General features: G+C 65.3%; 111 protein-coding genes (2 of these 111 running past the window's edge). 55 read left to right on the top strand and 56 right to left on the bottom strand.

The features are described 5' to 3' along the window. The 4 genes from ACS5Q0_RS05545 to ACS5Q0_RS05560 form a co-directional block, all read right to left on the bottom strand. A protein-coding gene (locus tag ACS5Q0_RS05545; RefSeq protein ID WP_473125611.1) for a baseplate multidomain protein megatron crosses the window boundary here: on the bottom strand, positions 1-1,664 show its start. The gene continues 2,197 nt to the left of window position 1, outside the view; the window shows 1,664 of its 3,861 coding nt (coding positions 1-1,664); it begins with the start codon at positions 1,662-1,664; the stop codon falls past the left edge of the window. Between the two features lie 2 nt (positions 1,665-1,666). Further along, the gene (locus ACS5Q0_RS05550) at positions 1,667-2,098 is read right to left on the bottom strand and encodes an NlpC/P60 family protein (protein ID WP_473125612.1); all 432 of its coding nucleotides are present in this window, start codon (positions 2,096-2,098) and stop codon (positions 1,667-1,669) included. Beyond that, complete coding sequence (locus tag ACS5Q0_RS05555) at positions 2,095-2,985, bottom strand: DUF2163 domain-containing protein (protein ID WP_473125613.1); 891 nt, start codon at positions 2,983-2,985, stop codon at positions 2,095-2,097. The genes ACS5Q0_RS05550 and ACS5Q0_RS05555 overlap by 4 nt, the downstream gene beginning before the upstream one ends. A 149-nt stretch (positions 2,986-3,134) precedes the next feature. Then, positions 3,135-3,773 (bottom strand): phage distal tail protein, Rcc01695 family, encoded by a 639-nt coding sequence (locus ACS5Q0_RS05560; protein WP_473125614.1) that lies wholly within the window; start codon positions 3,771-3,773, stop codon positions 3,135-3,137. An 84-nt stretch (positions 3,774-3,857) separates the two neighbouring features. Here ACS5Q0_RS05560 and ACS5Q0_RS05565 point away from each other — a divergent pair, with 84 nt between their 5' ends. Then, entirely contained in the window at positions 3,858-4,103 is a 246-nt protein-coding gene (locus tag ACS5Q0_RS05565; RefSeq protein WP_473125615.1) for a YdcH family protein, read from the top strand. A gap of 10 nt (positions 4,104-4,113) precedes the next feature. Here ACS5Q0_RS05565 and ACS5Q0_RS05570 read toward each other — a convergent pair whose 3' ends face one another. The 7 genes from ACS5Q0_RS05570 to ACS5Q0_RS05600 all read right to left on the bottom strand — a co-directional run bounded on the left by ACS5Q0_RS05570 (position 4,114) and on the right by ACS5Q0_RS05600 (position 8,149). Beyond that, positions 4,114-4,878, bottom strand: coding sequence for a phage tail tape measure protein (locus ACS5Q0_RS05570; protein WP_473125616.1), 765 nt, complete (start codon positions 4,876-4,878; stop codon positions 4,114-4,116). 394 nt (positions 4,879-5,272) lie between these two features. Further along, positions 5,273-5,470, bottom strand: a complete 198-nt coding sequence (locus tag ACS5Q0_RS05575) for a rcc01693 family protein (protein WP_473125617.1) — start codon at positions 5,468-5,470, stop codon at positions 5,273-5,275. Next, a complete protein-coding gene (locus tag ACS5Q0_RS05580) occupies positions 5,467-5,814 on the bottom strand; it encodes a gene transfer agent family protein (protein WP_473125618.1) in 348 nt (115 codons plus the stop codon). Before ACS5Q0_RS05580 ends, ACS5Q0_RS05575 begins: the two co-directional genes overlap by 4 nt. A 147-nt stretch (positions 5,815-5,961) precedes the next feature. Beyond that, a complete protein-coding gene (locus ACS5Q0_RS05585) occupies positions 5,962-6,372 on the bottom strand; it encodes a phage major tail protein, TP901-1 family (protein WP_473125619.1) in 411 nt (136 codons plus the stop codon). Between the two features lie 159 nt (positions 6,373-6,531). Further along, the gene (locus ACS5Q0_RS05590) at positions 6,532-6,942 is read right to left on the bottom strand and encodes a DUF3168 domain-containing protein (RefSeq protein ID WP_473125620.1); all 411 of its coding nucleotides are present in this window, start codon (positions 6,940-6,942) and stop codon (positions 6,532-6,534) included. Then, positions 6,939-7,274 (bottom strand): phage head closure protein, encoded by a 336-nt coding sequence (locus ACS5Q0_RS05595; RefSeq protein WP_473125621.1) that lies wholly within the window; start codon positions 7,272-7,274, stop codon positions 6,939-6,941. Before ACS5Q0_RS05595 ends, ACS5Q0_RS05590 begins: the two co-directional genes overlap by 4 nt. A 314-nt stretch (positions 7,275-7,588) precedes the next feature. Next, a complete protein-coding gene (locus ACS5Q0_RS05600) occupies positions 7,589-8,149 on the bottom strand; it encodes a head-tail connector protein (RefSeq protein ID WP_473125622.1) in 561 nt (186 codons plus the stop codon). Between the two features lie 18 nt (positions 8,150-8,167). Between ACS5Q0_RS05600 and ACS5Q0_RS05605 the strand changes: the two genes are divergently transcribed. Further along, entirely contained in the window at positions 8,168-8,911 is a 744-nt protein-coding gene (locus ACS5Q0_RS05605; protein WP_473125623.1) for a S1 family peptidase, read from the top strand. Between the two features lie 289 nt (positions 8,912-9,200). Beyond that, positions 9,201-9,998: a S1 family peptidase gene (locus ACS5Q0_RS05610; RefSeq protein ID WP_473125624.1), complete on the top strand. Its 798-nt coding sequence runs from the start codon at positions 9,201-9,203 to the stop codon at positions 9,996-9,998. Positions 9,999-10,221: 223 nt separating this feature from the next. Here the strand turns inward: ACS5Q0_RS05610 and ACS5Q0_RS05615 are convergent, their stop codons facing one another. The 9 genes from ACS5Q0_RS05615 to ACS5Q0_RS05655 all read right to left on the bottom strand — a co-directional run bounded on the left by ACS5Q0_RS05615 (position 10,222) and on the right by ACS5Q0_RS05655 (position 16,828). Then, on the bottom strand, positions 10,222-11,460 hold the full coding sequence (locus ACS5Q0_RS05615; RefSeq protein ID WP_473125625.1) for a phage major capsid protein: 1,239 nt from the start codon (positions 11,458-11,460) through the stop codon (positions 10,222-10,224). 89 nt (positions 11,461-11,549) lie between these two features. Further along, entirely contained in the window at positions 11,550-11,873 is a 324-nt protein-coding gene (locus tag ACS5Q0_RS05620; RefSeq protein ID WP_473125626.1) for a hypothetical protein, read from the bottom strand. A 15-nt stretch (positions 11,874-11,888) separates the two neighbouring features. Then, on the bottom strand, positions 11,889-12,395 hold the full coding sequence (locus tag ACS5Q0_RS05625) for an HK97 family phage prohead protease (RefSeq protein WP_473125731.1): 507 nt from the start codon (positions 12,393-12,395) through the stop codon (positions 11,889-11,891). Between the two features lie 29 nt (positions 12,396-12,424). Beyond that, a complete protein-coding gene (locus tag ACS5Q0_RS05630; protein ID WP_473125627.1) occupies positions 12,425-12,574 on the bottom strand; it encodes a hypothetical protein in 150 nt (49 codons plus the stop codon). Continuing rightward, positions 12,571-12,771, bottom strand: coding sequence for a hypothetical protein (locus ACS5Q0_RS05635; protein WP_473125628.1), 201 nt, complete (start codon positions 12,769-12,771; stop codon positions 12,571-12,573). The genes ACS5Q0_RS05630 and ACS5Q0_RS05635 overlap by 4 nt, the downstream gene beginning before the upstream one ends. 336 nt (positions 12,772-13,107) lie before the next feature. Further along, positions 13,108-14,304, bottom strand: a complete 1,197-nt coding sequence (locus ACS5Q0_RS05640) for a phage portal protein (protein ID WP_473125629.1) — start codon at positions 14,302-14,304, stop codon at positions 13,108-13,110. A gap of 230 nt (positions 14,305-14,534) precedes the next feature. Continuing rightward, entirely contained in the window at positions 14,535-14,846 is a 312-nt protein-coding gene (locus ACS5Q0_RS05645) for a putative quinol monooxygenase (RefSeq protein WP_473125630.1), read from the bottom strand. Positions 14,847-14,985: 139 nt separating this feature from the next. Then, positions 14,986-16,302, bottom strand: coding sequence for a DNA-packaging protein (locus ACS5Q0_RS05650; protein WP_473125631.1), 1,317 nt, complete (start codon positions 16,300-16,302; stop codon positions 14,986-14,988). After that, on the bottom strand, positions 16,247-16,828 hold the full coding sequence (locus ACS5Q0_RS05655) for a hypothetical protein (RefSeq protein ID WP_473125632.1): 582 nt from the start codon (positions 16,826-16,828) through the stop codon (positions 16,247-16,249). The genes ACS5Q0_RS05650 and ACS5Q0_RS05655 overlap by 56 nt, the downstream gene beginning before the upstream one ends. Between ACS5Q0_RS05655 and ACS5Q0_RS05660 the strand changes: the two genes are divergently transcribed. Beyond that, entirely contained in the window at positions 16,827-16,955 is a 129-nt protein-coding gene (locus ACS5Q0_RS05660; RefSeq protein WP_473125633.1) for a hypothetical protein, read from the top strand. The genes ACS5Q0_RS05655 and ACS5Q0_RS05660 overlap by 2 nt on opposite strands. 462 nt (positions 16,956-17,417) lie before the next feature. Here the strand turns inward: ACS5Q0_RS05660 and ACS5Q0_RS05665 are convergent, their stop codons facing one another. Further along, entirely contained in the window at positions 17,418-18,455 is a 1,038-nt protein-coding gene (locus ACS5Q0_RS05665; protein WP_473125634.1) for an endonuclease/exonuclease/phosphatase family protein, read from the bottom strand. A gap of 154 nt (positions 18,456-18,609) precedes the next feature. Between ACS5Q0_RS05665 and ACS5Q0_RS05670 the strand changes: the two genes are divergently transcribed. The 3 genes from ACS5Q0_RS05670 to ACS5Q0_RS05680 all read left to right on the top strand — a co-directional run bounded on the left by ACS5Q0_RS05670 (position 18,610) and on the right by ACS5Q0_RS05680 (position 21,841). After that, positions 18,610-18,768, top strand: coding sequence for a hypothetical protein (locus ACS5Q0_RS05670; RefSeq protein WP_473125635.1), 159 nt, complete (start codon positions 18,610-18,612; stop codon positions 18,766-18,768). Positions 18,769-19,160: 392 nt separating this feature from the next. Continuing rightward, on the top strand, positions 19,161-20,591 hold the full coding sequence (locus ACS5Q0_RS05675) for a sensor histidine kinase (RefSeq protein WP_473125636.1): 1,431 nt from the start codon (positions 19,161-19,163) through the stop codon (positions 20,589-20,591). A 161-nt stretch (positions 20,592-20,752) separates the two neighbouring features. Beyond that, a complete protein-coding gene (locus tag ACS5Q0_RS05680; RefSeq protein ID WP_473125637.1) occupies positions 20,753-21,841 on the top strand; it encodes a TRAP transporter substrate-binding protein in 1,089 nt (362 codons plus the stop codon). Positions 21,842-22,023: 182 nt separating this feature from the next. Here ACS5Q0_RS05680 and ACS5Q0_RS05685 read toward each other — a convergent pair whose 3' ends face one another. Then, positions 22,024-22,272, bottom strand: coding sequence for a hypothetical protein (locus ACS5Q0_RS05685; protein ID WP_473125638.1), 249 nt, complete (start codon positions 22,270-22,272; stop codon positions 22,024-22,026). 656 nt (positions 22,273-22,928) lie between these two features. Between ACS5Q0_RS05685 and ACS5Q0_RS05690 the strand changes: the two genes are divergently transcribed. The 3 genes from ACS5Q0_RS05690 (at position 22,929) to ACS5Q0_RS05700 (ending at position 26,787) form a co-directional block, all read left to right on the top strand. Beyond that, a complete protein-coding gene (locus ACS5Q0_RS05690; RefSeq protein WP_473125639.1) occupies positions 22,929-23,525 on the top strand; it encodes a DUF2939 domain-containing protein in 597 nt (198 codons plus the stop codon). A 217-nt stretch (positions 23,526-23,742) separates the two neighbouring features. Then, a complete protein-coding gene (locus tag ACS5Q0_RS05695; protein WP_473125640.1) occupies positions 23,743-25,326 on the top strand; it encodes an ABC-F family ATP-binding cassette domain-containing protein in 1,584 nt (527 codons plus the stop codon). A 381-nt stretch (positions 25,327-25,707) separates the two neighbouring features. Continuing rightward, on the top strand, positions 25,708-26,787 hold the full coding sequence (locus ACS5Q0_RS05700) for an AI-2E family transporter (RefSeq protein ID WP_473125641.1): 1,080 nt from the start codon (positions 25,708-25,710) through the stop codon (positions 26,785-26,787). Here the strand turns inward: ACS5Q0_RS05700 and ACS5Q0_RS05705 are convergent. Continuing rightward, positions 26,784-27,278: a YcgN family cysteine cluster protein gene (locus tag ACS5Q0_RS05705; RefSeq protein ID WP_473125642.1), complete on the bottom strand. Its 495-nt coding sequence runs from the start codon at positions 27,276-27,278 to the stop codon at positions 26,784-26,786. The genes ACS5Q0_RS05700 and ACS5Q0_RS05705 overlap by 4 nt on opposite strands. 218 nt (positions 27,279-27,496) lie before the next feature. Between ACS5Q0_RS05705 and ACS5Q0_RS05710 the strand changes: the two genes are divergently transcribed. From ACS5Q0_RS05710 to ACS5Q0_RS05725, 4 genes are read left to right on the top strand one after another with little or no spacing between them, the layout of a single operon-like run. Continuing rightward, a complete protein-coding gene (locus tag ACS5Q0_RS05710) occupies positions 27,497-29,707 on the top strand; it encodes a transglycosylase domain-containing protein (RefSeq protein WP_473125643.1) in 2,211 nt (736 codons plus the stop codon). A 2-nt stretch (positions 29,708-29,709) separates the two neighbouring features. Beyond that, entirely contained in the window at positions 29,710-30,381 is a 672-nt protein-coding gene (locus ACS5Q0_RS05715; RefSeq protein WP_473125644.1) for a DUF1214 domain-containing protein, read from the top strand. Continuing rightward, positions 30,378-30,941, top strand: a complete 564-nt coding sequence (locus ACS5Q0_RS05720; RefSeq protein ID WP_473125645.1) for a DUF1254 domain-containing protein — start codon at positions 30,378-30,380, stop codon at positions 30,939-30,941. The genes ACS5Q0_RS05715 and ACS5Q0_RS05720 overlap by 4 nt, the downstream gene beginning before the upstream one ends. Before the next feature lie 24 nt (positions 30,942-30,965). Further along, complete coding sequence (locus ACS5Q0_RS05725) at positions 30,966-31,469, top strand: GNAT family N-acetyltransferase (RefSeq protein WP_473125646.1); 504 nt, start codon at positions 30,966-30,968, stop codon at positions 31,467-31,469. A gap of 40 nt (positions 31,470-31,509) precedes the next feature. Here ACS5Q0_RS05725 and ACS5Q0_RS05730 read toward each other — a convergent pair whose 3' ends face one another. Beyond that, positions 31,510-31,713 (bottom strand): hypothetical protein, encoded by a 204-nt coding sequence (locus ACS5Q0_RS05730; protein WP_473125647.1) that lies wholly within the window; start codon positions 31,711-31,713, stop codon positions 31,510-31,512. Positions 31,714-31,984: 271 nt separating this feature from the next. Between ACS5Q0_RS05730 and ACS5Q0_RS05735 the strand changes: the two genes are divergently transcribed. Further along, complete coding sequence (locus tag ACS5Q0_RS05735) at positions 31,985-32,989, top strand: hypothetical protein (protein ID WP_473125648.1); 1,005 nt, start codon at positions 31,985-31,987, stop codon at positions 32,987-32,989. Positions 32,990-33,168: 179 nt separating this feature from the next. Here the strand turns inward: ACS5Q0_RS05735 and ACS5Q0_RS05740 are convergent, their stop codons facing one another. Continuing rightward, positions 33,169-33,510, bottom strand: a complete 342-nt coding sequence (locus ACS5Q0_RS05740) for a DUF1491 family protein (protein ID WP_473125649.1) — start codon at positions 33,508-33,510, stop codon at positions 33,169-33,171. Continuing rightward, the gene (locus tag ACS5Q0_RS05745) at positions 33,510-34,364 is read right to left on the bottom strand and encodes a peptidoglycan-binding domain-containing protein (RefSeq protein ID WP_473125650.1); all 855 of its coding nucleotides are present in this window, start codon (positions 34,362-34,364) and stop codon (positions 33,510-33,512) included. The genes ACS5Q0_RS05740 and ACS5Q0_RS05745 overlap by 1 nt, the downstream gene beginning before the upstream one ends. Positions 34,365-34,774: 410 nt before the next feature. Between ACS5Q0_RS05745 and ACS5Q0_RS05750 the strand changes: the two genes are divergently transcribed. Next, positions 34,775-35,101, top strand: coding sequence for a hypothetical protein (locus ACS5Q0_RS05750; protein ID WP_473125651.1), 327 nt, complete (start codon positions 34,775-34,777; stop codon positions 35,099-35,101). A 67-nt stretch (positions 35,102-35,168) separates the two neighbouring features. Next, positions 35,169-35,597 (top strand): SufE family protein, encoded by a 429-nt coding sequence (locus tag ACS5Q0_RS05755; protein ID WP_473125652.1) that lies wholly within the window; start codon positions 35,169-35,171, stop codon positions 35,595-35,597. Here ACS5Q0_RS05755 and ACS5Q0_RS05760 read toward each other — a convergent pair. Together ACS5Q0_RS05760 and ACS5Q0_RS05765 are read right to left on the bottom strand one after the other, a co-directional pair. Next, positions 35,594-36,466, bottom strand: a complete 873-nt coding sequence (locus ACS5Q0_RS05760) for a DUF6456 domain-containing protein (RefSeq protein WP_473125653.1) — start codon at positions 36,464-36,466, stop codon at positions 35,594-35,596. The two genes, ACS5Q0_RS05755 and ACS5Q0_RS05760, sit on opposite strands and share 4 nt — an antisense overlap. A gap of 328 nt (positions 36,467-36,794) precedes the next feature. Next, on the bottom strand, positions 36,795-37,229 hold the full coding sequence (locus ACS5Q0_RS05765; RefSeq protein ID WP_473125654.1) for a Ros/MucR family transcriptional regulator: 435 nt from the start codon (positions 37,227-37,229) through the stop codon (positions 36,795-36,797). A 431-nt stretch (positions 37,230-37,660) separates the two neighbouring features. Here ACS5Q0_RS05765 and ACS5Q0_RS05770 point away from each other — a divergent pair, with 431 nt between their 5' ends. The 3 genes from ACS5Q0_RS05770 (at position 37,661) to ACS5Q0_RS05780 (ending at position 42,874) form a co-directional block, all read left to right on the top strand. Next, positions 37,661-39,805, top strand: coding sequence for a S9 family peptidase (locus ACS5Q0_RS05770; protein WP_473125655.1), 2,145 nt, complete (start codon positions 37,661-37,663; stop codon positions 39,803-39,805). A gap of 40 nt (positions 39,806-39,845) precedes the next feature. Next, positions 39,846-42,215, top strand: a complete 2,370-nt coding sequence (locus tag ACS5Q0_RS05775) for a PAS domain-containing protein (RefSeq protein WP_473125656.1) — start codon at positions 39,846-39,848, stop codon at positions 42,213-42,215. Positions 42,216-42,319: 104 nt separating this feature from the next. Next, a complete protein-coding gene (locus tag ACS5Q0_RS05780) occupies positions 42,320-42,874 on the top strand; it encodes a hydrolase (RefSeq protein ID WP_473125657.1) in 555 nt (184 codons plus the stop codon). Here the strand turns inward: ACS5Q0_RS05780 and ACS5Q0_RS05785 are convergent. Beyond that, positions 42,867-43,829, bottom strand: a complete 963-nt coding sequence (locus tag ACS5Q0_RS05785) for a hypothetical protein (protein WP_473125658.1) — start codon at positions 43,827-43,829, stop codon at positions 42,867-42,869. The genes ACS5Q0_RS05780 and ACS5Q0_RS05785 overlap by 8 nt on opposite strands. A gap of 175 nt (positions 43,830-44,004) precedes the next feature. On the opposite strand from ACS5Q0_RS05785, the gene ACS5Q0_RS05790 reads away from it, so the two are divergent. Further along, positions 44,005-44,604, top strand: coding sequence for a superoxide dismutase (locus tag ACS5Q0_RS05790; RefSeq protein ID WP_473125659.1), 600 nt, complete (start codon positions 44,005-44,007; stop codon positions 44,602-44,604). Positions 44,605-44,661: 57 nt separating this feature from the next. Here ACS5Q0_RS05790 and ACS5Q0_RS05795 read toward each other — a convergent pair whose 3' ends face one another. Further along, positions 44,662-45,504, bottom strand: coding sequence for a ChbG/HpnK family deacetylase (locus tag ACS5Q0_RS05795; protein ID WP_473125660.1), 843 nt, complete (start codon positions 45,502-45,504; stop codon positions 44,662-44,664). A 194-nt stretch (positions 45,505-45,698) separates the two neighbouring features. Between ACS5Q0_RS05795 and ACS5Q0_RS05800 the strand changes: the two genes are divergently transcribed. Together ACS5Q0_RS05800 and murJ are read left to right on the top strand one after the other, a co-directional pair. Next, positions 45,699-46,685 carry a glycosyltransferase family 2 protein gene (locus tag ACS5Q0_RS05800; RefSeq protein ID WP_473125661.1) on the top strand — a complete coding sequence of 329 codons (987 nt, stop codon included), beginning with the start codon at positions 45,699-45,701 and terminating at the stop codon, positions 46,683-46,685. Positions 46,686-46,688: 3 nt separating this feature from the next. Continuing rightward, a complete protein-coding gene (murJ, locus tag ACS5Q0_RS05805; protein ID WP_473125662.1) occupies positions 46,689-48,215 on the top strand; it encodes a murein biosynthesis integral membrane protein MurJ in 1,527 nt (508 codons plus the stop codon). Here the strand turns inward: murJ and ACS5Q0_RS05810 are convergent. Next, on the bottom strand, positions 48,155-48,937 hold the full coding sequence (locus ACS5Q0_RS05810) for a DUF1194 domain-containing protein (RefSeq protein WP_473125663.1): 783 nt from the start codon (positions 48,935-48,937) through the stop codon (positions 48,155-48,157). The genes murJ and ACS5Q0_RS05810 overlap by 61 nt on opposite strands. Positions 48,938-49,155: 218 nt before the next feature. Continuing rightward, complete coding sequence (locus tag ACS5Q0_RS05815) at positions 49,156-50,031, bottom strand: branched-chain amino acid aminotransferase (protein ID WP_473125664.1); 876 nt, start codon at positions 50,029-50,031, stop codon at positions 49,156-49,158. Between the two features lie 165 nt (positions 50,032-50,196). Between ACS5Q0_RS05815 and ACS5Q0_RS05820 the strand changes: the two genes are divergently transcribed. Further along, a complete protein-coding gene (locus ACS5Q0_RS05820; protein ID WP_473125665.1) occupies positions 50,197-50,871 on the top strand; it encodes a haloacid dehalogenase type II in 675 nt (224 codons plus the stop codon). Between the two features lie 150 nt (positions 50,872-51,021). Here ACS5Q0_RS05820 and ACS5Q0_RS05825 read toward each other — a convergent pair whose 3' ends face one another. Together ACS5Q0_RS05825 and ACS5Q0_RS05830 are read right to left on the bottom strand one after the other, a co-directional pair. Beyond that, positions 51,022-51,375, bottom strand: a complete 354-nt coding sequence (locus ACS5Q0_RS05825) for an endonuclease domain-containing protein (protein WP_473125666.1) — start codon at positions 51,373-51,375, stop codon at positions 51,022-51,024. Between the two features lie 69 nt (positions 51,376-51,444). Further along, the gene (locus tag ACS5Q0_RS05830; RefSeq protein ID WP_473125667.1) at positions 51,445-52,827 is read right to left on the bottom strand and encodes a M20/M25/M40 family metallo-hydrolase; all 1,383 of its coding nucleotides are present in this window, start codon (positions 52,825-52,827) and stop codon (positions 51,445-51,447) included. Positions 52,828-52,974: 147 nt separating this feature from the next. Between ACS5Q0_RS05830 and ACS5Q0_RS05835 the strand changes: the two genes are divergently transcribed. Next, the gene (locus ACS5Q0_RS05835) at positions 52,975-53,436 is read left to right on the top strand and encodes an SMI1/KNR4 family protein (protein ID WP_473125668.1); all 462 of its coding nucleotides are present in this window, start codon (positions 52,975-52,977) and stop codon (positions 53,434-53,436) included. Positions 53,437-53,444: 8 nt separating this feature from the next. On the opposite strand, the gene ACS5Q0_RS05840 is transcribed toward ACS5Q0_RS05835, so the two are convergent. Next, on the bottom strand, positions 53,445-54,983 hold the full coding sequence (locus ACS5Q0_RS05840; protein WP_473125669.1) for a helicase HerA-like domain-containing protein: 1,539 nt from the start codon (positions 54,981-54,983) through the stop codon (positions 53,445-53,447). Between the two features lie 135 nt (positions 54,984-55,118). Here ACS5Q0_RS05840 and ACS5Q0_RS05845 point away from each other — a divergent pair, with 135 nt between their 5' ends. The 7 genes from ACS5Q0_RS05845 (at position 55,119) to ACS5Q0_RS05875 (ending at position 63,342) form a co-directional block, all read left to right on the top strand. After that, complete coding sequence (locus ACS5Q0_RS05845) at positions 55,119-55,499, top strand: DUF2267 domain-containing protein (RefSeq protein ID WP_473125670.1); 381 nt, start codon at positions 55,119-55,121, stop codon at positions 55,497-55,499. Between the two features lie 330 nt (positions 55,500-55,829). After that, entirely contained in the window at positions 55,830-57,689 is a 1,860-nt protein-coding gene (locus tag ACS5Q0_RS05850) for a methylmalonyl-CoA mutase family protein (RefSeq protein ID WP_473125671.1), read from the top strand. A 49-nt stretch (positions 57,690-57,738) separates the two neighbouring features. Further along, complete coding sequence (locus ACS5Q0_RS05855) at positions 57,739-58,128, top strand: hypothetical protein (RefSeq protein WP_473125672.1); 390 nt, start codon at positions 57,739-57,741, stop codon at positions 58,126-58,128. Positions 58,129-58,258: 130 nt separating this feature from the next. After that, the gene (locus tag ACS5Q0_RS05860) at positions 58,259-58,627 is read left to right on the top strand and encodes a hypothetical protein (protein WP_473125673.1); all 369 of its coding nucleotides are present in this window, start codon (positions 58,259-58,261) and stop codon (positions 58,625-58,627) included. Between the two features lie 192 nt (positions 58,628-58,819). Continuing rightward, positions 58,820-60,988, top strand: a complete 2,169-nt coding sequence (gene scpA / locus ACS5Q0_RS05865) for a methylmalonyl-CoA mutase (protein WP_473125674.1) — start codon at positions 58,820-58,822, stop codon at positions 60,986-60,988. A 176-nt stretch (positions 60,989-61,164) separates the two neighbouring features. After that, on the top strand, positions 61,165-62,532 hold the full coding sequence (locus ACS5Q0_RS05870) for a M10 family metallopeptidase C-terminal domain-containing protein (RefSeq protein ID WP_473125675.1): 1,368 nt from the start codon (positions 61,165-61,167) through the stop codon (positions 62,530-62,532). A 99-nt stretch (positions 62,533-62,631) separates the two neighbouring features. Then, positions 62,632-63,342 carry a DUF3053 family protein gene (locus tag ACS5Q0_RS05875; RefSeq protein ID WP_473125676.1) on the top strand — a complete coding sequence of 237 codons (711 nt, stop codon included), beginning with the start codon at positions 62,632-62,634 and terminating at the stop codon, positions 63,340-63,342. Between the two features lie 81 nt (positions 63,343-63,423). Here ACS5Q0_RS05875 and ACS5Q0_RS05880 read toward each other — a convergent pair whose 3' ends face one another. From ACS5Q0_RS05880 to ACS5Q0_RS05895, 4 genes are all read right to left on the bottom strand, one after another. After that, complete coding sequence (locus ACS5Q0_RS05880; RefSeq protein ID WP_473125677.1) at positions 63,424-63,747, bottom strand: hypothetical protein; 324 nt, start codon at positions 63,745-63,747, stop codon at positions 63,424-63,426. 449 nt (positions 63,748-64,196) lie between these two features. Then, a complete protein-coding gene (locus ACS5Q0_RS05885; protein ID WP_473125678.1) occupies positions 64,197-65,786 on the bottom strand; it encodes an adenylate/guanylate cyclase domain-containing protein in 1,590 nt (529 codons plus the stop codon). A 105-nt stretch (positions 65,787-65,891) separates the two neighbouring features. After that, on the bottom strand, positions 65,892-66,878 hold the full coding sequence (locus tag ACS5Q0_RS05890; protein WP_473125679.1) for a Bug family tripartite tricarboxylate transporter substrate binding protein: 987 nt from the start codon (positions 66,876-66,878) through the stop codon (positions 65,892-65,894). 175 nt (positions 66,879-67,053) lie between these two features. Further along, positions 67,054-68,031 carry an alpha/beta hydrolase gene (locus ACS5Q0_RS05895; RefSeq protein WP_473125680.1) on the bottom strand — a complete coding sequence of 326 codons (978 nt, stop codon included), beginning with the start codon at positions 68,029-68,031 and terminating at the stop codon, positions 67,054-67,056. A gap of 180 nt (positions 68,032-68,211) precedes the next feature. Here ACS5Q0_RS05895 and ACS5Q0_RS05900 point away from each other — a divergent pair, with 180 nt between their 5' ends. Together ACS5Q0_RS05900 and meaB are read left to right on the top strand one after the other, a co-directional pair. Beyond that, the gene (locus ACS5Q0_RS05900) at positions 68,212-68,967 is read left to right on the top strand and encodes a DUF3750 domain-containing protein (RefSeq protein WP_473125681.1); all 756 of its coding nucleotides are present in this window, start codon (positions 68,212-68,214) and stop codon (positions 68,965-68,967) included. A 30-nt stretch (positions 68,968-68,997) separates the two neighbouring features. Continuing rightward, positions 68,998-69,984: a methylmalonyl Co-A mutase-associated GTPase MeaB gene (meaB, locus tag ACS5Q0_RS05905; protein ID WP_473125682.1), complete on the top strand. Its 987-nt coding sequence runs from the start codon at positions 68,998-69,000 to the stop codon at positions 69,982-69,984. 266 nt (positions 69,985-70,250) lie between these two features. Here the strand turns inward: meaB and ACS5Q0_RS05910 are convergent, their stop codons facing one another. After that, on the bottom strand, positions 70,251-71,258 hold the full coding sequence (locus ACS5Q0_RS05910) for an asparaginase (RefSeq protein ID WP_473125683.1): 1,008 nt from the start codon (positions 71,256-71,258) through the stop codon (positions 70,251-70,253). A gap of 158 nt (positions 71,259-71,416) precedes the next feature. On the opposite strand from ACS5Q0_RS05910, the gene ACS5Q0_RS05915 reads away from it, so the two are divergent. Together ACS5Q0_RS05915 and ACS5Q0_RS05920 are read left to right on the top strand one after the other, a co-directional pair. Next, positions 71,417-72,721 carry a UDP-glucose dehydrogenase family protein gene (locus tag ACS5Q0_RS05915; RefSeq protein WP_473125684.1) on the top strand — a complete coding sequence of 435 codons (1,305 nt, stop codon included), beginning with the start codon at positions 71,417-71,419 and terminating at the stop codon, positions 72,719-72,721. A gap of 96 nt (positions 72,722-72,817) precedes the next feature. Continuing rightward, a complete protein-coding gene (locus tag ACS5Q0_RS05920) occupies positions 72,818-73,054 on the top strand; it encodes an Lrp/AsnC ligand binding domain-containing protein (protein ID WP_047189580.1) in 237 nt (78 codons plus the stop codon). Here ACS5Q0_RS05920 and ACS5Q0_RS05925 read toward each other — a convergent pair whose 3' ends face one another. From ACS5Q0_RS05925 to ACS5Q0_RS05935, 3 genes are all read right to left on the bottom strand, one after another. Next, a complete protein-coding gene (locus ACS5Q0_RS05925) occupies positions 73,055-74,047 on the bottom strand; it encodes a transglycosylase SLT domain-containing protein (RefSeq protein WP_473125685.1) in 993 nt (330 codons plus the stop codon). A gap of 265 nt (positions 74,048-74,312) precedes the next feature. Further along, on the bottom strand, positions 74,313-74,759 hold the full coding sequence (locus tag ACS5Q0_RS05930; protein ID WP_473125686.1) for a Crp/Fnr family transcriptional regulator: 447 nt from the start codon (positions 74,757-74,759) through the stop codon (positions 74,313-74,315). Beyond that, positions 74,756-77,404: an ABC transporter transmembrane domain-containing protein gene (locus tag ACS5Q0_RS05935; RefSeq protein ID WP_473125687.1), complete on the bottom strand. Its 2,649-nt coding sequence runs from the start codon at positions 77,402-77,404 to the stop codon at positions 74,756-74,758. The genes ACS5Q0_RS05930 and ACS5Q0_RS05935 overlap by 4 nt, the downstream gene beginning before the upstream one ends. Before the next feature lie 214 nt (positions 77,405-77,618). On the opposite strand from ACS5Q0_RS05935, the gene ACS5Q0_RS05940 reads away from it, so the two are divergent. Genes ACS5Q0_RS05940 through ACS5Q0_RS05980 form a run of 9 tightly spaced genes read left to right on the top strand, consistent with a single transcriptional unit; the run spans position 77,619 to position 90,110 of the window. After that, positions 77,619-78,896 (top strand): glycosyltransferase family protein, encoded by a 1,278-nt coding sequence (locus ACS5Q0_RS05940; RefSeq protein WP_473125688.1) that lies wholly within the window; start codon positions 77,619-77,621, stop codon positions 78,894-78,896. A 9-nt stretch (positions 78,897-78,905) separates the two neighbouring features. Further along, positions 78,906-80,177: a glycosyltransferase family 4 protein gene (locus ACS5Q0_RS05945; protein ID WP_473125689.1), complete on the top strand. Its 1,272-nt coding sequence runs from the start codon at positions 78,906-78,908 to the stop codon at positions 80,175-80,177. Continuing rightward, complete coding sequence (locus ACS5Q0_RS05950; protein WP_473125690.1) at positions 80,174-81,316, top strand: glycosyltransferase family 4 protein; 1,143 nt, start codon at positions 80,174-80,176, stop codon at positions 81,314-81,316. The genes ACS5Q0_RS05945 and ACS5Q0_RS05950 overlap by 4 nt, the downstream gene beginning before the upstream one ends. Beyond that, positions 81,304-83,229 (top strand): glycosyltransferase, encoded by a 1,926-nt coding sequence (locus tag ACS5Q0_RS05955; RefSeq protein WP_473125691.1) that lies wholly within the window; start codon positions 81,304-81,306, stop codon positions 83,227-83,229. Before ACS5Q0_RS05950 ends, ACS5Q0_RS05955 begins: the two co-directional genes overlap by 13 nt. 32 nt (positions 83,230-83,261) lie before the next feature. Further along, positions 83,262-85,127, top strand: a complete 1,866-nt coding sequence (locus tag ACS5Q0_RS05960; RefSeq protein WP_473125692.1) for an ABC transporter ATP-binding protein — start codon at positions 83,262-83,264, stop codon at positions 85,125-85,127. Then, positions 85,127-87,040 carry an ABC transporter substrate-binding protein gene (locus ACS5Q0_RS05965; protein WP_473125693.1) on the top strand — a complete coding sequence of 638 codons (1,914 nt, stop codon included), beginning with the start codon at positions 85,127-85,129 and terminating at the stop codon, positions 87,038-87,040. The genes ACS5Q0_RS05960 and ACS5Q0_RS05965 overlap by 1 nt, the downstream gene beginning before the upstream one ends. After that, complete coding sequence (locus ACS5Q0_RS05970; protein WP_473125694.1) at positions 87,037-88,056, top strand: ABC transporter permease; 1,020 nt, start codon at positions 87,037-87,039, stop codon at positions 88,054-88,056. The genes ACS5Q0_RS05965 and ACS5Q0_RS05970 overlap by 4 nt, the downstream gene beginning before the upstream one ends. Further along, positions 88,053-89,216, top strand: a complete 1,164-nt coding sequence (locus ACS5Q0_RS05975) for an ABC transporter permease (RefSeq protein WP_473125695.1) — start codon at positions 88,053-88,055, stop codon at positions 89,214-89,216. Before ACS5Q0_RS05970 ends, ACS5Q0_RS05975 begins: the two co-directional genes overlap by 4 nt. Positions 89,217-89,228: 12 nt before the next feature. Beyond that, a complete protein-coding gene (locus ACS5Q0_RS05980) occupies positions 89,229-90,110 on the top strand; it encodes an FkbM family methyltransferase (RefSeq protein WP_473125696.1) in 882 nt (293 codons plus the stop codon). A gap of 262 nt (positions 90,111-90,372) precedes the next feature. Here ACS5Q0_RS05980 and ACS5Q0_RS05985 read toward each other — a convergent pair whose 3' ends face one another. Next, positions 90,373-91,857, bottom strand: coding sequence for a DEAD/DEAH box helicase (locus ACS5Q0_RS05985; RefSeq protein WP_473125697.1), 1,485 nt, complete (start codon positions 91,855-91,857; stop codon positions 90,373-90,375). Between the two features lie 332 nt (positions 91,858-92,189). Here ACS5Q0_RS05985 and ACS5Q0_RS05990 point away from each other — a divergent pair, with 332 nt between their 5' ends. From ACS5Q0_RS05990 to glpK, 4 genes are read left to right on the top strand one after another with little or no spacing between them, the layout of a single operon-like run. After that, positions 92,190-92,825: an HAD family hydrolase gene (locus tag ACS5Q0_RS05990; RefSeq protein WP_473125698.1), complete on the top strand. Its 636-nt coding sequence runs from the start codon at positions 92,190-92,192 to the stop codon at positions 92,823-92,825. A gap of 41 nt (positions 92,826-92,866) precedes the next feature. Beyond that, positions 92,867-94,099 carry an MFS transporter gene (locus ACS5Q0_RS05995; RefSeq protein ID WP_473125699.1) on the top strand — a complete coding sequence of 411 codons (1,233 nt, stop codon included), beginning with the start codon at positions 92,867-92,869 and terminating at the stop codon, positions 94,097-94,099. 53 nt (positions 94,100-94,152) lie between these two features. Continuing rightward, a complete protein-coding gene (locus ACS5Q0_RS06000) occupies positions 94,153-95,673 on the top strand; it encodes a glycerol-3-phosphate dehydrogenase (protein ID WP_473125700.1) in 1,521 nt (506 codons plus the stop codon). Between the two features lie 18 nt (positions 95,674-95,691). Next, positions 95,692-97,188, top strand: a complete 1,497-nt coding sequence (gene glpK / locus ACS5Q0_RS06005; protein WP_473125701.1) for a glycerol kinase GlpK — start codon at positions 95,692-95,694, stop codon at positions 97,186-97,188. Positions 97,189-97,235: 47 nt separating this feature from the next. Here glpK and ACS5Q0_RS06010 read toward each other — a convergent pair whose 3' ends face one another. Continuing rightward, positions 97,236-97,658: an HIT family protein gene (locus tag ACS5Q0_RS06010; RefSeq protein WP_473125702.1), complete on the bottom strand. Its 423-nt coding sequence runs from the start codon at positions 97,656-97,658 to the stop codon at positions 97,236-97,238. A gap of 565 nt (positions 97,659-98,223) precedes the next feature. Here ACS5Q0_RS06010 and ACS5Q0_RS06015 point away from each other — a divergent pair. Then, a complete protein-coding gene (locus ACS5Q0_RS06015) occupies positions 98,224-98,418 on the top strand; it encodes a con-10 family general stress protein (RefSeq protein WP_370438402.1) in 195 nt (64 codons plus the stop codon). Positions 98,419-98,492: 74 nt separating this feature from the next. On the opposite strand, the gene ACS5Q0_RS06020 is transcribed toward ACS5Q0_RS06015, so the two are convergent. From ACS5Q0_RS06020 to ACS5Q0_RS06040, 5 genes are all read right to left on the bottom strand, one after another. After that, on the bottom strand, positions 98,493-99,044 hold the full coding sequence (locus ACS5Q0_RS06020) for a hypothetical protein (RefSeq protein WP_473125703.1): 552 nt from the start codon (positions 99,042-99,044) through the stop codon (positions 98,493-98,495). Between the two features lie 30 nt (positions 99,045-99,074). Continuing rightward, a complete protein-coding gene (locus ACS5Q0_RS06025) occupies positions 99,075-99,311 on the bottom strand; it encodes a hypothetical protein (RefSeq protein WP_473125704.1) in 237 nt (78 codons plus the stop codon). A gap of 286 nt (positions 99,312-99,597) precedes the next feature. Then, on the bottom strand, positions 99,598-100,341 hold the full coding sequence (locus tag ACS5Q0_RS06030) for a PRC-barrel domain-containing protein (protein WP_473125705.1): 744 nt from the start codon (positions 100,339-100,341) through the stop codon (positions 99,598-99,600). A 253-nt stretch (positions 100,342-100,594) separates the two neighbouring features. Continuing rightward, positions 100,595-101,110, bottom strand: coding sequence for a hypothetical protein (locus ACS5Q0_RS06035; protein ID WP_473125706.1), 516 nt, complete (start codon positions 101,108-101,110; stop codon positions 100,595-100,597). Positions 101,111-101,401: 291 nt separating this feature from the next. Beyond that, positions 101,402-102,208 (bottom strand): response regulator, encoded by an 807-nt coding sequence (locus ACS5Q0_RS06040; protein WP_091129387.1) that lies wholly within the window; start codon positions 102,206-102,208, stop codon positions 101,402-101,404. Positions 102,209-102,391: 183 nt separating this feature from the next. Between ACS5Q0_RS06040 and ACS5Q0_RS06045 the strand changes: the two genes are divergently transcribed. Both ACS5Q0_RS06045 and ACS5Q0_RS06050 read left to right on the top strand, forming a co-directional pair. Further along, positions 102,392-102,601: a NepR family anti-sigma factor gene (locus ACS5Q0_RS06045; RefSeq protein ID WP_473125707.1), complete on the top strand. Its 210-nt coding sequence runs from the start codon at positions 102,392-102,394 to the stop codon at positions 102,599-102,601. A 2-nt stretch (positions 102,602-102,603) separates the two neighbouring features. After that, positions 102,604-103,143 (top strand): sigma-70 family RNA polymerase sigma factor, encoded by a 540-nt coding sequence (locus tag ACS5Q0_RS06050; RefSeq protein WP_473125708.1) that lies wholly within the window; start codon positions 102,604-102,606, stop codon positions 103,141-103,143. Positions 103,144-103,239: 96 nt separating this feature from the next. Here ACS5Q0_RS06050 and ACS5Q0_RS06055 read toward each other — a convergent pair whose 3' ends face one another. After that, entirely contained in the window at positions 103,240-103,413 is a 174-nt protein-coding gene (locus ACS5Q0_RS06055) for a DUF1328 domain-containing protein (protein WP_009494036.1), read from the bottom strand. Between the two features lie 199 nt (positions 103,414-103,612). On the opposite strand from ACS5Q0_RS06055, the gene ACS5Q0_RS06060 reads away from it, so the two are divergent. Next, positions 103,613-103,819: a hypothetical protein gene (locus tag ACS5Q0_RS06060; RefSeq protein WP_473125709.1), complete on the top strand. Its 207-nt coding sequence runs from the start codon at positions 103,613-103,615 to the stop codon at positions 103,817-103,819. Between the two features lie 57 nt (positions 103,820-103,876). On the opposite strand, the gene ACS5Q0_RS06065 is transcribed toward ACS5Q0_RS06060, so the two are convergent. Both ACS5Q0_RS06065 and ACS5Q0_RS06070 read right to left on the bottom strand, forming a co-directional pair. Next, positions 103,877-104,737 carry an SDR family oxidoreductase gene (locus ACS5Q0_RS06065; protein ID WP_473125710.1) on the bottom strand — a complete coding sequence of 287 codons (861 nt, stop codon included), beginning with the start codon at positions 104,735-104,737 and terminating at the stop codon, positions 103,877-103,879. A 116-nt stretch (positions 104,738-104,853) separates the two neighbouring features. After that, complete coding sequence (locus ACS5Q0_RS06070; RefSeq protein ID WP_473125711.1) at positions 104,854-106,182, bottom strand: solute carrier family 23 protein; 1,329 nt, start codon at positions 106,180-106,182, stop codon at positions 104,854-104,856. A gap of 166 nt (positions 106,183-106,348) precedes the next feature. On the opposite strand from ACS5Q0_RS06070, the gene ACS5Q0_RS06075 reads away from it, so the two are divergent. Continuing rightward, positions 106,349-107,368: an alpha/beta hydrolase gene (locus tag ACS5Q0_RS06075; protein WP_473125712.1), complete on the top strand. Its 1,020-nt coding sequence runs from the start codon at positions 106,349-106,351 to the stop codon at positions 107,366-107,368. Between the two features lie 22 nt (positions 107,369-107,390). Here the strand turns inward: ACS5Q0_RS06075 and ACS5Q0_RS06080 are convergent, their stop codons facing one another. Further along, complete coding sequence (locus tag ACS5Q0_RS06080) at positions 107,391-108,338, bottom strand: NAD(P)/FAD-dependent oxidoreductase (RefSeq protein ID WP_473125713.1); 948 nt, start codon at positions 108,336-108,338, stop codon at positions 107,391-107,393. A 151-nt stretch (positions 108,339-108,489) separates the two neighbouring features. On the opposite strand from ACS5Q0_RS06080, the gene ACS5Q0_RS06085 reads away from it, so the two are divergent. After that, positions 108,490-109,368, top strand: a complete 879-nt coding sequence (locus tag ACS5Q0_RS06085) for an aldose 1-epimerase family protein (RefSeq protein WP_473125714.1) — start codon at positions 108,490-108,492, stop codon at positions 109,366-109,368. Here ACS5Q0_RS06085 and ACS5Q0_RS06090 read toward each other — a convergent pair. Together ACS5Q0_RS06090 and ACS5Q0_RS06095 are read right to left on the bottom strand one after the other, a co-directional pair. Continuing rightward, positions 109,298-109,543: a hypothetical protein gene (locus tag ACS5Q0_RS06090; RefSeq protein ID WP_473125715.1), complete on the bottom strand. Its 246-nt coding sequence runs from the start codon at positions 109,541-109,543 to the stop codon at positions 109,298-109,300. The two genes, ACS5Q0_RS06085 and ACS5Q0_RS06090, sit on opposite strands and share 71 nt — an antisense overlap. A gap of 88 nt (positions 109,544-109,631) precedes the next feature. Beyond that, a protein-coding gene (locus tag ACS5Q0_RS06095; protein WP_473125716.1) for a mannose-1-phosphate guanylyltransferase/mannose-6-phosphate isomerase crosses the window boundary here: on the bottom strand, positions 109,632-110,238 show its 3' portion. Its footprint extends 476 nt past the window's final position; only the last 607 of its 1,083 coding nucleotides appear in the window; the start codon falls outside the window, past its right edge; its stop codon occupies positions 109,632-109,634.

A 110,238-nucleotide genomic window follows, 5' to 3' on the forward strand; every position in this document is an offset into this window, starting at 1 on the left:
AGCCTCCGGCGCAGGTAATCGATGTCGTAGAGGCTTCGCGCCTCGGCGAGATCCGCATGATCGGACGTGTCGCGCCAATCCGAAATCGGCGGGTAATAATCGATCCCGACCGCGTCGATGGCGGGATCGCCGAAGAGCGGATCGAGGGGGAAGCGGACCTCCGCCCCGCCGTCGAGGACATGGGCCCCGTATTCCGTCCAGTCTGCGGCATAAACGAGCTTCGTGCCAGAGCCGACGATGGTGCGCACCTGCGCGGCGAGCGCCTTGAAGCGGGCGACGGCGGGATAGTTCCCGGGCGCGGAGCGCACGCGCGTGAGCCCCACGAATTCGCTGCCGAGGATGAACCCGTCCACGCCGCCGGCGTCGCGGGCGAGTTCGGCGTAATGCAGGATGAAGGCCTCATACCCGCGCGAGCCCGTGAACCATTGCGCGATCTGCGTGGATGCCGCGCTCGTTCCGTCGACGGTGCCGGGTCGTCCGGGAGCGGGATGGCACGTGATGCGCCCTCTCCAGGGATAGGGTGGCTGACCCGTGCCGCCGTAAGGATCGGGCAACGCGTTCCCCGCCGCGATGTCCATCATCACGAAGGGATAGAGCACGACCTCCAGGCCTCGCTCCCTGAGGTTCTGGATCAAGCGCCTGACGGAGGCGTCCGACGGCGTTCCGCCATAGGCGGGCGCGCCATTGGACCGTGACACGGCGTTGGCATTGTCGCGCGTCAGGCCCGCCACCGACCAGGAATCGCCGTCCGTGGTCTTCGTGGTGGCGTCCACGCGCGGCTCGATGAGGCAGGCATCCGCCCTCAGATCCGTGCCGAACCAGCTGACGACCAAGGAGACGCGCCTGAGGTTCGGGCACAAAGCCTCCAGTGCATCGAGGGAAGCGAGCACGTCGCTCCCACGCCGCAGCTGGTGCCGGTTCTCGGGGACAGTCCTGCCGAGATCGAGCACCTGCGTGACGGGAAGCGGATCGTAGCCGAACTCGCTCGCGCCGGGGATCAGGCAGACGGCGCGGATCATCCGGTTGAGGCCATCCACCGGCCGCACCACCTCGAAGGAGAATTGCGGCACGCGATTGCCGAAATCCTCCAGCGGCAGGCGCTCGAACACCACATAGGCGAGGCCACGATAGGCGGGCGCAAAGTCGGCGCCCTCCTTCGCCACGATGAGCGGATCCGCGCTCTGCGTCTCAGATCCGCGATGCACGCGCATGGTGATCGTGGACAGGTCGATCTCGCGGCCGTCCGCCCATACGCGGCGGACGAAAGCGACGGGCCCTTCGCAGAGGCCGATCGCGAGATTGGCGAAATACGAATAGGTGGTCGTGACCGTCTTCGGCCCGCCCATGCCCTTGCCGCCCCGGGTGCCGGAGCGGTCGACATTGGTGTTCACCACCTCTTCGAGCCGCGTCGCCCAGATGAGCTGGCCGCCGATCCGCGCGCGGCCATAGACCCGTGGGATCGCGGCGCCCTCCGTCGAGGTGAGGCCATCGATCTCCTTGAGGCGCGGCCCTTCCACATGCCTGGCGTCGTTTCCGCCGAACAGCGCATTGTCGATGGCGGCCCCGGCGAGGCCGCCGAGCGCGCGGCCCGCCATCGCGCCGAGGGGGCCTGCGACCATGCCGCCCACGACGGAGCCGACGGTCTGAAGAACGAGTGTGGCCATGGTCAGGATTCCGGAAATCGAAAGGCAAAAGCGAGATGACGCCGCCACCAGGGCGCGAAGGCGACTTCCGCCACCGAGGCCCCGTCATGGGCGTGGATCATGGTGTCGGCGGAGGTCGCGATGGCGCAGTGCTTGGCAGGCAGCGCATCGCGCCAGCGGAAGAGCAGCACGTCGCCGGGCGCGAAGGCCTTGACATCGATCTCGACGAGGTGACGGCGCGCCGCCGCAACGAGCGTATCGTGGCCCGCCTCCGCCCAATCGGGCGAGTAAGGCGGCGGCAGCTCGGGCTCCGTCCCCAGCACGCCGCGCCAGACGCCGCGCAGCAGGCCGAGGCAATCGCAGCCGATCCCCTTGAGAGACGCCTGGTGGCGATAGGGCGTGCCGATCCAGGACCGCGCTTCGGCGATGACGCGCGAGGAGAGAGGCGCTGTCACTTGAACAGGCTCCCGCCGTCGAGGCCGGGTTCGCCCTGCTGCGGCATGCGGATGATGAAGTCGTTGCCGGGCATGTGCGGAAAGCCGCGGAAATTCGCGACGTTGTCGAACCTCCTGCGGCACATGGAATGGGTCTTGTCGCAGCCCGCCGTGACGCGGAACGTGTCGCCCACTTTGATGGCCTGAGGCGCGCGCTGCCAGAGATTGAACTCGTCGGTTCCGCTGATGGCGCGATGAACCTTGATCTCGACGGAGAGGCCCGCATTGTCGCCTCCCGTCCAGGTGAGCTTGCCGCCCGTGCACCATCCGTCCGCGAAGCCGATGCCCGATGCGACGACTCCGAGGAACCCATCGGTGCGCGTGACGGTCCCCGTGCCGGAATAGGTGGACGACGAAAGGTCCACGCCGCACTTCGCATCGCCCAGATCGGCCGAGCAGGTGGCGCGGAACAGCCGCCCGCGCTCCTCGTCGTAGCGGTGCATGAGCCCCCGCACCTCGGCGACGAAGCTGCCGTCCGCGCGCCTGATCTCGCCGATCGAGCCGATGTCGAGAAGCAGGCGCTCGGCGACATTGCTCCAGTTCACGAGCCAGGTTTCCACGCTCGCATCGTCGTAGAGGCCCGAAGAGATATCGTCCTCGGTGATGCCTGCGGACATGAGCGCGCCCGCGACCTCTCCGCCGCCGACCGCGAAGCCGAGCTCGGCCGACGCCTCCGCCGCCTCCAGGCCCGTTCGCGCGGCGAAGACGGTTCCGCCGAAGGCGAGGTCGCGGTCGTGATCGGTGAAGCCGAAGCTCCTGCCGTCGCGCCGGAGAAGCTTCCAGCAATGGCAAAGACTCGTCGCCCCCTCCGCCAGATGGGCGGCGAGGTTGGAAGGAATGCTGCGCATGATGGTCCTCAGGTGAATAGCGGAGGGATTGCGCGGTTCGCCCCGACGTCATGGCCGGGCTCGTCCCGGCCATCCCGATGCCGAGAGGCGCTGCGCCTGATGCGATCGAGATCCCCGGCACAAGGCCGGGAATGACGAGGTGGAGCGATCTACGGAACGATCTCGATCAGCGGAATCTGCGGAATGGCGCCCGCCTCGAAGGCGGAGAGATCGATGTCGAGTTCGTCCGTGTCGAAGCGCACGGGCACGTCGAAGCTGAAGCCTGCCGTGATCGCCGAATCCGCCGGCGGGGCCGAGGCGAAGGTCACGATTCCGGTGGTGGGATCGCAGGTGAAGGCGGAGCCAGCCTCCTGCTCGATGCCGTCGAGGGCGACCCGCACCGTTGAGGCGACAGGCTTGGCGATGGTTCGCACATAGGGCGAGAAGGACGAGCCGTAGGTTTTGACGAGCTGGAAATCCCGCGTCGCCCCGTTTCCGGTGCCGATCCGCTGATCGAGGCTCGTCGGCTCCCACGAAGGCGGGCCCGAGCGCCAGTCCGTGCGGTCCCGGAAGCGGAAACCATAGAGCCTGCCGCGCCGCTCCTCGAAGAACGCGATGACCGCATGCAGCGCATCGACGGTTCTGACCCCGAGCCCCGCATCGTAGCGGCGGCGCGAGGAAGCCCAGCGGCTGTTGCGGTGCTCCCGCCCGGAGGCGAGCGTGACGATGTCGGTCCGCCGCACGGGCCCTCCCCGGCTGCCCAGGCCGATGTCGAGGGGAAAGCGGACCTCGTGAAAATCGGATGCCATGATCCATCCTCGTGACGATGAAACGAAAAAAGAGGGGGTGGCGTTGTCGTCCGACAGGACAACGAGACAAGGAGACGGCAGGCGATGAGCAATGCTCCCAACGATCTCACCGAGGATTTCCCCGACAAGGCCGACCGGATTCACCAGCTGAAGACGAGCAACAATCGCTTTTCGCGGCTCTATGACGAGTACAACGAGCTGAACCGCACCATCCACCGCATCGAGACCCGGGTGGAACCGAAGCCGGAAGAAGTCGAGGAAGAGCTCAAGCGTCGCCGCCTGCAGATCAAGGACGAGATCATGGCGATGCTCGACAACGAGAACGCCTGAGAACCGACCTCTACATCCCGCGCTGGCCCCGGGCGACGGCCCGCGCCAGCGCGGCGGAGACCTGCGCTTCCGAGCGGCGGAAGCTCTCCGCGTCGGGCGTCGCGATATTGACCGTGATCGCGGTGGGGCGCCCTGCCCCGCCGGAGCGCACGCCGAGCTTGCCGTCCGGACCGCGCGCCAGCGGCATCACGGCCTCGGCTCCCTTCTCCCCCATGAGTCCAAGACCGCGCCCCATCGGGAAATAGGTGGGCGCGCCGACGACGCCCCCTTGCGCGAACGGCATCACCATCCCGCGCGAGAACACGCCGCCTTTGGCGAAAGGCGCGGCGGGGGCAGCGCCTCCCCCGCCGAAGAGGGAGCCGAACACAGATGAAAGACCTCCCGCTAAACCTTGCCCCGCGCCGGAAAGGTCGCGACCGAGAGGCAATGATTTATTGAAAAGCCCCCCAAACAAGGTTTGCAGACCTTGCGACAACCCCATCTGCAAAGGCGCAAGCGCGAGACGCAACCCTGTTTCCACAAGAGACTCGCCCATCTTCTTCAGCACGTTGTCGAATTTCTTGCCCTCGGCGATGTTCTTTGCAAAAGCATTGGATAAAGTTTCGCTAAACTTGTCGGAGAGACCGATGAGCGTATTGAGCTGTCGTTTCGTCTGCTCTCCCTTGTCCAACATGATGTTCAAGGCAAGATTTTGTTTCTCATTATCAGGCATTGGAATAAGAGCCCTGACTTTATGTAAGAATGCTGGATTTTTAATGTTGACGGCGTGCCTCATATCGGCGTGCGCAAGCTCCAACACGAAAGATGAACTGCCCTACACTTCAGACGTAAAATACAACAGAGCACTTGATGGATGCTACGCTGAAGCAATAAAAATGATATACTCAGCCCCGCCTAGAAGTGCGGCTGCTTATGGAGCAAAAATATTTTTTGCACACTGCATGAAGGCGAAGGGTTACTAAGGCAAAGGATCATCACCGTTGACGAATCCGTGATTGGGATTTCCGCCCTTTGCAGCGAGGAGGCGGCTCAAGCGGTTGCAGGACAGCCCGCCTCGCGGGCAAAGGATGAGCTGCGAGAAGACCTTGAGGTTGAATGCGCCAAGAGGAAGGGTGCTGTCTTCCAACCTCTTTAGAATCGTCCCGCTCTCCTTCGATCATTGACGCCGCTTAATCCGGGAACGTCTCCATCATCCGCCTGATATCGGCGCTGACCGCCGGTTCCGTGCGCCGTCCGCCGCTCATGCCCTCCCAAGCCGCGAACAATTCGCGCGGGGTCACGCGCCAGAACTGATCGGGGCTCCACCGCAGAACGCTCAAACCCAGCATCATCGCGTCTTCCCACGGGAAAACCTGCGGCTCGCTCAAGCGCCCTGCGGTTGCGGAGGGTTTGCAGGAGCAGTCTCCGCGCCGAACGTGACGACGAGCAGATCGGCGATGGCCGACGCCACCGGTTCGATGCCGTCCAGGAGCGGCAGGCCCGCCACGTCCGCATCGCTCACATCATGACCGCCGCCGCGCAGGGCGACAGACAGCAATCGCAACAGATCGCGGCTCGACAAGCGCCCCGTGCCGAAGCGCTCACCGAGAGCCATGAGATCCTCGACGCCGAAAGCGTCTTCCAGCTCGGCCAATGCGCCGAGCGTGAGGCAGAGGGTGTAGCGTGCGTCGCCGAGCTGCAGCGCGACTTCGCCGCGTCTTCTGTTCGCCATGGTGTTTTCTCCGATGATCGTGTCGCTCCTTCTCCCGTCATGGCCGGACCCGATCCGGCCATCCCCGTCTTCAGGAACCGCAGCGCCATGAAGACGTGGATCCCCGGCTCAAGGCCGGGGATGACGGGAAGAAGGGGATGACGGCCGCTACAGCGCCACGAAGGTGAGCGCGCCGGCGGATTCGAAGGCCATCTCGAAGGTGACCTCGCCCGCATGATCGCCACGATAATCGAGGCTGGTGATCTGGAACGGCCCTTCGATGCGCCCGAAATCGGGAACGATGATCTGATAGGCGAGGATGTCGCCGTCGAAGAACACCTGGCGCATGCGCGCATCCGAGGCCTCGTCCTTGAACACGCCGGATCCGGAGATCGCGGCGCGACGCACGCCGACGCCAGCGAGAAGCTCGCGCCAGCGCCCGGCGGATTCCGCATGGGTGACATCGACGGTCTCGGCATTGAACGAAACCTGGCGGGTGCGAAGCCCTGCGACGGTCACGAAGCCCGTTCCGCCGTCGCTGATCTTGATGAGCAGATCCTTGCCCTTCTGAGCAGGCATGAAGACGTCCTTTCGAAAGATCGGGAAAGAAAAGAGGCGAGAGCTCCCCTGTCATGGCCGGGCTTGTCCCGGCCATCTCGACCCGTGAAGCGCGGAGCTTCATGCCATCGGGATCACCGGCACGAGGCCGGTGATGACATGGAGGAGACGGCCAAAGACTCACGCGCGCTCGGTGACAGCGCGCAAATGAAGGGTGATGCGCGAGAGCCGCGTGTCGTTGTCCCGGCCGGACGCGATCTCCGTCACGCGCAGATTGACGAGCCGGTGCCCGTCGAGGACCAGCGGCGCATCGTCGAGAAATGCGGCGAAACGCTCGGCCGATTCCACTCCGGCGCGGGCGCTGCCGCGCTCCGACCAGATCACGACGGCAAGATCCTGCTCGTGCCCGCGATCCGTGTCCGTCGACCAGTCCCGCGCCGTCACGTCGCCGAACACGGCATAGAGGGGCTCCTCGTTCCGGGGTGGCTCGTCGTAAAGGCGCAATGTCCCGCCCATGAGGGAAATCAGCGCCGCATCGGCCGCGGCGATCTCCAGGATGGCGCGACGGAGCGCCAGGATCGGGCTCGTCACGGCTTGATCTCCTCGACGAGGCAGACGAGATCGCGCCGCGAGCCGTCCGGGTCCGAGGCTGCGCGGATGGCGAAGCGCCGGAGACCCGAACTCAGGCGCATGGCGCCGGTCACGCCGTCGCGGTAGCGGAGGGTGATCCTGTGGGTGAGACTCTGCTCGGGCCTGTCGGCGCGGATGCGCTCCGAACCGGAGAGCATCTCCATCGCGCCCCAGAGCTGCGGTCCGGGCCGGTAGGAGCGGAGGACGCCGCCGAATCCGTCGGGCCTCTCGAGCGGCACTTCGAGAACGAACCGGCGCGACCGCGCGCCGATGGGCAATGACTTGGTTTTCATGGAAATCTCGAGAAATGAACCGTCTAGGAGCAAGCCGCTCTCAATCTGGAGAGGTTGGCCCGTAAAGCGCGGTAAGCGCGACCTAACTCTCCTCCCCCACAAGCCTCGGGCTTGCGCGGCTATCCAGCGTGATGCTGGAAACCCTCCTCCCCCTTGTGGGGAGGAGTTGGAGGTGGGGGTGTCGGCGCTGAACTGGACCAGCCTAGCGCTCACACCCCCACCCTGACCCTCCCCACAAGGGGGAGGGAAACACGCGCTACACATTTTAGGGTCCAGACTTTCAGGGTGAGGCTCAGGTCGTTGTGTCTGAGACACTAAAGACGCGCCCTCTGGAACGGCGCCACGAGCGCCATGGCGTCCGGCGGCAGCGCCTGCACGCCCGCCACGTCGCCCCGGTTCTCGAACCAATGGGCGACGAGAATCCGGATCGCGAGCCTCAAGGGCTCGGGAACGGCTTCGGGAGTCGCGCCGTAGCCGGCGCGCAGCGCGATCTCGATGCCGTTTCGCGCCCTCCCCGGCTCGGGCGCACCGGACACGCTCATGCGGGGCGGATCGCTCGCGGCGTCCCATGCAATGGATTCGGCGGGAAGCTCCGTTGCCGCGCCCGCCGCGTCGAGAATCCTGACGCCATCCACGGCGAGGAGCGGCGAGAGCGGCAGCAGGATCGTCCCGTCTTTCGGCCAGCGATCCATCACGATGCGCCAGCGCTGCTCGACGAGGAGACGCCGGGAGGCTGCTTCCACCATCAGCCGTGCCGCCTTGATCAGGCCCAGCACGAGATCGTCCTGCCCATCGTCGTCGAGGCGGAGATAGGCCTTCATCTCGGACAATGGTATGGGCTCGACGGCGGGGCCTTCCACGAATATCGGGATCATCGCAACAGGAATCCTTCCATGATGAAACGTCTAATCACGCTCTCTCTCGCCCTGTCGCTCGCGGCGACCGGAGCGAAGGCCATCGTCGGCGGCGCGGAGGACGCAGGTCCCCTCGCCAGCCGGAGCGTGATGGTGTTGAGTTCGAACGGGGGCGTCTGCAGCGCGGTCGTGGTGGCGCGCGACGTGGTGCTCACCGCCGCCCATTGCGTGACGGGCGCGGACGAGCACCGGGTTCATTTCCGAGACGTGGCGGGCGAGCCGGTGCTAATCCCGCTCGCCGCGAAGGCCGTGCATCCGGGCTACAAAGCGAAAGCCATCGAGACCCGGCAGCGCTCCATTGACTTGGCGCTCGTGCGCATCCCTGAGGCTCTGCCTGAGCGCTTCGCGCAGGCCACGCTCACGGCGGCTCCGCCCGCCAAGGACGAAACCGTCGTCGTCGGCGGCTATGGCCTCGCCCGGGAGGGCGACGCGAAGACGACCGGGACGTTCCGGACGGCCTCCTTGAGGGTCACGGAACCCTACGGCCCCAGCAAAATCCTGCTCTGGTCGCAAGGGTCGGGCGCCATGGGCGCCTGCCAGGGCGATTCCGGCGGGCCTATGGCCTCGGGCACGGCCGTCGCGGCGATCACGTCCTGGTCATCGCCCGCGCGCGGCAAGACTTGCGGCGGCATCACGCAGGGCATTCTCCTCGGTCCGCAGAAGGACTGGATCGACCGCACGATGAAGGCCTGGAACCGCGCGGCATCGTGGTCCGGAGAATAGCGCGTCGCGTGGGCCGGCGGTTCGCGCCAGTCATGCCGCCCCACCTTCGTCATCCCCGGCCTTGTGCCGGGGATCCCCGTCTTGATGGCGCTGCGGTTCCCAAGACGTGGGTGGCCGGATCAAGTCCGGCCATGACGGGAAAGTGGCATGACGAGCGGGAGAAGCATCGTCCCGAAGGACAAGTCCGCATTTCACGCCGGACGCTCTAATCGCTGGATATTTCAACCGCGATGGAACTATCCTCTCGCGACAGGCCTTCCCCTCCATTGCGATTCTTCCCCATATTCAGATGCGCGCGCTTTCATTCCTCGCTTTCACGGCATTGACGTTCTTCACGGGCACCGCGCAGGCTGTCCTGCTGGGCGCGACATCACGGGATCCCAACGGCTTGCGACGCTCCGTCGTGTCCATCGAGAACTCCTCGGGCGAGCTCTGCTCCGGCGCCCTCATCGGCCCGGGCCTCGTCCTCACGGCGGCTCATTGCGTGACCGACACGGCGTCCTACCGGGTCATCGGGGTCAACAGGGCCTTCAAGCCGCAGCGCGTCGGCGTCACCGCACTGGCCGTTCACCCGAGCTTCGTCACCGGCACGACCCCGCGCACGCAGCCCGGCGTCGATCTGGCGATCCTGCGCCTCGACCGACCGCTCGGCACCGATTTTCTGCCGCTCGACCCGACCCTTGCGGGCCGGATCGATGTCGGCGACATGGTGACAATCGCCGGCTTCGGCGTCTCGAAGGAGGGCCGCAAGAATACGGCGCGCGTTCTGCGGCAGGCCAATCTCGTCTCACTCGGCCCCATCAAGGTCGCCAACCGCGTCCTGATCGTGGCCGACCGGGAGCGGCTCGCCGAGACGAGCGGCGCAGGCGCGTGCCGGGGTGATTCCGGCGGCCCGATCCTGGCCGCGACGCAGAGCAGCTACCAGCTCCACGGCATCGTGAGCTGGTCGAGCGGCGCGTTGCGCACCCGCAGCCCCAGCGCCTGCGGAGGGCTGACCGCGGTCACGCCCATCGCCGAGCATCTCGGATGGATCCGGCAGGCGGTCGGCAGCCTCACGCCCCCAGATGCGGCGTGGGCGAGACGCTGATCCCGACGGCGAATGTTCCCTCCAGGATCTCGGGAACACCCGACTTGCCGTCTCAGAATAAAGCGCGTGTTTCCCTCCCCCTTGTGGGGAGGGATTAAGGGTGGGGGTGTGAGCGCTAGGCTGGTCCAGTTCAGCGCCCACACCCCCACCTCCAACTCCTCCCCACAAGGGGGAGGAGGGCTTCAAGCGTCTCACGCCATCAACTCTGCAAAGCCCGTTGCTCTCACGCCGCGAATTTCAGCAGCTTGATCGCGGCGTAATCCTGCACGCCGCCGCCCACGCGCTTGGTGGTGTAGAACAGCACGTAAGGCTTTGCGGAATACGGATCGCGCAGGACGCGGATGCCGGCGCGATCGACGATCAGGTAACCGCGCTTGAAATCGCCGAACGCGATGGCGCAGGACCCGGCCGCGATATCCGGCATGTCCTCCGCTTCCACGACGGGAAAGCCCATCAGGGTCGCGGATTGGCCGAGGCTCGCGGGCGGCGCCCAGAGATACTGGCCGTTCGCGTCCTTGAACTTGCGGATGGCGCTCTGCGTCTTGCGGTTCATGACGAAGGACGCGTTCTGGCGGTAACCCGCCTTGAGGGCATAGACCAATTCCACCAGCACGTCGGAGGGGTTCGAGGACGGGAACGCCGCGCCGCCGGTGTGGATCGCACCGAGCGTGCCCCATTCCCAGAGCTCGTCCTCCACGATGTCGGAAGCGAGAAAGCCCTTCGGCTTGTTGACCCCGTCGCCGCTCACGAACGCCGCGCCCTCCTGCTCGGCGAAGGCGGTCTCGACCTCCTCCGCGATCCAGCGGTCGATATCGACCACCGCATCGTCGAGGAGCGTCTGGGTGGCCGCCGGCATGGCGTAGAGCTCCATGGCCGGAAAGCTCATTTCGGAAAGGCTCGGACCCGCCGTCTGCGGCCGCGCGGCGGTCTCGCCCACCCAGCCGGTCGCCGGGCCCGTGGTGGAGAAGGCGCGCTTGTACTGCCCACCGGAGATCACGCGCACCGACGAGATCGCGCGGATCGGCGAGATCGCCGAGAGGCGGCGCAGCACGTCCGTCTCGACCGTGTCGGGAACGAGATAGCCGCCGTCGGGACCGGAGCCCGAGGACAGCGCCTTCTCCTCGAGCCGTTTCAGGCCGCCGGCCTCGCCGGAGCGCATATAGGCGTGAAAGGCCGCCTTGTGCTCGGTCTGAGCCGGATCGCGCGGCGCATCAGCGCCCCGTCCCAGCGGCGGGCGGGAGCGGTCGAGGGCGAGTCGGTCGATCCGGCGCTTGGCGTCGTCGAGAGCCGTGTCGATGCGGGTGAGCTTTTCCTCCGTCACCACATCGCTCGACAGGCGCGTCTCGATCTCGGAAAGGCGCGTGTCGTTGGTCTCCTTGAAGGCCTCGAAGGCGCGGGCGAAATCTTCGAAAGCCGACGTGACGTCGTCGGACATCGCTTTGGTTTCAACAACAGGAATCATATCAATCCAGAGGTTTTGAAAAGGGGTTGGCTTCAACGAAAAAGGCCCGCCGATCGGCGGGCCTGGCATTCCCCGGATGGGGAAATCGGTTAGTGATGATGGCGGTAGTGGCGATGGCGGGTGGTGCGTCGGGTGCTGGCCTGCACCTGGTGCGTGACGGTCGGGCCAGCGGCGGCGCCGATCGCTCCGCCGACGAGCGCGCCGGGCGGACCGGCCACCGCGCCGACGCCCGCGCCGACCGCCGCGCCGCCGACACGCTCTTCCGTGGTGGTGCAGGCTGCGGCCGCAAGGCCGATCAGAACGACGAATGCGAGCTTCTTCATGAAAAACCTCCCGAGACAGCGGACGGCATCACGGGCCAAACCCGCAGCGCCCGCAGCGTCCGCATCCCTGCGGGCTTGCGGGTAACGCACATCTCCAGCCAAGGTTCAGGAAAATAATCGAGCGGCGGCGGCTCGAATGGATGAGGGCAGGCTCGTGCGCGCCTCCTTCACGGTTTCCACTCGCGCGCCGGGCAGCATCGGAAAGGTCACGACGGAGATCTCCCACAGATCGAGCTTTTCGAGACGCCGCAGGCCGGTCGGCCGCTCCGCCCGCGCCCGCTCCACGCGAAAGCCGATGGACAGGCCGTCCACCGCTCCGTCGCGCATGAGCGCGTGGATGTCCCGCGCGCGCTCGACGGCGAGGTTGAGCCGGCCGCGCACGCGAAGCCCGCGCCGGTCCTCGACGATCGAGAGCCAACGGCCGATGGGGGTCGCCGGATCGTGCTGCCAGAGCAGCCGGACCGCGGCGGCATCGCGCTTCTTCAGGCTCTCCGAGAATGCGCCGGGCATCACGACGTCCTTGCCGAGATCGGCGACGCCGAACAGGCTGGCATAACCCTCGAACACTCCGTCCGAATCCACCGCGCTTGGGCGCTCCGCGAGAAACTTCATCTCCCGTGTGGTGGGAATGGCCGCCTGGTTCATGCCCGCGCTCCGCGGGGAGGCTTCTGGCGCCTGGCGTCGAGCTTCTCGAGCTGGCGGACGAAGTCGCGGAACACGAGCGATGCGCGGCTCGGCCGAGTTCGCGCGGGAATCGGCTTGCGGGCGGGCCGGGGCAAGGTGCGGGTCATGAAGGATCTCCCGTATGACGGCGGTTGAAGAGGGACAGCTCGCGCACGAACTCGTCGAAGCGGCGGTTGGCCGCGAACAGATCGCGCAGGGTCATGGCGAGCAGCGTGGAGGCCCCGCTCGCCCACACGAACAGGGCCAGATGGGCGAGATCGCCGCGACTGATGATGGCCTCGGTGATCCGGTCGAATGTGTTCATGATTTGTTCTCGTGCAATAAGGCCCCCGATGGCTGAAATTCATTGAATTTTTGGCGAGACTGATGAGCCGGGAAAAGGCCGGGGCGTCCCGTCGTCCCGGGCGCGGCGAGCCGGTCACGGCATGCGGGTCTGCCCCACTCTCCCCGTCATGGCCGGACTTGATCCGGCCATTCCCGTCAGGAAAGTGCCTCGCTTCCCAAGACGGGGATCCCCGGGACAAGCCCGGGGACGACGGCGGAGGGTGTCAGGGCGTTTCTCTTCACTCGTCATGGCCGTGCTTGCCACGGCCATCCACGTCTTGGAAACGCAGCCCTGAGGAAGACGTGGATCCCCGGATCACGTCCGGGGATGACGATTGTGCGCCTTCGCGGTCGCGGGCCCCGACCTCTGCCCATAGCCCACCGCCTCGCGCTTCTCGTCGTCGGTCAGGAACGACGCGGACGAGACACGGCGCCAGAGGCTTTCGCGCTCGTCCGCCAGGGCCTCGACGGCGTCGAGATCGGGTTCGAGCCGAAGCGCCTCGCCGAAGCCGGGCGCGAGCCATTGCGCGAAGGCCTCCATGGTGCGCTTCGCGAGCGGGATCACGGTCTGCCGGTAGAAGGCGCGGTTGGCCTCGGCGTAATTGGCATGGGTGCTGTCGCCCGGCAATCCGAGCAGCAGCGGCGGCACGCCGAAGGCGAGCGCGATCTCGCGCGCGGCCGCGGCTTTGGCCTCCACGAAATCCATGTCCTTCGGGGACAGGGACAGGGGCTTCCAGTCGAGCCCGCCTTCCAGCAGCAGCGGGCGGCCCGCGTTGGACGCGCCCTGGTAGTTCGCCTCAAGCTCGCTCTTCAGGCGATCGAACTGCGCGTCGGTGAGCGCGCTGCCTCCGACGACGAGCGCCCCCGAAGGGCGCGCCGCGTTGTCGAGCAGCGCCTTGTTCCAGGCTCCCGCCGCATTGTGGATGTCGAGCGCCGTCGCCGCCGCCTCCATGGGCGACAGCCCGTAATGATCGTCGGACGGATGGAACAGGGTCAGGTGCAGGATGGGCGGCACGGCCTCCCCCTGCCCCATCACAAAACGGACCGTCTCCGAGCCGACGTGGTACTCGTAGGCGCAAGGCCACCCGTCGCCGCCCGGCACCACGCGCATGCGGTCGGGCCTCAGGGCGTAGAGTTCGGCGGGTGCGCCATCCACCCCGACGGCTTCCACATAGGCGTTGCCCGACACCATCAGGTGTCCGTACACGCTCTCCAGAAAACGCTGCCCGCCCTCGCGCGCATTCGGCCGGGCGAGCAGCGCCAGGAGCGGATGGGCCGACAAGTCGCGGCCCTCCTGCTTCAGGGTCAGCGGCAGCGAGGCCGCCGCCTCGGCCACGAGCCGCACTGCGCGGTGCACGATCGCATTCTTCTGAAAGCCCTCGCGGGACAGCGCCGCGTAATCGCGCGGCGTCCAGACGGCGCGGCCCTCGAAATAGAACGCAACGGCCGAATGCGCGCGCGAGGCCTTGGCTTCGGGCGACGCCCGAAACCAGCGGGTTAATGTGGTCAACATAAAGGTCTCCAGAATCGCATAAGAGGGCGCGACGGCGGACGCTTCCTGGGGCGTCAGGACTTCCACCCGCATGGCAGAGCATGCCTTCCGCACCTCTCGTCATCCCCGGCCTTGTGCCGGGGATCCACGTCTTTAACCCGCCGTGGATCCTAAGACGGGGATGGCCGGGACAAGCCCGGCCATGACGACGGATTGGTTGGCGTGATGAAAAGACAACGGCGACAGCGTCCTCACGCGGCGACGATGCCGCGCATGGCGATGCTCTCGGCGCCCATGACGCTGACGAACCGTGCGGTCGGCTCGCTCTCGATCATGGGAGCGATCTCGTTCCAGAGCGCGCGCACATGCGCCAGCGAGTCACGAGCGGCCTGCTCGTCGTCGAAAAGGGCAACGACGGTGAACTCGCCGCTGTCGTCCATCAGCCCGATCCATTCCCGGAGGCCGGGCTGGCCGTAGATCCTGGCCTGGTTCGCCTCGCTCCATCGGCGCATGTCTTCGATCTTGTCGGATTTGACGCGGAATGTCGTCAGTCGTGCGTACATGACGGCCTCCTTCGGGAGGAAGAACTGGCATCAGGCCAGCGCTGCACTCGATACGACGGGCGGAGTCTAGTCCGCCCTGGACCGGTTGTGAAATCAAAAGCATCCTGGCGAAACCCAATCCGCCGGCGGCCGCACACGGCTAGAGCACCCGCACCCGCGGCTCCTTCCTGTCGCGCAGCATCAGCTCGGTGAGCGCCCAGACGAGGGCGTCCATGCGGTCCGGCGAGCGGCCCGAGGTGAGGCCGCCCGGACCGAAATCGCAGAGCTCGTCCTCCAGCTCCGGCATCGCGCCCACATGGCGCACGCGGCCCTGCGCGTAGAGCACCGAAACGGGCTCCGCGCGAAGATATTTGCCGCGCGTCGCGCGCACGCTCGCCACCGGCACGGAGGGATCGACCTCGCGGATCACGCCGGTCGCCATCTCGCCGCCCTGGTTCGTCTCGACGATCAGCGCATCGGCCTGGAGACGGCGATAGAGCGCCACCGCCTTCGCGGCCCATTCGGGCGGCTTGAGACCGGACGCGGTCGCGTCCTCCAGCACATAGGCCGTGCCGCCTTCGTCGAGTCCCGCCGCGACGATGCCGCAGGCATCCGCGCGCTTGGACGAGGAGGCGGGCGGATCGACCGCCACGACGATGCGCATGAGCGGCGGCGCGGAATCGACGCGATGGGGCTCGATCATGTCGCGCGTCCACAACGCATCGGGACGATCCTCGATGATGTCGCCGTCGAGTTCCTGCCGTCCGAGCCGCGTGCCCGCATAGCGTCCCACCACGGCGTCCAGGAAGGCCGGCGCGAGATGGGCGGCGTTGTCCGCCGTCCTCGCGCGGGTGACAGCGACGGACGGGTCGGCGAGGAAGCGCTTGAGCAGCGGAATGGGCCGGGGCGTCGTCGTCACCATCTGGCGCGGATGCGCGCCGAGGCGCAGGCCGAATTGCAGCATGTCCCAGGTTTCCTCCGCATGCTTCCACTTGGCGAGCTCGTCCGCCCAGGCGGCCTCGAATTGCGGGCCGCGCAAGGAATCCGGATCCTCCGCGGAGAACACATGCGCCACCGCGCCGTTGGGCCATTCGAGCTTTCGCAGGGACGGCGACCAGGTGGGGCGCTCGTGGCGCGCGTGGACGGCGAGGATGCCTGCGGGGCCCTCGACCATCACGTTGCGGGCATCGGCGAAGGTTTCTCCGACGAGCGCGATGCGCCGCATGGGCGCGTCGGAGAAATCGGGCTCGCCAAGGGCGATGCCGCGCACCCATTCGGAGCCGGTGCGGGTCTTGCCCGCCCCTCGCCCGCCGAGCATGAGCCAGATCGTCCAGGGATCGCGGCGGCGGCTCAGGCCCGGGATGCGTTGCTCGGGACGGCAGCGGATCGGCCAGAAGCGCAGAAGCCGTTCGAGTTCTGCTTCAGAGAAGGAGTCCGTCGCTTCCGCGAGCCTCCTCCTCCGCGATAACCCGCTCAAGACGCCGAGCAAGCTCGTCGCGCAGCTCGTGGAGCGAGCGTCCCTGCTCCTCGCGCGGAGCGTTCTCGTCTTCATCGACCGGGACATCGCCAGGCGCGCCCGTCGGTGTGGAATCGTGCCCGGCATCGGACATCTTGCCTTGTTGCAGAAGCAGCCGCGCGGCCGTCAGCGTCTTGACGTAGGACGCGAGCATGCGGGCTGTCTTGTCGTGATCGTTGAGGGATTCATCGTCGGCTCGCGACAACGCCTCGATGCGCGCGCTGGTGGTCGCGATGAGAGCGTTGGCGGCCTCGCGCAATCCGTTTTCGAAAGCCAGGCGCGCCTCGTTGCGGCGCGCCTCCTCGGCCTCCCATTCGCGCACCGCCTCCGGGCGCGGCGGCCAGCCCCACCGGCGGCGCAGATCGAGAAAGGTGGTGGTGCTGATGCCCAGATCCTTCGCGATGTCCTTGAGATCGATCTCGGGACGGCAATAGGCCTCATAGGCCCGCGCCTGTCCGGCGGCGGAAACGGCGGTGGCAGGACGCATGGAACAACCTGTTCGGCGGATGGACAGTCAAAATCGCTCGGATGCCGAGGCGTTCGTGAAGCCTCTCGTCATGGCCGGGCTTGAGCCGGCCATCCACATCCCGGAGACGATGCGCTCGGAAGACTGAATCGTCGGGACACGCCCGGGGAAGAAGCGCGACATCCGAAACGGCTTTTTTGCGAAAATGCGACCCAACAAAAAACCGCCCGAGCGGCGCTCAGGCGGTGGAGGCGTTTTCGCAATGAAGCCGGGCGGGGTTTCATTCACACTTCGTCAGTGTTCATGTTTTGTACTCTATTAGCGTTGCGCTGTCAAGCTGCTTTTTCGAGACCGCCTCCGGGGCGGCTCCTGAACAGCCATGTCCGGACCTGATCTGACCATCCATATCTTGAGGCGTCACGCCATGAAGACGTGGATCCCCGGGACTGATCCCCGGACGAAGTCCGGGGACGGGGATGACGGGGAGACTATCAAGGCGCGTCCCTCCACCGTCATGGCCGCACTTGTTGCGGCCACCCACGTCTTCAGAAAACACACCCCGCGAAAGACGGAGGTCTCCGCAACAAGGCTGGGGATGACGGCGGAGGTGTCAGACGTCTTCGTCGAGGATCACATCGACCGCGATCATCTCGTGATCGGAGAAAGGCTCGCCTTTGTCGTCCAGGGACGCGAGGACCTGCGGATTCTCCGCTCTCACGCCGCGCACGAAAAACCAATCGAGCTTGCCGAACGGGCGCGGATGCGTCTTCGAGGGACCGTCGCGCTGAGTCGGCGCGGCGAGATTCGCATCGGCCCAGGAGAAACCCGCCTCACGAAAATCCGCGAAGAGCGGCTCGAATCGATCCGGCTCCTCGATCAGAAGGCGGCTGTCTTTCTCGCCGCGCGGCAGGGCCTTCGTGTTGAAATCTCCGCCGATGACGCAGGCCTCGTTCGGCGCAAGCCGTTCCAGAGCGCGCAGCAGGTCGAGGACCTGCGATCGCCGATCGGCGGGATCGGTTTTGCTTTCGAGGTGCAGGCTCACCAGCCAGAGCGGCCGCGAGGCCTGCGCCACGCGCGCGGCGAGCGCGATTCGTCCGCCGATCCGCCGCTGCGCGCCTTGAAATCCCGCAAACCACCGGCCGCTTTCCTCGAGGGGAATCACATGCGGCAGCTCCAGGGCGAGGCTGCTGACGATGGCGTTGCCGTGCAGGGCGCAGGCATTGCGCTCGCCCGCGTGGCGGCGCATCTCCTCCTTGTCGCCGAGATCCAGCTCCACGAACTCGACGCCGAAGGCATAGCCGTCCCCGCCCGCTTCCGCGAGGTGCCGAACGGTGTGAACGTTGCCGGATCGCGCCATGCCCACATCCGCCTCGCTCAGGAAGATCGCGTGGGCGCCGGCCATCTCCCTGAGCCGCGCGACCGCGCCGGGCCGCTTCAGCCGTTCGGCATTCAGGGCCGCGATCCGCAACCGCTTCGGACACGGCTTCGCGTCTCGCGCGGGCTGGAATTCGAGGGCATGGAAGGCTTCGCTCCGCTGCAGAAAGCCGTCATGCGCCAACGGATCGCGGGTGGCCCTGCGCGCCGTCTCCAGAAGGGCCGCGTCCGGGCAGGGAAGATCTCCGACGCTCCGATCGATCAAGGGTCGCACGACACGCTCCGTTGCCATTCGCTCCGCAGCCGCAGATAACGCGCCCGGCGGCATCCGCGAGCGGCATGCCGCGAAAAAATTCGGGAGAGGATTAGGAACTTCTTTGTCTCTTTGGGATTATTAGGTCGCACGAGAATATGTCGGGAGAAGGCCCATGCTCGCCTGGGCTACAATCGTTGCGCTCGTCACGGGCGCGCTTTCCTCTATCGCGGATCCGGTCGCCATCGCGCTCAACATCGCGGAGCTGATCGGCGTCGTCGCCCTGTTCGCGCTCGTCTGCGCCGCTGAAGCCTTCAGCGGGCCCAAGAGCTGATATCCGATATCCTCATCGACAGGCGGACCGGCTTCCTGCACATGCGGCCATGACCGTGGGTGCGTGGGCTCCGGCACCCTTCGCCGTCATCCCCGGATCGAGTCCAGGGACGGCCATGACGAGAGAGTCCGGAACGGGGGATGAGTGTCGGCGCCGGTGGAAGGCGGCGGGGCGGCACGGCGCGCCGGAAGAAGCATCCATCCACCTCGAAGGCGAAGGCGCCTTTCCGGGCTCATTGTCCTAAGATTTTGTTCCGACTGACGTTTTCACAACCCATAGCGGCATGAGGATTGCACGTTACGGCAAATGTGATTATATATCATGTCATGAACGCGACTCGCTCTACCCTCTCTGCCGCTTCTGACTTCCAAAAGCTTTCGAACGATCTGATCGTGCCGAATGCCTTTGAGCGGCTTCGGGGCGTGGCCGGCGCGCTTCAGCCGGTGGCCGCCCAGCCCGCGGGGGCGAAGGTCGACGGGCGGCTGGCCGTGATTCTCGAAGGCATCGGCGATGCCTTCTATTCCCTGGACGGGGATTGGCGCTTCACCTACATCAACCGCGCAGCGCAGGAGCATTTCGGCCTCCCGGCGGACGACATGCTCGGGCGCGTGATCTGGGACGTCTTTCCCGATTCCGCCGGGACGGAGCTGCGCAAGCGCTATGAAGACGTCTTCAGCACGGGCGTCTCGGCGTCGTTCAAGTCGAGGTCCGTCAGCGCCCCCGACCGCTATCTGGAATTCCGGATATTTCCCTACGACGGCGGCATCGCCGTCAGCTTCCGCGACCGGACCGAGCGCCGCAATGCCGAGGAATATCTGAGGGAGAGCCAGGCGCAGCTGAGCGCGCTCGCGGATCATCTGCCGCTCGGCATGGTCTATCAGCTGAAGGACGCGGACAATTTCTTCGACCGCCGCTTCCTCTATGTCTCGGCGAGCTGCGAACGGCTCAACGGCGTTCCGGCCGAACGCGCGATCGAGGATCCGACGGCGCTCTACGAGCTGGTCCTGCCCGAATTCCGCGAGCTGATGTTTCAGACTCAGATCGAATCCCACCTGACGGGCAAGCCCTTCGACATGGAGGTCGTCATCCGCCACGGCGTGACGGGCGAGCTGCGGTGGCAGCGGATCGTGGCGACGCGCCGGATGCTGCCCGATGGCGGGGCGGTATGGGACGGGCTCCAGATCGACATCACCGATCACAAGCAGGCCGAAGAGCATCTGCGCCTTCTCATCAACGAGCTCAATCACCGGGTGAAGAACACGCTGGCGACCGTCCAGTCCCTGGCGACCCAGAGCTTCAGCCGACTCGCGGCTCACGGGGACGACGAGGTGCGGGCTGCCCGCAGCGCCTTCGAGGCGCGCCTGTTCGCCCTCGCGCGCGGCCACGACGTGCTCACGCGGGAGAACTGGGAAGGCGCCCACCTCTCGGACATCGTGACCGAGGCCTGCGCGCCCTATGGCGCGGACGCCATGGAAGGCGGACGCATCGAGATCGAGGGGCCGGACCTGCGCATTTCCCCGCCGATGGCGCTCAGCCTGTCCATGACCCTGCACGAGCTTTTCACCAACGCGCTCAAATACGGCGCCCTGAGCAACGCGTCCGGGCGGATCCGCATCGGCTGGTCGAATCCTGAGACCGCGAGCGGTTCGCGGCTGACGATGCGCTGGGAGGAACACGGCGGTCCTCCGGTCAGTTCTCCGTCGCGCAGGGGCTTCGGCTCCCGGCTGATCCAGGGCGGTCTCGCGCGGGAGCTGAACGGCTCGGCGCATATCGCCTACGAGCCGGCCGGGGTGGTCTGCACCATCGACGTGCCTGTTCCCTGAGCACGTCCGGAGAGGTTTTCAAACGTTGTCTCAGCCATTGGTCGAAAATGCACGATACCTTCTTGCAGAGAGAACGAAATTAGGTGTCAATTGAGCGCAAGTGACTGAAGTCACGACTGAACAAGTGGCTGAAGTCACGATCCAGAGAGGAAAATAAAACGATGAAACGTCGTCAATTCTTGCAGGCCGCCACGGTCGGCGCCGCCTCGACGGCGGTGGCGGCTCCCGCCATCGCGCAGTCCATGCCCGAGCTGAAATGGCGCCTGCAATCCGGCTTTCCGAAGTCCCTCGACACGATCTACGGCGCATCCGAAGTGATCGCGAAATACGTGTCCGAGGCGACGGACGGCAAGTTCCAGATCCAGCCCTTCGCGGCCGGTGAGATCGTCGGGACGCCCCAGGTGGCCGATGCGGTCGGCAACGGCACCATCGAGATGGGCCACACCTGCTCCTATTATTATTTCGGCAAGGACCCGACCTTCGCCATCGGCACCGCCCTGCCCTTCGGGCTCAATGCCCGCCAGCAGAACGCTTGGCTCTACCACGGCGGCGGCAACGATCTGCTCAACGAGTTCTACGCCAAGCACAACATGTACGGCATGCCTGCGGGCAACACCGGTGTGCAGATGGGCGGCTGGTTCCGCAAGGAGATCAAGACCGTCGAGGACCTCAAGGGCCTCAAGATGCGCATCGCGGGCCTTGCCGGTCAGGTCATGGCCAAACTCGGCGTCGTGCCGCAGCAGATCCCGGGCGGCGACATCTACCCGTCGCTGGAACGCGGCACCATCGACGCCGCCGAGTGGGTCGGCCCCTATGACGACGAAAAGCTCGGCTTCGCCAAAGTCGCGCCGTTCTACTACTATCCGGGCTTCTGGGAAGGCGGCCCCTCCATCCATCTCTTCATCAACCAGGCGAAGTGGAAGGAGCTCCCGAAGGCTTATCAGGCAATCCTGACCGCCGCTGCGGGCTATGCCAACAACGACATGCTGGCGAAGTACGACGCCCGCAACCCGGCGGCGCTTCGCCGCCTGCTCGGTGCCGGCACACAGCTGCGTCCCTTCTCGCAGGAGATCATGGAAGCCGCCTACAAGGCTGCCAACGAGGTGTACGACGAGGTGTCCGGCAAGAACCCGGATTTCAAGAAAATCTACGAAAGCCTCCGCGGATTCCGCAACGAGGAGTATCTCTGGTTCCAAGTGGCCGAGTACGCCTACGACACCTTCATGATCCGCGCCCGCGCCCGCGGGTAAAGCATCGGACGCGAGAAGCGGATGGGTCCTTCAGGGTCCATCCGCGGCTCCCTTCCGCAGGACATTCCCGTTTCCCGCCATGGCCGCACCTGTTGCGGCCATTCGCGTTTTGAGACGCACAGCGTTTCCGAGTGCGTGGAGCCCCGACACGGGGCGAAGCATGACGAGGCGGGGATGGCGGCTCAGCGCGACCACTTGTTCTCGTTCACCTCCGGCGCGCCGCGGAAGCGCCGCTCCATGCGGATCGTGAGGCGGCGCACGATGGCGTGGCTGCGGTCGAGCAGGACCTCCAACCGCTGAAACGCCTTCAGATCTCTCGGGCTCGGCCGGTAATCCGTGTCGCGCCAGTAGCGGTACACGAGGGCAACAGCCTCCTGCACCAGCTTTTCCGCCTGCGCGAGCGGCGGCTTCGGTTTGCGGCGGAAGAACATGGCGGCATAACTCCCTGGTGAAGCAGCCACCAGCGGGAGCGCTGGTGGCCGGGAGTAGTAAGACCGCACAGAGACGGCCGCATTGGCCTTTGGGCTTTCGCCTTGGACATGCGCCAACACCTCCCGGCCATAGGGGCAAGGAGGCATCGTTTGCGGTCGATGCCGACCGCTCTGTGAGGGGCTTACTAGACCCCAGAGCCGGATGCGTCCGGTTCCACGGACAGGCTTAGCACGTCATGGTAGTGCAGGGTCAATGGTGGGATGCACAGCGGCCACCGCTAGCCTCTCCCGTCATGGCCGGCCTTGAGCCGGCCATCCACGTCTTGGAAACGCAGCGCCATAAAGACGTGGATCCCCGGCACAAGGCCGGGGATGACGTGGAGGGTGTCAGGGCCCGAGCCCTCTCCAGCTTCATGCCGAGGCTGCGCGGCGCAGCCCGGGATCCACAACCGCCGGCGACGGAGAATGAAGCGCAGCGGATGCCCCTCCCGCTCCGACGTTTCGCTCAGCAGACAGACCAACCCTTGCGAAAGGGCGGCCATTCGGTCGCCCTTTTTCTGACTCGGGCGTTGCCCACACTGAGCCCCTCCCGGCTGTCCTCCGTCCCGTGCGGGTGCGGTGACGGCTGATCGCATCGACAAGGGATAACGAGCCCCATGCGCTGGACAGTACGGATCTGCTTTCTCCTTTTCCTGGCCTGGGCGATCTTCATGGTCTCGCCCTTCGTGGCCCTTTACGATCTCGGCAAGGCCGTCGAGGCCAAGGACCTGACCCGGATCGAGGAGCGCGTGAACTTCACCGCCCTGCGGGCCTCCCTCTCCCGCCAGATCCTCGGCGAATACCTGAAGGACAAGGATCTCGACGGAACCGAGCTCGACGTTGCGACCCAGGCGGGATCCGCCGTTCTCAATCCGGTCGTGGAACAGCTGGTGACGCCCCAGGCCCTCGTCGACCTGTTCGAGGACGGATGGCCCGAGCGGGCCGTGGGCCGGAGCGCAAGCGGCACGGGCACCGCGACGGCCCGCCTCCAGCTCGGCTTCGACTCGCTGGAGATCGCGTGGAAGACCTTCTTCTTCTCGGAATCACAGGGTTTTCGGAGCGTGACGATTCCCGTCCCGGTCGAACAGCCGAAGGACAAGCAGTTCAGGATCACCATGCGCCTGAAGAACGCGACTTGGCGCCTGAGCGGCATCGAGCTGCCGGCTCCGCTGCGGGAGGAGCTGATCAAGCGCGCGGCGGTCGCCTCCCGCTGATCCGGCATCCGGCCCCAAGGACCGCCGGACCGGAGCCGCCGTCGCGCTCCGACCATGGAATCGGCCAGGGAGCTTGCGACCGGCAGGCCGCCGCCGTATATCAGGCCCTCGACGCGCGGCTCCCCCGCATGCGTCATATCGAACAGGATACAGGCATCGATGGATCTCAACCCGACAGCACTGCCACTCTGCTTTGCCACGGGGACGATCCATATCCATGCCTGCTTCGATCACGCTCTCTCATCTTTCATGGTCCACGCCTGACGGCCGCGCTCTCCTTTCCGATCTCGGGCTGAGTTTCGGCGCGGAACGGGCGGGTCTCGTCGGCCGCAACGGCGTCGGCAAAACCACGCTCCTCAAGCTGATCTCGGGCGAGCTTCGCCCGCATTCCGGCACGGTCGCCGTCGACGGCAGCCTGGGGATCCTGCGCCAAGCCGTTCAGTTAGACCCCGGCGAAACCGTCGCCGACCTGTTCGGCATCGGCGCAGCGCTGGCGCTCCTCCGCCACGCCTCAACCGGCAACGCCACCGCCGAAGAGCTCGCGGACGCCGATTGGACCCTGGAGGCGCGGGTTGCCTCCGCTCTCGCCCAGGTCGGGCTGGACGTGCCCCCCGACACCCGTCTGGCGACCCTGTCGGGCGGACAGGGGACACGGGCCCGGCTGGCCGCGCTCATCTTCGCGGAGCCCGACTTCCTGCTGCTCGACGAACCGACGAACAACCTCGACCGGGAGGGACGCGCGGCCGTGATCGATCTTCTCGCCGATTGGCGGGGCGGAGCCATCATCGTCAGCCACGACCGCGAGCTGCTGGAGGCCATGGACGCCATCGTCGAGCTGACCTTGCTGGGGGCGACGCGGTACGGCGGCGGGTGGAGCCGCTATCGCGAGCGCAAGGCCCTCGAACTCACCGCCGCCCGGCGCGATCTGGCGGATGCGGAGAAGCGCGTCTCGGAGATCGATCGCAAGGCGCAAGCTGTGATCGAGAGGAAGGCGCGCAAGGACCGCGCGGGCCAGAGGAAACGTGCCAAAGGCGACATGCCACGGATTCTCGCGGGGATGCGCAAGGACCGCAGCGAGGACACGAGCGGCGAGAACGCCCGTCTGGCGGACAGGCGTCGCGCGCAGGCCCTCGAGGCCGCCGCCTCTGCACGTGAGCGCATCGAAGTCCTTCAGCCGCTCTCGGTCACTCTCCCGCCGACGAACCTGCCGGCCGGCAAGCCGGTCCTGGCGATCGATTCGGTGAGCGCCGGCTACGAGCCCGACCGGCCCGTCATCGAGGGTCTCTCCCTTGCCGTCACCGGACCCGAGCGCATCGCCGTCGTCGGTCCGAACGGCTCCGGCAAGACGACGTTTCTGGCGCTCGTCACCGGGCAGCTGCGGCCCTGGACCGGGACCGTGCGGGTGATGACCGCTGCCGCCATGTTCGATCAACAGGTGAGCCTTCTCGACCCGTCCGCGTCGATCCGCGACAATTTCCGGCTCCTCAATCCGACGGCGGACGAGAATGCCTGCCGCGCGGCTCTCGCCCGGTTCATGTTCCGGGCCGATGCGGCGCTGCAGATCGTCTCCACCTTAAGCGGCGGGCAATTGCTGCGGGCGGGCCTGGCCTGCGTTCTGGGCGGGCCGACACCGCCCTCCCTGCTCATCCTCGACGAGCCGACCAACCATTTGGACATCGACTCCATCGAGGCCGTCGAGGCGGGATTGCGGGCCTATGACGGCGCGCTGCTGATCGTCAGCCACGACGAAACGTTCCTCGATGCCATCGGCGTTTCGCGCAGGCTGGATCTCACCCGCTGATCCCTCCCAGACCATGAAAAACCCGCCGGAGATCGTGGCGGGTTTTTTCATGTCCTGACGCATGGCATCGCGCCATCCTTTTGTTTCATCTCACGAAAGAATGAATATCCAGCTAGTGATGAGCAATCATCCAGCCAACCGCGGCCAGAGGAAAAACGGTTCCAAGCAGAAAGCAGATTACGTTCGAGGTCATTACCTATTCCTCCTTCCGTAAAATTAACCTTCTGCCTCTTTTTACGTTCCTCGATGCAATGAAAACTTCTTCCGAGAGACGTTTAAAGCCAAGCTGGAAGAAATCCGGCCCGCAACGGCGATGCCCCTTTTGGAAGGAACCCAGCTTTGCCGTTTCCATTGTCCCCCTGACGAGGCCGGGGACGGGTGATGGACGAAGACGGTTATTCCTTTCGCAAGATCATGGGCGACGCCGAGTTCGTGCGGAAAACCCTCATCGTTCTGGGGCTGACCCTGCTCGCCCTCCTGCTCTGGAAACTCGCGAACGTCGCCCTGCTGGCCTTCGGGGCCGTCCTGGTCGCGATCATCCTGCATGCCTTCGCCGAGCTGCTGGCGCGCTATCTTCGCGTGCCGGAACGCTGGAGCCTTGCCGTCGCCTCCCTGCTCATCTTCGGCCTCTTCCTGACCCTGGCCATCCTGTTCGGCACGCAGATGCGCTCCCAGGTCGCCAACGTGGCCGAGCGGCTTCCTGCCGCCATCGACAGCGTCAGCGAGACTTTCGGCTTCGGCCCTGTGACGGATGATCTGGGCGACATGCTGAGCGACGTGCCGACCGGCGGCATCGCCTCGCGGCTGGCCGGGATCGGCGGCACGATTCTCGGGGGCCTGACGGATGCCGTGCTGGTGATCGTCGCGGGCGTGTATATCGCGGCCTCCCCGAACACCTACCTTCAGGGCCTGATCAAGCTCTTCCCCATCCGCCACCACCAGCGCGTGGAAAGCTCGCTGCGCGCTTCCGGCGAGGCCTTGAGGCTCTGGCTGGTCTCACAGCTCATCGCCATGACCTGCGTGGGCGTTCTGTCCGCCCTGGCCTATTGGTGGATAGGCCTGCCCTCTCCCTATGCGCTGGGCCTGATCGCGGGACTGACGGACTTCATTCCGTTCCTGGGGCCGTTCCTGGGAGCGGCTCCCGCGGTCCTGATCGCCTTCACGATCAGCGGCGAGGCAGCCCTCTGGACGATCCTGGCCGCGCTCGTCATCCAGCAGATCGAGGGCAACGTCATCCAGCCGCTGGTGACGAAGAACGTCATCGCGACGCCTCCGGCGCTCGCCCTCTTCGCCATCCTGATCGGCAGCGTCCTCTTCGGCACGCTCGGGCTGATCTTCGGCTTCCCCCTGGCCGTGGTCGTGTTCGTGCTCGTGAAGAAGCTCTATGTCCGCGAGACCCTGGGCGAGGCCACGACCGTTCCGGGCGAGGACAAGGCGCACAAGGCCGAGGCCGGCCGTTAGCGATCCGCCTCCTCCATCGGCCAGTCCGTGAGCCGTTCGAGCAGCTCCGCCAGGCTGAAATCCTCCTCCGGACCCGCGACCCGGTCCCGCACGGACACGCCCGCGGCATGGACGGTTTCGGGGTCTCCCGAAACGAGGGGGTGCCACCAGGGCAGGTCCCGTCCCTCCGACACGAGGCGATAGGCGCAGGTCCTCGGCAGCCAGGACAGGCCCCGCACGGTCTCGGGGGTCAGGCGCACGCAATCGGGCACCTTGGCCTGACGGTTCGGGTAGTCCCGGCAGCGGCAGGTCCCGTCGTCGAGGAGCGTGCAGGCCACGTCCGTGTAGAGAACCTCGCCCGTGTCCTCGTCCTCCAGCTTGACGAGGCAGCAGCGCCCGCAGCCGTCGCACAGGCTCTCCCATTCGTCGAGGCTGAGCGCTTCGAGGGTCTTCACGCGCCAGAACGGCTGCTCCCCGGGCTCGGAGCGAAGGGTGGATGCGGTGTGGGACATGGGGGCTCTGTGGTCTCTCTTTGCGGCGGTTTGAAGGACGGGTGCGGCAACGCACCTCTACAAACCTTTTCCGCAGGCTGGGTAGATCTATTTTGAACCGGAGAAGCTGTTCGTGAGTTGTTGAAAAGACATCCCATAACAGGCAAATATTGCCGTAAGGGAAACTAACGACCATAAGCAAGGTATCAGGCTTTCCTGACCCTCCCCGAAGGACCACCGTGCGCCCGCATCCCTCCCCCTCCCTCCCGACACGGATCAAGCGTGCCGCGCTCTGGCTGGACGCGTGGCTGAACTCGTTTCTGTTTCAGAGCGGACGAGGGCTGGCCTCGGCCTATGAATCCTATTCGGAAAAGATGAAGTGCCTGCGCTTCCGCGGGCCCATGCGCGTGGTTCTCGACCTGACGAGCGAAGCGACGACCCTGGGCACCGTCGGCGGCATCGTCATGCTGGCCCTGGCGCTTCCGGCTTTCCGGGAGACCGAGGACGACTGGCTGAAAACCCAGGATCTCGCCGTCACCTTCGTCGACCGCTATGGGCAGGAGGTCGGAAGGCGCGGCCTGCACCTCGACGATTCCTACAAGCTCGAGGACTTCCCGGACTACATGATCAAGGCCGCGCTCTCGACGGAAGACCGGCGCTTCTACGATCACTGGGGCATCGATCCCATCGGCACCTTCCGCGCTCTCCTGGTCAATGCCCAGGGCGGCGGCGTGGTCCAGGGCGGCTCCTCCATCACCCAGCAATTGGCCAAGAACCTGTTCCTGACGAACGAGCGCTCCCTCGAACGCAAGATCAAGGAAGCCTTCCTGGCCGTCTGGCTCGAATTCCACCTGTCCAAGGACGAGATCCTCAAGCTCTACCTGGACCGCGCCTATATGGGCGGCGGTGCCCATGGCGTCGTGGCCGCCGCCGACTATTATTTCGGGAAGCCCGCCAAGGACCTGACCCTGGCCGAATCCGCCATGCTGGCGGGCCTGTTCAAGGCCCCGACCAAATATGCGCCCCACGTGAACCTGCCGGCGGCCCGCGCCCGGGCGAACGAGGTTCTGCGCAACATGGTCGAGGCAGGCTTCCTCACCGAAGGCCAGATCCAGACCGCCCGCCGGAACCCGGCCACGCCGGTGAGCCGCGAGCGTGAAACGACTCCCGACTTCTACCTCGACTGGGCCTTCGAGCAGGTGAAGGCCCTCGCCGCCGAGAAGAAGTTCGGCCATGAGCGCGTGCTCGTCGTCAAGACGCCTCTCGACACGTCCCTGCAGCGGCACGCGGAAGAGATCCTCGAAAGCGAACTGCGCCAGAACGGGCGCCAGTACCGCGCGGGCCAGGGCGCCCTCGTGGTCATGGACGTGGACGGCGCCGTCCGCGCCATCGTCGGCGGCCGCGACTACGGCCAGAGCCAGTTCAACCGCGCGACGAACGGCCTGCGTCAGCCGGGCTCCTCCTTCAAGCCCTTCGTCTATGCCGCCGCCCTGACCACCAATCCGAAGCTGAAGCCCAGCTCGACGGTCGTCGACGCCCCCATCTGCCTCGGCAACTGGTGCCCGCAGAATTACGGCCGCTCCTATTCCGGCTCGATGCCCCTGGTCTCGGCCCTGGCGCGCTCGATCAACTCCATCCCGGTGCGGATGTCGGTGGAAATCGGCAAGGGCAACGCGAAGGCCGGCCGTTCGATCATCATCGACACCGCCAAGCGCATGGGCCTGACCCATCCGCTGGCGAACGAGGCTCCCCTTCCCATCGGGGCCGCCGAGGTGACCCCGATCGACATGGCGGCGTCCTATGCGGTGTTCGCGAACGGCGGCTACCGGGCTAATCCTTACGCCGCCTGGGAGGTGCGCAATTCGTCCGGAGAGGTGATCTACCGGCACGACCGCGACACGCCGCCCAAGCAGGTGCTGGAAACCCGCGTCGTCAACGACATGAATTTCATGCTCAACAAGGTGGTCACGGAAGGCACCGGCAGGCGCGCGGGGCTCGACGGCATCCCCACCGCGGGCAAGACCGGCACGACCAACGCCTACAAGGATGCCTGGTTCGTGGGCTTCACCGGAAATCTCGTCGCCGCTGTCTGGTACGGCAACGACGATTCCAAGCCCATGAACAACATGACCGGCGGCACCCTTCCGGCCCATACCTGGCACGAGGTGATGGACTTCGCCCACCAGAACCTCGAGATCCGGCCGATTCCCGGCGTCGATCCCGCCCCCTTCGCCCGCGTCGCCAGCTCTGGCCGCCCGGCGGCGGATCAGGCGCAGGGGCCGACATCCGCCTTCCTCGCGGGCACCCTCTCCCGGAAATCCTATGAGGTTCTGGGCGGGATCGGCGCCCTGTTCCAATCCGCCGAGCGCTCCATATCCACGGCGAAGGAGAGCAGCGTTCCGCGTGTGACGGGCTCTGTCGAAGCGTCCCGACAAGTGGCGATGCCGTAACGATGACCACCGAGGCCATATTGACGAACGCCCCCAGGGCGGGTTCGATGCGCGCCCATGACGCCGCCGCACCCAAGCCCGTGACCTTTCGATTCGTCCCGACCGCCCTTCTGGTCGTCTACGCGCTTCTTCTCGCGCTCGCGCTGGGCCTGGGCTCGACCTATTGGATCCTCCAGGGCGACCCGCCGTTCGGCCGATTGCGCATCGGCCCGTGGACCGCGTGGCCCACGCTCGGCTCGACCTCGGCCGATCCCTATATGCGCGCCATCCTGGCCGAGCGCGGCGATGTTCCCCTGGCGACAGGCGAAGGACTCGGCTTCACCGCGAAGGCCGACAGCCAAGGCCGGGATCTCGATTCCGCCTGCACGTACCGCGTCGGCTCCGTCGCCCCGGCGGCCCGCCTCTGGACGCTCTCGCTCTACGACCAGGACGGCCATCTCGTTCGAACCGATCTGGGCCGGAGCAGCTTCACCTCCGCGGAACTCCTGCGTGACGCCGAGGACCAGTTCGCGATCAAGCTCTCCCGCAGCCTCCAGGACGGTAACTGGCTCCAGCTTCCGCCCTCGGGCCGGTTCAGTATCGTGATCAGGCTCTACGACACGCCCGGCGCTGCTGGCACGGGCCTGAGCGAGAGCGTCTTCCCGTCCATCCAGCGCGTGGAGTGCGGCGCATGAGAGGTTGGGGCCGCTTTCTGATCGCCACCCTCTGCGGCCTCGTGCTGGCCGCGGGCGTGCATATCGCATCCATCCTGGCCACCCCCTACCTGGCCGAGAACGACGCCTTCGCGAAGGTTCAATCGACGCTCACGGCCACCAAGGCGCAGATCATCAGCACTCCGGGCGGCGCGGACACCTGGATGCCCCTGCCCGATCCGGCGGTGGCGGTCGCGGCCTGCGCCTTCGATCTGCGCAACGGCCCCATTCGGGTGGCGGCCCAGACCGGCCCGAACCTCTTGTCCTTCTCGTTCCACCGGGAATCGGGCGGCGTGTTCTTCGCCGTCACGGACCGCGCCGCCGTGCGCGGAGAACTCGAGATCGTCGCCATGACCGCGCGTCAACTCGACGAAGCGCGAGCCGCGGAGGACGAGAACGAGCCGTCACGCGATGTGCGGATCGTGTCCCCCGAGCAGCAGGGCTTCGTCATCGTGCGGGTGGCGGCTCCCACCCCCAGCCAGCGGGCGCAGGCCGAAGAAGCCGCGAAGGCCGTGTCCTGCGCCACCGAGTCCATCGATTAAACTGACGATTAAACTGAGCAAACCATGCCCTGGCGCCCCATGACCGCGCAGGATCTCGCCGAGGTGCGGATCCTGGCGGATACGATCCATGTCGACCATCCCGAGGACATGCAGGTCTTCGAGGAACGCCTGCGTCTCTATCCGCAAGGCTGCCTCGCCCTCGAGGAGGATGGCCGCCTCCTCGGCTACGCGCTCACCCATCCCTGGCACTTCGGAACTCCGCCCGCGCTGAACTCGCTCCTGGGACGCATTCCCGGCGACGCGACGACCTATTACGTCCACGACGTGGCGCTGCTGCCCGCGGCCCGCGGCAAAGGCCATGCCGGACAAGTGGGCGAGCGGCTGGCCCGCCACGCGCGAGACGCGGGCTTCGACACGCTGTCACTGGTCGCCGTCAACAACTCGCAGGCCTTCTGGGAGCGGTTGGACTTTCACGTCAGGAATGTTCCCGGTCTCGAGGCGAAACTCCTCACATACGGACCGGACGCGGTGCTGATGGTGCGCGATGTGGCACAGGCCCTCAGCTGACGCACAACGCGTCTCGACTGAACGATAAACTCAAGAAAAACTAGGAGCGCCGGCGACCCGGACGGTTGCTGGCGTAAGGGCGGGACGGGCCGGGGCTCGGCTCGGGCCTCTCGTAGCGCACGCCCGTGAAGAGGAGAATTTCGCCGCGCGGCTCGTCCGCATTCAAATGCGGACGCTGCGGCCTGTCGGCGGCATCGGGAAAAGCGATCACCACTCCCGGCGATCTCGTCCACGCATCCTGCATTGTGTCCTCCTCTAACGTTCCAAAATCTGCCTCTGCAACTCGCTCACGAAAAAAGCCTTATGGTTAACAGACCGTTTCCTGCACGCGGGGGATGTCGGAAAAACACCGGGTCTTACAAGAAAACAACAGATACGGCAGCGCTCAGTTCCGGAGGACACGAACCTGTGTGCCGGAGCGCATACCGAACCCGACTTCGGCGTCCGCCATAAACATCCGCTTAACCGACGTTCTCTAGGGTGCCTGCCGGGCTGCGCTGGAGAAGGTGTTGAGTATGGCGTCCTCTGCGAACCCGGGTCTCTGGCCCCACCTGTCCGACTTGAGCGGCACGGATGCCTGCGCCGCTCTTCTGAAGGTCAATGCGGAAATGTTCGCCGCCGCTCCCGCGCGCGACCGCGAGAGCATCGAAACCTTCGAGGCTCTGGCCCTGGGCTTCCTGCCGAAGGCGGATCGCGCGACCCTTCTCGACATCGCGGGAATCCTCGCGCGCTGCCAGGACACGCCGCATTCCGTTCTCGACTATCTGCACCGGCACCTGCCGGAAACGCGCGCGACCGCGCCGTCCTTCGAATCGTCTTCCGATCCCGGCCTCGACAAGCGGCTTTTCGCGACCGCAGAGGGCCGCGCGCACTTTGCCGCGCGGGACGATCTCGATGCCGCGAGCATCGAGCGCCTGCTGGTGCTTCGAGAGGAAGCCTGCGAGGACATCCTCGCCGCCAATCCGGCCTTCGCATCCTCGACACCGGCGTTCCACGCACTGGTCCGGCGCGCCGTCGAGCGCCCCACCCTCGCCCGCATTCTCCTCCAGCGCACCGATCTCTCCGTGGCGCAGGAATCATGCCTCTACCTGGCGGCAGATCGTGAACGGCAGCGGCTGATCCGGCAGCGGATCGCGGCCTCCTGCACGCAAGCCTCCGCCGCATTCCTCCGCCTTGCGGAGCACGACGTGGCGGCGCTCCGCAAGGCTGCGAACGACGGCGATCATGCGGGATTCGAGCGATTGCTGACGCAAGCCTTCGGCTTTGCGAGCCCTGTCGAATGGCGCCTGCTTCAGATCGGCCGTCATCCGCTTCTCGCCCTCGCGCTGAAGGCCTTGGGAGTGCCGGAACAGGACGCGATCCGCATCGTCCTGACCCTGCATCCCGCCCTCTCCTATCCGCTCTCCGCGATCCGTGAGCTGGTGCGCGGCATGCGGGATGCTTCCGGCCCGGTCGCCCTCACCCTCGTCGAGACGATCCTGGGTGCGAAGGCGCTCTACGGCGAGAGCCGGCCGCTTTAGGGCATCGTGCGAACGCGGAGGATTGGGTCCCGACTGGCGATGCGGCTCGTCCTCTCGTCATGGCCGGGCTTGACCCGGCCATCCACGTCTTGAAAACACAGTGGGTCAAGGACGTGGATCCCCGGCACAGGGCCGGGGATGACGACGGAGATTGTCCTTTTCCGGCGTGTCGTGCAGCTCTAGGTTTCAGACGCGAGATCGAGGAAGTGGCGGCCCTGGCGGTCGTCCACCTCCACCAGCCAGAGATCGGAATCGAAGCGCTGCTCCCGCGCCATCCGCTCCTCCACATCGAGAGGCGTCACGCCCTGAAGGATCGGCACGAAGAGACGCTCGCCGCTGTCATCGACGAAAAGCTGCGGCGCAGGCCCATAAAGACTTGCCGTCCCGTCCAGATGATCGACCTTCACGAAGATGGCCCCGGCCTCCGCGGCGCCGCGCCTGCGCAAAGCTGCATCAACGCCCTCGACGCCGCAGCGGCGCAAATAGGCGGACACGAAGAAATCGGAGCGAAGACGAGCCATTACTGAACGGCAATGCCCGACGCCGTGGAGAGTTCACGCATCGTGCGCGGGCTGAAGGCGCCGGTGACCGGGAGGCGCCGGTCCTGCTCGAAGCGCTCGATGGCCTGGCGGGTTCCCGGCCCCATCATCCCGTCGACCTTCACGCCGTATCCCAGCCGCGCGAGGGCCCGCTGGCCGGCGAGCACGACATCGCCCCCATCGGACCGTCCCACATTGGCGGGCGGCGTCGGCACCGGCCCGCCGAGGCGGATCATTTCCGCGATGGGATCGCGCACCGTCGGCGCGCGGCTCGGCGGCGGCGGGGGAGCCGCTGCCTGGATCGCGGCCTGCTGCGGACGCTGCGGCGCGGGACTCGGCACGCCGTTGTTGCGGATCAGGTCCGAGATCCCGCTGCGCGACGCGGCGCGCGGTGCAGGGGCTGCGGGCGCAGCCTCGCTATGGACCGCAGGTTCGGCCTGCTCGTGCAGGGCCATCGCCTGCGCCTCGTGGGCTTCGGCCCCGGGCCGCATCGGCGGCAAGGGCTGGGTCGATTGCTGCGTCGGCTCGGGCGCGGCGGCGGGGACCGCTGCGGCCACGGACGGCTCGCGATGCGAGAACAACGGCGCGGGATGGCGGGTGCTCTGCAAAACCAAGGCATTCCAGGCGATGGCGCCGGCGCAGCCCGCCAGGAGCACGAACGCGGCCACGCGGCCGGGATGCTTCAGAGCCTGAGCCGCCAGCCGCTCGCCCATGCCGATCTTGCGCGGGGCCTTTCTGGACGTCCGCTTCGTCTGCGGACGCGGCGAAGCCTTCCGCCGCACGACGGCGGGCAGGTCGAAATCGTCATCGGTCTCGGCAGCGAAAGCATCACGCACAACAATCATCCCATCGTTGAAGGAGCAGCACGACGATCAGGCACCAGCGTCGCGTGACAGCCCCGGCCGAAGCCGAGGATCACGTGCGGAAGTCCCTGGAGCCGCTCCTCCCTCTTCTTGGCGAAAGCGTGGCAGAGGCCCGTTAAACGAACGCTTAAGCGAACGCCCTCTCGGCCCCGAAACCACGACGCTCCCCGGCAGAATGAAGCCGGAGGAGACCGCAGACAAGGCGAAGGCCAATGTTTTTTCCTTACAAATCAAAGATCTTAACGGCCAGGGCCGGACAGGCCCCGTGTTTAACCTTCCGTTCACTCTGTTCCGAAGTTCCACCTTCGCCGCCTACGCGGGACCGGCGCCACACGTTATGATGCATCATCTTTGATCTTTCGATTGGTACCGGCAGCCGCCTCATGTTTTCGATTCTGCGTTTTGTCCTCATCGTCGGCGCAATTTTCTACTACTCGCCCGTCCGTCAGCGCGGCGAAGGCCCCGATCCGCTTCAGAACGTCTTCGCGCCGAAGGCCAGGGAGCAGGCGGCGCCCGTGGCTGCCAAACCTGCGGCGAATGCAGCGGCGGGCCATCTCGAAACCGTGTGGCAGGCTTTGCCCGAGAACGCCAAGCAGGCCGTCGTCGACAAGATCCTCACCGCCTCCGGCGTCACGCCCCCGGCCACGAAGCCGTCGGATACCCTGAAGCCGGAGGACCGCGCCCCCTCGACGGACAGGCCGCGCGGCTGATTGCGGGCGTCCGGTCGCCAAACGCCTCCGCAGCGATTATATGACCGGCAGACAAAGCAGGATTGCCATGCTGCCGACCATTGACGAGATCGTCTCCAACTTCGAGCTGCTCGACGACTGGGAAGAGCGCTATCGCTATGTGATCGAGCTGGGGCGGATGATGGATCCGCTTCCCGCGGAGGCCCATACCGACGCCAACAAGGTGAAGGGGTGCGCGAGCCAGGTCTGGCTCGAAACACGCCTCGACCGCTCCCAGGGCGAACCCGCGCTTCATCTCCTCGGGGACAGCGACGCCCATATCGTGCGCGGCCTCGTCGCCCTGATGATCGCGCTTTACAACGGCAAGACGCCGGAGGAGGCTCTCTCCACCGACGCCCTCGCCCTGTTCAAGGATCTCGGCCTCGCGGAACACCTGACGCCACAGCGGTCGAACGGCGTCAGGTCCATGGTCGAGCGCATCCGCCGCGACGCCCAAACGGCGCAGGCGGCTCTTTAAGAGAGCCCGCCGTCGATCACGACCGCCTGCCAGGCTCTGATTCCGCGCGAGGCCGCCGGGCCCCGCGCCGCCGCCTCGATGCCGTAATGCTCGGCGAGCCGCGCCAGGGCGAGGCGCACGACGATCTTCGCGGAGCGTTGCGGCCATCCCCGCTCCCGCTCGATCAGCTCCAGGCCCTTCAGGAAGCCGCAAAGGTCCATCAGCAGGTCGCTGAAATCCGAACCGATGGCATCGAAGGCGTGCCGGATGCGCTGGCGGGCGGCGATTATGCGGTCGGTGGCCTCCGACGGCGAGGCAGGACCGCCACCCGTCGGCATCGCGTCCCAGCGGGCCGTGACGCCCGGCAGCAGGCCCGCCAGCATGATGTCCGTGCGCAGCCTTTCCCCGGCCTGATAGGCCGCCTCGTCGATCAGCGGCGCTCCGTTCCGGTCCTTGCGGCGGCGCAGCCAGTCGAGCGGGCTCTCCTCGGCATCCATTCGGACGCGGCTCGGCCCCGTCTCGGTCTCGATCGTGGCCTCCACGATGTCGCGGTGCTGGCTCAGGAAGGCGGTCTCAGGCTCGTTCCCGGCGACGCGGCGAAGGTAGGAGCGCCCGACCTCGCTCAAGGATAGGGTCTTCGGGCCGGACCCGACGCGCTGCCAGACCGCCAGATCCTGCCGGACGAGCACCTCGGCATCGGCCCGCCCGAAGCGCCCGGCCCCGACCGAGATGCCCGCGCGCTTCCTGTGGACGATGACGCTGCTCTCGTCGGTCGGATCCACCATGGCGCGTGTTTCCGCAACGTCGAGTACAGCCAGAAGTCGTCGTGCCTCCCGCGAGAGGGAATCGGCTCTCGCTCCATGGGGAGCGGATGCGCCCCGTCCCCTCATGCGCCTTGTTTCCTTTATCTTTTTTACCCGCCGGGACTTGAGAGATCCGGCCGGGGCAATGCCTTGATGAAAACTCTCGTTCTCAATTTTGTTCATGTTTTGTTCCTATAAATAAAGAAAGAAAGGACTCGCCCCCTCCACTTCTGATAGTGGGCGCATATTCCTAATTGTCAACGAGATTCAAAACTGTTGATAAGACTGAGGATAAGTCAGGCAACGCCCGTTCCGGGCCCATTGGCGCCATGATGGGAAAACTCTCCCTGGTCCGAGTCGCGCATGCAAAAGCCGCCCCGAAGGGCGGCTTGAAACGTCACGCCTGTCAGGCCGCTCAGCTGCTGCTGCGCGACGAACGGCGCTTCCGGCGCTGCTGGCCGAGACCCATTTCCTTTGCGAGCTCGGAGCGGGCCTTGGCGTAGTTCGGAGCCACCATCGGATAATCGACCGGCAGAGCCCACTTCTCGCGGTACTGCTCGGGCGTCATGTTGTACTGCGTACGCAGATGGCGCTTCAGCGACTTGAACTTCTTGCCGTCCTCCAGGCAGACGATGTAGTCGGGAGTGACGGACTTCTTCACGGGAACGGCGGGCTTCGGAGCTTCGATCGGAGCTTCGACGGTGCCGCCGCCGACGCGCATGAGAGCGGAGTGGACGTCGTTGATCAGCGTCGGCAGATCGCCCGATGGAACAGAGTTGTTGCTCACATAGGCGGATACGATATCCGCGGCCAGCTCAATGTAGTTTGACGCAGCGATATTGTCGCTCATTTTGATTTTCTTCCTTTCCGGCCCGCAAAAACAGCTCAAATGCCTTACAGGCTGAATTTTGAGCAGTCATTGCGCAAGCAATGCTTGCCTCATTCTTGAACCGCACTGTAAACGCGCGGCGAACGTTCCTGCCCGTTCAGGTATGTCAATTCCGAGTGAAACACAAGATCAATAAAAGGAAAACTTTGGAAAACTTGGGGTCAACTTTCAGTGTGCAATAAACATAGGTTTAACGGATGGGAAACCGATCGCCGGCCTGCAGCAGCACAATACTGAATTCGCCCCCTTCCTAAGCAGAAGAAGCAGCTATAGCGGCCCCGCCCTGCGGACGAACATAGCACGCGCCAACGCCCCGGCACGGACCCGACGTGGGAAATCCGAGTTATGTATGCATAATTGCCCTGCCTTAAGCCTCCTATCCGGGTCCTTCCATGAAACGCGAACGTCTCCTCTCCAATCCCCTGCCTCCCGCGCCGGTCACACCGGCAAGGCCGCACAGCTTCGAGGTGCACGGGGTGAGAATCCAGGACCCCTATGCCTGGCTCAAGGCCGAGAACTGGAAGGATGTGCTCAGGGACCCCGCTGCCCTCGATCCGGCCATTCGCGCGGCCCTTGAGCAAGAGAACGCCTATGCCTCCGCGGCCTTCGCCGGGACCGAGGATTTCCAGGCCCGGCTCGTCGCCGAGATGCGCGGGCGCATCAAGGAGGACGATTCCACCGTTCCCCAGCCCGACGGCCCGTTCGCCTATTTCACCCGCTACCGTGAAGGTGGGCAGCACCCTCTCGTCTGCCGCCAGCCCCGCGACGGCGGCGCGGAGGCCGTCATGCTCGATGGGGACAAGGAGGCCGAGGGCTTCGCCTTCTTCGACCTGGGCGGCGCGGACCATTCCCCGGACCACAGGCTCCTGGCCTGGGGCTCGGACGTGAAGGGCTCCGAATACTTCACGATCCGCATCCGCGACCTCGAATCCGGCCGGGACCTCCCCGACGAGGTGCCTCAGACCTCCGGCGGCGTGGTGTGGCTCAACGACAGCTCCGGCTTCTATTACGTCGAGCTCGACGAGAACCACCGCCCGGTGCGTGTCAGACGCCATCTGATCGGCTCTGACCCGGCCGTGGATGAGACCATCTACGAGGAGAAGGACCCGGGCTTCTTCGTGAAGCTCGGCGTGACCCAGTCGGACGCCTTCGTCCTGATCGAGGCGAGCGACCACGAAACCTCGGAAGTCTGGCTCCTCGACCGGTCCGACGACGCCGCGCGCCCCCGCCTCGTCGAGGCGCGCACGCCTCAGCTGCAATACGATGTGGAACATCACGGCGACCGCCTGATCATCCTCACCAATGCGGACGGGGCGGAGGACTTCAAGATCGTGACGGCCCCCGTGGCCACCCCTGGGCGCGCGCACTGGACCGACCTCATTCCCTACCGTCCGGGAATCATGATCCTTTCGGTCGTGGCCCTGGCCCGCTATCTCGTCCGCCTGGAGCGGGAGAACGCCAGCCCCCGGATCGTGCTGCGCGAGATCGCGAGCGGGCGGGAGGAGAGCATCGCCTTCGACGAGGAGGCCTATTCTCTCGGGTTCACCCCCGGCTACGAGTTCGACACGGATGTGATCCGCTACCATTACTCGTCCCTGACGACCCCGAACGAGGTGACCGATTACAACCTCCGGACGGGCGAGCGGACGCTGCGGAAGCGCCAGGAAGTTCCGAGCGGCCACAACCCGGCCGACTACGTCACCCGCCGCCTCTTCGCCACGGCGCCGGACGGGGAGCAGGTGCCGATCTCGATCCTGCACCGCCGGGAGACCGCTCTCGACGGCTCGGCCCCCTGCCTGCTCTATGGATACGGCTCCTACGGCATGTCGATGCCTGCCAGCTTCCGCACGAGCATTCTGTCGCTCGTGGATCGGGGCTTCGTCTATGCCATTGCCCATGTCCGGGGCGGCACGGAGAAGGGGTGGCGCTGGTATCTCGACGGCAAGCGCGAGAAGAAGACGAACACCTTCAAGGATTTCATCGCCAGCGGCGAGGCCCTGGCCCAGGCCGGCTATACGTCGCGGGGGCGGATCGTGGCCCATGGCGGCAGCGCGGGCGGAATGCTGATGGGGGCCGTGGCCAACATGGCGCCGGACCTCTTCGCCGGCATCATTGCCGAGGTGCCCTTCGTGGACGTGCTCAACACCATGCTGGACGCCGAACTCCCCCTCACGCCGCCCGAATGGCCCGAATGGGGAAATCCAGCCGCCGACGAAGCAGCCTTCCGTACTATTTTCTCCTATTCGCCCTATGATAACATAATGCCTCAGGCCTACCCGGCGATTCTGGCGCTCGCCGGCTTGACGGATCCGCGCGTGACCTACTGGGAGCCCGCCAAATGGGTCGCGCGGCTGAGAGCAACGAGGACGGGAGGCGGCCCCATTCTCCTCAGGCTCAACATGGACGCGGGCCATGGGGGCGCGGCAGGCCGGTTCGACCGGCTCGAGGAAGTCGCGCTGGCCTACACCTTCGCCCTCGCCTGCGTGGAAGGCTTTGGCCGCCGACCGGAATCCTTCCCCGGGCCGGAACTAGCGTGAGAGGAGCGCGAGCGGCCCTCATGTTCGAGAGCGTGCATTCATGACGAGTCGAGCCGGTTCAGACATAGCGGATGACGTTACTCCCGAGCAGCGCATCGCCGAGCTGGAGCGGCGTGTGCAGCAGGCCGAGATGGCGCTCCGACTGAGCGCGTCGAAACTGCGCATGGCGCTCGACGTCAGCCGACTCGGAGCCTGGCAGCGGAACCAGGAAACCGGAGAGGTCAGCGGCACCCCGGCGTTCAAAGCCTATTTCGGATTGCCGCCGGATGCGCAGCTCACCTATGACGGGCTGCGGGCGATGTTCCATCCCGACGACGTGGCGCGGATCGATCAGGCGATTTCCTATGCGTTGAAGACGAAGACCGACTTCAATATCGAGCATCGGATCATCCGCGCCGACGGCCGCCCCGGCCGCATTCACGTCCGCGGCGGGGTGATCGCCGAAAACGGCAAGCCGGTTTATACGCTGGGCGTCGTGCAGGACATCACCGAGCGGGAAAGGGTCAGGGAGGAGAGCACCCGCGCCCAGCGCCGCCAGGAGTTCCTGCTGGAGCTCAACGACCAGCTCGGCACGCTGGAAGATCCCGACCAGATCCTGGAGACCTCGGCGCGGCATCTGGCCCGTTTCCTCGACATCGATACGGCGGGTTACGGCGAGGTCTTCGAGGAGCGCGGCGTCATCGCCATCGAGAAGGAATGGTCGAAGGGCCTCATCTCCAATGAAGGCAAGGTGGAGAGGTTCGACCAGCTCGCGGACTTCGAATTATCCGCGCTCAGGCAGGGCGAGCCGGTGATCATCGAGGACGTCAAGGCGGATCCTCGTCTGAGCGGCCCTGCGCAGCAGGCCCGCTACAGCGGCATGAACATCAGGTCCCTCGTCAGCATGCCGGTGCTGAGAAACGATCACCTCAAGGCCGTTCTTTACACGAGTGCCTCCACCCCCCGGATCTGGACCGGGGAGGACGTGGCGCTCATCGAGGACGTCGCGGAGCGGACCTGGCTCGCCATCGAGAAGGCGCGCGCGGAGCGAGGCCTGCGGGAGACCGAAGCGCGGTTCCGCATCATCGCGGAATCGCTGCCGGCCCTCGTCTGGATCGTGGACCCGAATGTCAGCCTGACCTATGCCAACGAACGCTGGGTCAAGTATTCGGGCCTTCCTCCCGAGGAAGCCCTCGGCCACAGCTGGATGCAGGCGATCCATCCCGACGACATGCGGCGCATGCATGAGGAGCTGAAGAGCGTTATGCTGAACCGCACGCCCTACGAGACCGAGGTCCGCTATCGATCTCATACGGGCGCCTATCGCTGGCACCTGATCCAGGCGGAACCCTTCTACAAGGAAGGCCAGTTCGGCGGTTGGGTCGGCACCAGCGTCGACATTCACGACCTCAAGGAAACGGAAGCGGCGCTGCGCATCAGCGAGGAGCGCCTGTCGCTGGCCCAGCGTGCGGCCGGCATCGGCGTATTCGACTGGGACATCACCGCCGACCGGATCACGTGGACCGCCGAACAGGAGCGCCTGTTCGGCCTCGAGGCTGGCGCCTTCGAAGGCTATATGGCCGCTTTCGAGAAGCGGGTCGTTCCGGAGGACTTGGCTCCCGGCAAGAGGCTGATGGAGGAGGCCCTGGCGCGCCACGACGGGGAGATCGGCCTGTCCTATCGCATCCGCCATCCCGACGAGGGCATCCGCTTCATCGACACCACGGCGCTGTTCTTCTACGACCGCGAAGGCCGGCCGACGCGCATGATCGGCATCAATATCGACGTCACGCGCTACAAGCAGGCGGAGCAGCGTCAGCATCTTCTGATCCGCGAGCTCCATCACCGCGTCAAGAACACCCTGGCGACGGTCCAGGCCATTGTGGGCTCGACCGCCCGGACGTCGTCGAGCATCGACGAGTTCTATCAGGGCTTCGTCGGACGCATCGTGTCGCTTGCGCGCACGCACAACCTGCTCACGGAGGATCTCTGGCAGAGAGCTGATCTTCACGAGCTCGTGGAGACGGAGCTCGGCCCCTACGAAGACGAGGCCCGCAACCGGATTCTCATCGAAGGCCCGCATGTCGAGCTGCCGTCGGAAGCGGCCGTGCCAATCGGCATGGCAATCCACGAACTCACCACCAACGCGGCCAAGCACGGCGCCTTGTCGACGTTCGGCGGGCAGGTCGAGGTTCGCTGGTCCATCGAGATGGGCGAGGCGGGCCCGATCCTGCACTTCGCCTGGACGGAGCATGGCGGACCGCGCGTCGCGACCCCGGCCCGGCAAGGCTTCGGCTCGCGCCTGCTGCAGCGGGTGCTCTCCACGCAGCTCCAGGCTCAGGTGGCCATGGACTTCCGGGAGGAAGGCCTCCACTTTACGATGAGCTTGCCCATTCCTGGAGCGCCTCCCCTCTTCAAGACGGACGAGTAGAAGCGGCCCGCGGACAGGCGAATGCTTCCTCGCGCCGCGGGGTCCGGGCAGCTCCAAATGGCAGGGACAATGATCTCAGGCATCCCGACGAGGGGAGAGACGTCATGTTGTTGAACGCGAACCGATCGCATCTTCTCGTGGTGGATGTTCAAGCCAGGCTCATGCCCGCCATCCACGACGGTGACGCTACGATCCGGAATATCGGCATCCTGCTGCAGGTCGCCTCCCGGCTCGGCGTTCCGGTGACGGTCACGGAGCAATATCCGAAAGGGCTCGGCCCGACGGTCGAATCCGTGACTGATGCTCTCCCAGCCTCGACCCTGGTTCTTCCGAAGACGACCTTCTCAGCGGCCGCCGATCCGGCGATCGCGGAGCGCGCCGCCAGGCTTCGGGGAGAGGGACGCAGCCAGCTCGTGATCTGCGGGGCCGAGGCGCATATCTGCGTGCTGCAGACCGCGCTCGCCTTCAAGGAGATGGGCCTCGACGTCTTCGTGGTCGCGGACGGGGTTTCGAGCCGCTCGCCGCACAGCGTCAACGCAGCCTGCGCCCGCCTGCTCCATGCAGGCTGTCACTGGGTCACCACGGAGATGGTCGGGTTCGAATGGATGGAGAGGGCTGCGACGGAGGATTTCCGGGCCCTCTCTCCGCTGTTCAAGTAGCGGAGCTTCCGCCCTCTCCGCCGGACGCGATGAAGGCTTTCAGCTCATCGAGGGACTGGAAGCGGAAAACGCCTCCTGGAGTCTGCGCCTCGATGGAGCCGTCGGAGAACATCACGTAGGTGTTGTCGCCGGAATTGTACGTGCCGATGATGGTGGCGCCGGAGCCCGGCGCTCCGCCTGCCTTCTCCTCCTCGGCCCCTTCCTCGGACTTGGCGGGTTTCTCTGCCCCGGAAAGCCGCTCGAAATCGCGCATGGCCTCGGAGTCCGGCCCGAATGCCGGCGCGGGCTCTGCCGACGGCTCGCGAGGCTCATCGCGCTCCCGCTCGTCCCGAGGCTCTTCCTCGGCTTCCGTCAGCTTGGGCTCCTCGGCGAACAGTGACGTGTCTTCCGGAACGTCACGGATTTCGACATAGGTCTCCTCGAGGCGTTCGGCGAGCAGGAAATCCGGAACCTTGGCCTCGATCTCGCCCTCGTCTTCCTCGGGCCGCGCCGTGTCGCCGGACGATGTCCCGGACGGACGAGGTTCGGCGGCTTTCTCCACGACGGATTCCACACGGCTCTCCGGAGCGGGCTCGGATCGTTCGTCGTGGGAGAAAAGCGGCAGGTCCGGCTGCGCCTCGTCCTGGGCCGCCGTCTCGCCACGGCCGAACATGCGCCCGCCCAGCAACCCGCCGGCGAGAGCAGCTACCGAGAGCCCAGTCGACGAGGCGGATGCCTCGTCCCGAACCGTTTCGTCGAAACCGATCTGAAGGCGGGAGATCTCCGACTGAATGCGGGCGAGCTTGGAAACCACCGCCGTGATTCCCAGGAGAAGCGCGCCGCAGGCGGCGCTGAAGCTTCCGGCGATCACCATCGTCCAGCCACGTTCTATCAGAACGATGTCCCACCCGAAGAAAGCAGCCAATAATCCGCCGACGATCATCGCAAAAGCGAGAGCCAGAAGAGCGATGATCATGCCGTCTCCATCATACGCAGAACAAGGTTTTCAAGGGCAAAGCTATGCCTCTATAGGGGAAAGGCAACCTCATGAAAAGATTGGGTAGAAAAAAGTCCGGGCGTCAGCCGTTGCTCTTGGCGGCAGGGAGCTTTAACTAACCCATCACAGGTCGCTCAATCCAAAGGAGATGCCGATGTCGTTCACTCTGCCCGAACTGCCCTATGCTTATGATGCCCTGCAGCCCTACATGTCGCGTGAAACCCTCGAGTTTCACCATGACAAGCACCATGCGGCTTACGTCAACACCGGCAACAACCTGCTGAAAGGCACGGAATTCGAAGGCAAGAGCGTCGAGGAAGTCGTGAAGGGCTCCTACGGCAAGAACCAGGCTCTCTTCAACAATGCCGGTCAGCACTACAACCACATTCACTTCTGGATGTGGATGAAGCCCAATGGCGGCGGCGCGCTGCCCGGCAAGCTCGAAAAGAAGATCGTCGAGGATCTCGGCTCCGTCGACAAGATGAAGGAAGACTTCGTTCAGGCGGGCGTGAGCCAGTTCGGCTCTGGCTGGGCCTGGCTTGCCGTGAAGGACGGCAAGATCACCGTGATGAAGACTCCCAACGGCGAGAACCCGCTGGTCCACGGCGCTCAGCCGATCCTCGGCTGCGACGTGTGGGAGCATTCCTACTACATCGACTACCGCAACCGCCGGCCCGACTACATCAAGGCCTTCCTCGAGAACCTGGTGAACTGGGAACATGTCGAGGAAATGTTCGAAGCGGCTGTGAAGTAATCCTTCCCTTATCGCTACGTCAGACGGGCCCCTTCCGGGGCCCGTTTTGCGTGTAGCCTACGGGCCGGGAACGAGCCTGATCCCGCGTTCCTTCAGCAACGCGCCGAACGCATCCGACTTCAGATAATCCAGTTCGGCGACACGGCTTTCCACCGCCGGATCGAGCCTGCGAAGCTCCTTGTCCACATAGCCGGGATGGCACATGACGAGCGGGCTTGGACCCATGTGCGAAAAGGCGGCCTCGAAGATCCGGTCGGTCGGAACGGACAGATCGAACGGCGCGAAGCCGGAAAAGCCCTTGTTCGTGGCAAAGCCCGCGGCATGGGCCTCGCGAGAGAAGCCCCGCGCGAACCCTCTCACGATCAGCGCCTTTCCGCGTCCGATGGGGCGGCGCAGGATCGAGGGCACGGTGTCGGCGGGATCGCGCAGCCAGACGCGTCCCGCATATTCCCTGTCCCGCAGCGCCTGAAGCAGAGGCCCCCTCACGCCGGGCAGCACATGCACATGCTGATGCCCATCGACGAAGGACGGCGGTTCCCCGTGAGCATCCTCGAAGGCATCGAGCTGACGCGCGATCTCTCCCGCGATCTCGGCCCTCTTAAGCCGCCCCCGAGCGGCATGGGCGATCAGTTCCTTGAGGCGGGGAAAGCGTCCCGAGGGAGCAAGCTGCGCCATGGGCCCCAAGGGCGCGCCGGTCGTGAGATTGAGATGAAGGCCGATCCCGATCCGGCCCTTCAGCGGTCTCAGATCCGGCGCATTCCGCCGCCATCCGGGCATGTTGGTCATGGCGCCCGTGGCCGACAGGCGGCCCATCTCCGCCAATTCCGCGATGCCCCGGCTGACGCCGTCGCTGAGACCATAATCGTCGGCGCAGAGGATGACGCTACAGAGGGAAGACATGGGATCCTTGGACATCGGCTTCGCCGCACCCTAGCGCATTGTGCGGGAAAATGGATCCGGTTTTCAGACGGGCTCATGCGGCAATAAGAGGCCAGGCCAGCACGCCACATTCTCACGCGAAACTGAACATAGGCCCTTGAGCAAAGCCGCAAACTCGGCTCTTGATGCGCCGGATCACAAGGGGTTTCCCAACCGTGGCTTCGCCCAAGCTCAGCGTCATCATTCCCGTCCACAACGAGAGCGCCAATATCGGGCCGCTCTGCGAACGCCTCTTCCCAGTGCTCGACCGGATCGGCCTCGCCTGGGAGGTCGTATTTGTGGACGACGGCAGCAGGGACGACACCCTGGACGCTATCCGTGCGTTGAGCGAGCGGGAGCCCCGGGTCGGAGCGCTCTCGTTCAGCCGCAATTTCGGCAAGGAAATCGCCATCGCTGCCGGTCTCGACCACGCGAGGGGCAATGCGGTCGTGATCATGGACGCGGACCTGCAGCACCCGCCGGAGATGATCGAGGCCTTCGTGGAACGCTGGCGGCAAGGCTACGACATGGTTTACGGCCAGCGCACGGACCGTTCGGACGAGACCCGGGTCAAGCGCGGCTTCGCCCACCTGTTCTACCAGCTCTTTGCACGCTTCGGAGAAATCGGGCTTCCCGAGGGCGCGGGCGATTTCCGCCTCATCGACCGCAAGGGGGTCGAGGTGCTGCGCGCCATGGGTGAGAAGGCGCGTTTCTCGAAAGGGCTTTACGCCTGGATCGGGTTCAAGAGCATCGGCGTGCCCTTCGTGGTGGAGGAGCGCCGCTTCGGCACCTCGAAATGGAGCTTCCGAAAGCTCTTCCGCTTCGCCTTCGACGGCATTGCGGCCTTCTCGACGGTGCCTCTGCGCATCTGGACCTATCTCGGCTTTCTGATCTCGTTTCTCTCGATTGCCGCCGCCCTCTACTTCCTGATCAGGACCCTCATGTTCGGCACCGATCTCCCCGGCTTCCCGAGCCTGATCGTGTCCATCATGTTCTTCTCCGGCATTCAATTGATGTCATTGGGCATCATCGGCGAATATGTGGGCCGCATCTTCGCGGAGGTGAAACGTCGGCCGCTCTATGTGGTCTCCGAGCGGATCGGCAGCACCACGGAGGTCTCGGACAGCCTCCTTCCCGTCCACGAACAGCAGCGCCGGGCCTGACCGATGTTCAAGAAAATTCTGTCCGTCGGGGGATGGACGCTCGTCTCGCGCCTGACGGGCTTCATCCGCGACGTGGTGATCGCCGCCGTGATGGGCGTCGGGCCCGTGGCCGATGCGTTCTTCGTGGCCTTCCGCATTCCGAACCATTTCCGCGCCATCTTCGGCGAGGGCGCGTTCAACAACGCCTTCCTGCCCGCTTATGCCCAGGTGCTCGAAACTGGGGGCGAAAAGGCCGCGAAATCCTTCGCCGGCCGCATCGTGACCCTGATGCTCATCGTGCAGATCGGCTTGCTCGTCGCGGCCTTCCTCGCCATGCCGAGCGTCGTGCGGCTTCTCGCGCCGGGCTTCTCCGAGGACCCTGCGAAGTTCGATCTCGCCGTCTCGCTGACGCGGATCACGTTTCCCTATCTCCTGCTGATCACCATCGTCACCATCTACTCGGCGATCCTGAACGCCCACGAACGCTTCTGGGCCGCCGCGGCCGCGCCCGTTCTCCTGAACGTGGCGATGATCGCGACGCTCGCCGTGGTGTTCCTGTTCCCGAATGCGGGCTATGCCGCCGCCTGGGGCGTGACGATCTCCGGCGCGCTTCAGCTCATCCTCGTCTGGTGGGACACGAAACGCGCCCTCGCCGCGCCGGGAATCGAGCGCCCGCGCATGGACCGGCCGATGAAGACCTTCTTCAAGGCGCTCGGCCCCGCCGTGATCGGCTCCGCGGGCGTGCAGCTCGCGATCTTCGCGGACACGATCATCGCTTCGTTCCTGCCCACGGGCGCCGTGTCCTCCCTCTACTACGCGGACCGCCTCTATCAGCTTCCCCTCGGCGTGATCGGCATCGCGGCCGGGACCGTGCTGCTGCCGGAAATGAGCCGCCGCATCGCCGCCGGCGACGAAGCGGGCGCCTACGCGGCGCAGAACCGCACGATCGGCCTGACCCTCGCGCTCGCCGCGCCTTTCCTCGTGGCGTTCCTGGTAATGCCGGACCTCATCATGTCCGCGCTCTTCCAGCGCGGCGCATTCGATGCCGAGGCCGCGCGGCGCTCGGGCGCGGTGCTTGCGGCCTACGGCCTGGGGCTTCCGGCCGCCGTTCTCATCCGCTCGGCCGTTTCGAGCTTCTATGCCCGATCCGACACCGCGACGCCGCTGATCGCCTCGCTCACGGCGGTCGGCGTCAACGTCCTCGTGAAGATCCTGCTGATGGACACCTACGGCGTGGTGGGCCTCGCCCTCGGCACGGCCATCGGGGTCTGGGTCAACCTCGCCCTGCTCTTCGCGCTCGCCTATCGGCGCGGATGGACGGCCCCGAACCGCTCCCTCGGCAGGACCTGCCTCGCCATCGCGGCGGCGAGCCTGCTCCTGGTCGTCTTCGCATGGTTCGCGCCTGCGCCGCTGGAACGCTGGACCGCCCTCCTCCCGGTCTGGCGGAACGAGACCCTGCTCGGGGCGCTCGGCCTTGCGGGCGCGCTGATCTATGGGGGCGTCCTGCTGGCGGGGCTCAAGGCCATGGGGGTGAGGCTCGCGCGGCGCTGATCCTGTTGCGCCGCGTGGCGCGTCGCGCCTCCGATCCCGGCGATCTCCGTCAGCAGCTTGCGCCGCGCCGCCACCGCGAAGGGCCGCGTCTCGTCCGCGATCTCCACGAAGGCGCCCGGCCCGCCGATGACGCTTCGGGCATAGTAATCCTCCAGCGACATTCCGCCGGGCCCGCCGGGGCGTCCGCTGCCCGGACGGCGGATCGCGAGCGCGTTGATGGTGAAGCCTTTCGAGAGCGCGTCCGCGCGGGCCTGCTCCAGGGAGCGGCCGTTCATGTTGGGACCGTCGCCCGACACGTCGATCACCTTGCGCGTGCCCTCGTGGGCGTTCTGCTCCACGAGGCGCACGGAGAAGTCGATAGCGTTCGAGATGGAATTGTAGCCGGTGGCTCCGCGCGGCGCGCTCGTGAGCTTGTCGGCGAAGATCCTGGAGCCCGCCTCGTCCCGGATCACGTGCCAGTCGACGATCAGCACCTGCGAGCCCGGCCCGCCCCATTCCATGAAGGCGACCGCGATCGCCCCGATGGGGCCGTCCTTGATGCCCGCCAGAACCTCCGGGTTCATGAGCGCATCCGCCCAGCCCTTCCGCTGCAGGCTGAGCTCGTCGTCGTCGATGGAGCCGGAGCCATCAGCGGCGAAGACGAGTTCGAGATCCACAGGCTCGGCGAGGGCCGGGGCCGTCAGGAGGCCAAGAGCGAAAAGGCCGTTCAGGATCGGACGCATCGGAAGCTCCGGCAAGGCGCGATGCCGGGGCCATTTAGGGCAACAAAAAACCGGTGCCTCTCGGCCCCGGTTCACAAGTCCTTGAGGAGGCGAGGCAGTCCCCCTGTCATCACCGGCCTTGTGCCGGCGATCCCGATTCCAAGAAGCATTGTGCCCTTCTCGGCGAGATGGCCGGGACAAGCCCGGCCATGACGAGAAACCGCTCCCGTGTCAAAACCTTAAGCCGCCTTCGTCACCGGCTGGGAATGGGCATAGGCCCAGTAGAGTTCGCGCGCGCGGCGGTAGAACGGGCCGGGCTGGAGATCGCGGCTGTCGATGCGCAGTACCGGCATCACCTTGGAATAATTGCCTGAGATGAAGATCTCGTCGGCCGTCGCGAAATCCTCGTAGCGCAGCGTGCCCTCGACGACCGTCGCGCCGTCGTCGCGCAGGAGCTGGATCACGCGCTGGCGGGTAATGCCATTGAGGAACGTGCCATTCGGGTACGGGGTGTAGACCACATTATCCTTGGCCATGAACACGTTCGAGGTGCCGGTCTCGGCCACGTTGCCGAGGGCGTCGAGGACCAGGGCGTTGTCGAAGCCCTTCTCCTTCGCCTCGCGGATCACGCGGGCGTTGTTCGGGTAGAGAGCGCCGGCCTTGGAATCGGTGGGCATGGATTCGAGCGTCGGGCGGCGGAAGCTCGACTTCATCACCGACAGGCCGCCGGGCACCGGCATGGGGGCCTCGAAGAGGGAGAGGCAGAACTGGGTCGATTCCGGATCGGGCGCGATGGTGGCCAGGCCCTCGGCCTCGCCCCAATACATGGGCTTCACGTAAAGGGCCGTGCCGGGGGCGAACTTCTTTACACCCTCGCGCACCAGCTCGACGATCGCCTGCGGATCCATGGTGGGCTTGAGGCCGATGGTGGCGGCCGAGCGGTTCACGCGCGCGCAATGCAGGTCGATATCGGGCATGACGCCCTCGAACACCCTGGCGCCGTCGAAGACCGACGAGCCCAGCCACGCCACGTGGGAGCGAGGTCCGATCAGGGGCGGGTTGCCCTCATGCCACGCGCCGTTGAACCAGTTCCAGGTCTGCGAATACCAAGCCACTTCCGTTATCCTTTGGGTCAGAATACCTGCCCTATCGAATCCCTTTGCGTCACCCTCGTCAATCGCTTGGGGAACTTGGACAGGATAAAGTCTTGTGATGAGATGCATGAGAGAGGATGATCAGTCCCGATCAGCCGCCTCACCCTTGGTTCAAGGACCCGGAGCATGTCGTCGTCCCTCATCCCGGCCGGAATCAAAGCCGTCGTCTTCGACGCCTACGGGACCTTGTTCGACGTGCATTCCGCAGTCGCCCGCCACGCGGCGCAGATCGGGCCGGAGGGGACGCGCCTGTCCGAGATCTGGCGCGCCAAGCAGCTCGAATATTCCTGGGTGCTGTCCTTGGCCGGGCGTTACCGGCCGTTCTGGGCTCTGACCGAGCAGGCCCTCGACTACGCCTTCGCCCGCTGCCCGACGGCGGATTATTCCGTCCGCCCGCTCCTGCTCGACGCCTATCGCACCCTCGACGCCTATCCCGAGGTGCGCCCGACCCTTGAGAGACTGCGCTCAAGGGGCCTGCGTACCGCCATCCTGTCGAACGGCGACCCCGGAATGCTCGGCTCGGCGGTGGCCTCCGCCGATCTTGCGGCGTGTCTCGACGCTGTGCTCTCGGTGGATTCCGCGAAGGTCTTCAAGACGAGCCCCGATGCCTATCAGGTAGCGATCGAGGCTTTGTCCCTCAACGAAGACGAGATCGTCTTCGTCTCCTCGAACCGGTGGGATGTCGCGGGAGCGGCGGCCTTCGGCTTCACCCCGATCTGGGTGAACCGGCTCGGGCTGCCGGACGAATACGAGGACCTCGCCCCACGCGCCGTCATCGATACGCTCGCGGGATTGCTATGACCCAACCGCTAGGCTCCCCACCTCTCCCCGGTGGGGAGAGGTCGAGCGAAGCGAGGGTGAGGGGGGGGCGCCCTGTTCGGACATGGCTATACCCCCTCACCCGGACCTGACGGTCCGACCTCTCCCGCACGGGAGAGGTGAAAGGGGGCGCTACACATGGGTACGGTGCTCCAATTCTGCCAGAATGGTTTCTAACACAACGTCGATGTTGTCGTAGATGTCGGCGTTCTGCAGGCGCAAGAAATGATAGCCGCAGATTTCGAGAACACGCGTCCGCTCGCTATCCCGCGTCATCTCTTTCGACGTGGAGTGCGTTGCCCCATCGACCTCAATCACGAGTTTCGCATCCAAGCACACGAAGTCGACGACATACCGGTCGATCGGATGCTGCCGCCGAAATTTCCATCTGGCTAACTTCCGGTTTCGGAAAGCCTGCCAGAGCAAAGCCTCGGCGCTCGTCTGCTGCTGACGAAGCTGTCGCGCCCTCTGGATGAACCGTTGCATCCCCCCACCCGCGCCAATGGCGCAACCTCTCCCCGGCGGGGAGAGGGATAGCCGTGCTTTCTGACCTCTCTACTTTGCCAAAGCCGCGAGGATGCGCGCCCAGGAGCGCGTGCCCTTGTGGAAGCTCTTGAGGTCGTACTTCTCGTTCGGCGAATGGATGCGGTCGTCGTCGAGACCGAAGCCCACGAAGAGGGTGTCGAGGCCGAGGATGCGCTTGAAGTCGCCGCCGACCGGGATCGATCCGCCCATGCCGATGACGATCGGCTCCCTGCTCCATTCGTCATGCAGCGCGGCCTTCGCAACGGTGAGCGCCGGGAAATCGTGCGGCAGCGCGAGCGCGCGCGAGCCCTTGTGCTTGATGAACTCCACCGAGCAATCGGCGGGGATGCGCTCGCGCACGAAAGCCTGGAAGTTCTCCGAGATCTTCGCCGGGTCCTGATCGCCCACCAGACGGAAGGAGATCTTGCAGCGGGCTTCCGCCGCGATCACCGTCTTCGTGCCCTCGCCCGTATAGCCGCCGATGATGCCGTTCACGTCGCAGGTGGGGCGGGACTGGATCTGCTCGATGAGCACGCGGCCCTTCTCGCCGGCCGAGTGCTTCAGGCCGACCTGGCCGAGGAAATCCTCCTCCGTGAGGTTCAGGCCCTTCCATTGATCGAGAACCTGCGTCGGCGTCTCGGGAACGCCATCATAGAAATCCTTGATGGTAATGCGGCCGTTCTCGTCGTGTATCGCGGCGATGATCTTCGAGAGAACATGGATCGGGTTGCGCGCCGCGCCGCCGAACTGGCCGGAATGCAGGTCGCGGTCCGCGCAGCGCACGATGACTTCCTCGTACACCATGCCGCGCAACGATGACGTGACGGCAGGGGTATCCTGGTCCCACATGCCCGTATCGCAGACGAGCGCCACATCGGCCTTCAGCTCGCTCTTGTTGGCCTCGATGAACTCAGGCAGGAACTTGGAGCCGTCCTCCTCCGCGCCTTCCACCAGGAAGGTGATGTTGATGGGCAGCGAGCCGGTCACCGCCTTCCAGGCGCGGCAGGCCTCGACGAAGGTCAGGACCTGGCCCTTATCGTCGGAGGAGCCGCGGGCGCTGATGGCCTTGCGTCCGTCCGGCAGGGTGATGATGCGCGGCTCGAAGGGCGGCTCGTCCCACAGCTCCAGCGGGTCCACGGGCTGCACGTCGTAATGGCCGTAGAAGAGCACGTGCGGCTTCGCCTCGCCCTTGGCATGGGCCACGACGGCGGGGTGCCCGCCCGTCTCGCGCAAAGAGGCCTCGATGCCGATGCCCTTCAGCTCGTCCACGAGCCACTGGCCCGCCTTGCGGCAATGGTCCTTGTAGGCGGGATCGGTAGAGATCGAGGGAACCTTCAGCCACTGGAACAGGCGCTCCAGGGACGCGTCGAGGTCGGAATCGATCTTGGAAAGCACTTGGTCGAGCTGGGACATGGCATTTTCTTTGTTTAAGCGAATCTGTCGGTCGGAGGGTGCCTCCGTATGGAGGTCAACTGCAAGGCCCTCTCTCATTTTGTAACTTCATTACAATGCGATATTACCTCATCGAGCTGAAGATTGTGAGCCTTGGATATAAACCCGATGAGTTACGCCGACTTTCTAGCAGCCTGCATGGAGATTGACATATCTGGCGAAGGAGATTTCTCCGGCCCCTGCAGCCAAGAGATCGTTGCCGTTGCAGAAGATCTTATCGGCCACAAGTTCCCACCAACCTATCGCGATTTTCTTCTCCGTTACGGCTGCGGAGATATCAGGAGCCTTGAATTCTATGGCATTACACGCGGCGCCATCGACGATGAAGGCATTCCGAGCAGTATCTGGTATACGCTCAGTGAACGGCAGCAAGGGAATCTGCCGCACCATCTCCTCGTCGTGTACGCACTCGGTGAAGGCTCACTCAGCTGTATCGACTTTTCTCAGCGGCGCACCGATGGCGAATGTCCAGTCGTGATCTGGCATCTGACCTCTCAAACAGGCGACCGTCTTGAGGTTGAGGCGGAAGATTTCGGCCAATTCTTCCGCCTCAAAGTCTGTGATGAGTAGCGAACACCTCACCGCCGCAACAGCCCGCCCAGGGTCCCTCGCACGATGGCGCGGCCGATGGAGCCGCCCTGACGGCCGCCGATGGACTTGCCGATCTCGGCCGCGATGGTGCCCACCGTCTGGTTGACGACGGTGCGCGTCACCTCGCGGGTGACCCGCTGGCCGACGGTGAGGCTTCCCTTACGCTGACCGGAGGTTCCGAAGAGTCCCCCGAGTATGTCGAGGATGCCGCCTCCGCCCTCCGCCGCCTTGGCGTCGGCGGCTGCCTTCTCGGCGCGCTTGGCCAGCATCTCGTAGGCCGATTCCGGATCGATGGGCTGATCGTATTTCCCTTTCATGGGGCTCGCAGCCAGGATCTGCTGACGCTCGGTCAGCTCGATGGGTCCGACCTGGGCCATGGGCGGGGCGATCAGGGTGCGCTCCACCATGGAGGGAGCGCCCTTGCCTTCGAGCATGGAGACCAGAGCCTCGCCGACGCCGAGTTCCGTGATCGCCTTTTCCGTGTCGAAGGCGGGATTCTGCCGGAACGTCTGGGCGGCGACGCGCACCGCCTTCTGCTCGCGGGGCGTATAGGCGCGCAGGGCATGCTGCACCCGGTTGCCGAGTTGCGCGAGCACGGTCTCCGGCACATCGACCGGGTTCTGGGTGATGAAATAGACGCCCACGCCCTTGGACCGGATGAGGCGAACCACGCGCTCCACGGTTTCGAGAAGCGCCTTCGGCGCATCGTTGAACAACAGATGCGCCTCGTCGAAGAAGAACACGAGCTTGGGCTGGTCGAGATCGCCCACTTCCGGCAACTCCTCGAACAGCTCCGACATGAGCCACAACAGGAAGGTGGCGTAGAGGCGCGGATTGTTCATGAGCTTGTCCGCCGCCAGAATGTTCACGACGCCGCGCCCGTCGCGGTCCGTGCGCATCAGATCCTTGATGTCGAGCGCGGGCTCGCCGAGGAACTCGTCGCCGCGCTGGTTCTCCAGCACCAGCAATTGACGCTGGATCGTGCCGATGGTGGCCTTTGACACGTTGCCGTAGGTCGTGGTGAGCTCGCTCGCATTGTCGGAGATGAGCTGCAGCAACGCGCGCAGGTCCTTCAGGTCGAGCAGCAGCAGGCCCTGCTCGTCCGCGACGCGGAAGGCGATGTTGAGAACCCCTTCCTGCGTGTCGTTCAGTTCGAGCAGGCGCGAGAGAAGCAGCGGGCCCATCTCGGAGATCGTCGCCCTGACACGGTGGCCCTGCTCGCCGAAGATGTCCCAGAACACGACCGGGAACTTGTCCGGCCTGTATTCGATTCCGATATCCTGCGCCCGCTTGACGAGAGGCGCCTTGCCGTTGCCGGGAGCCGCCATGCCGGAGAGATCGCCCTTGATGTCGGCCGCGAAGACCGGGACGCCGGCATTGGAAAATCCTTCCGCCAGCACCTGCAGCGAAACGGTCTTGCCCGTGCCCGTGGCCCCCGTGATCAGGCCGTGGCGGTTGGCGAGCGTCAGATCCAGATATTCCGGCTTGGTGCTCTTGCCGATGAAGATCTTGCCGTCCTCGAGCATGCTGTCTCTCCCGATTCCATCCAGGGATCTTAGAAGTCCTGTCGCCAGTTTCCACTCCAGGACTTTTCGATGGGGGTTTTCCTCATAGATTGTTTAGAACTAAACCATCACCTCGTAGCAGCACAGGAGAATCACATGGACGAGCTCATCGAACGCATCACGCAGAAGACCGGCCTCGATCAGGCCACCGCCCGCAAGGCCATCGGCCTCATCCTCGGCTATCTGCAGAAGGAGGGTCCGCAGAACGAGGTCAACCAGCTGATCGCCGCCCTTCCCGGCGCCCAGGACGCCATCGAGCAGGCCAAGACCGGCGCCGGCGGCGGCATGATGGGGATGATCGGCTCCATGGGCGGCGGCGTGATGGCGCTCGGCGGCCAGCTCATGGGCATCGGCGTGTCCATGGGCCAGATGCAGCCGCTCGGCAAGGAACTCTTCGCCTATGGCCGCGAGAAGGCCGGCGAGGACACCATGGGCACCATCATGGGCTCCATCCCGGGCCTGTCGCAGTTCGTCTGAGGCCACCCTCTCCGCCGTGGCCGGGCTTGTCGCGGGGATCGCTTGGCGAAAATGGCGCAGGAACCCTCCTCCCCCTTGTGGGGAGGAGTTGGAGGTGGGGGTGTGATCGATAGCCGATGAAGGTCTGGCGCCCCCACCCCCACCCTTAATCCCTCCCCACAAGGGGGAGGGAAGCCCGCGCTCTATCCTGCGCCCGATCCTGGTTCTCACGTCGCTCGGCCGGGATGGCAGTATGGTCGCCACCCTCGTCCTTTAGGGCATTCCCACATCCCGTCCGACCCACTATCTTCCGGCGCAACTCACGCTGCCTTTCTCCGGACGGGGATATTCATGGACGATCTGTCTCTTGCCGCCGACTTCCCTGACGCTGACCGCGAGCAATGGCTCAAGCGGGTCGAGGGCGTGCTGAAGGGGGCCGACTTCGCGAAGAAGCTCGTGGGCCGCACCCATGACGGCATCGCGATCCAGCCGCTCTACGAGAAGGCCGAGGGCGCGGCGCGGATCGCGCGCGGTGAGCCCGTCCGCTGGCGGGTGTCGCAGCGGATGGACCATCCCGATCCGGACAAGGCCAACGAACTCGCCCTCCTCGACCTCGAAAACGGCGCGGACGCGCTGACCCTCGTCACGCACAAGGCCCCTGCGGCGCGCGGCTTCGGCGTGAAGGCCGACGCGGTCGAGGATCTCGACCGGGCCCTGTCCGGCATCATGCTCGATCTCATCCATCTGCGCCTGGATGCGGGCGGCCAGGGCCGCGTCATGGCCGAGCGCCTCGTCGCTCTCAGCGAAAGGCGCGGCCACACGCTGTCGGACCTGTCGCTCGATCTCGGCATGGATCCGATCGGCGCCCTCGCCTCCCAGGGAAGCCTCTCGGACGCGTGGGACGTCGTCTCGGCCCGCATGGGGGCCATGCTGGCGGACCTCGCCGGGAAAGGCTTCAACGGCCGCGCCTTCCTGGCCGATGGACGCGCTTATCACGAGGCGGGCGCGAGCGAGGCGCAGGAACTCGCCGCCGTTCTCGCGACGGGCCTGGCCTATCTGCGCGCTCTCGAAGCGCAGGGCCATTCCCTCGACGCCGCGCGCCAAAGCCTGTCCTTCCTGCTGGTCGCCGACGCGGACGAGTTCCTCACCGTGGCCAAGTTCCGGGCGCTCCGCCGCCTCTGGGCCAGGGTCGAGCAGGCCTGCGGCCTCGCGCCGAGGCCGATCCGCCTGCATGCGGAAACCGCCTGGCGCATGACCACGAAGCGCGACCCATGGGTGAACATGCTGCGCGCGACACTCGCCACCTTCTCGGCCGGGATCGGCGGCGCGGATGCGATCACCGTGCTGCCCTTCACCGAGGCCCTGGGATTGCCGGATGCCTTCGCCCGCCGCGTGGCGCGCAACACGCAATTGATCCTGCTGGAAGAATCCAACCTCTGGCGGGTGGCCGATCCCGCCGCGGGCTCGGGCGGCTTCGAGGCGCTCACCGATGCGCTGTGCGAGAAGGCCTGGGGCCTGTTCCAGGACATCGAGCGCGAAGGCGGCATCCTGGAGAGCCTGAAGCAAGGTGCGCTGCAAGGCCGCATTGCCGCCGTGCGCGCCCAGCGGGACAAGGCCGTCGCCACCCGCAAGGAGCCGATCACCGGCACGAGCGAGTTCCCGAACATCCACGAGGCGGATGTGGCGGTGCTGATGCCGGCGGCTCCCCCGGCGAAGCGGGAGGCCGATCAGGCGGCCGTGTCGGTCACGCCCCTGCCCTCCACCCGCGCGGCGGAGGCCTTCGAGCGCCTGCGCGATCTGTCGGACGCCTACCTTGCGAAGACGGGCGCGCGCCCGAAGGTCTTCCTGGCCAATCTCGGCCCGGTCTCCGCGTTCACGGCGCGGGCGACATTCGCCAAGAATTTCTTCGAAGCGAGCGGCATAGAAGCCGTCATGAGCGATGGCTTTTCGGACCAAGACAAGCTCCGCCGAGCCTATATCGACAGTAAAGCAAAGCTTTCATGTATTTGTTCTTCCGATGACATTTATGTGGCGCACGCCGAAGAGGCTGCGAAAACCTTGCGCGACGCCGGATCTTCGGTTATCTACATGGCCGGCCGCCCGGGCGAACGCGAAGAACAGCTGACCCGCGCCGGCATCACCACTTTCATCTACGCTGGGTGCGATACCCTCAAGGTTCTGAGCGAGGCCCTCGACAAGGCCCACGCCTGAGCCTTAGGGCCGTCTCTTCCCGGCCTCGAGACCGGGAGGACCACGGTTCATGAACTTCATCAAGACGACGGCGATGGGCTTGTGCCTCGGCCTCATCATCGGCGGCGCCGCCGTTGCGGCCCCCAAATACAAGCATGACGGGATCTGGCAGGTGCAGCTGGTCACGGATTCCGGCATCTGCGGCACGAACACCTATGCCATCACCGTCGAGCAGGGCAACGTCCGTTACCAGGGAGCATCCGGAGCGTCTCCGGCGGTGATCAACGGACAGATCGGCTCCAATGGCGCCATCAATCTCGACATCCGCAGCAGCGCCGCTCAGGGCCGGGCGTCGGGCAGCCTGTCGAGCCAGTCCGGCTCCGGTGTCTGGAAGGTCGACAGCTATGGCTGCTCCGGCCGCTGGAGCGCGCAGAGGCGTTCGAGCTTCGCCCAGAGCTGAACCCGTCCTGCCTGAGATCCGTGGCCGACGTATCGCGCGATGCGTCGGCTTTCTCATGCGTTTCGCATCCAGGAACCCGTCCCCCGACCTCACGTTATTCAAGCCTGTCTTGGAGGGTATGGAGTTTTCGATGCGGATGATGACCTGGCTCGGCGCGGCGATGTTTGCGGTTTTTGCCCTTGCGCCCGAAGCCCACGCGCAGACGAAGAAGTTCGACGGCACCTGGAGCGTGGAGGTCGTGACCGAGCAGGGCGCCTGCGACCGCGCCTATCGCTATTCGGTGATCGTGCAGAACGGCCGCGCCCGCTATGGCGGGCCGGAACGCTTCGACGTGAACGGCCAGGTCCGCCCCAGTGGCTCCGTCACCGCCAGCATCGCGCATGGTCAGGATCGCGCCCATGTCACCGGACAGCTTTCGGACGGTTGGGGCCGCGGCACATGGACCACGTCCGGCGGACGGGTCTGCTCCGGCTCCTGGAACGCGGAAAAGCGCGGCTGATCTCCAGAGCTGCTTCCCCTGGCGTGGAACCAGCTCTGTTCTTTGGCCCGGCCGCATTTTTGGCGGCGAACCGGAGCCACTTCGCCGAAAAATGCTCTAGACGTTGCGCCGATAGCCTCCCGGCAGCGGATGCCCTAGAATGCGAGAGCACCCATTCGTCTCCCGTTCGGTAAGGGCATTCGCTTCAGGGCCATGACACGCATTCCGGATTTCTCGAACCTCGGCTGGACCAGCGCCTCCGAAGCCTCCCCTGCAGCGCAGCCTCAGGGGGAGCCCTGGCTCACGCCGGAGGGGATTGCGGTCAAGGCAGCGTACGGCCCCGAGGACCGGGAGGGCATCGACTTCCTCGACACTTATCCGGGCATCGCGCCTTTCTTACGTGGTCCCTACCCGACCATGTACGTGAACCAGCCCTGGACCGTGCGCCAATACGCGGGCTTCTCCACCGCCGAGGATTCCAACGCATTCTACCGCCGCAACCTCGCGGCAGGCCAGAAAGGCCTCTCCGTCGCCTTCGATCTCGCCACCCATCGCGGCTACGATTCCGATCACCCGCGCGTGGCGGGCGACGTGGGCATGGCGGGCGTCGCCATCGATTCCATCTTCGACATGCGCACGCTCTTCGCGGGGATTCCCCTCGACCAGATGAGCGTGTCGATGACCATGAACGGCGCGGTGCTGCCCGTCCTCGCGCTCTACATCGTCGCGGCGGAGGAACAGGGCGTTCCGGCCGAAAAACTCTCGGGCACGATCCAGAACGACATTCTCAAAGAGTTCATGGTGCGCAACACCTACATCTACCCGCCCAAGGGGTCGATGCGCATCATCTCGGACATCTTCGCCTATACCTCGGCCAACATGCCGAAGTTCAACTCCATCTCGATCTCCGGCTACCACATGCAGGAGGCGGGAGCGACGCAGGATCTGGAGCTCGCCTATACGCTGGCCGACGGTGTGGAATACGTCCGCGCCGGTCTGGCCGCGGGGCTCACCATCGACCAGTTCGCGCCGCGCCTCTCCTTCTTCTGGGCGATCGGCATGAACTTCTTCATGGAAGTCGCCAAGATGCGCGCCGCGCGCCTTCTCTGGGCGAAGCTCGTGAAGGGATTCGATCCGAAATCCGAGAAGTCGCTTCCCTTGCGCACGCATAGCCAGACCTCCGGCTGGTCGCTCACCGCGCAGGACGTGTTCAACAACGTGACGCGCACCTGCGTCGAGGCGATGGCGGCGACGCAGGGCCATACGCAATCGCTGCACACCAACGCCCTCGACGAGGCGCTCGCGCTGCCCACCGACTTCTCCGCGCGCATCGCCCGCAACACGCAGCTCTTTCTCCAGCAGGAAAGCGGCACCACGCGCATCATCGATCCTTGGGGCGGCTCCTATTACGTGGAGCGCCTGACGAAGGAACTCGCGGAGAAGGCCTGGAGCCATATCCAAGAAGTGGAGGCGCTCGGCGGCATGGCGAAGGCCATCGAGGCGGGCATTCCGAAACTGAAGATCGAGGAAGCCGCCGCCCGCACGCAGGCGCGTATCGATTCGGGCCACCAGAAGATCATCGGCGTGAACGCCTTCCGTCCCGCGGACGAGGCGTCCATCGACATCCTGAAGGTGGACAACGCGGCGGTGCGCGCGCAGCAGATCGAGAAACTGCGGAAGCTGCGCGCCGAGCGCAACCAGGCGGACGTGGAGGCTGCTCTCGATGCGCTGTCCAAGGGCGCTTCGACGGGCCAAGGCAACCTGCTGGATCTCGCCGTCAAGGCCGCGCGGGCCAAGGCGACGGTCGGCGAGATTTCGGACGCCCTCGAAAAGGTCTGGGGTCGTCACCGCGCCGAGATCAAGGCCATTTCAGGCGTCTACAAGCGGGAGGTCGGCATGGCGTCGCCAGCCGTGGAGAAGGTCCGCCAGCTGGTGGAGCAGTTCGAACACGACGATGGCCGCCGTCCGCGCATTCTCGTCGCCAAGATGGGACAGGACGGGCACGACCGGGGCCAGAAGGTGATCGCTTCGGCCTTTGCCGATCTCGGATTCGACGTGGATATCGGCCCGCTCTTCGCGACGCCCGCCGAGGCCGCGCGCCAGGCCATCGAGAACGACGTTCACATCGTCGGCGTGTCGTCCCTCGCCGCAGGCCACCTGACCCTGGTGCCGGAGCTGAGGGCCGAACTCGCCAAGTATGGCCGCGACGACATCATGATCGTGGTCGGCGGCGTGATCCCGCCGCAGGATTTCGATGCCCTCATCGCAGCCGGCGCGTCGGCGATCTTCCCGCCCGGCACCGTGATCGCGGATGCGGCGGTGAACCTCATCGAAGACCTGAACCGACGCCTGGGCTACAGCCCGAAGCAGGCCGCGGAATAGCCGCTTCGGCCTTTCCCTAAGTCACTCTGCGGGTCACCAACGCTGACCTTACGGTTCCGCGTCACGCGCCCGGCTGCCCGAACCGCTGCCAGCCCCTCCGCCATGTGCGCTCCCGCACGACGGAACTTGCAGGACATGTTAGGTATGTTATTACGTACCTCAAAAGAGTGAGCGCCATGAGCAGAATCAGAGAAATCACGAAGACCGGCAATCCCCTCATCGACGGCGTCTTCGCCGCCGGCAACGTCTGGGACATGTCCTTCGGGCCGGTCACGATCAAGATCGGGACAGCCAACGGCGCCAGCGGCGACGGGGGATGGTTCAGGGCGGTCGAGGTCAAAGGCCGCGAAGTCTATGATCCTAACTCGCCCGCGACTAACGGGTCCGACGGAACGCTACCCTGGACCTTGAGTGACGAGATAGCTCTGGCGAATGCCGTTCGCCCGATCGAGGCGGTCTGCGGCGTGAAATTCACATTCACGAATACGTTCGAAGGTGCCGACGCGGTCTGGTGGAGGGTCCCCGGCGGTACATTCGTGGACCTCGACATCAGCGGCCAGTTCTTCCATGAAAAGCCGGTGGAGCCCATTTACGGCGTTCAGCAATCCTGGGGGTACCTCGTCAACCTCCACGATGGTTTCTGGAGTTACACCCCGGGCGGCGTGGGCTTCCAGACGATCCTGGGCCTCGCCGCGCAAGCGGTCGGCCTGAACTGGGCCCACCAGGAGGGGCTGCCGGCGGAATTCAACAAATCGCCCTACACGTTGATGAGCGTCAACAACCTGCCCGCCAATCACTCCTATTACGGCGGCTACGGCTTCCTCAAGACTCCGAGCGCGATCGATACCGCGGCCCTCCAGGCGATCTACGGAGCCAACATGCAGACCGCGACCGGCAACAACGTCTATTCGCTGCCGACCGCCAACGTGCAGGGCACCGGCTGGACGACGATCTGGGATGCGGGCGGGATCGATACGATCTCGGCGGCGAGATCGACGGCGCCGGTCAGCATCAATCTGGGCGAAGCGTCCCTGCAAGCCGGAGACCCCAGCGCCGCCGGCTATTTCTCGCGGCAGATCAACGTCTATGGCGGCTTCACCATCGCCAAGGGCGCCGTCATCGAGAACGCCATCGGCGGAACGAGCAACGATCTGATCGTCGGCAACAGCGCCGCCAACGTGATCAACGGCGGGCTTGGCAACGACACCCTGAAGGGCCTGGGCGGAAGGGACGTCTTCGCCTTCAAATCCACGCCGAACAGCAAGACCAACTGCGACAAGATCCTCGATTACAATGTGACGAGCGACACCATCCAGATCGCGCGGAAGTATTTCAGCAAGCTCGCCACCACGAGCGGCACCCTGAAAAGCAGCGAGTTCTGGAAGGGCGCGAAGGCGCACGACAGCAACGACCGCATCGTCTACGACCCGGGCACCGGAGCTCTCTATTACGATTCCGACGGAACCGGATCCGCTGCCGCCATCAAGTTCGCGACGCTCAGCAAGTACCTGAAGATGGCGGCTACCGAGTTCATCATCGTCTGATCGGCAGACCGGCGTCGTCGGCTGCTTCCTCTGACAGGATCACAACACAGGAAAGAGCTGATTTCACGCAAGTGGAATCAGCTCCAGGCATAAGGTTTCATGATGTTCCGCTCTCGCGCATCCAAAGGCATCCTATCGATAGCTCTTCTCGTCGGCCTCACCCTGTCCGGCTGCTTCGATACGGAAACCAAGGAGCGCGAGGCGTTCAAGACCTTCCTGCAGACCAGGATCATCGACAAGCCCGGCCTTCATGTCCCGCTCCTCACGCCCGCCGAGGGCAAGGCTCTCGGCCGCTACAAGGAGCATTACGAGGTCATCACCCGCTTCCATGACAAGATGAACGGGCAGGTCTCGAAGCCTTTGCAGGATGCGCTCAAGTCCGGAACGGTCCGAAGTGTCGCGGACCTGATGGAGAACAAGGCTCAGCTCTGGAAGGTTCAGGAAAGCGTGAAGCAGCTTCGAACGACTCTCGACAAGGCTCAGGCCGACGCGGAGGCGGAGAAAAACAAGCTCGTCCAGCCGGATGATCTGAAACCCGTCTATGCGCAGGCCTTCGAGCGGGACGTGACCCGCCCGGCCGAGACGTTCCGGGCGATTTTTCCCACGATCGAACGCATCTACGACACGTCCCTGCGCGTCGTCGCGTTTCTCGAGAAGAATCAGGGACAATGGGCCATGTCGGGCAACGCGGTCGAGTTCAAGAATCCTCGGCTGGTGAACCAGTTCAACGCCCTCGCAAGCGAGCTCGCCGCCCAGTCGCGGGATGCGATAGAAAGCCAGCAGAAGATGCGCGCGCTCATCTCGGGATAGCGTGCTTTCGATCGCGGCGATCTTCCAGCCCGGCACAGCCGCAACGCTGATCGGGAACGAGATCGATGGATCGAGGGGGCATCATCCCGTCGGTTCGAGCCGGGGCGGCAGGTCCTCGGGATCGAGGCTCCGGCTGATGCCATGCCGGTAGAGCATCAGCTGCCCGTCCGCGTTCCTGTAGATGCCGTAGAGCAGACAGCCTTCCGGCAAAGCAGGCTGCTGGTTCGCAGGTTTGGGCCTCCTGCCTGTCCGTGACCGCAGCGCTTCGCGCAGCACCTGCGCGGCGAGATAGGCGACGCCCAGGATCGTCATGGCCGGAACGATCAGCCACAGGGCCTGGATCCCCTCGGACGAGGTGTGGAACTTGTTGAGCCAGTCGGCCCAGAACGAATAGGGCTGGTCCATCGCGGCAACTCCCTTCGGGTGAAGCGACCACCAGGAGCCCTGGTGGTCGGGGAGTTGAGAAGCCGCACAAGGACGACCGCGATGACCTTTAGGCTTGTGGCCCTGGACATGCGTCATCGCCTCCCCGGCCATAAGCTGGGAAGGCATCGTTGACGGCCGATACCGGCCGCCTTGTGAGGGGTTCTCACGCCCCAGAACCGGATGCGTCCGGTTCCGGTGACGAGATAACACGGTTGCAGGGTGAAGGGTCAATGGGGCACCCTTGCTCCTTGGGAAAGCCGTTGTCCCCGTCATCCCCGGGCTTGTCCCGGGGATCCCCGTCTTTTTGATCGCAGCGACTCAAAGACGGGGATGGCCGGGACAAGCCCGGCCATGACGGAAGAGGAAAGAAGCGGTCATGCCTGGCCTTGTGCCGGGGATGACGGGTGGGGTTATCGAGGCGGGACGCCTCAACTCGCCTTCGCCCTCGGCGCGGCGCGCTCCAGAGCCGCCAGGGCTTCCGAGAGGCGTCGCCGGGCCCGCTCGACCTCGTTGTGCTGGATCGCGTCGAGATCGAGAAACAGGTCGAGCCCCGTCACATGCTCGATGATGACCTGCTGCCGCTGCGCGAGTTCGCCCAGGAGACCCTCCACGGCGTAGGGCACGACCTCGCGCTTGATGCCTTTCATGATGATGGGCTCGAGGGGCCGTGCCCGCACCATGTCGCGCACGAGGGCGTAGGTTTCGTAGCTCAGGCAGATCCCGCCCGGCTCGGCGATGGCCTGGAGGCGCGCGGCCAGGTTCGCCTCCGCGCCGATGATCGTATAGGCCATGCGGTCGTCGCTGCCGAAATTGCCGACATTGCAGAAGCCCGTGTTGATGCCCATGCGCACGCACATGGGCAGGTCGATCCCGCGCTTGCGCCAGACGGCGTTCAGGTGATCCATGTGCTGCTGCATGTCGACGGCCATGCGCAGGCAGGCCCTCGCGTCCTCCTCGACGCCCTTCGTTTCCGGGTCGCCGAAGAAAATGAGGATGGCATCGCCGAAGAACTTGTCGATGGTCGCCCCGTGGCGGAGAGCGATCGCCGACATTTCGGTGAAGTAGTCGTTCAAGAGCTCCGTCAGGTCCTCCGGCTGCAATCGCTCCGAGATGGCGGTGAAATCCTTGATGTCGGAAAAGAAGATCGTGAGCTTCTTGCGCTCCGTAGCAATCGCCACGTCCTTCTGCCCGCTGAAGATGCTCTTGTAGATCTGGGGCGACAGATATTTCGCGAGCTTCATCGAGATTCCGGCCAAGAAATCGTTCGCTTCCGTGAGCTCCTGGTTCATGCCGCGGATCAGCCTTTCCTGCCGCCGCTGCAGGAGGATGCAGGCAAGCCCCGCCATCGAGGCGAGCGAAAGATAGGCCAGGGAATATTTGAACGAGAAGATGTTCGAGAGGATCGGCTGGTTGACCGAGATCTCCTGGATGCCCCGCACGTCCCCGACCTTCCAATCCGTCTTGGGACTGTCGGGATGGGTGTTGTGGCAGCTGACGCAGACCGGCCCCATGACGACGGGAGCGGCGGTCCTCACATTCTTGTCGAACAGCGAGCCCGACACCTCGACGATCGGCCGCTCGGGATCGGCCCGCAGGCGGGCCAGGGCATTGCGTTCGAAATCGTCGAGCGGATGCGCCTCCCGGCCCTTGAACGGCATGTCGGAAACGAAATGGTACTTCACCGATCCGTCATGGGCGCTGATGCGCTTGCCGAGCTCGATGGACAGGGTGGCCGGAATGGGAATGGCGCCGGGCACGTCGTTGTAATTGTGGGTGACCGTCACCGGACCGGGCGCCTGAAGCACGCGCGCGACCACATCGCTGCCGTAGAAGCTGCGCATGTCGTCGATGATGCGGCTCGTCTCCCGCGCCTGCATCCGCAGAAGGTTTTCCGAGAGGATCCGCAGGTCGAGCCAGACGGCGATGGGCAGCCCCAGCACGCCCAGGATCACTGTGACGACCAGCAGCATCCCCATGGCGCGCTGCTGGTAGGAAGCCCGTTCACCCAGTCCAGGCATCGCCGGCCTCACTGTCGAACTTCGGTTCAGTGAGGCCGATCATTCGCCTTCGCCGCCGGGCACGCAACCCTTAATTTCCAGACGCTGCTGGGCTCTTACGGGTATCTATTCGAGCTTGATGTTCGCGCCCCTGATCACCTTTTCCCACTTCTCGCCTTCGGAGCGCATATAGGCGGCCATCTCCTCGGGCGAGCTTTGCAGCACGTCGATGCCGGCGCCGGTGAGCTTCTCGCGGATGTCCGGCTGGACGACGGTCCGGCGGTAGGCCTCGTTGAGCTTCGCGACGATCTCGGGCGACGTGCCTGTGGGCGCCACGATGCCCTGCCATGCCCAGGCCTCGAAGCCGGGAAAATCGGCCGCCACGGGCGGCACGTCCGGGAGCCCCGCGAACGGGCCGGGGGACGCCACCGCGATGGCTTTGACGGGGCCCGACAATTGCGACCGCGCCGTCGCGAAATCGATGAACATCATGTCGATGTTGCCCGCGACCAGATCCTGCACCGCAGGCGCCGCGCCCCTGTACGGCACATGGGTCAGCTTGATCCCGGCGCTTTGCGCGAGAAGTTCCGTCGCCAGATGGAAGGGGCTTCCGAGGCCGGGGGTGCCGTAAGAGATGCCGCCGGGATTCTGCTTCGCGGCGGCGACGAGTTCCTGAACCGATCCGGCCTTGAGCTTGTTCGTGTTGACCAGCAGCACGAGAGCGAAGCGGCCGCTCAGGGAGACGGGGCTGAAATCCTTGTAGGGATCGAAGGTCAGCTTGCTGTAGAGGGTGCGGTTGGTGGCATAGGTCGAGGTGTCCCCGAGAAGGAGCGTGTACCCGTCGGGCTCGGCCCTGGCCACCGCCTCGCCGCCGAGATTGGTGCCCGCCCCGGCCTTGTTCTCGATGACGAATTGCTGGCCCAGTTGCTTGCCGATCTCGGCGAAGACCAGGCGCGCGAAGAAATCCGTTCCGCCGCCCGCCGCGTAGGGCACCACGACCCGGACGGGCCTTGTGGGGTAATCGGCCTGCCCGAAGGCTGCCAAGGGGTGAAGGGCCGAGCCCGCGAAAGCAGCTGCCATGCCCGCAAGAACCCTGCGGCGCGTCCAGATCATCGTTTCCTCCAAAGCTGTTTTGCTTTGTCGGGAAATTAGATCCGGACCGCTTACGGACAAGCTCGCCGGAAACAAATGATCGCCGTCGCCCGGACCTCGCGGAAGCGGTGACTTAAGCATCCGGCTTTGAGCATCTTTCCACGCAAAACCGGTGCCCACTTTTGCGTTCGATGCTCTAGCTGGCGCGCTCGATGGCCCGCTTGATCACCTGCTGGACTTCCGTGTTCGACAGGAAGAGGTCGTGATTGATGATGCCGCTGCCGAACTCGGACGCATCGGCCACACGCACGCCCAGGGCTTCCAGGCGCTCGCGGTCGGCCGCCCCCGCGCGGACGATGCCGCCGGCGAGACGGCTCGAGACGGCGAGCGCGCGGTCGTTGGTGGAGCTGATCACGGTGATCTTCTTCGCATCCGGCCCGAGGCGCTCCAGGCCGCGCGCGAACAGGTCGATATCGATGTCGGGCGCGGCCAGCACGATGGCGCCGATGCGCTCCATGACGCTCTCGCCGCCATCCGCGCGCAGCATGCGCAGGGCCTCGAGGGTCAGCAGCGTGCCCATGCTGTGCGCGACGATGTGGATGCGTCCGCCGCTCGGCGTCTTGGCGATGGCCGACAGGATGTCCTCCAGCGCGTCGCGCGACCACATGGCGCTCTCGCGGTCGGCCACATAGCTGAAGGTCGAGGCGGCGGACGGCCAGGTGAAGAGCCCGGTGGCTCCCGGGAACTTGATCCCTTCCGAGAGATCGATCGTGGACGCGGCCGCCGTCTCGAAGCTCTCGCGATAGCCGTGGATGTAGAGCAGCAGGTCGCGCCCGAAGGCGGCCTGCGCGAAAGCCTTCGCCGCATTGCTGCGCTCGACCGAATCGACCTTCGTGATGGTCCATCCGGAACTGCCGATGAGGGAGCCCGACGGCGGGCTGAGGCGCGCTTCCGCGTAGATGAGGTCGGGAGCGCGCTCGCTGCTGAACCACGGCTTCTTCGGCGGATCGCCCACCGGCAGGCGCGTGGTCGCGACCAGCAGCTTGGGGTCCTTCTCCAGCCCCGGACGCGGCGAGGTCAGCGGGCTCGTCAGGACATTGTCGTCGCCGACGCACCCGGACAGCGTCACGGCGGCGAGGCAGACGATGGCGAGGCGAGAAAGGGAGAGCTGCATGAGGCCGGAGGATCAAACCTGGAGGAAGGAGGGTTGCTGCTGTGTTGCCTCCGATCATGGCATGCGCAAGGCAGAGCCAGTCGGTGCCCCCATTCCTCACTGCGGACGGTAAACCATTGGTGAACGGCGCGGCCCCTTCAGCGCCTTGAGGGCGCTCATCCCCGCAGTTACCGTGGTACAATGAGAGCCCTCGCCCGCCTTCTCCTCCTCGTCACCGGCCTTTTTCTCCTGCCGCTGGGAGCCCACGCCCTCTGGTGGGGCATGCGCGAAGATGTCGCGCCCAACTGGCGCGCCGCCGACTGGTCGAGCGCGAAGCTGCTGCCGCCCCCCTCCGAGGCGCCGCAGGCCATCGTCGCGGTCTACGCGGCGCGGGTGGGCCGCTGGCGCGGGATCTTCGCCCATCACACCTGGATCGTGGTGAAGGAGGCGGGCGCGAACCAGTACACCCGCTATGACAAGGTCGGCTGGGGCAGCCCCGTGCGGACCAACGGCTGGGCGCCGGACGGGCGCTGGTTCGGCAATGCCCCGCATCCGGTGACCGTCATCGAGGGACAGGCCGCGGAACGCCTGATCCCGCAGATCCGCAAGGCCGTCGCAAGCTATCCTTATGCCTCTTACGGGGCCTACAACGCCTGGCCGGGCCCGAACTCCAACACCTTCGTGGCCCATGTGATGCGGGAAGTGCCGGAGCTGAACGCCGCCCTGCCCCCGACGGCGCTCGGCAAGGACTGGCGGCCGCTGCAGGACATGATCGGCCTCACGCCGAGCCGCACCGGCATCCAGATCTCGCTCGCCGGCTATGCGGGCCTGGCGCTCGGCTGGGTCGAGGGCGTCGAGATCGACTTCATGGGGCTCGTCGCCGGAATCGACATCCGCCGCCCGGCCCTCAAGATCCCGGCCTGGGGCCGGATCGGGATGGATCCGATCACGTGGTGAAAGGCGCGCGAATCCGCTAAGGCTATCCCCATGACCGGGGGCACTCACAGGACGACGGATGTGACGGCGGACGCCGTGGCGCGGGGCGACCGCGCCGCGCTGGCGCGCGCCATCACGCTCATGGAATCCCGCCGCCCGGACCACCGGGAGGCCGCACGCGCCCTGCTGCAGGCGCTGATGCCCCGCACAGGCAAGGCCGTGCGCATCGGCATCACGGGCGTGCCGGGGGTCGGCAAGTCCACCACCATCGACACCCTCGGCAGCATGCTGACGGAGAAGGGCCACAAGGTCGCGGTGCTGGCCGTCGACCCCAGCTCGACCCGGACGGGCGGCGCAATCCTGGGCGACAAGACCCGGATGGCACGGCTCTCAGCCGACCCGAACGCGTTCATCCGCCCCTCCCCGTCCTCCGGGACGCTCGGCGGCGTCGCCGCCAAGACCCGGGAGACGATGCTTCTGTGCGAGGCTGCCGGATTCGACGTGATCCTGGTCGAGACGGTGGGCGTGGGCCAGTCGGAAACGGCCGTGGCGGACCTGACCGATTTCTTCCTCGTCCTCATGCTGCCCGGCGCGGGCGACGAGCTGCAGGGAATCAAGAAGGGCATCCTGGAGCTTGCGGACATGATCGCCGTCAACAAGGCGGACGACGCGGGAGCGAAGGCCAAGGCGGCAGCCGCCGAGTACAAGGCCGCCCTTCACATTCTCGCCCCGGCCTCCTCCGCCTGGACGCCGCCCGTGCTGACCATCTCGGGCCTGACCGGCCAGGGGCTCGACGAGCTCTGGGCCAAGGTGCTCGATCATCGCCGCCGCCTCGAAGCGACCGGCGAACTCGCCGCCAAGCGGCGCGCCCAGGATACGAAATGGATGTGGGCCCTGGTTCAGGAGCGCCTGCACGAGCGCCTGACGCGGGATCCCGCGCTGAAAAAGCGCGTACCGGACATCGAGAGGGCCATTGCCGAGGGCACCCTGTCGCCCGATGCGGGCGCGAGCGAGATCGTGAAGCTGCTCGGCCTCTAGCGCATCGTGCGGAAAAGTGGATCCGGTTTTCCGCGCCCCACGATGCGCTCATCCAAGAAGGGAGCATCGGATCGATCCCAAAAGTGCAAATCCACTTTTGGGTCCGATGCTCTAGCGGGTCGGCAAGAGATCTCTGGGAGTCGTAGGTTCGCCCTCATCGTCATCCCTGGGCTTGTCCCGGGGACCCCCGTCTTTGGAAACGCTGCGGGCTCAAGACGTGGATGGCCGGGACAAGCCCGGCCATGACGATATGAGACGGGAAAGGCTTATCCCATCAGCATGGGCGAAAGGCGGGTCCCGCCGACCTCGATGCCGTTCCAGTTCCGGAAGACCGGCTGAGCCATTTTCCCGATCGTAGCGCGCTCCTCGTCGCCGAGGGGCAGGAAGCGGAGAATCAAACCCGCCATGATGGCCTCGGCCGCGCGCGCATTCCCGTCGTCGGCCTTGATCGCGATCCCGTAGCCGAGTTCGGGGAGCGCGGCGCAATAGACGCCCTCGGCTCCCACCTTCACGAAGGCGCGCTCCTTGAGGATCTCCATCAGCCTGGTGTCGAAGCGCCCTGTGCCGGCCACCATGAAGGGATGCGCGGCCACGGCCTTGCGGATGCGCGCGGCAGCCGCCTTCCCTTCGATCGAGAGGCCCGAGCCGCTGCCGAACTTGGCGAAGCCGAAAGCGAGCGACGGCAGCGGAATCGCATAGGTCGGGATCGAGCAGCCGTCGATACCGCTGTTCTCCATGGTATGGCAGGCGCCCGTGGCATCCTCCAGGGCTTCGCGCACCATGCGCTGCACCGGATGGTTGGGGCTCACATAGCCCTTCGGATCCTCCCCGACCCCGCAGGCTAGGCAGATGAAGCCCGCGTGCTTTCCCGAGCAGTTGTTGTGCAGGGCATTCGGGGTGCCTCCCTCCGCCGCGAGGGCGCGGTTGGCCGCTTCGCCCATGGGCCAATGGGTTCCGCATTCGAGGCAGCTCACGTCGCAACCGGCCTTGGCCAGCATGGATTGCGCCACCCGCGCATGGTCGGGCTCCCCTGAATGGGAGGCGCAGGCGAGCGCGATCTCTTCGTCGGTCAGGCCGTATTTGTCCGCCGCCCCGCTCTCGAGAAGCGGCAGGGCCTGAAGGGCCTTGACGGCCGAGCGCGGGAAAACGCGCCGGTCGACGTCTCCGATCGACAGGACGGTCGAGCCGTCCGCATCGACCACGGAAACGCTGCCCCGGTGGCGCGATTCGACGAGCGGCCCGCGGGTGACCTCGACAAGGAAAGGGTTGTCCATGAATGCCCCGTGTACGAAACGGCGGTCTTTTGGGCGCGGTTTGGTCAGATGTCAAAGGGAGTTTTGTTTCAAAAAGGCTCCCTCCCCTTTCCTGCTCGGCTTGCGGCCAAGTCTCGAGCGCCCTAAACCCTCCGTCTCATGATGAAGGAGAGATCCTGATGCGCATTGCGATGATCGGGTCGGGCTATGTCGGCCTGGTGTCCGGGGCATGCTTCGCCGATTTCGGACACGAGGTGTGTTGCGTCGACAAGGACCCGAGCAAGATCGAGGCCCTCAACCGCGGCGAGATTCCCATCTTCGAGCCGGGCCTGGCCGAGCTCGTCGCCAAGAACGTGCGCGAAGGACGCCTGACCTTCACCACCACCCTCCCCGAGGCGGTCAAGAGCGCCGAGGCCGTGTTCATCGCGGTGGGCACCCCTTCCCGCCGCGGCGACGGCCATGCGGACCTTTCCTATGTCTACCAGGCGGCCCGCGACATCGCGGGAGCCATGGACGGCTATACGGTGGTGGTCACCAAATCGACCGTGCCCGTGGGCACCGGCGACGAGGTCGAGCGGATCATCCGGGAGACCCGCCCGGATGTGGAATTCGCCGTCGTCTCCAACCCGGAATTCCTGCGCGAAGGCGCGGCGATCGCCGATTTCAAGCGCCCCGACCGCATCGTGATCGGCACGGACGATCCCCGGGCGCAAGGGGTGATGACCGAGATCTATCGCCCGCTCTACCTCAACCAGTCCCCGATCCTGGCCATGTCCCGCCGCACGGCGGAACTGACCAAGTACGCGGCCAATGCGTTTCTCGCCACCAAGATCACTTTCATCAACGAGATCGCGGATCTGTGCGAGCACGTGGGCGCGAACGTGCAGGATGTCGCCCGCGGCATCGGGCTGGACAATCGCATCGGCTCCAAGTTCCTCCATGCGGGACCGGGCTATGGCGGCTCGTGCTTCCCGAAGGATACGCTGGCCCTGATCAAGACGGCGCAGGATTTCGAGGCGCCCATGCGCCTGGTGGAGACGGTGGCGGCGGTCAACGGCCAGCGCAAGCGCGCCATGGGCCGGAAGGTGATCACGGCCTGCGGCGGCTCGGTGCGCGGCAAGACGATCGCGATGCTGGGCCTGACCTTCAAGCCCAACACCGACGATATGCGCGAGGCTCCCTCCATCGACATCATCACGGCCCTGCAGGATGCCGGCGCCCAGGTGCGCGCCTATGACCCGGAAGGCATGCAGGCGGCGAGCGCCATGCTCGCCGACGTGGAATATGCCCGCGACGCCTATGACTGCGCCCGCGGCGCGGACGCGCTGGTGATCGTCACCGAGTGGGACATGTTCCGGGCGCTCGACCTCAGGCGCCTGAAGGCGACCCTCGCCGAGCCCGTGGTGGTGGACCTGCGCAACGTCTACCGCCCCGACGAGATGCGCCGTCACGGCTTCACCTATGTGAGCATCGGACGGCCATAAGATTTGGACGGGGCGGGATGTTCACGCGGACGCCGTCCCGTGTCATACGTCCCGTGACCTCGCCTTTATTGAAACCGATGCCTTTCGGAGCGCCCCATGCAGACTTTCTTCGTCGAGATCAAATGCAAGCTCGGCAAGACCTACGCGGTCGCCAACGCCCTCGCCGACCGGGAGATCGCATCGGAGATCTACTCGACGGCCGGGAACTACGACATCCTCGCCAAGTTCCATGTGGATGACGGCGTCGATATCGGCCATTTCATCGCCGAGAACGTGCAATCCATCCCCGAGATCGCCGACACGCACACGATCATCACCTTCAAGGCGTTCTGATCACTGCGCGACGGCGCTGGTCTGCGTGACCTCGGCACCCGGACGGGTGATTTCGGCCAGATACGGGCCGATGCCCTCATAGCGATCCAGGCGGCGCACGATCTTCGAATCGATCTTGTTGTAGAGTTCGGCCACCGAGACCGGGCGGCGCTTGCGGCCCTTGCCTTCCATGAAGAGGCCCGAATTGGCCTTCGCCGCCTTCGGGAAGAGCTTGGACGCCTTCATGTTCGGATCCTGGTCCAGCACTTCCAGGAAGCGCACGGCGCTCTTGGCGCCCAGGAAGTGCGCCAGGTAGAGCTCCGCCTCGGCGAGTTCGCGCTCGCCCTGGGCAATGAGGGCGCGCTCCACGTCCTTGATCAGCTCGCCCGCCATCAGGGCCGAGAAATAAGGATCGGTGCGAAGGCCCATGACCCACTCCCGGTCCTTGCCGCTCACCTCGGGCTCGCCATCGACCATGCGGATGGCGGCGGCCGCGGCGGCGAAGCCGTAATCGGCCGCGTGCATGGCGACCACTTCGAGCCACGTGCGGTCGATGAACTGGAACAGGCCCTCGGCGGAGGAGGTCGGCGCCTTGGCCTCGGGCGAGAGGCTCGATTCCACGTCGGCGAGCGTCATCATGTAGACCGGGTCCACGCCCGTGACATGCGCCGCCTTGAGAATCGAGTGAACCAGCCAGCGCGGGATGTTGCGCCCGTTGAACGGAATAATCTCGTCCGGATTGGCCGATTCGGAGAGCACCTCCTCGGGAGCGGGCTTCGGCGGGCGCTTCTTGGTCAGCGAGAACGCCTCGCTGAGGATTTCCGTGAAGAGGCCGGGCTGCTTGAGGAAGCCCGGCGTATAGGCGACCGATGCCAGGACGGGATCGGCCACCGTCACGGCCTTGGCATGAGACGAATGGTTGTCCCCAATCATGGCGGTCGGCAGGGTGGCGACGGCGGCAGGTCCCGCCGTCAGCCCCTGGAACCCGACCATCAGGCCCAGAGCAAGGGCCACTCGTACCGATTGGCGGCGAGCGCGGCCGCCTTGACACGGATCCGCAACAGGTTGCGGCACGGCGCATAGCAGCGTTCTTGCATTACTCGGCATCACACTTGTTCCCGCAGGGTTCGGCTTGGATGCCGAACCACCCCTTGTGTCATTCTGGGACAAGAGTTGACGGGTAGATGTGTCGAGAATCGGTCAGCTTGGCCGTAAGACCGCAATCTTAATCAATTTGAGAGTGTCTTTTCCCCGGGAAAGTAACCCTAAAAGGGAGCCTTCATGAGGAAGATTGGGCTACGAGCTGCGCATTGGTGCGTTCGAGACGCTGCGCCAATTCGCGCATGACCGCCAGGGACATCTGCGGGAACTGCGCCAGCAGTTCCAGGAACACGCGCTTGTCGATTCGAAGCGCCGTGGTCGGTTCCGCGGCCATGATCGTGGCGGAGCGGGGCGTGTCGGAGAGAATGCCCATCTCCCCGACGAGGGCGTTGCCGGCGAGCTCCGCCACCTGAATTTCCCCGGTGGGCGTATTGAGGAGCACGCTGGCCCGGCCGTCCAGGAGCACGTAGGCGGCGTCAGAAGGGTCGCCCTGCGAGAAAAAGCGCTGTCCGGCAGAGAACTGCACCCGTTCGCTGGTGAATGCGAGCAGCTTCAGACGGGCCGGATCGACGTCCCGGAACATCGGAACCTGCTTCAGGGACTGAACCTCGGTCTCAAGGGTCATGCCACCTCTCCTGCAACATTGCGCGCGCGCTCCACCTCGGGCTTCTGCGCCCGCCCCTGCGAATCCGCTGCTTTTTCCGTGACGATGGTGTCGTCGCTAAACCGCATCTGAACATCGAAAGCCGCGGCCTGTCGATCATTGGACAGCACCATGAACAGGCTTTGTTGCTCGAGATGATCGAGAAGCGCCCGGAGAATCCTCTCGGCGCGCTCCTCGTCGAAGGGGGCCAGGGCCCCGTCGATGACGAGAATGTCCGGGCGCTTCACCAGGCAGCGCACTAGGTTGATGCTGGCGCGCTCCTGCGGCGACAGGAGGCGGCCCGCGGCGCCGACTTCGTGGTCGAGGCCGATGCGCTCCACCTCCTCCAGGAGATCGAGCTCCCGTACGACGGCCGCGACGGCCTCCGCGACCCGGTGCCGGGCATCGGCCACCTGATAGTTCACCCGGCCGAACAGAAGGTTGTCCCGGAGCGGGGCCGCCATGCAGATCCCTTCCGGATCGTAGAACTCCACCCCGGTCGCCCCCTCCTTCTCCAGGGTTTCGCGCACGAAGCTGCGGGCCTCGACGATCCGTCTGCGCAGATCGTCATCGAGCAGGCCGAGACGGTGCCTCGCCTCGATATAGGCGAGCGGCAGGGCCAGGAGCCGCGTCCGCTCCTCCCGCCTCAGACCCGAGCCGCCCCGCGCCAGACGGCGCAGAATGGCCTGGAATTCCGGCAACTCGTCCGCCCCGATGAAGGAGAATTGCGCGAAGAGGGAATGCCCCGGCGGCAATCCCTGGAAGATCTCGGTCATCGTCTCGGCGATCTGCAGCCCCATCTCGGTGAGCTTGTCCGTGAGGTCCGCCCGGTCGATGGCGCTGCGGAATCGTGGATTGTCCGCGAGATTGCGGCCCACGAACTCCTCGGTGACGGGAACGCCGAAGAGCAGGTTCTCGGCGATCGTGGCCTGCTCGTTGTAGCGGTCGATGTCGAAGGGCTCCACGAGGTCCGCCATGCCGTTCGACCGGAAGTTCTCCCGCAGCCTGTTCCGGGCCTCGACCAGGCGCTCCGCGAGGGCGGCGTGCCGCTCCGGATCGATCTGTCCGGCGAGCCCGAACAGGTAGATGGAATCGCCCATCCCGACCTCTTCCAGCAGCCCGACCAGCACCCGGTCGAGATCGTGCTCGTCCTTCAGGCCGAGGCGTTCGTAGTCGATCCAGCGATCGCTGATGCTCTCGAAGGGATTGCCCGTCCGGGCGGCCTCGGCGAGGCGGCGGCCCGCCTCACGCCGGTCGGCCTCCGTGCGGCCTCCGGGCCTGAAGCGCAGTCCGTAGACGAGGTTGTCGCGAATGCTGCCGGGAAAGATGATGGGATCGACGCCTGCATAGGCGATCCGGCGCCCGGCGACGGATGCGGGGAGCCGCGCGATATCCCGGTCGGCGACGCAGACGCGTCCCGCATAGCCGGGGATGCGGCGGGCGAGGACGCGGGCCAGCATGCTCGCCGCAGGGCTCCCGTTGGAAATCAGCGCCACCGTCGCCGGCAGCTCCAGCGAGAACGACGCATTGTCAATCACCAGATCGCCGTGAGGTCCGGCAAGAGTGAGGCCCTCGGCCACGAGCGGACCGACGAGCGGCGCGTCCTCGACGGCCTCCTCGGCTTCGATCATCGGCCCCAGCCGCTCTTCCGCGAAGTGCTGGGTGACCTGGTCGTATTTCACCTGCACGTCGAGCCGCTGCTGATCCCAGTCGATCAGTTCCTTCAGCGGAGGCGGCAGCTCGCGATAGGCGCCGATCACGGCCACGAGCTGACCGATGTCGAGCGTGCCGCGCAATGCGAAATAGCCGCCGACCGCGTAGAACAGGAACGGCGTGACCTGCGACAGGAAATTGTTGAGGAATTTGACCGCGAATTTCCGGTTGTAGATCTTCAGGCGAATGGCGAAGAGGCTGAAGAGGCGATTGCCGATCTCCGCCCGCTCCCAGGCATAGGCATTGTGAACGTGCACGACCTCGATGCCGTCGAGCACCTCGCCGATGCGGCCCGCGAGCTCGCGGGAGGCGAGCTGGCGCTGCTTGCCGAGGCGCAGGAGTTCCCGCCGCAAGCGCGGAATGATGGTGAACTGCAGCGCGATCACGGCAAGCGCCATGAGGCCGAGCCACACGTTCTGCACCATGATGAAGAAGAGGGCCGTCAGGGCTTGCAGGCCGAGCAGGACCGGCGTGATGAACGCGTCTCCGATGAAGCCGCCGATAGGCTCCACCTCGTCCTTGATGATCGTCGCCGTCTCGGAGGATTTAACGGTGCGCAGCGCCTCCGGCGTGAAGCGCAGCACCATCGCGAACAGGTCGAACCGCATGCGCCGGAGCATGCGCTCTCCGAGGACGCCCTTAGCGAGATTGATCCAGTATTTGAAGCCGTTGTTGATGACGACGAAGAACAGGAAAAGGCACGAGAGCCCGAGCAGGAGCCCGACGCGGCCGACCTGGAATCCTTCGAACAGCCGAAGCGATCCTCCGCCGAGCCATTGCGGCCAATCGATATGCAATTTCAGGAAAGGTGCCGTAAGGTTTCCGTCTTTGAAGGCCTCACCCTGAATGGCCGCATTCACGATCTGGCGAGGTAGATCGAGAGAGACAAAATAAAACGGTTGAGACAGCAGCACGACAAAGCATATGAACAGCTGGTCACGCTTGGAGTGAGTCCAGATATACCGAAAGAGGCTCTTTTCCATTGCCGTAGAGTTATAACCTTCAAAGCTGAAGAGAACCTCTTCCCGATCTTCGATCCTGCATTATGTGATCGGTGGGGGCTTGAGAAGAGGTAGAGACGGAAGATGCGTCGTCAACCGATGCGCCTTCCTGCCAAGGGGCATCCGGATGGCGGATTTGGTGACCAGTTTGAGCAAGGACCCCGATTCGCGCCTCCTCCGGAGCGACCCAGACCGAGGTCCTCGGGTCCTGATCTACAGCCACGACACCTTCGGCCTCGGCCATCTGCGCCGGTCGCGGGCCCTTGCCAATGCCATCGTCGATGACCAGCCCGACGCTTCGGTGGTGATCATCTCGGGCTCGCCCGTCATCGGCAATTTCGAGTTCGGCAGCGGTGTCGATTACATTCGTATCCCGGGCGTCACGAAGCTGCCGGACGGCGACTATCGCAGCCTCAACCTCAACGTGAACCTGGACGAGGCGGTCGGCCTGCGCCAGGCGATCATCCTTCAGACAGCGAAGGCCTTCCGGCCCGACGTGTTCATCGTCGACAAGGAGCCCACGGGCTTTCGCGGCGAGGTCCTGCCTGCGCTCGACTATCTCAAGGCGGCGGGCTGCCGCCTCGTGCTCGGCATCCGCGACGTGATGGACGAGCCGAGCCTTCTCGTCCCCGAATGGGAGCGCAAGGGAGCGAAGGCGGCCCTCATCCGCTATTACGACGAAATCTGGGTCTACGGCCTCAAGGACGTGTATCAGCCGCTCGAGGCCCTCGATCTGCCGGCGGAGGTGAGCAGGCGCGTCACCTATACCGGCTATCTGCGCCGCGAGGTGCCGCCCACCCCGTCGCTGACGCGCTATCCGAAGATCACCAAGCAGCCCTTCATACTCGTGACCACCGGCGGCGGCGGTGACGGAGACGACCTCATCGATTGGGTGATCTCGGCCTACGAGGCCGATCCGGGCCTGGAGCAGCCCGCGCTGATCCTGTTCGGCCCGTTCATCGACCGCGACAAGCGCCGCGCCTTCGTGGAGCGCATCGCCAAGCAGCCGAAACTCGACGTCATGTCCTTCGACAACAAGATCGAACGGCTCATGAAGAAAGCCGACGCCATCCTGGCCATGGGCGGCTACAACACGTTCTGCGAGGCGCTGTCCTTCGACAAGCGCACGCTGATCGTGCCGCGCACCCGGCCGCGCCTCGAGCAATATATTCGCGCCGTCGAGGCCGAACGCCTCGGCCTCGTGCGGATGCTGAGCGATTACAAGGAGCCGCGCACGCCGGAGCGCATGGCCGAAGCCCTGCGCAACCTCTCCTCGCAGCCCCGGCCGTCCGAGGTGACCATTCCCGGCCTCCTCGATGGGCTTGACCGGGTGCAGGAGCGGCTTAAGGCTCTCCTCGAACCGACCCCCCTGTTCAAGCCCGCCTATCGTCAGGCGGCCGAGTAAAACATTCTGATGCTTCCCTCCCCTGAAGCCCGGCGGATCGCCATCGTCGTGAAGGGCTATCCGCGCCTGTCCGAGACCTTCATCGCGCAGGAAATCCTGGCCCTCGAAGAGCGGGGGCTCGATCTTGAGATCTGGTCCCTGCGCCACCCGACCGAGCGGGCCGTGCATCCCATGAACAAGAAGATCAGGGCACGGGTGACCTATCTGCCGGAATATCTCTACGAGGAGCCGCTGCGCGTTCTCAAAGGCGCTTTCTGGAGCATCGGAAAAAGCGGGTTCGGCCCGATGCTCAAGGCGTTCTGGCGCGATTTGAAACGGGACTTCACGGCAAACCGCATCCGCCGCCTGGGTCAGGCCTTCGTCATGGCACGGGAGCTGCCCGCGCAGGTGAGGCATCTCCACGTCCATTATCTTCACACGCCGGCTTCCGTCGTGCGCTACGCGGCGCTTCTGACCGGCCGCACCTGGACCTTCTCGGCCCATGCGAAGGACATCTGGACGACGCCCGACTGGGAAAAGCGGGAAAAGATGCAGGAGGCCCTCTGGGGCGTCACCTGCACGGCGCACGGCGCCGAGAACCTGCAGGCCCTGTCGTCCGCAGGCCGTGTCTCGCTCGTCTATCACGGACTCGACCTCTCGCGCTTTCCCGCTCCCCCCGAGAGCCGCCCGGAGCGCGACGGCACCAATCCCATGGATCCCGTGAGAATCGTTTCCGTGGGACGCGCGGTGGCCAAGAAGGGCTACGGCGACCTCATCCAGGCGCTTGCCGCCCTACCGGGCGACCTGCACTGGCGCTTCGCCCATGTGGGCGGCGGCGACCTTCTGAACAGCCTCAAGAAGCAGGCGCAGGAGGCGGGCATCGCCGACAAGGTCGCGTTCCTGGGCCCGAAGGCTCAGCCCGACATCATCGCGCTGCTGCGCGAGGCGGATCTCTTCGTGCTGCCGTCCAAGAAAGCGGCCTCCGGCGACCGGGACGGGCTTCCGAACGTGATCATGGAAGCGGCGAGCCAGAGGCTCACCATCGTCGCGACGGACTTTGCCGGCATTCCCGAATTCATCCGCGACGGCGCGGACGGCGAACTCGTGGCTCCCGGCGATTGGACGGCCCTGTCGAATGCGCTCAACCTTCTCGCGCGGGAGCCCGCGAAGCGGACGATGCTGGGCGACGCGGCCTATCAGCGTCTTCGCCAGGATTTCTCGATGGAGGGCGGCATCGACCTGCTCGAAGGCCGCTTCCGCACTCTTGTCGGCAACCCGTCGAAACAGTCGGAGCCCGTGTGAGCGCCCGTCGGCCCGTTGCGTTCTATGCCCCCCTGAAAAGCCCGGGCCATCCCCTTCCCTCGGGCGACCGCACCATGGCGCGGCTCATGATGAAGGCCCTCGATCAGGCCGGCTTCGTACCGCAGCTCGCAAGCGAATTGCGCACGCTCGACAAAGCCGGTGACGGACGGGTCCAGGAGGCGCTGAAGCGGCAATCCCTGGCCGAGGCCTCCCGCCTCGCCGCGCATTACGGCGCCCTTCCCGAGGACGAACGGCCCTGCCTCTGGTTCACCTATCACGTGCATTACAAAGCCCCCGACTGGATCGGCCCGCATGTCAGCAAGGCCCTCAACATCCCTTATGTGATCGCCGAAGGCTCCCGTGCCCCCAAGCGCGCGCAGGGCCCGTGGGCTCTGGGGCATGCGGGAGCGGAGGAAGCCCTCGACCATGCCGACGCGATCTTCGTGATGACGGCCAAGGACCGGGTCGCGCTGGAGCGCGCCCGCCCGTCGCAGCAGGCGTTGATCGACCTGCCGCCCTTCATGGATGCTGGGGAATGGCCGAAGCCCGCGCCCACGGGAGATTTCCACGAGCCGCGGCTTCTCGCCGTTGCCATGATGCGCGAGGGCGACAAGCTCGCGTCCTATCGCATTCTCGCGGACGCGCTTGCGCGCATGACGCATCTTCCGTGGCACCTCGATATCGGGGGCGATGGCGAAGCGCGCCTGGAGATCGAGCACGTATTCGCGCCGCTCGCACACCGGATTCGCTTCCATGGACAGATCGACGACAGGAGCCGTCTCGCCGCGCTCTATGGAGATGCCGATCTGCTCGTCTGGCCCGCGGTGAACGAGGCCTACGGCATGGTGTTTCTGGAGGCGCAGCTCTTCGGATGCGCCGTCGTCGCGGGCAATTTCGGGGGAGTGGCCAGCGTCGTGAAGAATGGAGAGACTGGAGTCTTGACTGCGCCGGGCGATGCGGCTGCACTCTCGGAGGCCATGACAGACTTGATCGAACATCCGGAACGGCTTCGAGCGCTCGGCGCCAATGCGCAGCGCTTCGTGAGCGACGAACGTAATCTCGACGGCGCCGCCAATCGTCTGCGCGAGGCGCTCACCTCTCTTTCGGCATCGGGAGGAGCCCGGCCTTGCGCGTCCTGATCGTCGTCACGCATCTCCTGGGAGCGGGCCACCTCACGCGCGCCGCGGCGCTCGCGCGCGCCTTCGCCGAGGCGGGGCATGACACCACCCTGATATCCGGCGGCGGCCCCGTTCAACCGGAAGGACTCGGCGGCGTCACCTTCGTTCAGCTGCCGCCGGTCCGGACGATCGGCACGGATTTCAAGACCCTGCTCGATGAGGAGGGCGCGCCCGTTCACAACTTCCATCTGGCGGAGCGGCGCATCCTGCTTCTCGACACCTTGAGAGCGGTCCGCCCGGACATCCTCGTCACCGAACTCTTTCCCTTCGGCCGCCGCGTTCTGGCGGATGAGTTCATGACGCTCCTCAAGGATGCGCGGAGCCTCTCTCCGCGCCCGCTCGTCCTCTGCTCGATCCGCGACATCCTCGCCTCGCCCTCGAAGCCGGAACGCGTCGAGGAGACCCATGCGCGCCTCCTCGAAGGCTACGACGCCGTGCTCGTCCACGGCGATCCCCACATCGTGCCCCTAGACGCCACCTGGCCGGTCGACGAGCGCATCCGCGCGCTCGTCCGCTATACGGGATACGTCGATGAGAACGCCGCTCCCTTGGAGGAGGGAGAACGCAGGGGCATTCTCGTGTCCGGCGGATCGAGCGCGGCCAGCCTTCCACTTTATCGCGCAGCCCTCGCAGCCGCGCAGGAGATCCCCGACGAACCCTGGCGCATCCTGGTCGGGCGCGGCGTCGGCGAGGCCGATTTTCTGGCCCTTCGTGACCATGCGCCCGCCCATGCGACGGTCGAGCGTGCGAGACCCGATTTCCGCGCGCTTCTCGCACGAGCGGAATTGTCCGTCAGCCAGGCCGGCTACAACACGGTCGTCGACCTTCTGCGCAGCAACGTCAAAGCGGTTCTCGTTCCCTTCGAGGCCGGTCACGAAACCGAGCAGCGCCTGCGCGCGGAACGGCTGAAGGTTCTCGGGCTGGCCGAGATCGTGCCTGAGGCGGACCTCTCTCCCCGCCGCCTCGCCGACGCCGTGCGGCAATGTCTGGCGCGGCGGTTCCAACCGGCCCCGCGGATCGCTCTCGACGGCGCCCGCGAGAGCGTCGCCATTGCGGAAAGCCTCGTCCTCGCCCGCCCTGTCCTTCACCGCCGCATCGACTGGTCGCCGGTGGATCGGGCGCTCGCCCGGGCGAGGGATCGCGGCTGCCCCATCCGGTTCTGGTGGCGCGACGACGACGCGGTGGCCGATACGCCCGGGCTCGACCGCCTCCTCGCCCTGAGCGCCAGCGCCCAGGCCGGTCTCGCGCTCGCCGTCGTTCCCCGCCGCCTCGAAGCCTCCCTCGGCGAGCGCCTCCGGCACGAGGGGAAGGCCTTCGCCTTCGTGCACGGCTGGTCCCACGCCAATCATGCCCCCGCCGGGGAGAAGAAGGCGGAATTCGGCCGTCACCGGCCCGTCGAGGTGATGGAAATGGAAGCGGAGCAGGCCCTGCACGCCGCGCGGGAGAAGCTCGGCCGCAAGCTCCTGCCGGTCTTCGTTCCCCCGTGGAACCGGATTTCGCCCGAGCTTTCGCGTCATCTGCCCCGCTCGGGCTTCACGGCTCTTTCGACGTTCGGCGAACGGAAGGCCGCCTCCCCTGCCGAAGGCCTGCTCCAGGTCAACACGCATATCGATCCGGTCGACTGGCACGGGACCCGGAGCCTGGCCGATCGGGATCGGCTCGTCGCGCAGATCGCCGCTGCCATCGACCGCAGGGCCAACGGCGACGCGGACTCGGACGAGCCTATCGGGCTTCTGACGCATCATCTGGTTCATGACCAAGCCATCTGGGCCTTCTGCGAGGCGCTGATCATGCACCTCGCCGTCCGGCAGATCCCTCTTCTGCGCCCCGACGAAGCGTTTTCGGCAAGGAACAGGATCACAGCCTTGGCTTGATGCGTTATGATGAAGACCAACAGGAGGAGCTCATGGACGCGCCGCTCCTGTCGATCCGTCAGCTGACGGTCGACTTCCACACCGATACCGGGGATTTCCGGGCGGTGGACGGCCTGTCCTTCGACATTCCGAAGGGCCGGACGGTGGCGCTCGTGGGCGAGTCCGGCTCCGGCAAGTCGGTGACGGCTCAATCCATTCTCCAGATCCTGCCGAAGAAGGCGCGGATCTCGGGCGGCTCCATCGTCTTCAACGATACGACCCTGGACGCCCCGGTCGACATCGCTTCCCTCGCGCCCGAGAGCGACGCGATGCATCAGCTGCGCGGCGGGCGCATCGCCATGATCTTCCAGGAGCCGATGACGTCGCTCTCGCCCCTGCACACGATCGGCGACCAGATCTCCGAAGCGCTCCTGATCCACGCCAGCGTGAACCGGGCCAAGGCGCTGCAGCGCACGGCGGAGGTGCTGGCGCGGGTCGGCTTTCCCGATCCGAAGCGGGCGCTTCGCGCCTATCCCTTCGAATTGTCCGGCGGCCTACGCCAGCGCGCCATGATCGCCATGGCCCTGATCACGCGCCCCGCCCTCCTGATCGCCGACGAACCGACCACCGCCCTCGACGTGACGACGCAGGCCCAGATCCTCGATCTCATCAAGGAGCTCCAGGCCGAGACGGGCATGTCGGTGCTGCTGATCACCCACGACCTGGGCGTCGTGGCGAACATCGCCGACGAGGTCGTGGTGATGTATCGCGGCAGGACTATGGAGGCAGGCTCGCGCGAGGACATCTTCCGCAATCCCCAGCACCCCTATCTCCAGGCGCTCATGCGGGCCGTCCCGCGCTTCGCCATGGCGGAGAACGAGCGCCTGACCCCCATCCGCGAGGTCAAAAGCACGGCCCTGGCGCGGGTGCATGCTCCCGAGAGACCGGAGCCTCAGGGTCCGATCCTCAAGGCGGAAGGATTGACGAAGTGCTTCACCCTGCGGTCCGGCAGCTTCTTCGGCAAGCCGCGCACCATCCGTGCCGTGAACGAAGTCGATCTGGCCTTGCCGGTCGGACGCACGCTGGGTCTCGTCGGGGAATCCGGCTGCGGAAAGACCACGGTGTCGAAGATGATCATGCGCGCCATCGAACCGGATGCAGGACGCGTCCTGTTCGACGACGGCACCGGCCCCAAGGACGTTCACCGCCTCGAAGGCGAGGAGCTGACGGCTTATCGGCGCTCCGTGCAGTTCATCTTTCAGGATCCGTTCTCGTCGCTCAATCCGCGCATGACGGTCTATGAGCTTCTCACCGAGCCGCTTCGCATTCACGACATCGGCACCTCCGACGAGCGCTATCAGCGCGTGAAGCAGCTGCTCGACCTCGTGGGTCTCGACCGGCGCTCGCTGCGCCGCTATCCACATTCCTTCTCGGGCGGGCAGCGCCAGCGCCTCGGCATCGCGCGGGCACTGGCGCTCGAACCGCGCGTGCTCCTGTGCGACGAGCCGGTCTCGGCCCTCGACGTGTCCGTGCAGGCCCAGGTTCTGAACCTGCTCAAGGATCTCCAGTCGGCCCTCGGACTCTCCTATCTCTTCGTGTCGCACAACCTCGCCGTGGTGGATTACATCGCCGACACCATCGCGGTGATGTGCCGGGGCTACATCGTCGAGGAAGCGCCGAAATCCTCGCTCTTCCGCAATCCCGTTCATCCCTACACGCAGGCGCTCCTCGCGGCCGTGCCGGATCCCGACCTCGACCGCCCGCTCGATTTCGCGAAGCTGCGGGCCGACGGCTTCTCGAATCCTGCGGAATGGCCCGAGCCCTTCCGCATCCCGGACGGCGAATTCGGCACGATGGAAGAGATCGAGCCCGGCCATAAAATCCGCCTGGGACGCGCCCGGACGCAGGAGGCCGCGTGATGATGCCCTGGCTGCGAACGGCGCCTCTCGCTCTCTCCCTCGTCCTGGCCTGCATGGTCTTTGCGATGCCCGCCGGAGCGCAGGACCTGCAGGAGACACCCTATTTCAAGAAACACGACAGGAAGCTGCCGCCGATCACCGAGCGCGTTCCCGCGACTCCGCTCGTCGTCGAAGCGACGGGCCAGCCCGGCGGCGACATCGTGACCCTCGTGCCGCGGGCCCGCGACATCCGCTACCTCTCGACCTATTCCTACACGCGCCTCGTCGGCTACGACAGGCATCTGGAGCTTCAGCCCGATCTGCTCGAATCCTACGACAATCAGGGCGACATGGTCTTCACCTTCACCCTGCGCGCCGGCCATCGCTGGTCGGACGGGACGCCCTTCACCACCGAGGATTTCCGGTACTACTGGGAGGACGTCGCTCTCAACAAGGACCTGTCGCCGGCCGGCCCCCCCGAATTCATGCTGGTGGACGGAAAGCCGCCGCGCGTCGAGGTGATCGACGAGCGCAGGATCCGCTACAGCTGGGACAAGCCCAACCCGCGCTTCCTGCCGCAGCTCGCGGGCCCCATCGATCCCGGGATCTACCGGGCGTCGAAATACCTCAAGCAGTTCCACGCGAAATACGCCGACCAGGCGTCCCTGGACGAGAAGGCCAAGCAGCAGAAGCTGAAATCCTGGTCCGCCCTCCACAACCGCATGGACGACATGAAGGAGCAGACGAACCCGGACCTGCCGACCCTCATGCCCTGGCGCGTAACGAACGCCGCGCCCGCCAACCGCTTCGTGTTCGAGCGCAATCCCTATTATCACCGCGTCGACAGGAAAGGGCATCAGCTCCCCTATCTCGATCGCATCATCATGGATGTCTCCTCGGGCGGCCTCTTCGCGGCCAAGGCCAATGCGGGAGAAACGGATCTCCTGTTCCGCGGCCTTTCCATGGGTGACATACCGGTGCTCAAGGAGGGCGAAAAGGTGCAGGGCTACAAGACCCTGCTCTGGCCCTATGCGCGCGGCACGGAGCTGGCGCTCTACCCCGATCTCAACGCAGTCGACCCGGTCTGGCGCCAGCTCAACCGCGATGTCCGTTTCCGCCGCGCCCTGTCTCTGGGCATCGACCGCAAGACCCTGAACAACGCCCTGCTCTTCGGCCTCGGGACGGAGGGCAACAACACGGTGGTGCCGGAAAGCCCGCTCTTCTCGCCCGAGCTGCGCACGCTGAACGCCGAGTACGACCCCGCCCAAGCCTCGCGCCTCCTCGATGAGATCGGCCTGACGAAGCGCAACGGCGCGGGCTTCCGCCTGCTGCCGGACGGACGCGAGCTCGAGATCATCGTCGAGACCGACGGCGAGAGCAGCCTCGTGGTGGACGGCTTGACCCTGATCGGCGAATTCTGGCGCGAGATTGGCGTGCGGCTGTTCGTCAAGCCGCAGGACCGCACGGTCCTGCGCAACCGCGCCTTCGCCGGCCTGACGGTGATGGTCGCCGCTCCCGGCCTCGACAACGCCGTTCCCACCGCGATCATGCCGCCGACGGAATTCGCCCCCATGCGCCAGGACAACTACGCCTGGCCCAAATGGGGCCAGTACATCGAGACCAAGGGCATGAACGGCGAGGCCATCGATCTGCCCGAGGCGAAGCGCCTTGCGGATCTCTACGAAGCCTGGATGGGGACGGCGGACAAAGCCGAGCAGACCCGGATCTGGCAGGAGATGCTCCGCAACCACGCGGAAAACCAATGGGTGATCGGCACGATCTCCGGCGCCCTCCAACCGATCGTGACACGCAACGGATTGCAGGGACTTCCCGCGAAGGCGCTCTACAGCTGGGAACCCACGGCCATGCTCGGCATCTACCGCGTCGACGAGATCCATTGGAACAAGGCCGCGGGCAAAGAGGCGCGCCGATGATCCGTTTCCTGCTGCGTCGCCTCGTCACCATGGCGGTCACGCTCCTCATCATCTCGGCCCTCGTGTTCTTCATCATCAAGCTGCCGCCGGGAGACTTCCTCTCCAATCTGATCTTCGAGCTGCGCGCGCAGAACGACAACGCCTCCATCGCCAAGGCCGAATTCCTGATCAAGCAATACGCTCTCGACCGGCCCGCCTGGGAACAATACCTGATCTGGCTCGGTGCGATGCCGGGGCCGAACGGCTTCTCGGGCCTTCTTCAAGGCGATTGGGGCTGGTCCTTCGAATACGACAGGCCTGTGGTGGAGGTCGTGGGCGACGCCCTGTGGCTGACGCTTCTGGTGAACCTCGCGGCGGTCGTCTTCATCCACCTGGTCTCGATCCCCATCGCGATCTATTCCGCGACGCGGCAATATTCCGTAGGCGATTACCTGGCGACCTTCATCGGCTATATCGGGCTTGCGACCCCGAGCTTCCTGCTCGCCCTCATCCTCCTCTATTATCTGAACCGCTGGTTCGGCATCTCCATCGGCGGCCTCTACGATTCCAAGTTCGCGGGCGAGCCCTGGACCTGGCCCAAGATCCAGTCCTTCCTCGCGCATCTCATCGTCCCCACCATCGTCATCGGGCTCGCGGGCACGGCTTCGATGATCCGTCGCATGCGCGCAAACCTGCTCGACGAGCTCGGAAAGCAATATTACGTGACGGCGAAGGCCAAGGGCCTCGGGCCCACCAAGGCCCTCCTGAAATATCCCTTCCGCATGTCGCTCAATCCCTTCGTCGCCGATATCGGCAACCTCCTGCCGCATCTGGTCTCCGGATCGGTGCTGGTCTCGCTGGTGTTGAGCCTTCCGACCGTGGGCCCCATTCTGCTGAGCGCCTTGAAGAACCAGGACCAGTTCCTGGCCGGCTTCATCCTGATGTTCGTCGCCGTGCTCACCGTCGTGGGCATGCTGATCTCCGATCTTCTCCTGGCCTGGATCGATCCGCGGATCCGCACGGGAGGCGGGCGATGAACACGCTCCAAACCCGCGCACGTCATTACGTCGATCCGACGCCCTTCGATCCAGGAGCGACGGAACCCATCGGCACGGAGAACGAGAGCTTCTACCGCGCCTCGTCGTGGCAGCTCATGTGGTGGAAGTTCCGCCGCCACAAGGTGGCGGTCGCGGCGGCCTTCGTGCTGCTCGCGTGCTACCTCGTCGTGCCCTTCGTCGAGATCATCGCCCCCTACAACCAGACGAAACGCCACGGCGATTTCCTCTACGCGCCGCCGCAGCCGATTCATCTCGTGCACGAGGGCCGCCTCGTCGGCCCCTACGTGTATCCTTACAAGTTCACCTTCGACCTGGAGACGTTCCGCCGCGTCTACACCGTCGACCGATCCCAGCCGCAGCCGATCCGTTTCCTCTGCCGGGGCGATGCTTACGCGTTCTGGGGTGTCTGGAACACGGATTTTCATCTCGTCTGCCCGCCCGAGAACGGCACCATGTTCGTTCTCGGCACCGACCGGCTGGGACGCGACCTGTTCTCGCGCATCACCTACGGCGCACGCATCTCGCTCACCATCGGCATCATCGGCATCGCCGTATCCTTCGCGCTCGGCCTCCTGTTCGGCGGCCTGGCGGGCTATCTCGGCGGCTGGGTCGATCACGTGATCCAGCGCATGATCGAGATTCTGCGCTCCCTGCCGGAGCTGCCCCTCTGGCTCGCGCTCTCAGCCGCTCTGCCGCCGAACTGGAGCCCGATCCTCGTCTTCTTCGGCATCACGATCATCCTCGGCCTCCTCGACTGGCCGGGACTGGCGCGCGCCGTCCGCTCCAAGCTCCTGGCGCTGCGCGAGGAGGATTTCGTGAAGGCCGCCGAGCTGATGGGCGCCTCCAAGAAGCGCATCATCGCGCGCCATCTCATCCCGAACTTCATGAGCCATCTGATCGCCTCGGCGACGCTCTCGATTCCCTCCATGATCCTCGGCGAGACCGCCCTCTCCTTCCTCGGCCTGGGCCTGCGCCCGCCCGTGACGAGCTGGGGCGTGCTGCTCAACGAGGCCCAGAACCTCGCCGCCGTGCAGCTTCACCCCTGGCTGCTCTTTCCCATGGTCCCCGTCATCATCGTGGTGCTCGCCTTCAACTTCATGGGCGACGGTCTGCGCGACGCGGCGGATCCGTACCATTGATCGGACGATGATGTGCTGGAGCGTCTCAAACATCGGCTCGCCGACTGGCTCGGCATCCCGCGGCTGAACCATGCGGTGTCGTTCCTGCTGATGCGGGACCTGAACGTGCTGTCCTCAGCGCCCAAGGGCGCAGACGGTCACGCGGCATTGCGAGCCGCGTTCCTGCACGTCACCGACGTGCTGAAGCCCGATATCGTGTGCGATATCGGCGCGCTCGACGGGTCGTTGTCGCTCGCAGTGCGCGACACAGCCCCGGGCTGCGAGGTCATCGCCTTCGAGGCCGATCCCGAAACCCATGCGCATCATGCTCCGGCGCTGAAGGCCCACGGCATCGACTACCGCAACCTCGCCGTCTCGGATGCCGACGGACGAGCCACGATCCATGCGCCACGCGGCCGACCCGAGGGCAAGTCCTCGCTGCTGCTGCGCAACGAGAAGATCGCCTATGACGATTACGAGGTCGAGACGCGGACTCTCGACAGCCTTTTTGCGGATCGCCCGAACCGGAGCTTCGCCCTCTGGATCGACGTCGAAGGCGCCGCCGAGCGGGTTCTCGCCGGCGCGGGCGATGTCCTGGCCCGAACGCTCGCCGTCTTCGTAGAGTGCGAGACCCTCCCCTTCTGGCAGGACGGCGGAAGCGCGGGCCATGTTGTCGAGATATTGATAGAGGCAGGCTTCGTGCCCGTGGCGCGGGATCGGGAATACGGCGACGAGCAGTTCAACGTCCTGTTCGTGGCAGGACATGCGGCGCATCGGCTTGCGCCTTCGCTGCTCCAGGCGGAGTCACCGTTACGGAGGAGTTTGATGATGCCTGCTGCGCAACAAGATCATCGCACACAGCGTAAAGGCAGCGCAGCGCATCCCCTCTCCCAGGCGGGAGAGAGGCAGGGGTGAGGGACGCAAGGTCAAAGCGATGCGCCTGCCCCAGACAGCACGACAGCCACACCGCGTCATGGCCGGGCTTGACCCGGCCATCCACGTCCTCGGAACAGTCGAGGCTCAAAGACGTGGATCCCCGGCACAAGGCCGGGGATGACGAGGCGAGCGATCTGGTTTGATCAGGCAATCCGTCACCTCACCTTCGCACTCCGCAGAGAGGAAACATGCCAAGAAAAAGGGCGCCCTGAGGCGCCCTTCTCGTTATTCGCTCAATGCCTTACCGGCGGCGCGGGCTCTTCTCGAGCCAAGCCACCTGGGCTCCGTCGCGCCGTCCGTCCGAAGAGCGGGCTGCGGCCGGACGGCCCTGTTGGGAGCGCTGGCCCTGTGCGGGCTTCTGGCCCTGCGCGGCGCGCTGCTGCTGATGGGCCCCGGGATGGCCGCCCTGCGGCTGGGCTCCCGGCTGGGCTCCCCCCGGCTTGCCCCCGCGCCGGCGGCGCTTGGGGCCGCTCGAAGCATTGGGATCGGCCTGGCGGGACTGGCCGTGCCCCTGCTGCCCACGGGCATGCGGAGCCGGACGACCGCGTTGCGGCTCGCGACGCTCGGACGTCTCTGAAGCGGCCGGGGCGGCAGGCAGCCCTTCGGGCAGCGGCATGACCGGCACCTTCAGGCGCGTCAGCTTCTCGATATCCTTCAGATAGGCCTTTTCCTCGTCGTTGCAGAACGAGATCGCGAGGCCCGAAGCTCCGGCGCGCGCGGTGCGGCCGATGCGGTGAACGTAGGATTCCGGCACGTTCGGCACGTCGTAGTTGATGACGTGGGTCACGCCTTCGACGTCGATGCCGCGCGCGGCGATGTCGGTCGCCACCAGAACCCGGCACGAGCCGTCACGGAAGCCCGCCAGGGCGCGCTCGCGCTGCGGCTGGGATTTGTTGCCGTGAATGGCCGCGCCGACGATGCCAGCCTTGTCGAGGCCGCGCACGACCTTGTCCGCGCCGTGCTTGGTGCGGGTGAAGACGAGCACGCGGTCGATGGCCGGGTCGCGCAGGAGCGTTTCGAGCAGAACCTGCTTGCGGTTCGTGGGCACGAAGATGACGCTCTGGTCCACGCGCTCGGCGGTGGTGGCGACGGGCGTCACAGCCACATGGGCCGGATCGCGCAGGAAGGAATCGGCCAGCGTCGAGATCGTCTTCGGCATCGTGGCCGAGAAGAACAGGCTCTGGCGCTCCTTCGGCAGCAGGGTCACGATGCGCTTCAGCGCATGGATGAAGCCGAGATCGAGCATCTGGTCGGCCTCGTCGAGGACGAGGATCTCGATGTCCCTCAAGGACAGCGACCTGCGATCCACGAGGTCGATCAGGCGGCCGGGCGTAGCCACGAGCACGTCGACGCCGTTTGCGAGCGCCTTCTCCTGGCGGGAGATGGTGACGCCGCCGAACACCACTTCCGTGGTGAGCCTGAGGTTGCGGCCATAGGCCTTGAAGCTGTCGGCGATCTGGCCGGAGAGCTCGCGGGTCGGGCTCAGCACGAGCACGCGGGGGCTCTTGGGCTTGCGCGGCTTCGGGTTCGCGGACAGGCGATGCAGGATCGGCAGCGCGAAGGCCGCCGTCTTGCCGGTGCCGGTCTGGGCGATGCCGCAGACGTCGCGACCTTCCATGGCATAGGGGATGGTCTGGGCCTGGATGGGCGTGGGCTTCTCGTAACCCTCGGCGGCCAGGGCCTTCAGGATCGGCTGGGCCAATCCGAAATCGGTGAAGAGTGTCAAAGTGATATCGTCTTTCGAACGGATGCGGTGAGCCGCAAAGCAGGTTCGGCAGGAATGCTAAGGCGCTTCAGGGCTCTCGTGGCGACAGCCCGCGTGATGGGGCCGTCCTATGGGTCAAGCGATTGAAGAAGGGGACCGGGTTTTCGCCGTCGAGGCGAATTTCCGTCACGCAGTCCCGCTCAAGCGGCTCGGATCGAGCGCTGACGCCGTGCTGTTCATATGAGGGCTAAAGGCCTATCCGTCAACCTCGGAGCCTGACATAAAGGCTTGAACGAGTTTCACGAACCTGGGCCGGATCCGGGAATCGTGCGTCACATTCCATGTGGGAAGCCATGCGGGGCAAAGTTTTCCTGTTCGATATGGACGGCACCTTGATCGATTCCACCGAGGTCATCGAGGAGATCTGGCATCGCTGGGCGAACCGGCACGGGATCGACGGGGATGCGGTGCTCGCCAAGTCCCACGGGCGGCAGGCCGCCGAGACCGTCCGCCTCTTCGCTCCGGCCGGGACCGATCACGCGGCCGAGACGGCCTGGTTCAACGAGCAGGCCGCGCAGGGAACGGAGCGGATCAGGGCCGTTCCGGGAGCGAAGGACTTCCTCTCCCGCCTGGAGCGGCACGAATGGGCCATCGTCACGTCCGGCAAGCGCTCGCTCGCGGAGGACTGGATGGCGGCAGCGGGCCTGCCGCTGCCTCAAACCTTCATCGCGGCCGAGGACGTGTCCCGGAGCAAGCCCGACCCGGAAGGCTACCGCAAGGCGGCGCAGCTCCTGGGCTTCGATGCGAACGACGCCATCGTCTTCGAGGATGCCCAGGCGGGCATGGAGGCGGGCCGCCAAGCCGGGGCGAAGGTCGTGGGAATCGGCCCATCGAGCCACCTCGCCCATCTCGCCGACGCCTGGATTTCCGACTTCCGGCAGATCGAGCCGCTCAGGGAAGGGACGGGCGGATTCAGACTCCCTCTGTGAGGCGCCGTCGCCCTGAAACAAACCACGGCTGAAGGAACATCATGTCCGCTCCCGCCCGCCTGCCCTGGGCCTTCGTCTCCGCCCTGTCGCTGACGGTTCTGATTTCCTACGGCACGATCTTCTATGCCTTCGCGCTCTTCGTCGATCCGATGGGCCGGGACCTCGGCTGGGACAAGTCCGAGATGATGGCGGCCTACTCGCTCGCCCTCGGCACATCGGCCTTCTTCGCCGTGCCGGTCGGGCGGCTCATCGATCTGGGCTATGGCCGCGCGGTGATGACCGGCGGCTCGGTTCTGGCGGCCGCTCTCCTGGCGCTCTGGTCGCAGGTGGAAAGCTATCCCGCCTTCGTCCTCATCTGGATGGCCATGGGGCTGTCCATGAGCAGCGTGTTCTACGAGCCGGGCTTTGCGGTTCTGGCCCGCAGGCTCGGCTTCGTCGCCCGCCGGGGCATCACCTTCATGACCCTGGTCGGCGGCTTCGCGAGCACGATCTTCATCCCCCTTACCCATCTTCTCATCGAGCATCTGGGCTGGCGCAGCGCTCTCCTGGTCTTGGCCGGGTTCAACCTCTTCATCTGCGCCGTGGTGCATGCGGTCTTCATCCCCCCGGCCCTGAAGGCGCAGGCCCGCCCCGCCGGCGAGCAGCCCAGGACCCTCCCGGCGAGCGCCCGCTCCGTGCTGCGCAGGGCCTCGTTCTGGTGCTTCGTGGCGGCATCCGTGCTCCAGGGCCTGATCGCGGCGGGCCTGCCGATCCACCTGATCCCGCTGCTGACGGAAAGGGGCTACAGCCTGGAGATGGCCGTGGTCGCGTTTTCCATTATCGGCCCGGCTCAGGTGGCGGGACGCATGGCCATGGCGGCGGGAGAGCGCGCCTTCGGCATGAAGGGAACCGGAATCGTCACCCTGGGGCTAGGCGTCCTCGCCTTCGGCCTCCTGCCCCTGCTTTCCGCGGGATCCTGGCTGGTCGCCGCGTTCGCTGCGCTGTTCGGCGCCTCGAACGGCATGATGACCATCGTCCGCGCCCTCCTGCCGCCGGAGCTGTTCGGCCGCGAGAATTACGGCGTCATCCAGGGCATGATCGCGATGCCCGTGCGCCTGACCACCGCATCGGCCCCCTTTCTGTTCGGTGCGCTCTGGGCCTGGTGGGGCGGTTACACGGCGGTCATGATCCTGTGCTTGGCCATTTCGGTGGCTTCGCTCGCCTTCTTCCTGGCCGTCCTGGTGCTGCAGAAGGGGCGTGACAAGCCTGAAAATTTACTTGCGTTAGACGGCTAAAGAACTCATTTGCTCACTGACTGAATGGCTTGGTTTACAGAAAGACGCGTTCCGTGACGGCAGTAACTGATCTTCTCATCGTTGGCGGCGGCATCAACGGTGCGGGCATCGCCCGCGATGCGGTGGGCCGGGGCCTCTCCGTGGTGCTCTGCGAACAGGGCGATCTGGCGGGCTACACCTCTTCCGCGTCGACGAAGCTGATTCACGGCGGCCTGCGCTATCTAGAGTATTACGAGTTCCGTCTGGTCCGCGAGGCCCTGTTCGAGCGCGAGCGCCTGCTCAATTCCGCGCCTCACATCATCTGGCCGCTGCGCTTCATCCTGCCCCATGAGAAGGGCATCCGCCCTGCCTGGTTCGTGCGCCTCGGTCTCTTCCTCTACGACCATCTCGCCCCGCGCAAGAAGCTGCCGGGCACGGAAACGATCAAGCTCACCCGGCATCCGGCCGGCCAGGGCCTGAAGCCCGGCTTCGACACGGCCTTCGTCTATTCCGACTGCTGGGTCGAGGACAGCCGCATGGTGGCGCTCAACGCCCTCGACGCCTTCGAGAAGGGCGCGGATATCCGCGTGCGCACCAAACTCACCTCCGCCCGCCGCGAGGGCAACCTGTGGGTGGCCACCCTCCAGGACGCGGAGACGGGCGCGACCCAGGAGGTCCGCGCGAAGGTAATCGTCAATGCGGGCGGGCCCTTCGTGGCCGACGTGCTCAACGCCAAGCTCGGCCTCAACACCACGAAGAACGTGCGCCTCGTGAAGGGCAGCCACATCGTGGTGCCCAAGCTCTTTGACACGAAGGAAGCCTTCATCCTGCAGAACACGGACAAGCGCATCGTGTTCGCAATTCCCTACCAGGAGAAGTTCACCCTCATCGGCACCACCGACATCCCGGTGGAATCGGTTCCGGACAAGAAGGTCGAGATCAGCCCCGAGGAAGTGCAGTATCTCTGCAACGTGGTGAACCACTTCTTCAAGAAGCAGATGACCCCGGCTGATGTCGTGTGGAGCTATTCGGGCGTGCGCCCCCTGTTCGACGACGGCTCGTCCAACGCCTCCGCCGTGACCCGCGACTACGTGTTCGACATGGACGCGCCGCAGGGCCAGGCCCCGGTGCTGTCGATCTTCGGCGGCAAGATCACCACCTTCCGCAAGCTCGCCGAGCACGCGCTCGACGAGCTGAAGGCTTTCTTCCCGGACATGAAGCCGTCCTGGACCGAAGCAGCCAAGATGCCGGGCGGCGACATCGTCGATGCCGATTTCGACAAATTCTTCGCGGGCGTGCGCCAGCGCTGGTCCTTCCTGCCCGAGCAGCTGGCCCATCGCCTCGCCCGCGCCTATGGCACCCGCATGGTCGAGCTCATGGGCGAAGCCAAGTCCATGGCCGATCTCGGCGAGGATTTCGGCGCCGGCCTGACGGGAGCGGAAGTCGATTATCTCATGCGCCGGGAATGGGCGCGCAGCGCCGAGGACATCCTGTGGCGCCGCTCCAAGCTCGGCCTTCACGTTCCCGCTGGTGCTCCGGCCAAGATCGATGCCTATATAGCCAAGCAGAAAGCAGCATCCATCGCGGCTCAGTAAGCACCGGAAGGCATGCCCATGGCTCAGTATATCGGCGCAATCGATCAGGGCACGACCAGCTCGCGCTTCATCGTCTTCGACACGGCGGGGACCATCGTGTCCGTCGGCCAGAAGGAGCACGAGCAGATCTATCCCAAGCCCGGCTACGTGGAGCACGATCCGCTCGAGATCTGGCGCAACACGCAAGACGTGATCCGGGAGGCGCTGGCCAGGAAAGGGCTGTCGCCCCGCGACCTCGCCGCCATCGGCATCACCAATCAGCGCGAGACCACGCTGATCTGGGACAGGCGAACGGGCAAGCCCCTGCACAACGCTCTCGTCTGGCAGGACACCCGGGTCGACCCGATCGTGGAGGACTTCGCGAAGGACGGCGGCCACGACCGCCTGCGCGCCAAGACCGGGCTGCCGCTCGCGAGCTATTTCTCGGGCCTGAAGCTGCGCTGGCTCCTCGACCATGTTCCCGGCGCGCGGGAGAAGGCTGAAGCCGGAGACGTGCTGTTCGGCAATATCGACACCTGGCTCGTCTGGAACCTGACGGGCGGCGTGAACGACGGCTGCCACATCACCGACGTGACTAATGCCAGCCGCACGCAGCTCATGAACCTGGAGAGCCTCGACTGGGACGAAGACATCCTGTCCCTGTTCGACATCCCCCGGGCCTGCCTGCCGACCATCAGGTCATCGAGCGAGGTCTACGGCGTCGCCAAGGACGACCTCGCGGGCGTCCCCATCGCAGGGATTCTCGGAGACCAGCAGGCGGCCCTCGTCGGCCAGGCCTGCTTCCAGCCGGGTGAGGCCAAGAACACCTACGGCACCGGCTGCTTCATGCTCATGAACACCGGCGAGACCCCCTACCCGTCGAAATGCGGCCTGCTGACGACGCTGGGCTACCAGTTCGGGACCGAGAAGCCGGTCTATGTGCTCGAAGGCTCGATCGCGATCGCCGGGGCCCTGGTGCAGTGGCTGCGCGACAATCTCGGGCTGATCCAGGCGAGCCACGAGATCGAGGCCCTGGCCGCCAGCGTGGAGGACAATGGCGGCGTCACAATCGTGCCGGCCTTCTCGGGCCTTTATGCCCCGCACTGGAACTCCCATGCCCGGGGCCTGTTCGGCGGCCTGACGCGCTACGCCACCAAGGCCCATATCGCCCGCGCCGCCCTCGAGGCAACCGCCTTCCAGACCCGCGAGGTGCTGGAAGCCATGACGAAGGATACCGGCATCGCGGTGAAAGAGCTGCGCACGGATGGCGGCATGGTGGTCAACGAACTGCTCATGCAGTTCCAGGCCGATATCCTCGACGTGCCGGTGGTGCGCCCGAAGGTCATCGAGACCACGGCGCTGGGCGCCGCCTACGCGGCGGGCCTCGCGGTCGGCTTCTGGGCCGGCAAGGACGACCTCGTTCGCAACTGGGCCATCGACAAGCGCTGGACGCCCGCCATGGAGGCCGACCGCCGCTCCCGCCTGAACGCGGAATGGGACAAGGCCGTCGCGCGTTCCCTCAACTGGGCGGAATAAGCATAGAAAGAAGGGCGAGCCCAACGCCCGCCCTTCCGATCTCTTCATCAGGCCTTCAAGGCTGCCCTGATCTTCTCGGCATGGGCGGCCAGCACGTCGTTGGCCTCCATCTGGCCCGTATGCGGCTTCAGCGGAACGCCCTCGAAGCGCGGAATGACATGCACGTGCAGGTGGAACACCACCTGCCCGCCGGCGCTTTCATTGAATTGCTGGATCGTCAGTCCATCGGCGGAAAAGGCATCCTTCGTCGCCCGTGCGACGACCTGGACGGCCTTGGAGAGTTCCGCGAAATCGTCGGGCTTCGCGTCGAGAATGTTGCGGGCCTTCGCCTTGGGAATGACGAGCACATGGCCCTCGCCACGCGGCATGATGTCCATGAAAGCCAGCACATGCTCGGTCTCGTAGACCTTGTGGCACGGCAGCTCGCCTTTCAGGATTTTCGCGAATACGTTCGTGTCGTCGTAGGTCATCCTGCCCTCTCATCACAGCTGTCTGGTGGGACTCATACACTGCCCGATCCACGCAATCACTCCCGTCGGACGGGTTGCGGGCCGGCCCGAACCTGAGACTTCACAGAAGAAAGCGCCGCAGCCGGGACCGTAGGTTTGAGTCAATCGCCTCCTGGGAGTGAAATCTTAGAGTCAAATCGGCCCGCACATAGTCGCCCGCGACCGTTCGCAGAATATTGCGGCTGCATCGGATCTGATCTCGCGGACCATTCGACAATGGAGGATCTTATGGGACGGCATTCTAGAGCCCTTAGAATCAAATACTAACGCGGTAATCGCGTTAACTTCTTAAATAGAATTGTTAATCTTCTATGCTTTTCCAACTTGTCGCACCCCCCACCTACAAAGGTACAAACAACAGAGTATTGCCATTATTTAAGCGTAGCAATCAAATCGGAAAACGTTCTTCATCTACTTTGCTTTTTTTCATAAAAATTTTTTGCAAAGGTTCCGGCTTTCCCTCCGGAACCATCGAATTAGCGAACGGTTGTTCAACCACGAACATCATTGGTCAAGGAGGCATAAGATGGCGCCAAGTGGTTCGACTTCGAAGCGCGGTTTCGCGTCCATGGATTCAGACCGGCAGCGTGAAATCGCAAGTAAAGGCGGAAAAAGCGTTCCCGCCGAGAAGCGTTCCTTCTCGCAGGACCGTGAGCTTGCTTCCGAGGCAGGCCGCAAGGGTGGCCAGGCTTCGGGCAATACCCGCGGTACGCAGGAATAGGAAAGGCAAGCCCGAACATGAAAAGGGGCCGCTGAGCGGCCCCTTTGTTTTTCGTCGCTCGGAAGCACGAAACATCAAAGGCCCAAATGCCGCTCCGGCTTGCCGAAGGTCTCGACGAGGATGTCCCGTCCCCTCGCCTCGACCCCGATCACGGCTCTGAATTCGCCCAAGCTCGGCATCGGGAAGACGATGGACCCCAGATCGATTTGCCGCGCGAGCTCTCCGGCCAAGGCAGACAGGAGGTCCAGGGGCGCGACCTTGAGAAAGGTCGACGCCTCGCGGGCGACTTCTTCGAAACCGGGCCGACGCGAGGCTCCGATCAGAGCCAGAAGGCCGTATTCATCACGACTGCCGGATCGCGAGTGGAGCGGGCGATGATCGAAGGCCCGCGCCCGCTGCCGGCTCAGCGCAAAAGCCAGCAACAGCGCATCCGAGACGATGCCCTTGGCGACACCCGGCCGCACATAGGCGGCGAGCGCTCGCTCGGGACCATCGAGAAGCGTGAGGTCGTATTGATCGTCCAAACTGTCGATGGATCGGAAGACGTCGATCACCGGCACTGCGGTGGGGTGAAAGAGAACGGCAACGGGATCGAGCCCGAACGGTTTCGCGTGTGTTTCATTCATTAAACAAACGAGCCTGAAGCAATGCGTTCTCTAGGGCCGGTGCTGAATGCCGGGAGCGATCCTCCGGGACCAGGCCGGCACGACCAGGTGCCGACGGAGCATGAGAGGGCACGTCACCTCGTCCTGCTGGCAATCCTGCACGATCCCGCTCAGCATCCAGGCGACGCTCGGCTTCTCACGGGGGGAGGAACTCGAAGCGAGCCGGGAGAACTCGTCGGGAAGCTCTTCCTGGCACAAAGCCGCATCCAGTTCGTTGGTCGCAGTCATCGGGGTCTCCGCATTCTCTCGGCGGGGCAACGTGCCCGAAACGGCCGGGTTCCTTGCATCCGAAACTTCCCATCCGAGCCACCGCGAGTTTTTTTGCGAAAAGCCCTGGAACCTTCCTCGGGGCGGAGCGTTGTCGAGGCAACCGGTTCGAATGCCCCCTCGAACTGGCACCTTTCAAGGCGCAGTCACCTCGGTGGCTGCGCCTTTTCTGTTTTGCCTCCGGGCCAAACGGAAAAGGCGCCCCGGAACGACCGGGGCGCCCTGAACCGGCCGGGGCCGGTCACCATCACTGCTGGGTCGTATTGCCGCCCGCGCCGGTCGAGCCGGTAGTCGAGCGGTTCGCGTCGTTGTCCGCGTTGGCCTTGAAGGCCGGAGCGGCCTGAAGTTCGGCCTTCGTCATGCGCAGGATCACGCGATCCGGCTCGTTCGACGAAGCCGCCTTGCCGCTCCCCGCCGTGGCGTTGTTCGTCGCCATGTTCGAGTTCGACGAGCCGCCCGCCGCAATGCCCGAGGCGGTCGAGCCGGTGGTCGACACGTTGCCGCCGGCGTTGTCCATGGCGTTCGCCTGCCGGCTGTCGGCGAATTCCAGGGAATTGAACGGGACGGCCACGTTCTTCTCGCCAATGCCGAGGAAGCCGCCGACGCCCACGACGACCGCCATCACCTGACCGCCGCGGTCCATGACCACATCATTGATGTCGCCGATCGACTCGTTGTTCGTGCTGACGACGCGGGTTCCGATCAGGTCGGACGCCATCACCTGGTTCGCGTCCATCCGGGTCATGAACTGTCCCTGCGAACCGCTCTGGTTCATCGCCGCCGACCCCGCGGACGACGGTGCCGCCGAAGGAGCGGTCGTGGACGAGGAGCCGGCTACGCCGGGCTGCATCGCCGGGGAGCCCGAGGTCGCCGAGCCGGAACCGGACGCGGTAGGACGATCGGTCGGAGCGGAGGGCGAGGTCTGGGCGAAGGCGGGCGCAGCCGCGAAAGCTGTCACGACAAGGCAAGCTGCCATATGCTTCTTCAGCATCGTGATGTTCTCCTGAATGTCCATTGAATCGCGATATGCGCCGAATGCGCAGAGGCAAAACGCCATGCCTCAGCAGCCGTTCCAAATATGCCGGTATTCAAAATCCTGTTATCGGACAATAATTTCCGGATTGGATCTTGAATACTTGATCATATCCAAATGACCGCCCGACATATCATGCGCCTCCGAAACTTTTGTTTTCATTCTTCATGAAAGGTGGCGTTCGAAGCGCGCTCATGAGGGGTGAGCGATTTCAGGACAGAGGCTGCTCCAGAGAGGCCAGACAGAGGCTCGGCATCCTGTTGGCGCTGGCCTTGGCGAGAGGGCTCACGTCGCCCATGCAGCCGACGGGCGTCTTCTGCTTCGGCTTCCGGGTCCCGTCGTTGCCTTCGCGCGCTACGGGCGGATTCTCGACGGACGGAGCCTGCAGCTCCTCCTTCATCGTCAGGGCGGGCAGATCCGTGTCCTTCGAGATGGTGGTGATGCCCGAGCGCGGATCCGATCGATAGAGAACCTCGCCGTTGTCGCCGCGGAGGATCACGGTGGCATGAGTGAGGCCGACGATTTCCACGATCGAGACATTGACCCCGCCGTCCGCGGGGCGGACCGTCGCCAGCCTGTCGCCCTTGGGGGCAGCCTGCTCCTCGAACAGCGCCGTCTTCAGCAAGGACGATCTGAGAACCCCGATTCCGGAATCCGCGAACGCGATGCCGCCGGCCAGCACGGCAGCGCCGGCCAGGACGCCTAATCTCGTAACGGTGAGGAGCATTCGTGTCTCCCTGCTGCTGAGCTCAACCATTCGAGAAAACAACGCGACCTTAACTTTGATGTTCCGGAACAACTTTGCGAGCACAATGCAAGAAAAAAGCTGGAACCTTTATTTTCCAAGGAGCGTTCTTAAAGCACCGGCCTCCTGGTCCTCCCCGCATTCCCCTTGTGCATTGGCCGGCACCTTTTAGACGGGCTTCGACGCCCGTCTTTTTTTGTCCCGATTACAGTATGACAAAAGAAAAGCCCGGCTTTGAAGCCGGGCCATTACTTGCAATCCCTGAGAGTGCGATCAGGCCGTCGCGGCGCGAGGCTCGCGGCGCCTGGCGCTCTGCTGGAAGAACAGGGCCTGGCTGATCACGGCCGACACATTGGCCGGCTGGAAGGGCTTGGCGATCAGGAAGGCCGGTTCGGGCCGCTCGCCGGTCAGGAATCGCTCCGGATAGGCGGTGATGAAGATCACCGGCACCTCGAACGATTTCAGAAGATCGTTGACCGCGTCGAGACCCGAGCTGCCGTCGGCGAGCTGGATATCGGCGAGGATCAGGCCCGGCTGCTTCGTGGAGGCGAGCTTGACCGCCTCGGTGCGGGTCCGTGCGACGCCCGTGACGTTGTGGCCCAGACCTTCCACGAGCGCTTCGAGGTCCATGGCGATCAGCGGCTCGTCCTCGATGATGAGAATGTCAGTCGCCATGTCGGCTGCCAGCTCGCGGCCGGCTTCGTCGACGAGTTCGCGGACCGTCTTCGTGTCCACATCGAGAATCTGGCCGACCTCTTCCTCTCCGAAGCCTTCGAGGCAGGACAGGAGGAACGCCTGACGAGGCAGAGGCGTGATCTGGCCCAGGCGGACTTCCGCCGGCAGATCGCGCTGGATCTGTTCGCTGCGGCCGTTCACCGACAGCGAGTTCCAGATTCGCGTGAAGACTTGAAAGAGCTCCACCTTGACGTTACCGGAGGGGCCGATGGTCTCGGGCTCGCTCACAAGCGTCTCAAGGGTCGCGGCCACATAGGCGTCGCCAGCCATCTGGCTGCCGGTGAGGGCGCGTGCATAACGGCGAAGATACGGTAAGTGCTGGACGACAAGCTGCGCTGTCGACATTCGCTTCCCCTTATATGTGCTTTTGACTCGTTGTACCGATGGCACTTCCAACGTGGCAAAGCTGGAAAAGTTCCATTTCTGGAACTGTATTCAACAACAGGCGTTATTGCTCGAAAATGAGTATAGAGCTACTGCCAAGGTTGGCCACCCCTGAATAAAATGCGGGATGGCAAGGGGAATCAGATGACAAGCGACAAGGGGAACAAGCTGGCTCGGGCGCTCCCGAGCACACCTCCGAGTGACAAGCTTGGGACCAATGCAAAACTGGACAGCAGCAGCCAGAAAAGAATCGGCGACCAATTGCGCGCCATGTACGACGAATTGATGCAACAGCCGGTCCCGGACCGGTTCAGGGACCTGCTCGATCAACTCGACAAGAAGAGGGAGGGATAGCAGTGTCCGCCGAGCCTGACCTACGAGAGGCTCTGCTCGCCGCTGTCCCCAGTCTGCGTGCTTTTGCCATCTCTCTTTCAGGTCAGGTCGACAGGGCGGACGACCTCGTTCAGGACACGCTGCTGCGGGCGCTCGCCAACCTTCACCGCTTCGAGCGGGGCACCAATCTGAATGCCTGGCTCTTCACCATTCTTCGCAATCTGTTTCATTCCGAATACCGCAAACGCCGGCGCGAGGTCGAAGACCCGGACGGCTCCTATGCCGGACGCCTGAAGATTCAGCCCGAGCAGGGATCGCATCTCGATTTCGAGGATTTCCGCACCGCTCTTGCCCAACTCCCCTCCGACCAGCGCGAAGCCCTGCTGCTCGTCGGGGCCTCGGGTTTTTCCTATGAGGAAGCCGCCAGCATCTGCGGGTGTGCCGTCGGCACCATCAAGAGCCGCGTGAATCGCGCCCGCCTGCGCCTCGCCGCGATTTTGAACGTGGACGATATGGACGACCTGGGCCCCGACAGCATGACCCGCGCGGCACTCCAGGGCTGACCGCAGACCAGCGTCATTCCAAGAAAAACGCCGCCCCGGAAGGCGGCGTTTTCCTCGATACGGAAAGTCTCGTCGCATGAAGCGCCGCGTGACGCCCTACATGGGGCTTCGTCCGCGCAGAAGACCGATGACAGCCGAAATAGCGAACAGCACGATCGCAACGAAGAAGATCAGCTTTGCGATTTCGACGGCGGTGCCGGCGATGCCGCCGAAACCGAACAGAGCCGCGACCAGCGCGATGATGAGAAAAGTGACAGCCCAACCGAGCATGGTGTTACCTCGCTAAATTTTAAGATCAGCTCTCAGCCGATGACCCTCAACCAACGCCAAGCGCAACCGTTAAGTTCCGCTGAAGAGAGAGCCGATGAGGATGTCGAGAAGCTCGGCATAAGTATTCTCCAGCCTTTCAACGATGATGGAACCGGGCTCCCTTCAGGCACGTTTTTCAGAAGACTTGGGAGATATGTCGATGACTCGTTCCGTTGCCCTTCGCGGTTGCATTCTTTTCATCGTTCTTACTTTGCTCGCGGGCGTCACGGGCCTTGCGTCGCAGGCTGAAATTGCAGAAGCGGCCTTCCTGATCGGAGCATCGCTGTCCGCCGTGCTTCTCTTCTTTGCTCTGACGGTGCAGCAGGCTCCCGCTCCGGTTCCCGTGCGTGTGCGCCGCCGCCGATGAGCGTGCGGCATCGATTTCGGCATGAAAAGGCGGCTCTCCGAGCCGCCTTTTTCGTGATCAGGACTCCGTGGGATCGCCGCCGTTGGGATGCAGGATCGAACCAGTGATGTAGGAGGCATCCTCGCAGGCGAGGAACAGGTACGAAGGCGCGACCTCGTTCGGCTGCCCCGGCCGTTTCAGCGGCGTATTGGCTCCGAAGCTCGTCACCTTCTCGACCGGGAAGGTGGAGGGGATCAGGGGCGTCCAGATGGGACCGGGCGCAACGCCGTTCACGCGGATGCCCTCTTCCGCGAGCTTTTGCGCGAGCGAGCGCGTGAAGGCGACGATGGCTCCCTTCGTGGCGCTGTAGTCCAGAAGCTCCGAGCTGCCGCGATAGGCCGTGACCGAGGCCGTGTTGATGATGGCCGCGCCCTTCTTCAGGTGCGGCATCGCCGCCTGGACCATATAGAAGTAGCCGAAGATGTTCGTCCGGAAGGTGCGGTCGATCTGCTCGGGACTGATCTCGGAGATCTCGGATTTGGGATGCTGCTCGGCCGCGTTGTTCACGAGCACGTCGAGCTTGCCGAAGCGCTGGATCGTCTGGTCCATTGCGGAGCGGCAGAAGCCCGGATCGCCCACATCGCCCGCGATGGTGAGACAGGTTCGCCCTTCTCGTTCCACGAGTTGCTTCGTGGCGCGCGCATCCTCGGTCTCGTTCAGGTAAACGATGGCGACGTCGGCCCCCTCCCGCGCGAAGAGAACGGCCACCGCGCGTCCGATGCCGCTGTCGCCGCCGGTGATCAGAGCCGTCTTGCCCTGGAGACGGCCGCTGCCCGGATAGCGCGGCTCGTAATCGGGCCTCGGATTCATTTCGGTCTCGTGACCGGGCTGCTGGTCCTGCACCTGCGGAGGAAGCGTCTGCTGTTGTCCGGAGCTCATGGCATCATCCCTGTTTGGAAAGAACGATGCGGGCCCTCGTCTGGTCATTGTCAAAAAAGGAGAAGCCCGCGTCGAGGCTCAACGCGGGCTCCTTCAGGCGTGTTCCTGTGCGCGAATTAAACGCGTGCCGTGTCGGCGGCGCGAGCCGGCATCATGTTCAGGAGGTGATAGAGGATGATCGCTCCGAAGGTCGCGGTGCCGATGCCGTCGAGCGTGAAGCCCCCGACATTCAGCTTGAAGTTGCCTGCGCCCAGGATCAGGGCGGTCGCGACGGTGATGAGATTGCGCGGGTTCGAGAAGTCGACCCGGTTCTCCACCCAGATGCGGCCGGCGGTCGCCGCGATCAGGCCGAACACGACGATCGAGAGACCGCCGAGGACCGGCCCCGGAATGGTCGCGATGAAGGCGCCGAACTTCGGCGACAAGCCGAGCAGCAGGGCGAAGCCCGCGGCGATGATGAAGACCAGGGTCGAGTAGATCCGGGTCACGGCCATCACGCCCATGTTCTCCGCATAGGTCGTCATGCCGGTGCCGCCCGCGGCGCCCGAGAGCATCGTGGCCAGACCGTCGCCCATGAAGGCGCGTCCGAGATAGGGATCGAGGCTGCGGCCCGTCATGGCGCCGATAGCCTTGATGTGACCGAGGTTCTCGGCCACGAGGATGACGGCGACGGGCGCGATCAGGCTCATGGCCCTCATGTCGAAGACGGGGCTCTGGAACGTGGGAAGGCCGAACCAGGCCGCCTGCCCGATCTTCGCGAAGTCGATGGGCGTTCCGTAGCCCAGCAGGTTCGCGAAGATGAAGTAGATCAGGTACCCGATGGCGCCGCCGAGGAGCACCGGCAGGCGCCGCGACATGCCCGGCGCATAGACGGCGACGAGCCCCACGGACAGGGCCGTGGCGAGCGCGATCCAGCGCGCGAAGTCCGAGCCGTTCGCATTGTCGGGCGTCACGCCCGACGCGCTGTTGATGGCGACGGGCGCCAGCACGAGGCCGATGGCGGCAACGATCGCGCCAGTGACGACCGGCGGCATGAGCCGCTCGATCCAGCGGTGCCCCGCGAGCTGCACGATCAGGCCGATGATGAAATAGACCGCGCCGGCCGCGATGATGCCGCCGAGCGCGAGCGGGAGGTTCGGGTTCGGGCTGCCGACGGTCGCGCCCGTGGCCACGAGAACGGGGCCGATGAAGGCGAAGCTCGAGCCGAGATAGCTCGGCACCCGGCCGCCGACCACGAAGAAGAAGATGAGAGTGGCGAGGCCGGAGAACAGGATGGAGACGTTCGGGTCGAAGCCCATCAGGATAGGAGCCAGCACCGTGGAGCCGAACATGGCGACCACGTGCTGAAGGCCTACGACGACCATCTGGCCCGTCGGCAGCCTCTCATCGGGCATGATGGCCCCTTCGGTTTTCAAGGTCCATTTAGGCAGGAAACGATCGGTCATATGTTATTCCCCCAGACAATGACGCTTGAGGCGGCACCCTAGTGCCAGGAAAGGAGAAAAGGCTAGCGGCCGAATAGACTTATTAACTGCTGCAAGAGCCCGATTCATGGACATGTGCCCGTTCAGGGGACACATCATGTCCGCTCATGAGCGATGAGGACCAAGGATGCGCAAGGATCATAACGTGCCGGAAGGCGTGGTGCACAGTCTCCGGATCGACAGCGAGTGCCTGAAGGGAAACCTTCTCGGCGATCCCGCCCGGAGGCGGATCGACGTCTATGTGCCGGCGGGCCATGACGGGCGGGGCCTGCCGCTCCTCGTCGATCTCGTGGGCTATACGGCCGGCGGACCCGTGCACACCAACTGGAAGAATTACGGCGAGAACGTTCCGGAGCGGCTCGACCGCCTGATCGGCACGGGTGCGATGCCCCCCGTCGCCGTGGCCTTTCCCGACTGCTTCACGCGCCTGGGCGGCAATCAATACGTCGACAGCGCCGCGATGGGACCGTGGGAGACCTTTCTCATCCGCGAGATGCTGCCCTTCGTGGAGGAGCGTTTCGGCTGCGGCGGCGACGGACGCCGGGGCGTGTTCGGCAAGAGCTCGGGCGGGTACGGCTCGCTCATCCACGCCCTGCGCCACGGCGGCTCGGTCTGGGCGGCGGCGGCCTCTCACTCGGGTGATGTGGGTTTCGAATATCTCTATCATCTCGGCGAGTTCGCGGGCGCGTTGCGTCACCTTGCGGGACACGGCATGTCCATTGAAACCTTCCTGAACAAGTTCGCACAGGGACCGAAGGCCAAGGACCAGGACTGGCACGTGCTGATGATCCTCGCCCAGGCTGCGAGCTTCGATCCCGACCCGACCCAGTTCTGCGGCATCCGGCTGCCCGTCGATCTCCAGACCTGCGAGGTCATCGAGGAACGCTGGGCCAACTGGCTGCGCTGGGATCCTCTGCGCATGGCCGACGACAAGGCCTGCCAGGAGAACCTGCGCAAGTTGAAAGCCTTCTACATCGATTGCGGGGACGCGGATCAGTACAACATGGTCTATGGATCACGCCAATTGCACCGCAAGCTCGAGGCGGCGGGCATCGCCCATGTGTACGAGGAGTTTCCCGACAACCATTCCTCCGTGGATTACCGCATGGACGTGAGCCTTCCTCTTCTCGTGAAGGCTCTCGCCTGAGAGGGGTCTTGCCTGTCAGGCTTTACGCGCCTCCCGGCTCATCCTCGGTCGGGAGATCGCAATGGTTGTGGATATGCGTGGCGGCATGGGCGGCATGGCTCATGCCCACCACGATCTGATCGAGGCCGCGGACGATGTCGCCCGCCGCATAGAGGCCCTTGATGCTCGTCTGGCAGTGCTCGTCGACGAGCAGGCTGCCCGACTTGTCGTGCTCGGCCCCGAGGGAGATCGCGAGATCCGACCGGTATTTGAGGCCTAGCGCGGAATAGAGCACGTCGAAGCGGTGCTCCTTCCCGCCGACATGGAGCGCGGAGATGCAGTCTTTCTCCATGTCGAGGGATTCCACGGGATCCTCGACGACCTTGATGCCGTGCTCGTCGAGACGCCCCCGCTGGTCGGGCGTGAGTTCAAGCGTCTGCCCCAACGTCAGCAGGGTAACGTCGCGGGAATAGGTGCGGGCGATGAAGACGGCCTCGCCCAGCCCATGGGAGCCATACGCGATCACCGCGATCTTGCGGTCCCGGGACTCGTAGCCGTCGCAGATGGGGCAGTAGCGCACCAATCCGCGCTGCACGGCGTTGGGCACGTCCGGAAGGTCGGGCTCGATATCCACGGCGCCCGTGGCGAGAACCACGCGTTTGGCCGAGATCTGGCCGGTGCCGCCATCGTCATCCTCGATGAGGGCGATGAAGCAGTCCGGCTGCTGGCGCAGGCCGGTCACCCGGCCGCCGCGGATGCATTGACCGTATTGATCGAGATTGGCCCGCGCGCGGGCGAGGAGCTCGTTGCCCGAGATGCCGTCCGCGAACATGGGAATGTTGTGGCTGGTTGGAATCCAGGCTGCCCGGGGCCTGCCGCTGTCGATGATCAGGAAGCGGCGCTTGAACCGCGCAAGATAGAGCCCGGTGGTCAGCCCTGCCGGGCCGCCGCCCACGATCAGACAATCGAGAATATCTCCGCTGGCCGCCATACAGCCGCAATTCCTTCTTCGGTTCCCAGAGGAAACACAACTCGCCAGGGCGGCAAAAGATCGCCACGAACGGCGTGCCGATTGTCGAATCGTGTTGAGTGTCTGAGAACCGTCGGACACGATGGAGCCATCAGTCCCTCAGGAGCGCGCGATGACGGTCACATTGTCCAACAGCCACCTCAAGGCCCAGATCGCCTCGCAAGGCGCGGAGCTGATCCGCCTGTGCGACGAAGAGGGCCGGGACTTGCTGTGGGATGGCGATCCGGCGTTCTGGACGGGGCGCTCCCCTCTCCTCTTTCCCATCGTCGGCCGTTTGCGCGACGACCAGGTGCTGATCGGTGGGCAAGCCTATTCCATGAGGCAGCATGGGTTCGCCCGCGCCTCTCTGTTCGAGATTGTCGATGCCTCGGAGGAAGCCTGCCGCCTCCGCCTGGACGCGAGCGACGCCACGCGCGAGCAGTTCCCCTTCGATTTCCGGTTCGACATGACCTACCGGCTCAACGGGGCCACTCTGGTCTTCGTGGCCTCGGTGTTCAACACGGGCGATCGCGCCCTGCCGGTTTCGTTCGGCTACCACCCGGCGCTGCGCTGGCCCCTGCCCTATGGCGGCGACAGGACGGCGCACGAGATCCGCTTCGAGACGGCGGAAACCGCCTCCTTGCACAGGCTGTCGGATGGATTGATCGGAGACGCATCGCGCCCGACGCCTGTCGAAGGCGAGCGCCTGCCCCTGCGCGACGATCTGTTTCTGGACGGCGCGCTGGTTTGGAGCACGCTGTCGAGCCGCAGGGTGCGCTACGGCGTCCCGGGCCGCCGCTCCCTCACGGTGTCGTTCCCCGGCATGCCGCATCTCGGCATCTGGACGAAGCCTGGCGCCGGCTATGTCTGCATCGAGCCGTGGCAGGGCTATGCCGACCCCGTCGGGTTCGAAGGGGAGCTGACGGGCAAGCCCGGGATCGTCATGATCCCGCCGGGGGGGAGCCGCGACTTCGAGATGGAGATCGCTCTCGATCCGCCGAGCACGCCTTGACGACCCGTTCGGCGCGCCCCGGACGGGCGAAACGGGGCACGGCGCCGACCGGGATATGGATGGACTCGCTCTTGCGCAGGAGCCCCGTGCTTCCGTTCACCGTCACATCGGCAGTGCCCTTCACCACCCCAATGCTCGGACCGGTGGTGATGCTTCTGAAGGGACAGGCCCCCACTCGGCCTCACCATGAGGCGCTTGACCTGGAGCCGCGGACCGTGGTCGACGCGCTAGCGCCAACCCCAAGGACATTCCCCGCAGGCCTGCTAGCTGGCCTCGGGGCTCTGTTTCGCGCGCATCGAGACCACGAGGCTCTTCACAAGGTCGCAGTGGCTGCGTGAGGTCACCAGCACCGCATCGGGCTTGGCGACGACGACGACATCCTCCAGGCCGACGACGGCGGTGAAAACGCCATCGCTGTGAACGAGGCTGCCGCGCGTCTCAACCACTTCCACAGGGCCGCGAAGCGCATTGCCGGCCTCGTCGCGCGGCGAGGCCTCCCACAGAGCGGCCCAGGAGCCGATGTCGGACCAGGGAAACGAGACGGGCAGGACCCCTGCCCGCTCGGTGCGCTCCATGACGGCGTCATCGATCGAGATCCTCGGTGCGCGCCTGAACGCCTCCTCGCCGAGACGGATGAAATCGCTGTCGACGATGGCGGCTTCGAGGGCCTTTCTGGCGGCGGACAGAACCTCCGGCCTGTAGCGCTCCATTTCCGCGATCATCACATCGGCGCGGAACAGAAAGTTGCCGCTGTTCCAGAGAAAGCCCTGGTCGATATGGCGCTGCGCCGTGACGGCATCCGGCTTCTCGACGAAGCGGTCGACCCCCCGTGCATCGGTGCCCTCGATGGGCTCGCCGGGCAGAATGTAG

The sequence above is a fragment of the Microvirga sp. HS2 genome, assembly GCF_055792805.1.

Excerpts from the sequence above, each read along its gene's own strand:
- ACS5Q0_RS05555 (WP_473125613.1), bottom strand. The coding sequence starts at position 2,985 with ATGCGCAGCATTCCTTCCAACCTCGCCGCCCATCTGGCGGAGGGGGCG.
- ACS5Q0_RS05560 (WP_473125614.1), bottom strand. The coding sequence starts at position 3,773 with ATGGCATCCGATTTTCACGAGGTCCGCTTTCCCCTCGACATCGGCCTG.
- ACS5Q0_RS05565 (WP_473125615.1), top strand. The coding sequence starts at position 3,858 with ATGAGCAATGCTCCCAACGATCTCACCGAGGATTTCCCCGACAAGGCC.
- ACS5Q0_RS05570 (WP_473125616.1), bottom strand. The coding sequence starts at position 4,878 with ATGAGGCACGCCGTCAACATTAAAAATCCAGCATTCTTACATAAAGTC.
- ACS5Q0_RS05580 (WP_473125618.1), bottom strand. The coding sequence starts at position 5,814 with ATGGCGAACAGAAGACGCGGCGAAGTCGCGCTGCAGCTCGGCGACGCA.
- ACS5Q0_RS05585 (WP_473125619.1), bottom strand. The coding sequence starts at position 6,372 with ATGCCTGCTCAGAAGGGCAAGGATCTGCTCATCAAGATCAGCGACGGC.
- ACS5Q0_RS05595 (WP_473125621.1), bottom strand. The coding sequence starts at position 7,274 with ATGAAAACCAAGTCATTGCCCATCGGCGCGCGGTCGCGCCGGTTCGTT.
- ACS5Q0_RS05600 (WP_473125622.1), bottom strand. The coding sequence starts at position 8,149 with ATGATCCCGATATTCGTGGAAGGCCCCGCCGTCGAGCCCATACCATTG.
- ACS5Q0_RS05605 (WP_473125623.1), top strand. The coding sequence starts at position 8,168 with ATGATGAAACGTCTAATCACGCTCTCTCTCGCCCTGTCGCTCGCGGCG.
- ACS5Q0_RS05610 (WP_473125624.1), top strand. The coding sequence starts at position 9,201 with ATGCGCGCGCTTTCATTCCTCGCTTTCACGGCATTGACGTTCTTCACG.
- ACS5Q0_RS05615 (WP_473125625.1), bottom strand. The coding sequence starts at position 11,460 with ATGATTCCTGTTGTTGAAACCAAAGCGATGTCCGACGACGTCACGTCG.
- ACS5Q0_RS05625 (WP_473125731.1), bottom strand. The coding sequence starts at position 12,395 with ATGAAGTTTCTCGCGGAGCGCCCAAGCGCGGTGGATTCGGACGGAGTG.
- ACS5Q0_RS05630 (WP_473125627.1), bottom strand. The coding sequence starts at position 12,574 with ATGACCCGCACCTTGCCCCGGCCCGCCCGCAAGCCGATTCCCGCGCGA.
- ACS5Q0_RS05635 (WP_473125628.1), bottom strand. The coding sequence starts at position 12,771 with ATGAACACATTCGACCGGATCACCGAGGCCATCATCAGTCGCGGCGAT.
- ACS5Q0_RS05640 (WP_473125629.1), bottom strand. The coding sequence starts at position 14,304 with ATGTTGACCACATTAACCCGCTGGTTTCGGGCGTCGCCCGAAGCCAAG.
- ACS5Q0_RS05645 (WP_473125630.1), bottom strand. The coding sequence starts at position 14,846 with ATGTACGCACGACTGACGACATTCCGCGTCAAATCCGACAAGATCGAA.
- ACS5Q0_RS05660 (WP_473125633.1), top strand. The coding sequence starts at position 16,827 with ATGGAACAACCTGTTCGGCGGATGGACAGTCAAAATCGCTCGGATGCC.
- ACS5Q0_RS05655 (WP_473125632.1), bottom strand. The coding sequence starts at position 16,828 with ATGCGTCCTGCCACCGCCGTTTCCGCCGCCGGACAGGCGCGGGCCTAT.
- ACS5Q0_RS05670 (WP_473125635.1), top strand. The coding sequence starts at position 18,610 with ATGCTCGCCTGGGCTACAATCGTTGCGCTCGTCACGGGCGCGCTTTCC.
- ACS5Q0_RS05680 (WP_473125637.1), top strand. The coding sequence starts at position 20,753 with ATGAAACGTCGTCAATTCTTGCAGGCCGCCACGGTCGGCGCCGCCTCG.
- ACS5Q0_RS05685 (WP_473125638.1), bottom strand. The coding sequence starts at position 22,272 with ATGTTCTTCCGCCGCAAACCGAAGCCGCCGCTCGCGCAGGCGGAAAAG.
- ACS5Q0_RS05690 (WP_473125639.1), top strand. The coding sequence starts at position 22,929 with ATGCGCTGGACAGTACGGATCTGCTTTCTCCTTTTCCTGGCCTGGGCG.
- ACS5Q0_RS05695 (WP_473125640.1), top strand. The coding sequence starts at position 23,743 with ATGCCTGCTTCGATCACGCTCTCTCATCTTTCATGGTCCACGCCTGAC.
- ACS5Q0_RS05700 (WP_473125641.1), top strand. The coding sequence starts at position 25,708 with ATGGACGAAGACGGTTATTCCTTTCGCAAGATCATGGGCGACGCCGAG.
- ACS5Q0_RS05705 (WP_473125642.1), bottom strand. The coding sequence starts at position 27,278 with ATGTCCCACACCGCATCCACCCTTCGCTCCGAGCCCGGGGAGCAGCCG.
- ACS5Q0_RS05715 (WP_473125644.1), top strand. The coding sequence starts at position 29,710 with ATGACCACCGAGGCCATATTGACGAACGCCCCCAGGGCGGGTTCGATG.
- ACS5Q0_RS05720 (WP_473125645.1), top strand. The coding sequence starts at position 30,378 with ATGAGAGGTTGGGGCCGCTTTCTGATCGCCACCCTCTGCGGCCTCGTG.
- ACS5Q0_RS05725 (WP_473125646.1), top strand. The coding sequence starts at position 30,966 with ATGCCCTGGCGCCCCATGACCGCGCAGGATCTCGCCGAGGTGCGGATC.
- ACS5Q0_RS05730 (WP_473125647.1), bottom strand. The coding sequence starts at position 31,713 with ATGCAGGATGCGTGGACGAGATCGCCGGGAGTGGTGATCGCTTTTCCC.
- ACS5Q0_RS05735 (WP_473125648.1), top strand. The coding sequence starts at position 31,985 with ATGGCGTCCTCTGCGAACCCGGGTCTCTGGCCCCACCTGTCCGACTTG.
- ACS5Q0_RS05740 (WP_473125649.1), bottom strand. The coding sequence starts at position 33,510 with ATGGCTCGTCTTCGCTCCGATTTCTTCGTGTCCGCCTATTTGCGCCGC.
- ACS5Q0_RS05750 (WP_473125651.1), top strand. The coding sequence starts at position 34,775 with ATGTTTTCGATTCTGCGTTTTGTCCTCATCGTCGGCGCAATTTTCTAC.
- ACS5Q0_RS05755 (WP_473125652.1), top strand. The coding sequence starts at position 35,169 with ATGCTGCCGACCATTGACGAGATCGTCTCCAACTTCGAGCTGCTCGAC.
- ACS5Q0_RS05760 (WP_473125653.1), bottom strand. The coding sequence starts at position 36,466 with ATGAGGGGACGGGGCGCATCCGCTCCCCATGGAGCGAGAGCCGATTCC.
- ACS5Q0_RS05765 (WP_473125654.1), bottom strand. The coding sequence starts at position 37,229 with ATGAGCGACAATATCGCTGCGTCAAACTACATTGAGCTGGCCGCGGAT.
- ACS5Q0_RS05770 (WP_473125655.1), top strand. The coding sequence starts at position 37,661 with ATGAAACGCGAACGTCTCCTCTCCAATCCCCTGCCTCCCGCGCCGGTC.
- ACS5Q0_RS05775 (WP_473125656.1), top strand. The coding sequence starts at position 39,846 with ATGACGAGTCGAGCCGGTTCAGACATAGCGGATGACGTTACTCCCGAG.
- ACS5Q0_RS05780 (WP_473125657.1), top strand. The coding sequence starts at position 42,320 with ATGTTGTTGAACGCGAACCGATCGCATCTTCTCGTGGTGGATGTTCAA.
- ACS5Q0_RS05785 (WP_473125658.1), bottom strand. The coding sequence starts at position 43,829 with ATGATCATCGCTCTTCTGGCTCTCGCTTTTGCGATGATCGTCGGCGGA.
- ACS5Q0_RS05790 (WP_473125659.1), top strand. The coding sequence starts at position 44,005 with ATGTCGTTCACTCTGCCCGAACTGCCCTATGCTTATGATGCCCTGCAG.
- ACS5Q0_RS05795 (WP_473125660.1), bottom strand. The coding sequence starts at position 45,504 with ATGTCTTCCCTCTGTAGCGTCATCCTCTGCGCCGACGATTATGGTCTC.
- murJ (WP_473125662.1), top strand. The coding sequence starts at position 46,689 with ATGTTCAAGAAAATTCTGTCCGTCGGGGGATGGACGCTCGTCTCGCGC.
- ACS5Q0_RS05810 (WP_473125663.1), bottom strand. The coding sequence starts at position 48,937 with ATGCGTCCGATCCTGAACGGCCTTTTCGCTCTTGGCCTCCTGACGGCC.
- ACS5Q0_RS05820 (WP_473125665.1), top strand. The coding sequence starts at position 50,197 with ATGTCGTCGTCCCTCATCCCGGCCGGAATCAAAGCCGTCGTCTTCGAC.
- ACS5Q0_RS05825 (WP_473125666.1), bottom strand. The coding sequence starts at position 51,375 with ATGCAACGGTTCATCCAGAGGGCGCGACAGCTTCGTCAGCAGCAGACG.
- ACS5Q0_RS05830 (WP_473125667.1), bottom strand. The coding sequence starts at position 52,827 with ATGTCCCAGCTCGACCAAGTGCTTTCCAAGATCGATTCCGACCTCGAC.
- ACS5Q0_RS05835 (WP_473125668.1), top strand. The coding sequence starts at position 52,975 with ATGAGTTACGCCGACTTTCTAGCAGCCTGCATGGAGATTGACATATCT.
- ACS5Q0_RS05840 (WP_473125669.1), bottom strand. The coding sequence starts at position 54,983 with ATGCTCGAGGACGGCAAGATCTTCATCGGCAAGAGCACCAAGCCGGAA.
- ACS5Q0_RS05845 (WP_473125670.1), top strand. The coding sequence starts at position 55,119 with ATGGACGAGCTCATCGAACGCATCACGCAGAAGACCGGCCTCGATCAG.
- ACS5Q0_RS05850 (WP_473125671.1), top strand. The coding sequence starts at position 55,830 with ATGGACGATCTGTCTCTTGCCGCCGACTTCCCTGACGCTGACCGCGAG.
- ACS5Q0_RS05855 (WP_473125672.1), top strand. The coding sequence starts at position 57,739 with ATGAACTTCATCAAGACGACGGCGATGGGCTTGTGCCTCGGCCTCATC.
- ACS5Q0_RS05860 (WP_473125673.1), top strand. The coding sequence starts at position 58,259 with ATGCGGATGATGACCTGGCTCGGCGCGGCGATGTTTGCGGTTTTTGCC.
- scpA (WP_473125674.1), top strand. The coding sequence starts at position 58,820 with ATGACACGCATTCCGGATTTCTCGAACCTCGGCTGGACCAGCGCCTCC.
- ACS5Q0_RS05870 (WP_473125675.1), top strand. The coding sequence starts at position 61,165 with ATGAGCAGAATCAGAGAAATCACGAAGACCGGCAATCCCCTCATCGAC.
- ACS5Q0_RS05875 (WP_473125676.1), top strand. The coding sequence starts at position 62,632 with ATGATGTTCCGCTCTCGCGCATCCAAAGGCATCCTATCGATAGCTCTT.
- ACS5Q0_RS05880 (WP_473125677.1), bottom strand. The coding sequence starts at position 63,747 with ATGGACCAGCCCTATTCGTTCTGGGCCGACTGGCTCAACAAGTTCCAC.
- ACS5Q0_RS05885 (WP_473125678.1), bottom strand. The coding sequence starts at position 65,786 with ATGCCTGGACTGGGTGAACGGGCTTCCTACCAGCAGCGCGCCATGGGG.
- ACS5Q0_RS05890 (WP_473125679.1), bottom strand. The coding sequence starts at position 66,878 with ATGATCTGGACGCGCCGCAGGGTTCTTGCGGGCATGGCAGCTGCTTTC.
- ACS5Q0_RS05895 (WP_473125680.1), bottom strand. The coding sequence starts at position 68,031 with ATGCAGCTCTCCCTTTCTCGCCTCGCCATCGTCTGCCTCGCCGCCGTG.
- ACS5Q0_RS05900 (WP_473125681.1), top strand. The coding sequence starts at position 68,212 with ATGAGAGCCCTCGCCCGCCTTCTCCTCCTCGTCACCGGCCTTTTTCTC.
- meaB (WP_473125682.1), top strand. The coding sequence starts at position 68,998 with ATGACCGGGGGCACTCACAGGACGACGGATGTGACGGCGGACGCCGTG.
- ACS5Q0_RS05910 (WP_473125683.1), bottom strand. The coding sequence starts at position 71,258 with ATGGACAACCCTTTCCTTGTCGAGGTCACCCGCGGGCCGCTCGTCGAA.
- ACS5Q0_RS05915 (WP_473125684.1), top strand. The coding sequence starts at position 71,417 with ATGCGCATTGCGATGATCGGGTCGGGCTATGTCGGCCTGGTGTCCGGG.
- ACS5Q0_RS05920 (WP_047189580.1), top strand. The coding sequence starts at position 72,818 with ATGCAGACTTTCTTCGTCGAGATCAAATGCAAGCTCGGCAAGACCTAC.
- ACS5Q0_RS05930 (WP_473125686.1), bottom strand. The coding sequence starts at position 74,759 with ATGACCCTTGAGACCGAGGTTCAGTCCCTGAAGCAGGTTCCGATGTTC.
- ACS5Q0_RS05940 (WP_473125688.1), top strand. The coding sequence starts at position 77,619 with ATGGCGGATTTGGTGACCAGTTTGAGCAAGGACCCCGATTCGCGCCTC.
- ACS5Q0_RS05945 (WP_473125689.1), top strand. The coding sequence starts at position 78,906 with ATGCTTCCCTCCCCTGAAGCCCGGCGGATCGCCATCGTCGTGAAGGGC.
- ACS5Q0_RS05960 (WP_473125692.1), top strand. The coding sequence starts at position 83,262 with ATGGACGCGCCGCTCCTGTCGATCCGTCAGCTGACGGTCGACTTCCAC.
- ACS5Q0_RS05965 (WP_473125693.1), top strand. The coding sequence starts at position 85,127 with ATGATGCCCTGGCTGCGAACGGCGCCTCTCGCTCTCTCCCTCGTCCTG.
- ACS5Q0_RS05970 (WP_473125694.1), top strand. The coding sequence starts at position 87,037 with ATGATCCGTTTCCTGCTGCGTCGCCTCGTCACCATGGCGGTCACGCTC.
- ACS5Q0_RS05975 (WP_473125695.1), top strand. The coding sequence starts at position 88,053 with ATGAACACGCTCCAAACCCGCGCACGTCATTACGTCGATCCGACGCCC.
- ACS5Q0_RS05990 (WP_473125698.1), top strand. The coding sequence starts at position 92,190 with ATGCGGGGCAAAGTTTTCCTGTTCGATATGGACGGCACCTTGATCGAT.
- ACS5Q0_RS05995 (WP_473125699.1), top strand. The coding sequence starts at position 92,867 with ATGTCCGCTCCCGCCCGCCTGCCCTGGGCCTTCGTCTCCGCCCTGTCG.
- glpK (WP_473125701.1), top strand. The coding sequence starts at position 95,692 with ATGGCTCAGTATATCGGCGCAATCGATCAGGGCACGACCAGCTCGCGC.
- ACS5Q0_RS06010 (WP_473125702.1), bottom strand. The coding sequence starts at position 97,658 with ATGACCTACGACGACACGAACGTATTCGCGAAAATCCTGAAAGGCGAG.
- ACS5Q0_RS06015 (WP_370438402.1), top strand. The coding sequence starts at position 98,224 with ATGGCGCCAAGTGGTTCGACTTCGAAGCGCGGTTTCGCGTCCATGGAT.
- ACS5Q0_RS06020 (WP_473125703.1), bottom strand. The coding sequence starts at position 99,044 with ATGAATGAAACACACGCGAAACCGTTCGGGCTCGATCCCGTTGCCGTT.
- ACS5Q0_RS06025 (WP_473125704.1), bottom strand. The coding sequence starts at position 99,311 with ATGACTGCGACCAACGAACTGGATGCGGCTTTGTGCCAGGAAGAGCTT.
- ACS5Q0_RS06030 (WP_473125705.1), bottom strand. The coding sequence starts at position 100,341 with ATGCTGAAGAAGCATATGGCAGCTTGCCTTGTCGTGACAGCTTTCGCG.
- ACS5Q0_RS06035 (WP_473125706.1), bottom strand. The coding sequence starts at position 101,110 with ATGCTCCTCACCGTTACGAGATTAGGCGTCCTGGCCGGCGCTGCCGTG.
- ACS5Q0_RS06040 (WP_091129387.1), bottom strand. The coding sequence starts at position 102,208 with ATGTCGACAGCGCAGCTTGTCGTCCAGCACTTACCGTATCTTCGCCGT.
- ACS5Q0_RS06045 (WP_473125707.1), top strand. The coding sequence starts at position 102,392 with ATGACAAGCGACAAGGGGAACAAGCTGGCTCGGGCGCTCCCGAGCACA.
- ACS5Q0_RS06055 (WP_009494036.1), bottom strand. The coding sequence starts at position 103,413 with ATGCTCGGTTGGGCTGTCACTTTTCTCATCATCGCGCTGGTCGCGGCT.
- ACS5Q0_RS06060 (WP_473125709.1), top strand. The coding sequence starts at position 103,613 with ATGACTCGTTCCGTTGCCCTTCGCGGTTGCATTCTTTTCATCGTTCTT.
- ACS5Q0_RS06065 (WP_473125710.1), bottom strand. The coding sequence starts at position 104,737 with ATGAGCTCCGGACAACAGCAGACGCTTCCTCCGCAGGTGCAGGACCAG.
- ACS5Q0_RS06070 (WP_473125711.1), bottom strand. The coding sequence starts at position 106,182 with ATGACCGATCGTTTCCTGCCTAAATGGACCTTGAAAACCGAAGGGGCC.
- ACS5Q0_RS06075 (WP_473125712.1), top strand. The coding sequence starts at position 106,349 with ATGCGCAAGGATCATAACGTGCCGGAAGGCGTGGTGCACAGTCTCCGG.
- ACS5Q0_RS06080 (WP_473125713.1), bottom strand. The coding sequence starts at position 108,338 with ATGGCGGCCAGCGGAGATATTCTCGATTGTCTGATCGTGGGCGGCGGC.
- ACS5Q0_RS06085 (WP_473125714.1), top strand. The coding sequence starts at position 108,490 with ATGACGGTCACATTGTCCAACAGCCACCTCAAGGCCCAGATCGCCTCG.